This window comes from Pseudomonas sp. MPB03 (assembly GCF_046605385.1).
Classification (GTDB): Bacteria; Pseudomonadota; Gammaproteobacteria; order Pseudomonadales; family Pseudomonadaceae; genus Aquipseudomonas; species Aquipseudomonas zanjanensis.
In genome coordinates this window covers 2,971,218-3,086,560 of the sequence record NZ_CP176770.1, presented here as the reverse complement: position 1 = coordinate 3,086,560, position 115,343 = coordinate 2,971,218, and the positions used below count along the sequence as shown (strand labels likewise).

The 115,343-nt window shown below is 63.1% G+C and carries 65 protein-coding genes (2 of these 65 cut by a window edge); 46 read left to right on the top strand and 19 right to left on the bottom strand.

Annotation, left to right across the window (positions count from 1 at the left end; translation table 11 throughout):
- A protein-coding gene (locus tag ACLH0I_RS13690) for a class I SAM-dependent methyltransferase (RefSeq protein ID WP_046062777.1) crosses the window boundary here: on the bottom strand, positions 1-146 show its 5' portion. It extends 613 nt beyond the left edge of the window; only the first 146 of its 759 coding nucleotides appear in the window; it begins with the start codon at positions 144-146; its stop codon lies off the left edge, out of view.
- Between the two features lie 65 nt (positions 147-211).
- Between ACLH0I_RS13690 and gloB the strand changes: the two genes are divergently transcribed.
- From gloB to fabI, 8 genes are all read left to right on the top strand, one after another.
- The gene (gloB, locus tag ACLH0I_RS13685; protein WP_411387362.1) at positions 212-979 is read left to right on the top strand and encodes a hydroxyacylglutathione hydrolase; all 768 of its coding nucleotides are present in this window, start codon (positions 212-214) and stop codon (positions 977-979) included.
- Positions 980-1,078: 99 nt separating this feature from the next.
- A complete protein-coding gene (locus ACLH0I_RS13680) occupies positions 1,079-2,527 on the top strand; it encodes a transglycosylase SLT domain-containing protein (protein WP_411387361.1) in 1,449 nt (482 codons plus the stop codon).
- 295 nt (positions 2,528-2,822) lie between these two features.
- Entirely contained in the window at positions 2,823-4,655 is a 1,833-nt protein-coding gene (locus tag ACLH0I_RS13675) for an extracellular solute-binding protein (RefSeq protein ID WP_411387360.1), read from the top strand.
- Positions 4,652-6,505, top strand: coding sequence for an extracellular solute-binding protein (locus ACLH0I_RS13670; protein ID WP_411387359.1), 1,854 nt, complete (start codon positions 4,652-4,654; stop codon positions 6,503-6,505). The genes ACLH0I_RS13675 and ACLH0I_RS13670 overlap by 4 nt, the downstream gene beginning before the upstream one ends.
- Before the next feature lie 4 nt (positions 6,506-6,509).
- The gene (locus tag ACLH0I_RS13665) at positions 6,510-7,583 is read left to right on the top strand and encodes a microcin C ABC transporter permease YejB (protein ID WP_186704862.1); all 1,074 of its coding nucleotides are present in this window, start codon (positions 6,510-6,512) and stop codon (positions 7,581-7,583) included.
- A 1-nt stretch (position 7,584) separates the two neighbouring features.
- The gene (locus ACLH0I_RS13660) at positions 7,585-8,604 is read left to right on the top strand and encodes a microcin C ABC transporter permease (RefSeq protein ID WP_186704861.1); all 1,020 of its coding nucleotides are present in this window, start codon (positions 7,585-7,587) and stop codon (positions 8,602-8,604) included.
- A 1-nt stretch (position 8,605) separates the two neighbouring features.
- On the top strand, positions 8,606-10,216 hold the full coding sequence (locus tag ACLH0I_RS13655) for an ABC transporter ATP-binding protein (protein WP_411387358.1): 1,611 nt from the start codon (positions 8,606-8,608) through the stop codon (positions 10,214-10,216).
- Between the two features lie 20 nt (positions 10,217-10,236).
- Complete coding sequence (gene fabI, locus ACLH0I_RS13650) at positions 10,237-11,031, top strand: enoyl-ACP reductase FabI (RefSeq protein ID WP_186704859.1); 795 nt, start codon at positions 10,237-10,239, stop codon at positions 11,029-11,031.
- A gap of 410 nt (positions 11,032-11,441) precedes the next feature.
- Here fabI and ACLH0I_RS13645 read toward each other — a convergent pair whose 3' ends face one another.
- Positions 11,442-12,404: a sensor domain-containing diguanylate cyclase gene (locus ACLH0I_RS13645; RefSeq protein WP_250964430.1), complete on the bottom strand. Its 963-nt coding sequence runs from the start codon at positions 12,402-12,404 to the stop codon at positions 11,442-11,444.
- A 137-nt stretch (positions 12,405-12,541) separates the two neighbouring features.
- Here ACLH0I_RS13645 and ACLH0I_RS13640 point away from each other — a divergent pair, with 137 nt between their 5' ends.
- Positions 12,542-13,366, top strand: a complete 825-nt coding sequence (locus tag ACLH0I_RS13640; protein WP_250964431.1) for a helix-turn-helix transcriptional regulator — start codon at positions 12,542-12,544, stop codon at positions 13,364-13,366.
- Between the two features lie 205 nt (positions 13,367-13,571).
- Here the strand turns inward: ACLH0I_RS13640 and ACLH0I_RS13635 are convergent, their stop codons facing one another.
- Positions 13,572-14,159 (bottom strand): LysE family translocator, encoded by a 588-nt coding sequence (locus tag ACLH0I_RS13635; RefSeq protein ID WP_411387357.1) that lies wholly within the window; start codon positions 14,157-14,159, stop codon positions 13,572-13,574.
- Positions 14,160-14,333: 174 nt separating this feature from the next.
- Here ACLH0I_RS13635 and ACLH0I_RS13630 point away from each other — a divergent pair, with 174 nt between their 5' ends.
- Entirely contained in the window at positions 14,334-15,788 is a 1,455-nt protein-coding gene (locus ACLH0I_RS13630; RefSeq protein ID WP_411387356.1) for a TrkH family potassium uptake protein, read from the top strand.
- Positions 15,789-15,863: 75 nt separating this feature from the next.
- Here ACLH0I_RS13630 and ACLH0I_RS13625 read toward each other — a convergent pair whose 3' ends face one another.
- Complete coding sequence (locus ACLH0I_RS13625; RefSeq protein WP_411387355.1) at positions 15,864-16,364, bottom strand: hypothetical protein; 501 nt, start codon at positions 16,362-16,364, stop codon at positions 15,864-15,866.
- A gap of 145 nt (positions 16,365-16,509) precedes the next feature.
- Here ACLH0I_RS13625 and ACLH0I_RS13620 point away from each other — a divergent pair, with 145 nt between their 5' ends.
- From ACLH0I_RS13620 to ACLH0I_RS13610, 3 genes are all read left to right on the top strand, one after another.
- Positions 16,510-17,592, top strand: coding sequence for a bifunctional transcriptional activator/DNA repair enzyme AdaA (locus tag ACLH0I_RS13620; RefSeq protein ID WP_411387354.1), 1,083 nt, complete (start codon positions 16,510-16,512; stop codon positions 17,590-17,592).
- Between the two features lie 23 nt (positions 17,593-17,615).
- Positions 17,616-18,230 (top strand): DNA-3-methyladenine glycosylase family protein, encoded by a 615-nt coding sequence (locus ACLH0I_RS13615; protein WP_411387353.1) that lies wholly within the window; start codon positions 17,616-17,618, stop codon positions 18,228-18,230.
- A 189-nt stretch (positions 18,231-18,419) separates the two neighbouring features.
- A complete protein-coding gene (locus tag ACLH0I_RS13610; protein ID WP_250965973.1) occupies positions 18,420-18,908 on the top strand; it encodes a GFA family protein in 489 nt (162 codons plus the stop codon).
- Between the two features lie 131 nt (positions 18,909-19,039).
- Here the strand turns inward: ACLH0I_RS13610 and ACLH0I_RS13605 are convergent, their stop codons facing one another.
- Positions 19,040-19,645, bottom strand: coding sequence for a tRNA-(ms[2]io[6]A)-hydroxylase (locus tag ACLH0I_RS13605; protein ID WP_186704851.1), 606 nt, complete (start codon positions 19,643-19,645; stop codon positions 19,040-19,042).
- A 175-nt stretch (positions 19,646-19,820) separates the two neighbouring features.
- Between ACLH0I_RS13605 and ACLH0I_RS13600 the strand changes: the two genes are divergently transcribed.
- A complete protein-coding gene (locus ACLH0I_RS13600; RefSeq protein WP_186728522.1) occupies positions 19,821-20,684 on the top strand; it encodes a universal stress protein in 864 nt (287 codons plus the stop codon).
- Positions 20,685-20,886: 202 nt separating this feature from the next.
- Here the strand turns inward: ACLH0I_RS13600 and ACLH0I_RS13595 are convergent, their stop codons facing one another.
- Positions 20,887-21,357: a DUF1289 domain-containing protein gene (locus ACLH0I_RS13595; protein ID WP_411387352.1), complete on the bottom strand. Its 471-nt coding sequence runs from the start codon at positions 21,355-21,357 to the stop codon at positions 20,887-20,889.
- Between the two features lie 407 nt (positions 21,358-21,764).
- Between ACLH0I_RS13595 and acnB the strand changes: the two genes are divergently transcribed.
- Positions 21,765-24,374 (top strand): bifunctional aconitate hydratase 2/2-methylisocitrate dehydratase, encoded by a 2,610-nt coding sequence (gene acnB, locus ACLH0I_RS13590; protein WP_092348756.1) that lies wholly within the window; start codon positions 21,765-21,767, stop codon positions 24,372-24,374.
- A gap of 258 nt (positions 24,375-24,632) precedes the next feature.
- Here the strand turns inward: acnB and ACLH0I_RS13585 are convergent, their stop codons facing one another.
- Entirely contained in the window at positions 24,633-25,913 is a 1,281-nt protein-coding gene (locus ACLH0I_RS13585; protein WP_411387351.1) for a serine/threonine transporter, read from the bottom strand.
- A gap of 466 nt (positions 25,914-26,379) precedes the next feature.
- Between ACLH0I_RS13585 and ACLH0I_RS13580 the strand changes: the two genes are divergently transcribed.
- The gene (locus ACLH0I_RS13580) at positions 26,380-27,333 is read left to right on the top strand and encodes a 2-hydroxyacid dehydrogenase (RefSeq protein WP_250963356.1); all 954 of its coding nucleotides are present in this window, start codon (positions 26,380-26,382) and stop codon (positions 27,331-27,333) included.
- Here ACLH0I_RS13580 and tssA read toward each other — a convergent pair.
- The 5 genes from tssA to ACLH0I_RS13555 are packed head-to-tail and all read right to left on the bottom strand — an operon-like array spanning position 27,330 to position 34,858.
- Complete coding sequence (gene tssA / locus ACLH0I_RS13575) at positions 27,330-28,412, bottom strand: type VI secretion system protein TssA (protein WP_411387350.1); 1,083 nt, start codon at positions 28,410-28,412, stop codon at positions 27,330-27,332. The genes ACLH0I_RS13580 and tssA overlap by 4 nt on opposite strands.
- A complete protein-coding gene (locus ACLH0I_RS13570; RefSeq protein WP_411387349.1) occupies positions 28,409-32,233 on the bottom strand; it encodes a type VI secretion system protein in 3,825 nt (1,274 codons plus the stop codon). Before ACLH0I_RS13570 ends, tssA begins: the two co-directional genes overlap by 4 nt.
- On the bottom strand, positions 32,230-32,991 hold the full coding sequence (locus ACLH0I_RS13565; RefSeq protein ID WP_186704844.1) for a DotU family type IV/VI secretion system protein: 762 nt from the start codon (positions 32,989-32,991) through the stop codon (positions 32,230-32,232). Before ACLH0I_RS13565 ends, ACLH0I_RS13570 begins: the two co-directional genes overlap by 4 nt.
- Positions 32,992-33,009: 18 nt before the next feature.
- Positions 33,010-34,341, bottom strand: a complete 1,332-nt coding sequence (tssK, locus tag ACLH0I_RS13560; protein ID WP_411387348.1) for a type VI secretion system baseplate subunit TssK — start codon at positions 34,339-34,341, stop codon at positions 33,010-33,012.
- Between the two features lie 52 nt (positions 34,342-34,393).
- Positions 34,394-34,858 (bottom strand): type VI secretion protein, encoded by a 465-nt coding sequence (locus tag ACLH0I_RS13555; protein WP_411387347.1) that lies wholly within the window; start codon positions 34,856-34,858, stop codon positions 34,394-34,396.
- 224 nt (positions 34,859-35,082) lie between these two features.
- Here ACLH0I_RS13555 and tssB point away from each other — a divergent pair, with 224 nt between their 5' ends.
- The 11 genes from tssB (at position 35,083) to ACLH0I_RS13500 (ending at position 48,255) form a co-directional block, all read left to right on the top strand.
- Positions 35,083-35,643 (top strand): type VI secretion system contractile sheath small subunit, encoded by a 561-nt coding sequence (gene tssB / locus ACLH0I_RS13550; RefSeq protein ID WP_207967163.1) that lies wholly within the window; start codon positions 35,083-35,085, stop codon positions 35,641-35,643.
- Between the two features lie 30 nt (positions 35,644-35,673).
- Positions 35,674-37,155, top strand: a complete 1,482-nt coding sequence (gene tssC / locus ACLH0I_RS13545; RefSeq protein ID WP_186704840.1) for a type VI secretion system contractile sheath large subunit — start codon at positions 35,674-35,676, stop codon at positions 37,153-37,155.
- A gap of 267 nt (positions 37,156-37,422) precedes the next feature.
- Positions 37,423-37,920, top strand: coding sequence for an Hcp family type VI secretion system effector (locus tag ACLH0I_RS13540; protein ID WP_186704839.1), 498 nt, complete (start codon positions 37,423-37,425; stop codon positions 37,918-37,920).
- A gap of 13 nt (positions 37,921-37,933) precedes the next feature.
- Positions 37,934-38,377 (top strand): type VI secretion system baseplate subunit TssE, encoded by a 444-nt coding sequence (tssE, locus tag ACLH0I_RS13535; RefSeq protein WP_186704838.1) that lies wholly within the window; start codon positions 37,934-37,936, stop codon positions 38,375-38,377.
- A complete protein-coding gene (gene tssF / locus ACLH0I_RS13530) occupies positions 38,361-40,151 on the top strand; it encodes a type VI secretion system baseplate subunit TssF (protein ID WP_411387346.1) in 1,791 nt (596 codons plus the stop codon). The genes tssE and tssF overlap by 17 nt, the downstream gene beginning before the upstream one ends.
- On the top strand, positions 40,115-41,140 hold the full coding sequence (gene tssG / locus ACLH0I_RS13525; protein WP_411387345.1) for a type VI secretion system baseplate subunit TssG: 1,026 nt from the start codon (positions 40,115-40,117) through the stop codon (positions 41,138-41,140). The genes tssF and tssG overlap by 37 nt, the downstream gene beginning before the upstream one ends.
- Before the next feature lies 1 nt (position 41,141).
- Positions 41,142-43,685, top strand: coding sequence for a type VI secretion system ATPase TssH (tssH, locus tag ACLH0I_RS13520; protein ID WP_411387344.1), 2,544 nt, complete (start codon positions 41,142-41,144; stop codon positions 43,683-43,685).
- A 25-nt stretch (positions 43,686-43,710) separates the two neighbouring features.
- On the top strand, positions 43,711-44,184 hold the full coding sequence (locus ACLH0I_RS13515; protein WP_250963367.1) for a hypothetical protein: 474 nt from the start codon (positions 43,711-43,713) through the stop codon (positions 44,182-44,184).
- Between the two features lie 12 nt (positions 44,185-44,196).
- Positions 44,197-46,206, top strand: a complete 2,010-nt coding sequence (gene tssI, locus ACLH0I_RS13510) for a type VI secretion system tip protein TssI/VgrG (protein WP_411387343.1) — start codon at positions 44,197-44,199, stop codon at positions 46,204-46,206.
- 13 nt (positions 46,207-46,219) lie between these two features.
- Entirely contained in the window at positions 46,220-46,756 is a 537-nt protein-coding gene (locus ACLH0I_RS13505) for a toxin-antitoxin system YwqK family antitoxin (RefSeq protein WP_411387342.1), read from the top strand.
- Between the two features lie 545 nt (positions 46,757-47,301).
- Positions 47,302-48,255, top strand: a complete 954-nt coding sequence (locus tag ACLH0I_RS13500) for an MBL fold metallo-hydrolase (protein ID WP_411387341.1) — start codon at positions 47,302-47,304, stop codon at positions 48,253-48,255.
- 54 nt (positions 48,256-48,309) lie between these two features.
- Here the strand turns inward: ACLH0I_RS13500 and ACLH0I_RS13495 are convergent, their stop codons facing one another.
- Both ACLH0I_RS13495 and ACLH0I_RS13490 read right to left on the bottom strand, forming a co-directional pair.
- Positions 48,310-49,731, bottom strand: coding sequence for a diaminobutyrate--2-oxoglutarate transaminase (locus tag ACLH0I_RS13495; protein WP_250963370.1), 1,422 nt, complete (start codon positions 49,729-49,731; stop codon positions 48,310-48,312).
- 108 nt (positions 49,732-49,839) lie between these two features.
- Complete coding sequence (locus ACLH0I_RS13490; RefSeq protein ID WP_411387340.1) at positions 49,840-51,903, bottom strand: TonB-dependent receptor; 2,064 nt, start codon at positions 51,901-51,903, stop codon at positions 49,840-49,842.
- Between the two features lie 248 nt (positions 51,904-52,151).
- Between ACLH0I_RS13490 and ACLH0I_RS13485 the strand changes: the two genes are divergently transcribed.
- The 8 genes from ACLH0I_RS13485 (at position 52,152) to ACLH0I_RS13450 (ending at position 90,576) form a co-directional block, all read left to right on the top strand.
- Positions 52,152-53,129: a TauD/TfdA family dioxygenase gene (locus ACLH0I_RS13485; protein ID WP_411387339.1), complete on the top strand. Its 978-nt coding sequence runs from the start codon at positions 52,152-52,154 to the stop codon at positions 53,127-53,129.
- A 7-nt stretch (positions 53,130-53,136) separates the two neighbouring features.
- Complete coding sequence (locus ACLH0I_RS13480) at positions 53,137-56,565, top strand: condensation domain-containing protein (RefSeq protein ID WP_411387338.1); 3,429 nt, start codon at positions 53,137-53,139, stop codon at positions 56,563-56,565.
- 17 nt (positions 56,566-56,582) lie between these two features.
- Positions 56,583-57,629, top strand: a complete 1,047-nt coding sequence (locus tag ACLH0I_RS13475; RefSeq protein WP_186704826.1) for a TauD/TfdA family dioxygenase — start codon at positions 56,583-56,585, stop codon at positions 57,627-57,629.
- Between the two features lie 111 nt (positions 57,630-57,740).
- The gene (locus ACLH0I_RS13470) at positions 57,741-60,803 is read left to right on the top strand and encodes a non-ribosomal peptide synthetase (protein WP_411387337.1); all 3,063 of its coding nucleotides are present in this window, start codon (positions 57,741-57,743) and stop codon (positions 60,801-60,803) included.
- A 58-nt stretch (positions 60,804-60,861) separates the two neighbouring features.
- Positions 60,862-74,808 (top strand): non-ribosomal peptide synthase/polyketide synthase, encoded by a 13,947-nt coding sequence (locus tag ACLH0I_RS13465; RefSeq protein WP_411387336.1) that lies wholly within the window; start codon positions 60,862-60,864, stop codon positions 74,806-74,808.
- 93 nt (positions 74,809-74,901) lie between these two features.
- Positions 74,902-85,101, top strand: coding sequence for an amino acid adenylation domain-containing protein (locus tag ACLH0I_RS13460; protein WP_411387335.1), 10,200 nt, complete (start codon positions 74,902-74,904; stop codon positions 85,099-85,101).
- Positions 85,098-88,928 carry a non-ribosomal peptide synthetase gene (locus ACLH0I_RS13455; RefSeq protein WP_411387334.1) on the top strand — a complete coding sequence of 1,277 codons (3,831 nt, stop codon included), beginning with the start codon at positions 85,098-85,100 and terminating at the stop codon, positions 88,926-88,928. The genes ACLH0I_RS13460 and ACLH0I_RS13455 overlap by 4 nt, the downstream gene beginning before the upstream one ends.
- Position 88,929: 1 nt before the next feature.
- Positions 88,930-90,576: a cyclic peptide export ABC transporter gene (locus ACLH0I_RS13450; RefSeq protein WP_411387333.1), complete on the top strand. Its 1,647-nt coding sequence runs from the start codon at positions 88,930-88,932 to the stop codon at positions 90,574-90,576.
- Between the two features lie 952 nt (positions 90,577-91,528).
- Here the strand turns inward: ACLH0I_RS13450 and fhuF are convergent.
- Positions 91,529-92,212 carry a siderophore-iron reductase FhuF gene (gene fhuF / locus ACLH0I_RS13445; RefSeq protein ID WP_250963381.1) on the bottom strand — a complete coding sequence of 228 codons (684 nt, stop codon included), beginning with the start codon at positions 92,210-92,212 and terminating at the stop codon, positions 91,529-91,531.
- A 199-nt stretch (positions 92,213-92,411) separates the two neighbouring features.
- Here fhuF and ACLH0I_RS13440 point away from each other — a divergent pair, with 199 nt between their 5' ends.
- The 4 genes from ACLH0I_RS13440 to ACLH0I_RS13425 all read left to right on the top strand — a co-directional run bounded on the left by ACLH0I_RS13440 (position 92,412) and on the right by ACLH0I_RS13425 (position 98,176).
- The gene (locus tag ACLH0I_RS13440) at positions 92,412-94,115 is read left to right on the top strand and encodes an ABC transporter ATP-binding protein/permease (RefSeq protein WP_411387332.1); all 1,704 of its coding nucleotides are present in this window, start codon (positions 92,412-92,414) and stop codon (positions 94,113-94,115) included.
- A 424-nt stretch (positions 94,116-94,539) separates the two neighbouring features.
- Positions 94,540-96,402 carry an ATP-binding protein gene (locus ACLH0I_RS13435; RefSeq protein ID WP_411387331.1) on the top strand — a complete coding sequence of 621 codons (1,863 nt, stop codon included), beginning with the start codon at positions 94,540-94,542 and terminating at the stop codon, positions 96,400-96,402.
- A gap of 92 nt (positions 96,403-96,494) precedes the next feature.
- Entirely contained in the window at positions 96,495-97,727 is a 1,233-nt protein-coding gene (locus tag ACLH0I_RS13430; protein WP_411387330.1) for a porin, read from the top strand.
- A gap of 11 nt (positions 97,728-97,738) precedes the next feature.
- A complete protein-coding gene (locus ACLH0I_RS13425) occupies positions 97,739-98,176 on the top strand; it encodes a phosphate ABC transporter substrate-binding protein (protein WP_411387329.1) in 438 nt (145 codons plus the stop codon).
- Between the two features lie 11 nt (positions 98,177-98,187).
- Here ACLH0I_RS13425 and ACLH0I_RS13420 read toward each other — a convergent pair whose 3' ends face one another.
- Complete coding sequence (locus ACLH0I_RS13420) at positions 98,188-100,560, bottom strand: EAL domain-containing protein (RefSeq protein ID WP_411387328.1); 2,373 nt, start codon at positions 100,558-100,560, stop codon at positions 98,188-98,190.
- A gap of 299 nt (positions 100,561-100,859) precedes the next feature.
- Between ACLH0I_RS13420 and ACLH0I_RS13415 the strand changes: the two genes are divergently transcribed.
- Both ACLH0I_RS13415 and ACLH0I_RS13410 read left to right on the top strand, forming a co-directional pair.
- Positions 100,860-101,870 (top strand): response regulator, encoded by a 1,011-nt coding sequence (locus ACLH0I_RS13415; protein WP_411387327.1) that lies wholly within the window; start codon positions 100,860-100,862, stop codon positions 101,868-101,870.
- Positions 101,871-101,873: 3 nt separating this feature from the next.
- Positions 101,874-102,827 carry a diguanylate cyclase gene (locus tag ACLH0I_RS13410; protein ID WP_411387326.1) on the top strand — a complete coding sequence of 318 codons (954 nt, stop codon included), beginning with the start codon at positions 101,874-101,876 and terminating at the stop codon, positions 102,825-102,827.
- Between the two features lie 385 nt (positions 102,828-103,212).
- On the opposite strand, the gene treA is transcribed toward ACLH0I_RS13410, so the two are convergent.
- On the bottom strand, positions 103,213-104,841 hold the full coding sequence (gene treA, locus ACLH0I_RS13405) for an alpha,alpha-trehalase TreA (RefSeq protein WP_411387325.1): 1,629 nt from the start codon (positions 104,839-104,841) through the stop codon (positions 103,213-103,215).
- A 300-nt stretch (positions 104,842-105,141) separates the two neighbouring features.
- Between treA and ACLH0I_RS13400 the strand changes: the two genes are divergently transcribed.
- The 5 genes from ACLH0I_RS13400 to ACLH0I_RS13380 all read left to right on the top strand — a co-directional run bounded on the left by ACLH0I_RS13400 (position 105,142) and on the right by ACLH0I_RS13380 (position 109,859).
- Positions 105,142-106,152, top strand: a complete 1,011-nt coding sequence (locus ACLH0I_RS13400) for a zinc-binding alcohol dehydrogenase family protein (RefSeq protein ID WP_411387324.1) — start codon at positions 105,142-105,144, stop codon at positions 106,150-106,152.
- An 18-nt stretch (positions 106,153-106,170) separates the two neighbouring features.
- Positions 106,171-107,697, top strand: coding sequence for a UxaA family hydrolase (locus tag ACLH0I_RS13395; RefSeq protein ID WP_411387323.1), 1,527 nt, complete (start codon positions 106,171-106,173; stop codon positions 107,695-107,697).
- A gap of 167 nt (positions 107,698-107,864) precedes the next feature.
- Positions 107,865-108,578, top strand: a complete 714-nt coding sequence (locus ACLH0I_RS13390) for a FadR/GntR family transcriptional regulator (RefSeq protein WP_250961508.1) — start codon at positions 107,865-107,867, stop codon at positions 108,576-108,578.
- 379 nt (positions 108,579-108,957) lie between these two features.
- Entirely contained in the window at positions 108,958-109,476 is a 519-nt protein-coding gene (locus tag ACLH0I_RS13385; RefSeq protein WP_411387322.1) for a cysteine hydrolase family protein, read from the top strand.
- 62 nt (positions 109,477-109,538) lie between these two features.
- Positions 109,539-109,859 (top strand): isochorismate lyase, encoded by a 321-nt coding sequence (locus ACLH0I_RS13380; RefSeq protein WP_411387321.1) that lies wholly within the window; start codon positions 109,539-109,541, stop codon positions 109,857-109,859.
- 108 nt (positions 109,860-109,967) lie between these two features.
- On the opposite strand, the gene ACLH0I_RS13375 is transcribed toward ACLH0I_RS13380, so the two are convergent.
- Positions 109,968-110,999 (bottom strand): glycine betaine ABC transporter substrate-binding protein, encoded by a 1,032-nt coding sequence (locus ACLH0I_RS13375; RefSeq protein WP_411387320.1) that lies wholly within the window; start codon positions 110,997-110,999, stop codon positions 109,968-109,970.
- A 10-nt stretch (positions 111,000-111,009) separates the two neighbouring features.
- Positions 111,010-115,343: the 3' portion of an SDR family NAD(P)-dependent oxidoreductase gene (locus ACLH0I_RS13370; protein WP_411387319.1), read on the bottom strand. Its footprint extends 1,042 nt past the window's final position; the window shows 4,334 of its 5,376 coding nt (coding positions 1,043-5,376); its start codon lies beyond the right edge, outside the window — the gene reads right to left on this strand; its stop codon occupies positions 111,010-111,012.

Sequence of the window (115,343 nt, the reverse complement as noted above, 5' to 3'; positions counted from 1 at the left end):
CCGAAGAACCGGCCCAACTCGTCTTCGAGCATGCGCCGTTCTTCATCCAGCAAAAATTGCCCCACCGGGCCGGACAGCCATTCACGGGCGGCGCTGATCAACGCCAGCCAGTCAGGATCAGCCTGAGCGAACGCTTCATCGGTCATTGCATTCTCCAACGCGTCAGGAAGTTCTAAGATGCGCCTTTGTTTTCCGCTTGGCGAATTCCGCGATGATACAGATCAGTGCCCTGCCCGCGTTCACCGATAACTACATCTGGTTGTTACAGGATCACTCCACCCAGCGCTGCGCCGTGGTCGACCCGGGGGATGCCGCGCCGGTACAGGCCTGGCTCGACGCCCATCCGGGTTGGGTCCTGAGCGACATCCTCATCACCCACCATCACCATGATCACGTCGGCGGCGTCCAGGCGCTGAAAAAGGCAACGAACGCCACCGTCTACGGCCCGGCCAGTGAAAACATCCCGGCGCGGGACCATGCGCTGAATGATAACGACAAGGTCCACGTGCTGGGCTGGGACTTCGATGTCCATGCCGTGCCCGGCCATACGCTGGGGCACATCGCCTACTACCACCATGGCCTGCTTTTCTGCGGCGACACCCTGTTCGCCGCCGGTTGCGGCCGACTCTTCGAAGGCACGCCTGCGCAAATGCACCACTCGCTCAGTCGCCTCGCCGCCCTGCCCGAAGATACGCTGGTCTACTGCACCCATGAATATACCCTCAGCAACCTGAGGTTCGCCGCTGCCGTGGAACCCGGCAACCCGGACATCGCCGCCCGCCTGGAAAAAGTCAGCCGACAACGCGACGAAGGCGTCATCACCCTGCCTTCGACCCTGGCCCTGGAGAAACTCACCAATCCATTCCTGCGCACCGCTGAAACATCCGTTAAACAAAAAGCGGACGAACGGAACGGCCAGCGAAACCAGACGCCGAGTGAGGTTTTTGCGGCCTTGAGAGCTTGGAAAGATACGTTCTAAGGCAGCTATCGATTGATACAAAAATTCTGAAAGGTTGACCTGTTGGGGTGCGCTTCCTAGAATCGGCCGACATTTTTGCCCGGAACTTACTTCCAGCCAATGTCGTCATCTATACGCAGGTCCGTCCAGTCAGACACATTGACCCGCTTGGCTCAAGCCATCGCGGTGGCTGTGTCCGCCACTTTGGCGGGCTGCCAGAGCACGAGCCAGCTGCCGCAGACCGACGCGGCGCACACCCCGAATATCGCCGCTCGCGCCAAGCAGAAGCCAGTATGGCTCACCGAGAAACCCAGCCCCCAAGTGCCCCAGGACGTCTGGGAGCGCATGCGCCAGGGCTTCCAATTGCAGGAAACGGCCGGCGTCAACCCGCGTATCGAGCAACAGCGCCTGTGGTTCGCCAGCAACCCTTCCGTCATGGAAAACGCCGGTGAGCGCGGCAGCCTGTACATCCATTACATCGTCGAACGCCTCGAAGAGCGCAACATGCCCCTGGAGCTGGCCTTGCTGCCGGTGATCGAGAGCGCCTACAACCCCATGGCCTATTCCCGGGCGCACGCAGTGGGCCTGTGGCAGTTCATCCCTTCCACGGGGCGGTACTTCAACCTGCGCCAGACCCGCTTCTACGACGGACGTCGCGACATCACCGCCTCCACCACGGCCGCCCTGGACTACCTGACTCGCCTGCACGACATGTTCAACGGCGACTGGTTGCTGGCGCTGGCGGCCTACAACGCCGGGGAAGGCACGGTCAGCCGCGCCATCGAGCGCAACGAGAAACTGGGCTTGCCCACCGACTACTGGAACTTGCCGCTGCCCAGCGAGACCCAGGCCTATGTGCCGAAGTTGCTGGCGCTGTCCCAGGTGGTGCTCTCGCCCGACGCCTACGGCGTGAACCTCAACCCGATCGCCAACGAACCTTATTTCCAAGTCGTCGAGATCAACCAGCGCATGGACCTGTCCAAGGTCGCGGCGGTGGCCAACATCGACGAAGACGAGCTGTTCCAGCTCAACCCGGCCTTCAAGCAGCGCACCACCATCGACGGTCCCCAGCATTTGCTGGTGCCGACGTCCAAGGCCCAGTTGCTGACTGCCAGCCTGTCGACCATGCGCCCGGAAGAGTTGATCAGCCAGCGCTCGCTCAAGCCGGTTTTCGAATCCGCCGACGACAGCGAAGTGGAAGGTGCCAGGCGCACCTACCGCGTCAAGCGCGGCGACAACCTGGCCCAGATCGCCAAGGCCAACAAGGTCCAGACCAAGGATCTGCAACGTTGGAACAAACTCAGCGGCAACAAGCTCAAGGTCGGCCAGACCTTGGTGATGCAGGACACCAGGGCCAGCAAGACCACCGGCAAGCGCATCAGCACCGTGGTGGCCGCCAACAGCAAGAACCAGAAGAAGCAAACCCAGTACAAGGTCAAGCAAGGTGATTCCCTGTACGTGGTCGCCAAGCGCTTCAACGTGGAAATGCAGCACCTCAAGCGCTGGAACCCGCGAATGGGCAAGGCGCTCAAGCCTGGGCAGATGCTGACGGTTTACTCGCCGCACTAAGCCATCGATGGTTGAAGGGGCTGTTTATGCCCGAGAAGCTTTTGTGGCGAGGGAGCTTGCTCCCGCAGGGCTGCGCAGCAGACCCGAATCTGGCACCTCGGTGTGACAGATGGATTGGGTCACGGCTTTTGGGGTTGCTGCGCAACCCAGCGGGAGCAAGCTCCCTCGCCACAAAGCGTTCACGCGCCGGTTTCGAGTAATCCGAGACGCTTTGGCACCCCGCCTTTTTCCTGTCGATACAAGCTGTTACTGTACAGGCCATAAAAGCCCAAGCCGCCTGGATCGGATCTCAGACTTGATACGTCCCCTCCTCCTGCTCCTGATCAGCCTGGCCTTGAGCTCTCCCGCCAGCGCAACCATCAGCGAAAGCCATGGTTATGCGCAGTTCGGCACGCTCAAGTACCCGGCCAGGTTCACCCACTTCGACTGGGTCAACCCGCAAGCGCCCAAGGGCGGAGTCTTGCGGGTCATGGCATTCGGCACCTTCGATACGCTCAATCCCTACACATTCAAGGGCAGCAGCCCGGTTTCCACCCCCAATTTCCTGCAATACGGCATCAATGAGCTGAACGAACCGCTGATGGTCGGCACTGGCCAGTATGCACCGTCGGGTGACGAACCAACGTCGAGCTATGGGCTGATCGCCCAGTCGGTGGAATACAGCGAAGATCGCAGCTGGGTGGTGTTCAACCTGCGCCCCGAGGCGCGGTTCCACGATGGCGTGCCCATCACCGCTTATGACGTGGCGTTCTCCTACCGGACGCTGCTCAAGGACGGCCACCCGCAATACCGCACCAACCTGCAGGAAGTGTTGCGGGTCGACATTCTCAACCCGCTGAAAATCCGCTTTGTCTTCAAGCGCGCGGGCAATCCGCTGCTGATCCTGCGCCTGGGTGAGCTGCCGGTGTTGCCCCAGCATTACTGGAAAGGTCGCGATTTCAAGGCGACGACCTTCGAGCCGCCCCTGGGCAGCGGGCCGTATCGCATCACCAAAGTGCAACCCGGTCGCCAACTGGTGTTCGAACGGGTCAAGAACTACTGGGGCAAGGACCTGCCGGTCAATCGCGGCAAGTACAACTACGACCGCATGGAGGTGGAGTTCTACCGTGACAGCGAAGTCGCCTTCGAAGCCTTCAAGGCCGGTGAATTCGACATCTACATCGAGCACCAGGCCAAGAACTGGGCCAACGGCTATCAATTCCCGGCGGTCAACCGCGGCGACGTGATCAAGGCACAGATTCCCCACCAGATCCCGACCCAGACCCAAGGCCTGTTCATGAACACCCGGCGCGGCACGTTCGCCGACATCAAGGTGCGTGAAGCCCTGGGGCTGATGTTCGATTTCGAGTGGACCAACCGCACCCTGTTCAGCGGCGCCTACAAGCGCACCCTCAGCTACTACCCCAACAGCGAATTCTCCGCCACCGGCCTGCCGGTGGGCCATGAATGGCTACTGCTCAAGCCGTACCGCGAACAACTGCCACCTGAACTGCTCACCGAACCCTTCAGCTTGCCCAAGACCGACGGGCGCGGCATCCCTCGGGAAACCTTGCGCAAAGCATTGGGACTCCTGAAGGAGGCCGGTTGGAGCCTCAACGGCCAACGCCTGCTGAACGCCGATAGCCAGCCCCTGAGTTTCGAAATCCTGCTGGTGAACCCGAACCTGGAGCGCATCCTGCAACCCTACGTCGAGAACCTCGCCAGCATCGGCATCCAGGCACGGCTGCGCACAGTGGACCGAGCCCAGTACAAGCAGCGCCTGGACCAGTTCGACTTCGACATGATCCTGCTGACCTTGGGCCAGACGCTCAGCCCCGGGCTGGAGCAATGGCAGTACTTCCATTCCAGCCAGGTCGGGGTCAAAGGCAGCAAGAACTACGCCGGGATCGCCAACCCGGTGGTCGACCACCTGTTGGAAAAACTGCTCGCCGCCCAGACCCGCGACGAACAGGTCGCCGCCGGCAAGGCCCTGGATCGCGTGCTGTTGTGGCAGCATTACTGCATTCCCAACTGGTATCTCAATTATCATCGCCTGGCATACCGCAACCGGTTCGCCTTCGTCACCACGCCGCCCTACACCCTGGGCCTGAGCGCCTGGTGGCTGAAATCTTCGGAGAAAGATCAATGAAGCCTCTACGTGCCCTGCTCCTGCAGGCCAGCTGCCTGTTATTCGCCGGGCTGGCCTGCGCCGCGCCGCAGCACGCCTTGACGCTGTACAACGAGCCGCCGAAGTACCCGGCGGATTTCAAGCATTTCGACTACGTGAACCCCGATGCGCCCAAGGGTGGAATATTCCGCCAAGGCGGGTTTGGCAGCTTCGACAGCCTCAACCCGTTCATCAGCAAAGGCGTACCGGCCGACGACATCGGCCTGATCTACGACACCCTGGCCAAGCAGGGCCTGGACGAACCGTTCACCGAATACGGGTTGATCGCCGAAAAAATCGAGAAAGCCCCAGACAATGGCTGGGTGCGCTTCTACTTGCGCCCCGAAGCCCGCTTCAACGATGGCCACCCGGTACGCGCAGAAGACGTCGTCTTCAGCTTCCAGACCCTGACCAAGGACGGCGCCCCGATGTTCCGCGGCTATTACAACGACGTCGCCGAAGTCATCGCCGAAGATCCGCTCAAGGTCCTCTTCAAGTTCAAGCACACCAATAATCGCGAGCTGCCATTGATCCTCGGCCAGTTACCCGTCCTGCCCAAGCATTGGTGGGCCAGTCGAGATTTCAGCAAGGGCAACCTTGAGATCCCTCTGGGCAGCGGTCCCTACAAGGTCGCCGAAGTGAAGGCCGGACGCTCGATCCGCTATGAGCGCGTGAAGGATTATTGGGGCAAGGACCTGCCGGTCAACCGTGGCTTCTACAATTTCGACGTGCTGACCACCGACTATTACCGCGACAACACCGTGGCCGTGGAAGCGTTGAAAGCCGGGCAGTTCGATTTCTGGCTGGAAATGGCCGCCAAGAACTGGGCCAACGCCTACAACATTCCGGCGGTGACCGAAGGTCGGTTGGTCAAGGAACAGATCCCCAACGGCAACCCTACCGGCATGCAGGGCTTTATCTACAACCTGCGTCGCCCGGTTTTCCAAGACGTGCGGGTACGCAAGGCCCTAAGCCTGCTGCTGGACTTCGAGTGGACCAACAAACAGCTGTTCCATGGCGCCTACGCCCGCACCCGCAGCTATTTCGAGAATTCGGAGATGGCGGCAACCGGGCTGCCTGGCGAAGACGAATTGAAAATCCTCGAACCCTTGCGTGGCAAGATTCCCGAGCAGGTCTTCACCGAAGCCTTCCAGCCTTCGATGTGTGACGGCAGCGGCATGATCCGCGACCAGCAACGCAAGGCCTATCACCTGCTGCAGGAGGCCGGATGGCGCATCGTCGACGACAAGATGGTCGATGCCCAAGGCAAGCCCGTGGTGCTGGAGTTTCTGCTGGCCCAGACCGAGTTCGAGCGAGTCTTGTTGCCATTCAAGCGCAACCTGAGTGACCTGGGCATCGAACTGGTGATTCGCCGCGTGGATGTATCCCAGTACATCAACCGTGTACGCTCGCGGGACTTCGACCTGGTGGTGGGCAGCTTCCCGCAATCCAGCTCGCCAGGCAATGAACAGCGCGAGTTCTGGATGTCCGCCGCCGCCGACAAGCCCGGCAGCCGCAACACCATGGGCTTGAAGGACTCGGCTGTGGACCAGTTGGTGGAGCAATTGATCAACGCCGATTCGCGCAAGAGCCTGGTGGCCCATGCCCGGGCATTGGACCGCGTCCTGCAATGGGGCTACTACGTAATCCCCAACTGGCACATCAAGACCTGGCGCGTGGCCTATTGGAACCACATCGGCCACCCGAAAGTCACGCCGACCTACGACATCGGCACCACCACCTGGTGGGTCAAGCCGGAGGTCAAACCGGCCGATGAAGTAGAAAAGCAGGTCATCGAGCAGCAAGTCGCCGCCCCTGCGAGCGTGGAGTAACAAGATGCTGGCTTATATTTTTCGGCGACTGCTGCTGATCATTCCCACCCTGTTCGGCATTCTGTTGATCAACTTCGTCATCATCCAAGCCGCGCCCGGCGGGCCGGTGGAGCAGATGATCGCCAAGCTCGAGGGCTTCGAGGGCGCCACCAGCCGCATCGCCGGCGGCGGTGCCGAAGTATCGGTGGCCGGTTCTTCCTACCGCGGCGCCCAGGGCCTGGACCCGGCGTTGGTCAAGGAAATCGAACGCATGTACGGCTTCGACAAGTCGGCGCCCGAACGCCTGTGGATCATGATCAAGAATTACGCCCGCCTGGACTTCGGTGACAGTTTTTTCCGCGACGCCAAGGTCATCGACCTGATCAAGGAAAAGATGCCGGTGTCCATCTCCCTCGGCCTGTGGAGCACGCTGATCATGTACCTGGTGTCGATCCCGCTGGGGATCGCCAAGGCCACGCGCCATGGCAGCCATTTCGACGTGTGGACCAGCTCGGCAATCATCGTCGGCTACGCGATCCCGTCGTTCCTGTTCGCCATCCTGCTGATCGTGGTGTTTGCCGGCGGCAGTTATTTCGACTGGTTCCCGTTGCGCGGACTGACTTCCAACAACTTCGACGAATTGAGCATGGGCGGCAAGATCCTCGATTACTTCTGGCACCTGGCCTTGCCCGTGACCGCCCTGGTGATCGGCAACTTCGCTACCATGACCCTGCTGACCAAGAACAGCTTCCTCGACGAAATCAACAAGCAATACGTGGTCACCGCCAAGGCCAAGGGCCTGACCCGCCATCGAGTGCTCTACGGCCATGTCTTCCGCAACGCCATGCTGCTGGTGATCGCCGGTTTCCCCTCGGCATTCATCGGGATCTTTTTCACCGGCTCGCTGCTGGTGGAAGTGATCTTCTCCCTCGACGGCCTCGGCCTGATGAGTTTCGAAGCGGCCATCAACCGCGACTACCCGGTGGTGTTCGGCACCCTGTTCATCTTCACCTTGCTGGGACTGGTGGTGAAACTGATCGGCGACCTGACCTACACCTTTGTCGATCCGCGCATCGACTTCGAAAGCCGGGAGCATTGAGATGAACCTGTCCCCTCTCAATCGCCGTCGCTTCGAACTGTTCAAGGCCAACAAGCGTGGCTGGTGGTCGCTGTGGCTGTTCCTGGTCCTGTTCGGGCTGAGCCTGGGCGCCGAGCTGATCGCCAACGACAAGCCGTTGGTGGTGCATTACGACGACGGCTGGTACTTCCCGGCCCTCAAGCGCTACCCGGAAACCACGTTCGGCGGCGAGTTCCCCCTGGAAGCCAACTACAAGAGCCCCTACATCCGCGAACTGCTGGCCGCCAAGGACGCCTGGGTGCTGTGGGCGCCGATCCCCTTCAGCTACCAGAGCATCAACTACGACCTGAAGGTCCCGGCCCCGGCCCCCCCTTCTGCCATGAACTGGCTGGGTACCGACGACCAGGGCCGCGATGTCCTCGCCCGGATCATCTACGGCTTCCGCATTTCGGTGCTGTTCGCCCTGACGCTGACGCTGCTCAGCTCGATCATCGGCGTGATCGCCGGCGCCCTGCAGGGTTTCTATGGCGGCTGGGTGGACCTGGCCGGCCAGCGCTTCCTGGAAATCTGGTCCGGACTGCCGGTGTTGTACCTGTTGATCATCCTGGCCAGCTTCGTGCAGCCCAATTTCTGGTGGCTCCTGGGGATCATGCTGCTGTTTTCCTGGATGAGCCTGGTGGACGTGGTCCGCGCCGAGTTCCTGCGCGGGCGCAACCTGGAATACGTGCGCGCCGCGCGAGCACTGGGCATGCAGAACGGCGCGATCATGTTCCGCCACATCCTGCCCAACGCCATGGTCTCGACCATGACCTTCATGCCGTTCATCCTCACCGGCGCCATCGGCACCCTCACCGCCCTGGATTTCCTCGGCTTTGGCCTGCCGCCGGGCGCGCCGTCCCTGGGCGAGTTGGTGGCCCAGGGCAAGTCCAACCTCCAGGCGCCATGGCTGGGCATCAGCGCGTTCGCCGTGCTGGCCCTGATGCTGAGCCTGTTGGTGTTCATCGGCGAGTCCGCTCGCGATGCCTTCGATCCGAGGAAGTGATATGAACCAGGACAACCTGATCGAAGTGCGCGACCTGGCGGTGGAGTTCGTTGTCGGCGAACGCCGCCAGCGCGTGGTCGAGGGCGTGAGTTTCGATATCCAGCGCGGCGAAACCCTGGCCCTGGTGGGTGAAAGCGGCTCGGGCAAGTCGGTCACCGCCCACTCGATCCTGCGCTTGCTGCCCTACCCCCTGGCCCATCACCCCACCGGGACCATCCAGTACGCCGGCCAGGATTTACTGGGGCTGAAGGAAAAAACCATTCGCCATATCCGCGGCAACCGGATCGCGATGATCTTCCAGGAGCCGATGACCTCCCTCAACCCGCTGCACTCCATCGAAAAACAGATCAATGAAGTGCTCGGCATCCACAAGGGCCTGAGCGGCAAGGTCGCGACCCGCCGGACCCTTGAGTTGCTGGAGCTGGTCGGCATTCCCGAGCCCCACAAGCGCCTCAAGGCCCTGCCCCACGAGTTGTCCGGCGGCCAGCGCCAGCGGGTGATGATCGCCATGGCCCTGGCCAACGAGCCGGAACTGCTGATCGCCGACGAGCCGACCACCGCCCTGGACGTCACCGTCCAGCTGAAAATCCTCCAATTGCTCAAGGAATTGCAGGCGCGCTTGGGCATGTCGCTGCTGTTGATCAGCCACGATTTGAACCTGGTGCGAAGAATTGCGCATCGCGTATGTGTCATGCAGCGCGGTTGCATCGTCGAACAGGCATCGTGCGAAGAGTTGTTCCGCGCGCCGCAGCATCCGTACACTCGGGAACTGCTGGGCGCTGAACCCAGCGGCACCCCGGCGAACAATGTCGTCGGCCCGCCGCTGTTGCAGGTAGAGGACCTGAAAGTCTGGTTCCCGATCAAGAAAGGCCTGTTCAAACGCACGGTGGACTACATCAAGGCCGTGGACGGCATCCGCTTCAGCCTGCCCCAGGGCCAGACCCTGGGCATCGTCGGCGAAAGCGGCTCCGGCAAGTCCACCCTGGGGCTGGCAATCCTGCGGTTGATCGGCAGCCAGGGTGGGATCCGCTTCGAAGGCAAGTCGTTGGACAGCCTGACGCAGCAGCAAGTCCGACCGCTGCGCCGGGAGATGCAAGTGGTGTTTCAGGACCCCTTCGGTAGCCTGAGCCCACGGATGTGCGTCAGCCAGATCGTCGGCGAAGGCCTGCGGATCCACAAGATCGGCACCGAAGCCGAACAGGAACAAGCGATAATCGCGGCATTGAAGGAGGTAGGCCTGGACCCGGAAACCCGGAACCGCTACCCCCATGAATTTTCCGGAGGGCAACGGCAGCGTATCGCCATTGCCCGGGCCCTGGTGCTCAAGCCGGCGTTGATTCTGCTGGATGAACCAACGTCGGCGCTGGACCGTACCGTGCAACGCCAAGTGGTGGAGCTGTTGCGGTCGTTGCAAACCAAGTACAACCTGACGTACCTGTTTATCAGCCATGACCTGGCTGTCGTCAAAGCGCTGAGCCACCAGCTGATGGTGGTCAAGCATGGCCAAGTGGTCGAACAAGGTGATGCCCGCAGCATATTCGCCGCGCCGCAGCACCCCTATACACAGCAGTTGCTGGAGGCCGCCTTCCTGGCCCCAACAACTGCCGAATAACCTGAAAAGAGGAGCAACACATGGGTTTTCTCGCCGGTAAGCGCGTACTGATCGTCGGTGTCGCCAGCAAGCTGTCCATCGCATCCGGCATCGCCGCCGCCATGCATCGCGAGGGCGCTGAGCTTGCCTTCACTTATCAGAACGACAAACTCAAGGGTCGTGTCGAAGAGTTCGCACAAGGCTGGGGCTCGAGCCCTGAGCTGTGCTTCCCGTGCGACGTGGCCAGCGATGAAGAAATCGCCAAGGTCTTCCAAGAGCTGAGCAAGAAGTGGGACGGCCTGGACTGCATCGTGCACTCCGTGGGCTTCGCCCCGGGCGACCAACTGGACGGCGACTTCACCGAAGCCACCACCCGTGAAGGTTTCCGCATTGCCCACGACATCAGCGCCTACAGCTTCGTGGCCCTGGCCAAGGCCGGTCGCGAAATGATGAAAGGCCGCAACGGCAGCCTGCTGACCCTGTCGTACCTGGGCGCCGAGCGCACCATGCCGAACTACAACGTCATGGGCATGGCCAAGGCTTCCCTGGAAGCTGGCGTGCGCTACCTGGCCGGTTCCCTGGGTCCGGACGGCACTCGCGTCAACTGCGTATCGGCAGGCCCGATCCGCACCCTCGCCGCTTCCGGCATCAAGAACTTCCGCAAGATGCTGGCCGCCAACGAAGCGCAAACCCCGCTGCGTCGCAACGTCACCATCGAAGAAGTCGGCAACGCCGGCGCCTTCCTGTGCTCGGACCTAGCGTCGGGCATCAGCGGCGAAATCATGTACGTGGACGGCGGCTTCAACACCACCGCCATGGGTAATATCGAAGAGTAATCTTCACGCGCACCACGCTTGAAAAACGCCGCTCGTCCTGGAAAGGGCAAGCGGCGTTTTTTATTCGATTGCCTGATTGCACCGCCATTCCCTGTGGGAACGAGCTTGCTCGCGATGGCGGTATGTCGGTGATATGGCCCCGTGGCGAGGGAGCTTGCTCCCGCTCGGCTGCGAAGCAGTCGTGAACCGGCGGGTGCGGTGTGTCTGACGCTCCGCATTCGGCAGGTTTTGGGGCCGCTTCGCGCCCCAGCGGGAGCAAGCTCCCTCGCCACGGATTGTCGACGACCTTAAGTAAACAGCGTTACCTGTGGGAGCGGGCTTGCTCGCGAAAGCGGTGGGTCAGCTTGCATTGATATTGAATGTACCGACGCCTTCGCGAGCAAGCCCGCTCCCACAGGGATTAGCCTGTGCTAGCTGCGCAGCGCCTGCTTCTGCGCATACATCGCCGCATCCGCGTCAGCCAGCAGGTTATCGATCGACCGATGGCGCTGGGCGTCGTACTCGATCTGGCCGACGCTGAACCGAATGTCATAGCCGCGCTGCAACATCGCATTGCGCTCATGAAGGATTTCCTGGAGCCGTGCCATGATCGTCGCTGTCTCGACATGGGAGGAGCCGGTGAGCAACGCCACGAACTCGTCTCCGCCCAGACGACCGATCACATCACTTTCGCGAAAGGCGATGCGCAGCACGTCGGCGAAGGTTTTCAGCGCGCTGTCACCCTCGGCATGCCCATAGCGATCATTGATCGGCTTGAAGTCGTTGAGGTCGAAGAACAGCAGCGTCGCCGGTCGCGACAAGCGATCACACACACTCAACGCATGCTGGGCCAGCGTCCTGAAGCCGCGGCGATTGGACAACAGCGTCAGCTCGTCCATGCTCGCCATCTGCACCGCGACCATTTCCTGCTCGGCCATGCGCGCCAGGTCACGCAGCAGTTCGCGTTCTTCGTCATTGAGCCGGCGCGGCTTGGTGTCGAGCAGGCACAACGTGCCCAGCTTGCTGCCATCCTCCAACCCCAGCGGATGCCCTGCGTAGAAGCGAATGCCAGGCGTGTCCGTGACCAGTGGGTTGTCGTGGAAGCGCTCGTCCTGTTCCGCATCGCAGATCTCCAGGATCTGATCCTGCAAAATCGCATGCCCGCAAAACGAAACTTCCCGCGAGGTTTCGCTGGCCTCCAGGCCAGCGCTGGACTTGAACCACTGCCGGTTGGCGTCCACCAGCGACACCAGGGCGATGGGCACGTCAAACAGGCGCCGGGCAAGGCGGGTCAGGCGATCAAAGCGCTCTTCGGGTGCGGTATCGAGCAGTTTGAGCGAGTGCAGATTCTTGAGGCGAACGGCTTCGTTGTCCGGTTTACCTGGCGCAAGCATCGGAAACTCCATTGGCGGGACTTTCTGGAGTCTAGTCCAGGAAGTACCGCCGATGAACAGAACAGCCAAATCCAACGGGCATTTGCCGGCCAGGGCTAATACACTGCCACACAGGTTCACGACGAGGATGCTGACCGATGAAGCACGCCAACCCTGACGCCGCCCCACGCTTCTGGCGCGACGCGGCCCTGCCCTTCATCGAAGCCCGGGCCATCGACGATGGGCGCAAGGTCTGCTATTCGCGTCACTCCCATGATCACTTCTCCATCGGCGCGATCACCGCCGGGCGCAGTACCTATATCCACGAACGCTCGAGTTTCCAGGTGGAAAGCGGCACAGTGGTGCTGATGAACCCCGGCGACGTCCATGCCTGCAACCCGATCGACGATCAGCCCTGGTCCTACGTGATGTTGTACGTCGACACCCAGTGGCTCAGGGATCTGCAGCGCCGTATCGGCTTTGACGAAAACCTCGATTTCCAAGGGTTCGCCACCACCCACAGCCGCGACGCAGAGCTGTTTGCCGCGTTGGGACGGTTGTATGGGCAATTGGTGGACGAGCAACTCGACACGGCCGGCAAGCACGCCGCCGCCGAGGCTTTTTTCATGGACCTGCAACAACGCCTCAACCCGGCCGGCCGTCCGGACCGGGGCAGTCATCCAGGGCTGATGCGTGCGGCGCAATTTATCCATGACCATTGCAGCGAAGCCTTGAAGCTCGAAGACATCTGCACCGCCGCGCAGTTGTCGCCGTCCTACCTGAGCCGAGCCTTCAAGCGCCATTACGGGATGACACCCCATGCCTTCCTGGTCAACCGCCGGATCCAGTTTGCCCGGCGCCAATTGCGCGAAGGCAAGCTGATCGCCGACGTTGCGCTGGACAGTGGGTTTGCCGACCAGGCGCACTTCCAGCGCGCCTTCAAGCAACACCTGGCAGCCACGCCCGGGCAATATCGCGGCTGATACCGCAGCCCGGAAATGGGGTGAGTCCCCCTGTGGCCAGAGATTGCTCCCGCTGGGCTACGCAGTAGCCCTCGATTCTGGGCGACTGCTGCGCAGTCGAGCGGGAGCAAGCTCCCTCGCCACAACAGCATCCCTGCCTCGAAAGAGCGGACCGCAGCCACAACTGCACGCCCTCTGACATGCCCCGGGTTACCGCCACTTCAGTTCACGGCAACAACAGATACACCGCACTCATCACCAACAAGGCCGCCATCGCCCGGTTGAACAGGCGCATGGTCGCCGGATTCCCCAGCCACGAGCGCAGGAAGCTCCCCGCATAGGCCCAGCAGCCCACCGAGACGTAGCAGATCACCAGGTAGATCGCCGCAAACTGCCACACCAGCCGCACCTCGCCATCGGCGACGAATGCGCCCATTCCCGCCACACAGGCCAGCCAGGCCTTGGGATTGAGCCATTGCATCAGCGCGCCGTAGAGCATCGACGGCGCACGCCCCTCGTCCCGCCCTCCCAGCTCGCCATTGTCCATCGCCAGTTTCCAGGCCATGAACAGCAGGAAGGCCACACCCGCCAGTTGCACCACGCGCGTAAGCCCCGGCCAACGCTGCAACACTTCATGCAACCCCAACCCCATCAAGACCAGCAGCAGGACAAAACCGAGGGTAGCGCCGGCCACGTGCCGCAACGTGGCCCGAAACCCGTACCGGGCCCCGGAGCTGAGGGCGACGATATTGACCGGGCCCGGGGTAATGGAAGCCACCAGCGCAAAGGTCGCCATGGAAAATATCAAGCTCATCACATATCTTCTTCAGTTCAGGAACGAGTCCCAAAGGTAAAGGGGCCCGCTTCGGGGGTATTGAAGAAAACTGCCTTGTCATCGAGCGTCACCGTCTATTTTTTTACGCAAACTTTACGCGCTAGCCGATTAACCAAATCGATACTGTGCGGCTCAATGGATCAGGCGTTTCTCATGTCGATTGCGGTTCTGCGTCTCATCGGTTTCATCCTCGGGATTTTCCTGATTACCCTGGCGATCAGCATGGCGATTCCGCTGTTCACGCTGATGTTTTACGAGCGCAACGATGACTTGTCGGCGTTTCTTTGGTCGAGCCTGATTACCTTCGTGTGTGGTATCGCCCTGGTCGCCCGTGGACGACCGGAACATGTCCACATGCGCCCCAGGGAAATGTACCTGTTGACCACCGCCAGTTGGGTGGTGGTCTGCGCCTTCGCCGCCCTGCCGATGGTATTCATCCAGCACATCAGTTACACCGATGCATTTTTCGAGACGATGTCGGGCATCACGACCACCGGCTCGACCATCCTCACCGGGCTGGATACGGCATCCCCCGGCCTGTTGATCTGGCGTTCGATGCTGCATTGGCTCGGCGGCATCGGCTTTATCGGCATGGCCGTGGCGATCCTGCCGCTGCTGCGGGTCGGCGGCATGCGGTTGTTCCAGACCGAATCATCGGACTGGTCGGAAAAGGTCACGCCGCGCTCTCACGTCGCGGCCAATTACATTCTTTGGATCTATGTCGCGCTGACCGCCTTCGCGACCTTGGCGCTGTGGCTGGCCGGCATGACCCCCTTCGAGGCGATCAACCATGCGATGTCCTTGATTTCCACCGGCGGCTTCTCCACCTCCGACGCTTCCCTGGCGCACTGGACGCAACCGGCCATTCATTGGGTATCGGTGATCGTCATGATGGCGGGATCGCTGCCCTTTACGCTGTATGTCGCGACGCTACGGGGGAACCGGCGTGCGTTGCTCAAGGATCAGCAGGTTCGGGGCTTCATTGGATTTTTGGTCGTTACCTGGCTCGTGGTCGGTACCTGGCTGAGCCTGAACAGTGATCATGGTTGGTGGGACGCGGTTCGCATCGTGGCCGTCAATGTCACCTCTGTCGTCACGACCACAGGCGTGGCGTTGGGTGACTACACGCTGTGGGGCAGTTTCGCCCTGTTGCTGTTCTTCTACTTGACGTTCGTGGGCGGCTGTTCGGGGTCCACGGCCGGCGGGTTGAAAATCTTCCGTTTCCAAGTCGCCGGAGCACTGCTGATGGGCAGCCTGAAGCAATTGATCCACCCCCGGGCGGTGATCCGGAAAAAATACAACAACCATCCCATCGACGAAGAAATCGTCCGCTCGCTGCTGACCTTTTCGTTTTTCTTCACCATCACGATTGGCGCCATTGCCCTGGGCCTGGCGCTGATCGGCCTGGATTGGACAACCGCCCTGACCGGCGCTGCGACCGCGGTGTGCAACGTGGGCCCAGGCTTGGGCAACATCATTGGGCCGGCCGGCAACTTCTCGACCCTGCCCGATACAGCAAAATGGCTGTTGACCATCGGCATGCTGCTGGGGCGATTGGAGATCCTGACGGTGCTGGTGTTGTTCACGCCGGTGTTCTGGAAATATTGAACGCGATGGGCATGCGTAACTGACAGACGAAAAAAAGCCGCGACACCTTGCAGGCATCGCGGCTTGTTCGGGCGATCAGCGATCGTTCTTGATCGAAGAGCTGGTCGCGTTGGTCAGGCCCTTGGTGTTGTGGGTGCCTGGCGTGGCAGTGGAAATCGCCGACGCCTTGGTCAGGCCGCGCGTATCACGGTCCTTGGCGATGGTCGACGTCAACGACGCCTTGCTGGTACGGTCGGTGCGGGTGGCACCGGTGTGCTTGCCGCTCACGCCATGGTCCCGGGTGCGGGTACGAGTGCCGGTGTGGTCGCTGGCCAATCCTTTGCCAAGGCCGCGGGCGTCGCCCGACTTGTCATGGCCCTGGCCACCGCCAATGCCAGCACCGTGGCCGCCGCCATTACCACCACCGTTTCCTCCGCCGTGACCGCCACCACCGCCATTGCCGCCGCCACCGCCACCGCCATTGCCCGCGGCGTAGCTCGAACCGATCGGCGACAGGTCGGCCGGCAACAAGGCCGAGGCACCGAACGCCAAGGCACAGACAGCAACGGCAATCAGGGATTTCTTATGTTTGGACATGATGTCTCCGAAAGACAAAAACAGCGGGTGAACCTTTAAGACTCGAAGGTTCAATTTTTGTTCGCGACCACCCGACAAACAACCGGAAAATTCACTGTCGATTTTTCGGTGGAGTCGTTCCGGTCACGGTTCTATGCTCTGCCTCATGAACCTACACGACTCGCTGCTCCCGCCCCATGCCGAGATGGTCCGCGCCATGCTCGAACGAGACACCGCCTACGAGGGGGTGTTCTTCACTGCGGTCAAGACCACCGGCATCTTCTGTCGCCCCAGTTGCACCGCGCGCAAGCCGAAACCGGAAAACGTGGAATTCTTCGCCCACGCCGACGAAGCCATGTCGGCCGGTTACCGCGCCTGCCTGCGCTGCAAGCCGCTGGACGCTGCTGCAATTGCCCCGGACTGGATCCAAGCCCTGCTCAAGGCGGTGGACGCCGAACCCGACCTGCGCTGGACCGACGCCGTGCTGCTGGAGCAAGGCGTCGAACCGCTGAAATTGCGCCGCTGGTTCAAACAACATTTCGGCATGACCTTTCACGCCTACCTGCGCACCCGTCGCCTGGGCATTGCCTTGGGCGGTATCAAGGACGGCACTTCCATCGACAATGCCGCGTTCGATTCCGGCTATGAATCGTTGAGCGGGTTTCGCGACGCCTTCGTCAAATCCTTCCACATCACGCCGGGCCGCGCGGCCCTCAGCGAACCCTTGTTGTTCGCCCGCCTGACCACGCCATTGGGGCCGATGCTGGCCATGGCCGAACGACGGGGCCTGGTGCTGCTGGAGTTCCTCGACCGTCCGGCCCTGACCAAGGAACTGGAAGAACTGCAGCAGCGCTACGGCTACACGGTCGCGCCAGGGCACAACACTCACCTGCAACAGATCGAAACCGAACTGGCCGAGTATTTCGCCGGCAAACTCACGACGTTCACCGTCCCGCTGCACATGCCCGGCAGTGCATTCGCCATACGAGTCTGGGCTGAACTGCAAAAAATTCCCTACGGCGAAACCCGCAGCTACGGCGGCATCGCCACGGCCCTGGGCAGCCCGGGTGCCAGCCGCGCCGTGGGCTTGGCCAACGGGCAGAATCGCCTGGCCATCGTCATTCCCTGCCACCGGGTGATCGGTGCGGATGGCTCGTTGACCGGCTATGGTGGCGGCCAGCCGCGCAAGGCGTTTCTGTTGCGGCTGGAAAAAGCCGCGGTGCAGGTTTCGCTGCCCCTGGCGTTTTGAGCGCCCCGGAGAATGAATACCTGATGCCCGTGCCCTACCACGACGCCAGCGCCTTCCTGGCCAATCTCGACGAAGACTGGCGACGGCACGTCGAGACGATCGGTCCTTGCCTGCTGCAACCCAAGCCGGCCCGGGATCCCTATGAAGCCTTGGTCCGGGCGATTGCCTACCAGCAACTGCACGCCAAGGCAGGCGATGCAATCCTGGGTCGACTGCTGGCGTTGTTCCCGGCGCAGACCTTCCCCTCCCCCACGCAGATCCTGGCGACAGACGTTGCGCAACTGCGCAGTTGTGGGTTTTCCGCCAGCAAGATCGCAACCCTCCAGGGCATCGCCCAAGCGACCCTGGACGGGGTGGTGCCGGACTACGCCACGGCGCGGGCAATGGAGGACGAAGCGTTGATCGAGCGCCTGGTCAGCCTGCGCGGCGTCGGGCGCTGGACCGTGGAAATGCTGCTGATCTACAGCCTGGAGCGGCCCGACATCCTGCCGGCCGATGACTTTGGCGTGCGCGAGGGGTATCGACGGCTCAAGGGATTGGCGCAACAGCCCAGCCGCAAGCAGATGATCGAGATCGGCCTGGCCTGGAGTCCTTATCGGACGGTGGCGGCGTGGTATTTGTGGCGGGTGCCCAAGTGATGGTGGCTGTACCGACGCCATCGCGAGCAAGCTCGCTCCCACAGGGGATCTGCTGGGTACGCGTTATCTGTGTTCTCTGAGATTAAATGTGGGAGCGAGCTTGCTCGCGATGGCGTCCGCCTGGCAGCCAACAATCCAGGGCCAACCGTCTAGGCTGTCATGAACATCCCAACCCAACTGGAGGTTCCCATGCAGCTAGAAGGATCCTGCCACTGCGGCGCCGTGTCGTTCAGCCTGGCCTGTACCCACCCCTACCCTTATCAACGTTGCTACTGCTCGATCTGCCGCAAGACCCAGGGCGGCGGCGGTTATGCGATCAACCTGGGGGGCGATGCCCAAAGCTTGAAGGTGCGTGGTCGCAAGCACATCTCGATCTACCATGCGCGGCTAAAGGACGACGGCGATAAGCGCGCCCACCGCAGCAGTGCCGAGCGGCATTTCTGTTCCCTGTGTGGATCGGGGCTGTGGCTGTTCAGCCCCGAATGGCCGGAGCTGGTGCACCCGTTCGCTTCAGCCATCGACACGCCGCTGCCGGTACCGCCGGAGCATACCCACTTGATGCTCGGGTCCAGGGCACCATGGGTGGAGGTCGAGGCGCATAAGGGCGACCAGCAGTTCGAGGTCTATCCCGAAGAGTCGATTGCCCAGTGGCATGAACGCCTGGGTTTGACCGGTTGAGAGGCAGCGCTGCAGAAAGCCTCATCGTCGGAACGCCGCCCGGAGCAAGCTCGCTCCCACAGGGGGCGTGTGGGTTTCCAAAATCCACTGTGGGAGCGAGCTTGCTCGCGATGGCGTCAGGACAAACGGCCCTATGCCGCAGGCACACCACTGTGGAAACGAAATTCCACATCCGGAGATTCGATCAGTTCCCGCTCGGCCTCACGGACCTTGTCGATCACCTGGGCAATGTCCTTGGCATCGCCATACTGGTAAGCCAGTTTCAGGTACCCCTGGAAATGCCGCGCTTCGCTTTTCAGCAAACCGAAGTAGAACTTGCCCAACTCCTCGTCCAGGTGCGGCACCAGGGCCTCGAAACGCTCGCAACTGCGGGCTTCGATGAAGGCGCCGACGACGAGGGTGTCTACCAGTTTGACCGGCTCGTGGCTGCGTACCACCTTGCGCAGCCCCGAGGCATAACGGCCGGCGGAGAGCTGGCGCAAGCCGATCTTGCGCTTTTTCATCAGGCGCATGACTTGCTCGTGGTGCACCAGCTCTTCCCGGGCCAGGCGGGACATCAGGTTGATCAGGTCGACGTGGGAATGGTACTTGGCGATCAGGCTCAGGGCGGTGCTGGCCGCCTTGAATTCGCAGTTCTTGTGGTCGATCAGCAACGTTTCCTGGTCGGCCAGCGCGGCCTGGACCCAGGCATCGGGGGTGCGGCAACCAAGGAATTCGTGGATTTCGGGAAGATTCATGGGGCTCACGGGCAAAGGTAGTCGAGCGAAGGGCGCCGATTATACCGGCCTGCCCCCAGACCACCAGCCACTGCCGTTGATATGCATCAAGTCGATGCCACCCCCACACCCACTAGACTGCCCCACAAGAACTATAGTTGAGCAACGCCAGCCTTTTCATTGGAGAACGCCGATCATGCAAGCCATTCGCAGCATCCTGGTGGTCATCGAGCCCGAACATGCGGAAAGCCTGGCGCTCAAGCGCGCCAAACTGATCGCCGGGGTGACCCAGGCCCATCTGCACCTGCTGGTGTGCGACAGGAAACATGACCATGCCGGCCTGCTCGGCGTGCTCAAGAGCGCTTTGCTGGCCGACGGCTACAGCGTCACCACCGAGCAGGCCTGGAACGAAAGCCTCTACGAAACCATCATCGACGTGCAACAGGCTGAAGGTTGCGGGTTGGTGATCAAACAGCATTTCCCCGACAGCCCATTGAAAAAGGCCCTGCTGACCCCGGCGGACTGGAAACTGCTACGCCATTGCCCAACTCCGGTGCTGCTGGTGAAAACTGCCGGCTCCTGGAAAGACAAGGTGATCCTCGCCGCCGTCGATGTGGGCAATGCCGACGGCGAGCATCGCCACCTGCATTCCACCATCATCGACCATGGCTACGACATCGCCCTCCTCGCCAAGGCGCACCTGCATGTGATCAGCGCCCACCCCTCGCCGATGCTCTCGTCCGCCGACCCGACGTTCCAGCTCAAGGAAACCATCGAGGCCCGCTACCGCGAGCAATGCCGGGCGTTCCAGGCCGAGTTCGACATCGACGACCAGCACCTGCACATCGAAGAAGGCCCGGCGGATGTCTTGATTCCGTACATGGCGCGCAAGCTGCAGGCGGCGGTGACGGTCATCGGCACCGTGGCCCGCTCGGGGCTGTCCGGGGTGCTGATCGGCAACACCGCCGAGGCTGTGCTCGACACGCTGGAAAGCGATGTGCTGGTGCTCAAGCCCCAGGAGGTGGAGGATCATCTGGTGGAGTTGGCGGTCAAGGAATGAGATGAACGCTGTGGCTGATCCAGCCTGCTTTTGTGGCGAGGGAGCTTGCTCCCGCTCGGCTGCGCAGCAGACGCCTGGATTTGTCAGGACCAGGAAATTTTTCAGGTCAAGAGCGAGGGCCGCTTCGCAGCCCAGCGGGAGCAAGCTCCCTCGCCACAAAAGCGCCCTGGCACAAAAGCTCCTTTGCACAAATGGCTGGTGGTCAGCCGCCAATCGCATCCTTCAGGAACCCCGGCGCGATGTAACGCTGGTAGTGGGCTTCGGACAGAAGGAAAAACTCCCGATCAATGGCATCGCGCAGGTCCGGCAGTTCCCAATCGCGAAATTCCGGCATCAACACCATGCCGTAGGCTTCCAGGTTATTGATCACCCGCGCGCCCCGGGCGATCAACTGATAGGCCCAGCAGTATTCCGACTGGTGCGGCACGAAGCGGATCTTGCGTGACTCCAGTTGCTGGCGCAGCAATGCGGGGTCGAAAACCTCCAACTTGGCCACCATCACCTGCACCAACAGCTGTTCGAGCCGCATCCACACCGCGCGTTTTTCCTCCTCGTTGTAGCCGTTCCAGTGGATCACTTCATGGTGGAACCGCTTGCAGCCACGGCACACCAGGTCACCGTAGACAGTGGAGCAAAGGCCGACGCAAGGGGTCTTGATGAGCTGGTTGGGCATAAGGAAACGCACACGCAAAAACAGGACAGGCCGGCATGTTAGCCCTTTGTCTAAGATTGATCACCCCTCAAACTTCCCGGCCCAACTTACCTTTAATTTTTTTTTCCCGTAGAATCAGCCAGCCTTTTAAGGCGCCAATGTCCGTTAGAAGCTGTTTTCAAAGCGTCACGAGCACAGTCGTTCCTTCAGAGCGGTGTTGGCGAAGGGTCTTTCCAGCGGGGAAAGCCCAACGCCAACCCTCATCAGCTCCCGTTCTGCAGGCGTAAAACTTTGAAAGCAGCTTCTGTGAGGAACTCCGGCAACTCTGGCGTGGAGGCCCAAAAAGCCCCCTGACGCGCATGAGTGCCGTGAGTTTCTGGATGAGCGTCCCGGACACCCATTTGGGACCACTGATGAGGGTAATAACTGTGCTTGAAGCCTACCGCAAACATATCGAAGAGCGTGCAGCCCTGGGTATCGTTCCCCAGCCGCTTAACGCCGAACAAACCGCAGGCCTGATCGAGCTGCTGAAAAATCCTCCGGCTGGCGAAGAAGCTTTCCTCGTTGACCTGATCACCAATCGCGTTCCGCCTGGAGTCGACGAAGCCGCCTACGTCAAGGCCGGTTTCCTGTCCGCCCTGGCCAAGGGCCAGGCCCAATCCCCTCTGCTGGACAAGAAGCGTGCCGTTGAACTGCTCGGCACCATGCAGGGCGGCTACAACATCGTGACCCTGGTGGAGCTGCTGGACGACGCCGAGCTGGCGCCAGTCGCCGCCGAAGAACTCAAGCACACCCTGCTGATGTTCGATGCCTTCCACGACGTGGCTGAAAAAGCCAAGAACGGTAACGTCCACGCCAAGGCCGTGCTGCAATCCTGGGCTGACGGCGAGTGGTTCAAGAAGCGCCCGGTGCTGGCCGACAAGATCAGCCTGCGCGTGTTCAAGGTCACCGGCGAAACCAACACCGACGACCTGTCCCCTGCCCCGGACGCCTGGTCCCGCCCGGACATCCCGCTGCACGCCCTGGCCATGCTGAAAATGGCCCGTGACGGCATCGTTCCGGACGAGCAAGGCAAGACCGGCCCGATGAAGCAGATCGAAGAAATGCGCGGCCAGGGCTTCCCGATCGCCTACGTCGGTGACGTGGTCGGTACCGGCTCCTCGCGTAAATCGGCCACCAACTCGGTGCTGTGGTTCTTCGGCGACGACATTCCTTACGTGCCGAACAAGCGCGCTGGCGGTTTCTGCTTCGGCAGCAAGATCGCTCCGATCTTCTACAACACCATGGAAGATGCCGGCGCACTGCCCATCGAGTTCGACGTGTCGAACATGAACATGGGCGACGTGATCGACCTGTACCCCCATGCCGGCAAGGTCTGCAAGCACGGTACCGACGAAGTCATCACCACCTTCGAAATGAAGACCCCGGTGCTGTTGGATGAAGTCCGCGCTGGCGGCCGTATCCCGCTGATCATTGGCCGTGGCCTGACCGAGAAGGCTCGCGCCGAACTGGGCCTGCCAGCGTTCGACCTGTTCAAGAAGCCTGAAGCACCGGCTGAAAGCACCAAGGGTTTCACCCTGGCGCAGAAGATGGTTGGCAAGGCCTGCGGCCTGGCAGAAGGCCAAGGCGTACGCCCTGGTACCTACTGCGAACCGAAAATGACCACCGTGGGTTCCCAGGACACCACCGGTCCAATGACCCGTGACGAACTGAAAGACCTGGCGTGCCTGGGCTTCTCGGCTGACCTGGTGATGCAGTCCTTCTGCCACACCGCGGCCTATCCGAAGCCGATCGACGTGACCACCCACCACACCCTGCCTGACTTCATCATGACTCGCGGCGGCGTTTCCCTGCGTCCGGGCGACGGCATCATCCACTCGTGGCTGAACCGCATGCTGCTGCCAGACACCGTGGGTACCGGCGGTGACTCCCACACCCGTTTCCCGATGGGCATCTCGTTCCCGGCCGGTTCCGGCCTGGTCGCGTTCGCCGCTGCCACCGGCGTCATGCCGCTGGACATGCCGGAATCGATCCTGGTGCGCTTCAAAGGCAAAATGAAACCTGGCATCACCCTGCGTGACTTGGTTCATGCCATTCCGTACTTCGCCATCCAAAACGGCCTGCTGACCGTCGAGAAGAAAGGCAAGAAAAACGCCTTCTCCGGCCGCATCCTGGAAATCGAAGGCCTGGAAGGCTTGACCCTGGAACAGGCTTTCGAACTGTCCGACGCATCGGCCGAACGTTCGGCTGCCGGTTGCACCATCAAGCTGTCGAAAGAGTCGATCACCGAGTACCTGCAATCGAACATCACCCTGCTGCGCTGGATGATCGGCGAAGGCTACGGTGATGCACGTACCCTGGAACGTCGCGCCCAAGCGATGGAAGCCTGGATCGCCAACCCGCAACTGATGGAAGCCGATGCCGACGCCGAATACGCCGAAGTCATCGAAATCGACCTGGCCGACATCAGCGAGCCAGTGCTCTGCGCGCCGAACGATCCGGACGACGCCCGTCTGCTGTCCAGCGTTGCTGGCGAGAAGATCGACGAAGTGTTCATCGGTTCGTGCATGACCAACATCGGTCACTTCCGCGCTGCCGGTAAGCTGCTGGAGCAGGTCAAGGGCCAGCTGCCAACCCGTCTGTGGCTGTCGCCACCGACCAAGATGGACGCTCACCAGCTCACCGAAGAAGGCTACTACGGCATCTACGGCAAGGCCGGTGCACGGATGGAAATGCCAGGCTGCTCGCTGTGCATGGGTAACCAGGCACGCGTCGAGCCGAACTCCACCGTGGTGTCGACGTCGACCCGTAACTTCCCGAACCGTCTGGGTGACGGCGCGAACGTCTACCTGGCTTCGGCCGAACTGGCGTCCGTTGCGTCGATCCTGGGTCGCCTGCCGACCGTCGAGGAGTACATGGAGTATGCCGGCAAGATCGACAGCATGGCAGCGGACGTGTACCGCTACCTGAGCTTCGATCAGATCGCCGAGTTCCGTGAAGCGGCTGCAAACGCCAACATCCCGGTCGTTCAAGCCTAACGCTTAAAACGCCCGACTAAAAACGCCGCCCTTCTTGCGAGGGGCGGCGTTTTTTTATGGCTTGTTTATTTCGATGCCCGGCGAGCCACCGCTATCGCGAGCAAGCTCGCTCCCACATTGGATTTTCAGCGAACACAAAATTCATATACACCGCAAAACCTGTGGGAGCGAGCTTGCTCGCGAAGAGGCCGGCCCATTCAACACCTTCATCGACAGTGACACCGCCTTCGCGAGCAGGCTCGCTCCCACAGGAAAGGCCTATGCCCAGAAGGAATAGACCAACGCTGTAATCGCCACCAACCCCACCAACACCACAAAGACATTGGAAGCCTGACCGCGATAGCGGGCCATGGCCGGGACTTTGCGGATGGCATACATCGGCATCAGGAACAGGATGGCCGCGATGACCGGGCCGCCCAGGGTTTCGATCATGCCCAGGATGCTCGGGTTGAGGGTGGCGACGATCCAGCACATCACCAGCATGAACGCTGCGGTGAGGCGGTCCAGGGTCTTGGGGGCCGGGCGGCGGCCGCTCTTGACGATCAAGCCCTTGAGGCCTTCGCTGGCGCCGATGTAGTGCCCCAGGAATGATTTGGAGATGGCAACAAACGCAATCAGCGGCGCGGCAAAGGCGATGGTCGGGTTGCTGAAGTGGTTGGCCAGGTACGACAGGATCGACAGGTTCTGCGCCTTGGCCTCGGCCAGTTGCGCCGGGGTCAGGGTCAGCACGCAGCTGAACACGAAGAACAACACCATCACCACCATCAGCACATGGGCGCGCGACAGGATCTGCGAACTGCGTTCCTCGGCGTTATCGCCATAGCGACGTTTCTGGTCCACCGCAAACGCCGAGATGATCGGCGAATGGTTGAACGAGAACACCATCACCGGGATTGCCAGCCACAAGGTATGCAACAACGCCGAAGGTGCAGGCGGCGTCGACGCCGTGGTCAGGATGCCGCCGCTCCAGTGGGGAATCAGGAACACCGCCAGGAACAGCAGCGCCACGATGAACGGATAGACCATCAGGCTCATGGCCTTGACGATCGCCTGCTCGCCGCAGCGGACCACCGCCAGCAGGCCCAGGATCAGCACCAGGGACAGCACGACCCGAGGGGGCGGCTGGATGTGCAACTGATGCTCCAGGAAACTGCCCACCGTGTTGGTCAGCGCCACACTGTAGATCAGCAGGATCGGGAAAATGGCAAAGAAATACAAAAGCGTGATCAGTGCGCCGGCCTTGAGACCGAAATGCTCCTCAACCACCTCAGTGATGTCCGCGCCATCACGACCGGACAACACGAAACGGGTCAGGCCCCGGTGGGCATAAAACGTCATGGGGAACGCCAGCAACGCCAGGATCAGCAACGGCCAAAAACCGCCCAGGCCCGCGTTGATCGGTAAGAACAGAGTGCCTGCACCGATGGCGGTGCCAAACAGACCCAGCATCCAGGTGGTGTCGTGGCGACTCCATTGGCTGAGGGTGGCTGGGACTGTCGTTTCAAAGCGCTCTTCGACGCTATTGGCCTGATCATTCATCCGGTCGGATCTCCGCTTTCCGGTCACATGCACCCGGCCGGGACGAGTCGGAAAACCCCGACAGGCAGCGCCCTGGCCGAAACAGGGGCGCGATTGTCCGGGATTAGCGAGCAGAAGCAAAGACTTAGCTGAGGAGCGGTTATGCGGATCAGATGGCTGTCATAAAAATGGTCCCCGTATTTCCCTGTCTTCCCTGTGGGAGCGAGCTTGCTCGCGATAGCGGAGGATCAGCCGACATTCATGCTGGATGTGCCATCGCTATCGCGAGCAAGCTCGCTCCCACAGTTGGATTGAAGTACAGCCGCCAGAGCCAGGCCGGCTGTCAGGCCGCCTCGCGAGCAAGCTTTGCTCCCACAGACAAGAGGATCCAAAAAATGAATCCAAAAAGCCCAAGCTCCCCCTGCCCTCGACTCCTACAATCAGGTTGAATACCTGATGTTCGACAAAGCGCCCACAGGAGCCCAGCATGACCGCAACCGTTCTGGTACTGGTTGAAACCGTCAATGAATACCTGCCGATTCTCGAGCGGCAGGGTTACCACTTGGAATTGGCGCCCACGCCGGCCGAACGCAAGACCGCGATCTTCGAACACGGTGAACGCTTCAGCGCAGTGCTGACCCGCGGCCCCCTGGGTTTGACGGCGGAAGAAATCGCCGCCCTGCCCAACCTGCAGATCATCTGCGTGATCGGCGCCGGCTACGAGCAGGTAGACCTGCAGGCCGCACGCAACCGGGGCATCGTGGTGACCAACGGTGCCGGGGTCAACGCGTCGTCGGTGGCCGACCATGCCATGGCGCTGCTGCTGGCGCTGGTGCGTGACATTCCCCGGGCCGACGCGAGTGTGCGCCGGGGCGAGTGGGCCAAGGTCATGCGCCCCTCCCTGGCCGGTAAGCGCCTGGGTGTGCTGGGCCTGGGCGCGGTGGGCATGGCGATTGCCAAGCGGGCCGCCCTCGGCTTCGACATGAGCGTCAGCTACCACAATCGGCGGATGCGCAACGACGTGCCGTACGCCTTCTGCGCCACGCCCACGGAACTGGCCCGGGTCTCGGACTTTCTGATCGTCGCCACGCCCGGCGGCCTGGACACCCGGCAATTGATCAACAAACAGGCCCTTGATGCCCTCGGCCCCCATGGTTTCCTGGTGAACATCGCTCGCGCCAGCGTGGTCGCCACCACCGACCTGATCCACGCCCTGGAACATCGACGGATCGCCGGAGCCGCCCTGGACGTGTTCGACCACGAGCCCGAAGTGCCAGACGCGCTGAAACACCTGCCCAACGTCGTGCTGACCCCCCATGTGGCCGGCCTGTCGCCGGAAGCGACACGGGACACGGTGGAACTGGTGGGCCAGAACCTGAACGCATTCTTTTCCGGCAAACCGGTGTTGACGCCGGTGCCGCTACCCGACCCGCAGCCTTAAAGCACCCCTAGCAGGGTCCACAACCGCCGGGACTCGGCATCGGCACTGATCAGTTCACCCAGCAGCTCGCTCAGCGGCTTGTTGCCCCACTCCACCCCGCGCCGGATCAGGTAGGGCACCGGGCTGTGGGGCTCGGTGCGGGCCAGGTAACCGGCGATCACCAGCAACTGTCGGTAGGCCTCTTCACGATTGGCCGGCTCCTGGAAGACCTGGGCCACTGCCGCCTGTGGCTGGGATGTCGGTGAGGTAGCCGCCGGGGCCGTTTGCACCGGCACGACGGTGGGTTGCTGTGGGTGCATCGCGATGAACTCCTCTACCAGTGACAGCAACGCCTGCATCACGTCCTGCAAGGATTTGTAACCCGGCGCCAGGCTGCCCAGGTAGGCGTCGCTCCAGGCTTCGAGCCGTTGCAGGTGCTGCAGGCTCAACATCAGGCTGCCCTGGCGATGCAACCAGAACGACAAGGGTGTGCCGCGAATCAGTTCGCTGAGTTTCTTGTGATCGTTGCGCGCCGCTTCCGCCGAGGCCTTGGCGTTCTTGCTGTCGTTGACCAACACCTGCTGGCGCTGCAAGCGTTGCCAGTCGTCCAGGCAGAAACTGGCGAACGCCGAGTCCCGGCCATCGAGCAATGGCACCCGCGTCAGCAGCACTTCGCTGTAGCGACGGGCCAGCCACTCCAGCGGAATCACCCGCCACGACTGGTCGCCTTCGTCGGCTTGGGGGTGCAATTGCTCCGGATAGCGCTCGCACAGCCCCGCCACCAGCGCCAGGCTGCCCGGCAATCCCTCCAGCCCGGCCATGTGCAGCCAGGCCTCCCCCAGCCAGGCGCTGATCATCAGGTCCTTGCTGCGCTCCAGCAGCAGCGTGCTCGCGAGCCGTTCCAGGTCCGGCCACAGGGCACGCTTGATCGAAGACTGCCACACGCCGGTGGGCAGGCTGGTGTCGTCCTCCCGACGCAATTCGCGCAATTGATCGTATTCCGGTTCGTAGCGCAGGTCCTGGCCACAGGGCGATTCTGCGCTGATCGGCTCAAGCAACTGAGTGACCAGTTCCGGCAAAGGCGATATCGGCAGGTTCACAGGCCCTCCTCACGGGTGGCGATGGCGGGGCTCGATGAGGTCGCCATGAAGGGTGAACGGGGGGCCCGCGTCGGCAGCGGCGGGATCGACAACGGCAGCTTGGAGCCCTGGCTCATCAACGACAGGCGCACGAACATCAGTGTCCGCTCCGCCGTGCGCGCCTGGGTCTGGGCGGTGACTGGCAATTGCAGGGCCAGGGGGAAATCGGTGTAGTCGACGTTCGGTTGGCGCTGGGCTGACGCCTGGGAGCGCATCAACCGCAGCAATGACCAAGGCCCTTGGTATTCCCAGCCCGCCTCCAGGTCGCGCACCACCAGGTTCGGTTGCAAGGGGTCGTTGGCCGGACGCTGGTAACCGTTACGGGCCCAGCGCAAGGTCAGGCTCACGGGCTGACCCACCATCCACCGCAGGTTCTGCTGATCACCGCCGGGGTAGCGGATCTGCTGGTTGCCGGCGTTCAGGCCCCAGGCGATCACCTGGTCGGCGCCGCGTTCCTCATCCCGATCGGTCCGCCAGCGCACGTCCATCTCCACGCCAAGAATGCCGCTCTTGTCCCGTACGAACAGCGGTCCGAGCCAGGTCCCGGCTTGTTTCAAACGGTTGAGGAAATCCTCGGCCGCGAGCCGCTCCGGCGCCTGACTCAACGCCAACCCGGCCTGGGCCAGGGGCAGGCGTGTGTCGATCAACGCCAGCAAGTGTTGGACCCGCGCCGGGTCGGCATCGCTGGCCCGCACATCCTGGGCAAACGGAAAGCGCCCGGCCAGGTATTGATTGAAATAGTTGGCCAGGTCATTCCAGGCGGTCGCCGCCTGGTCCTGTTGCAAGTACAGGCAGCGCTGCAGGGCGCCCTGCTGCAAGGCAATCGTGCGCTGGGCCAGGTCACCGCGCCCGCTGGGCAGGCTGGCGGTCTGCAAGATCTGCGCGCAGGACGCGGTGTCCATGGCGATAAAGTCGCGGCTCACCAATTGCTCCAGCTGGGCCGCCGAGCTGGCCGGGTTCTGGTTCTTGTACTTGAGCAATTCATCGTTGAGGGCCATGAAGCGCGCCACCTGGTCATGCTCCAGGGCCGACAGGTTGTCCTGCTGGACGATCAGCCATTCCAGGGCAGGCATTCGCTGCTCGGCGGCCTGCAGCATCACGCCGAATTGCTGGCTCAGGCTCAGCTTCAAGTCTTGTGGATCGCTGGCACCGTAGAGCTGCAAGCCGAAGTTCTTCGAACCGTCCCAGCGTTGGATATCGGCCCGCTGGCTGAACAGCGGTTGGGCATCGATTTCGTCCAGGCCACTCTTGATCTGCGCCAAGGCCCGGCGATTGAGCAGACGCTGGAAGCGGATCGCCAGGTCGCCGCGGTGCACATCCATAAAGGCTTTTTGCAGTGCCACGGCCTGGGCCGTCTGCACATTGAAGCCCATGCCGGGCAATGACGCATCGCTTTCATCCAGGCTCAACCACATGGCCCGCGCCGCGGCACCTTCGGCGGCCTGCATCAGCGCGTCACGGTAATCCGGCGGAATGCGCGGCAGTTCCTCACTGGCATAACTCTTGTAGCTGGCGAAGTAATTCAGGGCGACGCTGAAGTCATCGCTGCCATCGCCCTGGCCCATCGCATCGGGGTTGCTGTCCGACGGATCCTTCTGCATCGCCAACGCTACGAAATCGCGCTTGAACAGTGCCTGCACCGCACCGTCCAGCGCCGTGACATGGTCTTGCAAGACCAGCAGGCCGCTGCCCTGTTGCACCAACAGGTTGTCCCGGGAACCGGTCTGGACAATCCACTGATCACGAAAACTCTGCTGCAACTTCGCCGCCTGGCTCTCCAGGTCCTGCTCGATATCCGGCCCCAGCAAAGCACTGTGGCTGACCTTGTCGAGCATCTGGCTGTAACCGGGCACCAGGTCCTGGCCCTTGCCTCGACCCCAGGCGGAATTGGTCAAGCTGACCAACGTCTGTAAATCGTCGATCAGCGCCATCAGGTCTTCAAGCTCACTCAAGGAGTTGCCGCTGCCGGCCTCCAGCCGTTGCAGGTGCAGCTTGAGGTAACCGGCCTGGCGCACGAAGTTGTCCGCCAGGAAGTAATGGTCCAGCCAGCGCTGCATCAGGCCGGTGAAATTATCGGAGATCACTGGGCGAGCAGCGTTCAGATCCAGCCCTTTCAAGTCGCTGTTCTGGGCGTCGAACAGCACCCGGTTGTAGAAATGTGCGCGGCTCAAGGTCCCGGTGTTGAGGCCCAGGGACAAGGCTGTGTTGCTCAGTTGCACCAGTTCGTCCAGGGGCGCCTTGGGATCGTTTACCACCTGGCTGAACAGTTGGTTGTGCTGTTCCAGGCGTACCGCCAGGTCCACCAGCGCCTTGGCTTTCACGTAGCTCTGCCATTGCGCCGGGTCTTCGCTCTCGACGTTGCCCCGCCGCTCGGTGTTACGGATGGACTTGAGTTGTTCCAGGTCTGAGTTGAGCAGGTCCCGCAGCGGCAATATCCAATGATGCCGGGCGGTCAGGCGCAAGCCATTCTCCAGTTGCGTGTCCACGGAAGAGAACCAAGAAGTCGGAAAGACCACCGAGACGAAGCGCCAGCGCGGGGCTTTTTCCAACACGTTCCAATAGTTCTGCACGTTGTGCCGGGTCGGCTCCAGTTGCGGCTCGTCAGGGTCAACCACGAGGTGGTTCTTATGGGCGCTGAGGATCAACCGCGACAGTCCCTCGGCTTCCTCCACTGAATCGTGCCAGACCCAGACCATGCTCCCCAGCCATACCAGCCCTACCACCATTGCCACCACCGCGACCAAGCGATGCCCGCGTTGGCGCAAGCGCAACATCCGTGGCACCGGCTGGGCCAGGCCCCGTTCGGCCACCAATCGCCGCGACCACAACTGCCGGGCAAACACGGTTTGCCGCTGGGCGTTGTCAGAGGCGGTGAACCCGTCGCTGCTGAGGGAAGGTGCCTGGCTGGCGGTGAAATATACCCCACGAAAACGCGGCGCCTCGCCTTGGGCATTGCCCTGGAACACCGGCTCCAGCAGGATCTGCAAAGCCCGCCGCAAGCCTTCGAAACGCTCCGGCAAGCCATAAAGATCGGTACTCAGTTGCCCCGACAGCGCACCGATCTCGATGATCGACTGCGACAGCGCGGCGTTGACCTGGTCCAGGGCCTGGTCACTCCACTGCGACTGCCACGCCGCGTCCGGCAAATACGGCGACGACCAGCCCAGCATCGACTCGCGCGCCTCGGCGGGCAGCGCGCTGACCAGTTCCTGGAACCCAGGCAGTTCTTCCATCCCGGTGATCACGACATACACTGGCAGGCTGAGGCCGAAGCGTTGCAACAGATCTATGAAACAGCGCCGGACCTTGAGGCTCAGCTCGGTGGTGTGTTCGATGTCATCGAGGGTGCTGAACGGCACGGTCCAGATCACCGCATCCAATGGCCGCTTGCTGCGCAAGCGCAACATCAGCCCGAGCAGGCGCCACCAATTGCCCCGTTGCCGGTTCATGCCCTCATCGGGCAGAAACAGTGCCTGGGGCACCACCAAGACCGCGCCGTCGGCATCGCAAAACCAACGCCCGAACCAGGCCGCCTTCTCGGTCGGTTGCAAGCGCCACTGGGCGCACAACTGGGCACCGTCGGTTTCGTTGCCGAGCATCATCAGCCAGGGCATCTGATAGCGGTCGCGAGTGCCCTGCTCCTGCTCCATGTGGCGCACCGCCCCATAGAAACTGCGGATCGCCGCCCCGCCCTGGGTCCGCAGCCACCAGACCAGGGCCGCAATCAACAGCACCACGACAACAGCGAGCAACACCAGGGCAACGAGATTGAACAGGCTCATGAGTCCTGCTCCTGGACCACCGACTCGCCCAGTTGCAGCACGGGTTCGAGTTCCAGGCGAATGTCACGCCAGAACACCTGCCCCAGACCGGTGAGCAACAACACCATCGCCAGGATCGCCAACCCCAGCCGCAAGCCGTCCGGCAACGACTGCTGCACCGGCATCCGCACCGGTGGCACCGCCGAAGACAGCGCCAGGCGCTGGCTGACATCGACATAATCGGCCTCGTGCTGCCAGGCGAAGGTGAACAGCGCCCCGCGCCATTTGGCCTGCTGGAGCTGGCCAGGTTCGCCACGCAATCGCCCCTGGAAACCGAGGATCAGGCATTGCAGGTAGACATTCGCCAGGTCCCGGGTGCCGGGCATCTGCTCATCCAGCAATTTCTTGATCGCCGCCGGCAAGCGCTCGCCGGCCTGGCGACTGGCGTACATGCGCGATTCGAGGGGGTGCTGCTGCCAAGCCAATTGCCCAGGCCAGGGGCTGAACAGCAGGGTTTCGTCCACCAACGCCACGAAGGCATAGACCAGCGCCTTGACCTGCTCGGTGGCCGCATCGCCGACGGTGGCGAAGGCTACCCGCCACAGGCGCTGGGCGCTGCGCCCGGAAAACTCCACCACCCGATTGACCAACACCGCAGGGTCGCTGTCCTTGGGCAAGTCCTGCCATTCCTGGGACCACTTCAGCCAGGCCTGGCGAAAAGCGCTGCTCAGCGGCGCCTCATGCAGACTCCGAACCGCCCCGCCACTTCCGTCTGGCATACGACTCCCCTTCTGCGATCAGGCACTTTCACCGGCTTGCGCCACGAACAACACCACCTGCCACGGGCTGCTGGCCTGGGCCGATGCCGGCGCCACAATGTGCAGCGGCAATTGCCCGTCGAACCATTGCCCGCTGGCGGCCACCACGAACAGACGGGTGTCGTCGCCGACGCTGTAGGCCACCTGTTCGTTGCGGCTCATGGCCTGGTGGGGCAAACCGCTCATGCGTTGCCGGCTCAGCAGCGGGACGTGCCGTGCCGACGCGATGATCGCCCCGCGCAACCAGTCGGCCGCCGCTTGCTCGCTGGCGCCGTTGGGCATGCGCAGGCCGATCACCAGGCGTTGATCCGGTTGGTCGTCCGGCAATTGGATCGAGAAGACCTGCTCGTTGCGCTCGAAGGCCAGGCTGCGATAGCCGGCGCGGACCAGCTCCAGAGTGGTTTCCAGCCAGTCGAGCAGCGGCTCGTAACCACGCTGCAACTCGAGAAAGTCCAGCGGTGCGAAGGCCGGGACGCCTGCCAGCGGATCGAGGGCCGACCAGCTCCCGGCCAGCCCCAGCAACAGGCCGTAGAGTGCCTGGGGCGTCGCCACCCGGGTGGTCAACGCCCCTTCGACCTCCGGCAAGCGCGCCCACAAGGCGGTCAATTGCCGGCGGATTTCCATGGCATCGTCCTGGTTGCCTGCCGCCTGGGCCTGGCGCAAGCGACCGGCGAGGAACATGCATTTTTCCCGAGCCCTGGCGCACACCCCGGCGACCCGCCGACCGAGGACCGACTCCGGCAACAGGACCGGCGTCGGCGGCATGTACGGCACGCGCCAGAAACCGCCGCCCTCCTTGCGAATGCGCAGCAGCGGCAGGCAGATCGAATCGGCCTTGCTCAGTTGCGTGCACAGCCTCGGGTTCGGTCGCCAGACGGTGATTGACTCGGGAAACTCGCCGCTCGTGAGGTCTGGCAGCGCTTCGCCGACCACCGATTGCATGCGCCCCTTGAGCGGCAGCAGTTGGCCGGCGCGCCACAACGGGCTGACAGCCAGGTAAACGGTCACGGTGGCGTCGTCGGTCTTATCGATGGCCTCGCTGATGTCCAGCTCCAAGGTCGGCCCGACGCCCGCCTGCAGATTGACCGGCAAACCGTCCGGCAGGGTGCCTTGCAATTGCAGCAGTCGAACCTGGCCGGCGCTGAGGGCCGACGGGTCGACTTCCAACTGGCTGACGCCCCAGAACCAAGGGTTGCAAGCCCCGGCGAAATGCGCAGCCAAGGCCTCGGCGCGCAACCCTTGCAATTGAAAATGCTGGGGCAGCAATTGCATGCCCTCATGCCAGCACACCGCGTCAGGTAACAGACTCATACGACTCCCTTCGACATTCCAATGTCGCCGCGCAAGGCGGCCCGCGGTTCACTCAAGGCTGGCTGTCATCGCGCTGGCCATCGTTGACCAGGGTCATCTCGCGACTGTCGAACTTCAGCCAGGCCTTGCGCTGATCGTCCAGCCGAAGCCGGTGGGCTCCGGGAGTGTTATAGCTGGCGAAGACCAAAAGTCCAGCGGCGCGCCGGCCCTCCAACGGGAAGGGTTGACGGTCGATGAATTGCCCCGGAACCAGCTCCAGCCCCCACACCGACATGAGTTGACGATAGTCGCGCTGGAACTGTTCGCGCTCGGCGAACCATTGGCTGGCGGTGATGCCCGACAGCTGCTTGAGCAGGTCCGGGTCGTTCACCGCGATGAAATCCACCGCGATCGGCGTGTCGTCGTTGGCGCCGGAAGCGACGTCCAGGGTCAAGCTGTCGAGGTCGACACTGGGGGCGAAGAGCGAGCAACCGGTGAGTGCCAGGCTCAAAAAAAATCCATAAAAAAACTCACGCAAAATGAATCTTCCTTTTCTCAGCGGTCAAAAATTGTTTTTGCTTGCTTTTTTATAGACCTGTTCTAGCGTCTTGGATAGTTCGACCCACACGGTTGAATGGACCAGGTTCGTCAAGGGAATGACAGGTTTTCTGCCGCCCATTTGCAACCTGCGGATCAGCAAGGGAATGCGATGAGCGGGACTCCCGATGCATTGCTCCCACACATGCATCGGAGTCGGCCGCCATGGCAGAAAGTACCCAGCACAAGCTCGACAGAGTCCGCCCTCCCCGCGTCCAGATCACCTACGACGTGGAAATCGGCAACGCCATCGAGAAAAAAGAATTGCCACTGGTCGTCGGCATTCTGGCCGACCTCTCGGGCAAGCCGTTGGACCCGCTGCCCAAGCTCAACGAGCGGCGCTTCACGGAAATCGATCGGGACAATTTCAACGAGGTGCTCGCCTCCATCTCCCCCCGCGCCACGCTGCAGGTGAACAACACCCTCAGCGGCGACGACAGCAAGCTCAACATCGAGCTCAACTTCCGCCACATCGACGACTTCGACCCGGTGAAGGTCGTGGAGCAGGTCACGCCGTTGCGCCGTTTGTTCGAAGCGCGCCAACGCCTGCGGGACTTGCTGACCAAGCTCGACGGCAACGACGACCTGGACAAATTGCTGCGTGACGTGATCGCCAACACCGAAGGCCTGCAGGAGATCAAATCGGCCCGCCCACAGGACACGACGCCAGAGCTGCCGACCGTCGCCGCCAACGATGACCCTGCCCCGGCCGAGCCACAGGCCTGATCGCGCGCCTCATTCAAGGGAGATAAAGCCATGCCTGCTTCATCCAGCGCTCAAACCAGCGAGAGCACGACCCAGACCCTGTCCCTGCTGGACAAGATCATCGCCGAAGGCCGCATGGCCCACGACGACAGCCAGCAAGACTACGCCCGCGACATGCTGGCCGAATTCGCGACCCAGGTCCTCGACGAAGGCATGGCCATCGACAAGGACACGGTGGCGATGATCAACGACCGCATCAGCCAGATCGACCAGTTGATCAGCGCCCAGCTCAACGAAGTGCTGCACCATCCCGAACTGCAGAAGCTCGAAGCCTCCTGGCGCGGCCTGCACCTGCTGGTGCAGAACACCGAAACCAGCACCCGACTGAAATTGCGCCTGCTCAACGTCACCCAGAAAGAACTGCAGAACGACCTGGAAAAAGCCGTCGAATTCGACCAGAGCGCGCTGTTCAAGAAAATCTACGAAGAAGAATACGGCACCTTCGGCGGGCACCCGTTCAGCCTGCTGGTGGGTGACTACACCTTTGGCCGGCATCCGCAGGACATCGGCCTGCTGGAAAAACTCTCGAACGTCGCGGCCGCCGCGCACGCCCCGTTCATTGCCGCCGCCAGTCCGCGGTTGTTCGACATGACCAGCTTCACCGAACTGGCGATCCCCCGGGACCTGTCGAAGATCTTCGAGAGCCAGGAACTGATCAAGTGGCGCGCCTTCCGCGAAAGCGAAGACTCGCGCTACGTGTCCCTGGTGCTGCCGCACTTCCTGCTGCGCCTGCCCTACGGCCCGGACACCTTGCCGGTGGAAGGCATCAACTACGTCGAAGACGTCAACGGCACCGACCACAGCAAGTACTTGTGGGGCAACGCCGCCTGGACGCTGGCGCAACGCATCACCGAAGCCTTCGCCAAATATGGCTGGTGCGCGGCGATTCGCGGGGCCGAAGGCGGGGGCGCAGTCGAAGGCTTGCCGGCCCATACCTTCCGCACCAGTTCCGGCGACCTGTCGCTCAAATGCCCGACCGAAGTGGCGATCACCGACCGCCGTGAAAAAGAACTCAACGACCTGGGATTCATCTCCCTGTGCCACAAGAAAAACAGCGACGTGGCGGTGTTCTTTGGCGGCCAGACCACCAACAAGGCCAAGGTCTACAACACCAACGAGGCCAACGCCAACGCGCGGATCTCGGCGATGTTGCCGTATGTGCTCGCGGCTTCGCGTTTCGCCCATTACCTGAAGGTGATCATGCGCGACAAGGTCGGCAGCTTCATGACCCGCGACAACGTGCAGACCTACCTCAACAACTGGATCGCTGACTACGTGCTGATCAACGACAACGCGCCGCAAGAGATCAAGGCGCAGTATCCGTTGCGCGAAGCCCGGGTGGACGTCACGGAGGTGGCCGGCAAGCCTGGCGCCTACAAGGCCACGGTGTTCCTGCGGCCGCACTTCCAATTGGAGGAACTGACGGCCTCGATCCGCCTGGTGGCGACGTTGCCGCCACCGGTCGCTGCCTGACCACGGCGTGGCTGTGTGACTGTGTGGCTGTGTAGCTAGAGAGCTTTTTGTGGCGAGGGAGCTTGCTCCCGCTGGGGCGCGAAGCGGCCCTGTTTTTTGGGACTGCTGCGCAGTCCAGCGGGAGCAAGCTCCCTCGCCACAAAAGCTCCATTGCCACAAAAGCGCTCCAGCTACAAAAGCTATCTAGCCACAGCAAGCGCCTTGGCCACGGGTTAATTCATCGGTATCGGGCACTGCCTCATTCGTCTTCTTCAGGAGTTCCACACAATGGATGCAATCATTCTCGACCTCGGCGGCGACATCAAGGGCGACAGCCTGCTGGAGGGTTTCACGGACAAGATCGAGGTCATGTCCTACAGCCATAACGTGGCCATGCAGGTCACCAACGACGTCAGCAACTCGGAGCGCACCTCCGGCCGGCCCCACATCGGCGAATTCACCCTGACCAAATTCATCGACAGCTCCACCCCGTCGCTCAACGAATATTGCTGCGCCGGCAAGCCCATCCCGCAAGCCGTCGTCACCATCGGCCGCAACGCCGCCGAAGGCAGCGGCCAGATCATGCCCTTCATTGTCTACACCCTGACCAACGTCGTGCTGTCCAACGTCAGTGTCAGCGGCGGCACCGGCGGTAAACCCGTGGAAACCCTGTCGCTGAATTTCACCAAGATCAAATGGGAGCTCACCGCACAGAAAGACGACGGCACCAAGGAAGGCACGGCCGGCACGACCTGGGACCTGGCCGCCAACAAAATGACCAAGTAGGGAAGCCGTGCCCATGGCTGGCTTCGGGCTGCGCCCGCCCCTGTTCGAACGCCTGGCCAGCCCGGCGGACGATACCGGGCGGGCGTTCGACCGACAGGCGCTGCAAGACTCGGTGCATGCCGAGCTGTCGCGCCTGTTCAATACCCGTCGCGGCCCACGGACGCTGACCGAACCCCCGAGCATCCTCGACTACGGCATCGCCGACTGGACCGCGCTGCAACAGCAGCGCAGCGATGACCGGCGGCAACTGACCCGGGAAATCCGCCAGGCCATCACTCACTTCGAACCGCGCCTGCGCCTGGGCGACGTCGAAGTCTGCCCGGTGCCGGGCCATCCGCAGCAACTGTGCATACGGCTGTCGGGCGAGCTGCGCGGCGACCTGCATGCCTGGCCCGTGGCCTTTGTCATCGAGCACGCCGGCGACGGCCTTGAGGTGCGCCATGAGCGACTCGATTGACCCGCAATTGCTGGACTATTACCAACGCGAACTGACCTGGTTGCGTCACGCCGGGAACCTGTTCGCCGAGCGTTATCCCAAGGTCGCCCGGCGCCTGGAGCTGTCCCCCGGCGAGTGCCCCGACCCCCATGTCGAGCGCCTGCTGGAAGGATTCGCCCTGCTGGCCGCGCGCTTGCAACGGCGGCTGGACGACGACTACGCCGAATTCAGCGATGCCCTGCTCGAACAGCTTTACCCGCTGGCCATGCGGCCCTTGCCGTCGTGCGCCATCGTGCAGTTCGAACCCGACCCGAGCAAAGGCAACTTGAACGAGGGCTATCCGCTACCCCGCGACACGCCGCTGTTCGTCACCACCGACAAAGGCCAGAGCATTCACTTTCGCACCACCGCCGCAGTCCATTTGTGGCCGGTACAGGTCAGCGAAGCATTACTGCTGGGCAGCGATGAAGCCCAGGCATTGACCGGCGTGGTCCAGGCCCGCTCGGCCTTGCGCCTGGAATTGCGTTGCCTGGGGGAAAGCCAGTGGTCAACGCTGGGGATCGACTCGCTGCGGGTGCACCTGGCGGCGTCACCGATGATCAACGCCGGGCTGTACGATCTGCTGGGCGCCCACGCCATCAAGGTCTTGGCCGGCGCGCCGGGAAGCGTGCCGGAGCCGTTGGCTGGCCTGCCGCAGATCGTCGGCTTCGCCAGCGACCAGGTCTTGCTGCCAGACGAAGACGGCGTGCATCCCGGCATGCGCCTGCTGGCCGAATACTTTGCCTTTCCGGATAAATTCAGCTTCTTCGATCTGCCCCTGACCGGCGCCACCAGCGACAGCCAGTCCTTGTACCTGTACATCGTATTCGACCGCGCGCCCAGCAGTCGCCTGCCGCTCCAGGCCAGCGACATCGCCTTGGGCTGCACGCCGGTGATCAACCTGTTTCCCCGCACGTCCGAACCGCTGCGCCCGGACGGCACCCGTAGCGAGTACCGGCTGGTGGCCGACAGTCATCGGGAAAACAGCGTCGAGATCCACAGCATCCGGGGCGTGCGCGCCATCTCCAGCCAGGGCGTGCGCAAAGTGCCGGCCTATTACGGCAGCCAGCATGGCAACGAGCAAACTTGCTACTGGCATGCGCGCCGGGTCAGCGGCATGAGCCCGAACCGACTGGGCACCGACTTGATGATCAGCCTGGTGGACACCCAGTTCGACCCGCTGGCCGACACTCGCGACTACAGCCTCACCGCCGAACTGCTGTGCACCAACCGCCACCTGGCCCAAAGCCTGCCGGCCGGCACGCCCCTGGGTTTCGAGCGCCCGGGACCGGTGGCCTGGGCACGCCTGCGCAACCCACCCAGCCCGCAAAGCCTGCCGCGCCTGGACGGTGAATCGCGCTGGCGACTGGTGTCGCAACTGACCCTCAACCATCTGTCACTGGTCGAAGGCCCCCAGGCACTGGACGCGCTGCGCGAGATTCTCGAGTTACACAACCTGCGGGATGAGGCCAGTGCTCACCGCCAGATCGAAGGGGTCGCAGGACTGGGCTGCGATCGGGTCATCGCCCATGTCGGCGAAGACGCCTGGCGCGGTTGGCGAAACGGCCTGGAGGTGCGCCTGCAACTGGATCCGCAACACTTCGTCGGCAGCAGCGCGGTGCTGTTCTCCGGGGTGCTGGCGCAGTTCTTTTCCCTTTACGCCACCGCCAATCGCTTCGTGCGCACCGTGCTGGTCCAGTCCGACAAGGAGGTGAAGACATGGCAACCCCAAGCCGGCAAACCCCTGGTGCTCTGAACCTGAGCGAACGGCTGCGGCGCGACCCGCAACGCTTCGAATGGCTCCAGGCCTTGCTGTTGCTCGAACGCGAACATCCCCAGGCCGAACCCCTGGGCAGCGGCACCGCGCCGCACGCCGAAGCCTTGCGCCTGCGTGGGCCGTTGACGCCACTGTTCGCCGCCAGTGAAGTGGAGAGCCTGGGCCAGGAACCCGGCCTGCCGCCCACGTTGACCACACCGATCTTCGGCCTCGGTGGCCCGGACGGTCCGCTGCCCTACGCCTACCAGGAATGGCTGCAACAACGGGCGCGGGCGAAGGACCATGCCCCGGCGGAATTCCTCGACCTGTTCCAGCATCGCCTGCTCAGCCTGCTGTACAAGGTGATGCGCAAACATCGCATCGCCCTCGGTTTCACGGCGCCAGGCGCGTCCGCCGTACACGCGCAACTGCGCGCGTTGACCGGCCTGCTGCCCAAGGCCATGCAGGAACGCCAGGCCGCACCTGACTCGGCGGTCCTGGCCTGCACCGCGCTGTATGCCGATGGCCGGCGCTCCCTGGCGGGGTTCGCGGCGATTGTCCGTGAACAGTTCGGCTTGCCCGTGGAGCTGAGCGCCTACGCAGGTGGCTGGCGTGAGATCCCGCCGGCCAGCCGTAGCCGCTTGCAACCGGGTGGGCGCAACCTGCGCCTGGGTCGCAACGCCGTGGCCGGCACCCGGGTCTGGGACGAACATGCCGGCGTGCGCCTGACCCTCGGCCCGCTGAGCACAGCCCAGGCCAATGGATTGCTGCCCACCGGGGAAGCCCATCCGCTGCTCGCCAGCCTTTACGCCTTGTACTTCGGCCCTGACCTGGATTGCACCCTGGTGCTGCTGATCCGCGGCACCGGCCCACTGCAACTGGACCGCCAGGCCGCGCCACGGTTGAACTGGAACGGTGGCCTGCAACGCCAGCCAACCCTCGCCGTGCAACGGATCGAAACTCGCCTTCGTCAGCCGGAGATCGCCTGAAATGGAACTGGCCAGCCTGATCGGACGCCTCAACCCGGACAACCGCCGCGCCCTGGAACGGGCTGCACAACGCTGCCTGCAGCGCAGCCACCATTACGTGGAAATCGAACACTTGTTATTGGAGTTGCTCGACATCGAGGGCGGTGACTTCGCCTGCCTGCTGCCGCGTTTCGGCCTGGAACGTGACGCGGTGGCAACGGAAACCAACAAGGCCCTGGACCTGTTCAAATCCGGCAGCACCCGTACGCCCGCCCTGTCGGCGCAAACCATTGGCCTGCTGGAAGATGCCGTGGTCCAGGCCAGTGTGCTGGGCCTGGACAGCATCCGCTCGGGGCTGTTGCTGCTGGCCCTGCTGGACCGTGACGAGCGCCGCAGCCTGTTGCTCAACAGCGCCTCGTCGTTGCTGCGCATTCCCCGCGATGCCCTGCGCGCCCATCTATTGGAATGGACCGAAAGCTCACGTGAACATGTCGGTGGCGTGCGCCCGGCCAAACCCGGCGAGCCCCCCCAGAAACAGGACCCGGTGCTGGACCAGTACACCCAGGACCTGACCGCCGACGCCCGCAACGGCCGCATCGACCCCATCGTCGGCCGCGACGGCGAGATCCGCCAGTGCATCGACATCCTCCTCAGGCGCCGGCAGAACAACCCGATCCTGGTGGGCGCGCCCGGCGTCGGCAAGACCGCCGTGGTGGAAGGCCTGGCCCTGCGCATCGCCGCCGGGGATGTGCCGCCGTCGTTGCAGGAAGTCACCTTGCGTGTACTCGACCTGGGCCTGTTGCAGGCCGGCGCCGGGGTCAAGGGCGAGTTCGAGCAGCGCCTCAAGGGCGTGATCGACGCGGTACGCAGCGCCGAGAAACCGATCATCCTGTTCATCGACGAGGCCCACACGCTGATCGGCGCTGGCGGTGCGGAGGGCGGCAGCGACGCGGCCAATCTGCTCAAGCCAGCCCTGGCCCGGGGCGAACTGCGCACCCTGGCCGCCACCACCTGGCTGGAATACAAGAAATACTTCGAGAAAGACCCGGCCCTGGCCCGCCGCTTCCAACTGGTTCAAGTCGAGGAGCCGGACGAACTCACTGCCGTGGAAATGCTCCGGGGCGTGGCGAGCAAACTGGAACAGCACCACGGCGTGCAGGTGTTGGACGCTGCCATCCACGAGGCGGTGAAGCTGTCCCACCGCTACATCTCCGGACGCCAGTTGCCGGACAAGGCCATCAGCGTGCTCGACACCGCCTGCGCCCGGGTTGCCCTCGGCCAGCACGACGTGCCGCCGCCGCTGGAAAGCCTGCGCCACCGGCAGAACAGCCTCAAGGATGAAGTCGAACGCCTGCGCCGGGAACAGGCCACCGGTCTGGATCATCGCGAGCGCATCACCTTGCTGGAAAGCGAATCGACCAGCAACGTGCAGGCCATCCGTGAGTTGGAAACCCGCTGGGGCGAAGAGCGCGAAGCCGTGCGCGAACTGCTCGACACCCGGCGCGAATTGCTCGCCCTGAGCGAACGCGCCGACAGTGAAAAAGCCGACACCGAGATCGATAATCGCATCGACCACCTGGCCGCCGAACTGCTGCGCCTGGAGGCGGGCCTGGATGCCATTCGCCAGGACGATCCGCTGGTGCCCGAACAGGTCGACAGCAAGACCGTCGCCTCGGTGATCGCCGGCTGGACCGGCATCCCGGTGGGCAAGATGCTCGCCGATGAAGCCCATGCCGTGCGCACCCTCGGCCAGCGCATGGGCCAGCGAGTCATGGGCCAGGGCACCGCGCTGAACACCATAGCCCAACGCCTGCAAGCCTACCGCGCCGGCCTTACCGACCCGCAGAAACCGGTCGGCGTGTTCCTGCTGGTGGGCCCCACTGGCGTGGGCAAGACCGAAACCGCCTACGCCCTGGCCGATGCCTTGTACGGCGGTGAGCGCAACCTGATCAGCATCAACCTCTCGGAGTACCAGGAAGCCCACACCGTCAGCCAACTCAAGGGCGCCCCGCCCGGCTACGTCGGCTACGGCAGCGGCGGCGTACTCACCGAAGCGGTGCGGCGCAAACCCTATTCCGTGGTGTTGCTGGATGAAATCGAGAAGGCCCACCCGGACGTGCTCGAAGCTTTCTACAACGTTTTCGACAAAGGCCTGATGGAAGACGGCACCGGCCTGGTGGTGGATTTCAAGAACACCGTGATGCTCGCCACCAGCAACGTCGGCGCCGAACTGCTGTTGGACACGCCAGTGGCGCAACTGGGCAGCGACGCTTTCAACGAAGCCTTGCACAAGGTGCTGCTGCAAGCGTTTCGCCCGGCGTTTTTGGCGCGGATGACGGTGGTGGCGTACCGGCCGCTGGATGAAGCGACGCTGGAAGGGATTGTGTTGGCGAAGTTGGAGAAATTGCGCGGGCGCTACAAGGCGGCGACGGGCAAGCAGTTCGAATTCGATGCGGGAATCGTCAAGGCTGTGTTGGCCAAGTGCAGCGCGGCGGGGGCACGGGATGTCGAGAATGTGTTGATGACGCAGGTGACGGGGAAATTGGCGGAGTGGGTATTGGAATAACCCTACCAATGACATGAGGTGAAACATGAGATTGGCCAAGAGCATGATGCTATACGGAGCTCCAGAGACTCCGTACCTAGAAGTGGAAACCATCAACTGGGTCTATCAGAACGCGCCCACGGTTCCGCAAAGAAGCCTCAGCGGTCGCGTACTCGATTATTACCGCTGCCATTACTGCGAAATGGATGCTCGAATATTGACAAACAACGGATCGCTGCATGTCAAGGAGCACACCCAGGTCGATCATAGGACTCCGTTTTCACGCCTTATGAATACCAATAGATACGATGCTGATGTTGCTGCGCTCATCTCACACGGTTTTGCCGCATGGGGTGCCACTGCCATAGATTGGAACGACCTGGCCCAACTTCAGCTTATCTATAACGACCTGGATAATCTTTGGATCACTTGCACCAATCACAATCAGGAGAAGCGGGCCCAACCGAACTTTGATCAAAGAATGGTCATGGGGATAGGAAACCTGCTTAACAAGCAGTGACAGGGATGCTCAATGGCTAGAAGTGTCGACAGCAACACCACCCTCTCCCTCACCGCCAGCTCGCTGTCGGCGCTGTACCCCGATTCGCTGTCCGGCGAAGAACGCCTCAATGCCTTGGGTTCGCACGTTCTCAACGGCATCAACGATGGCGCTTCGTTGACCCTCACCACAGCCGTCGCCAGCCATGTCACCACGACGCTGCACAAGGATGCCTTACTGCGACCCATGGATTTTCTGGTCGCCGAAATCCGCCAACTTCCCGCCGACGCCACCGCCGAGCGCTATCAACTTTTGCTCCGCCCCTGGCTCTGGTGGCTGAGCCTGGCCAGCAACAACCGGGTGTTCCAGAACCTCGCCACGTCGGACATCGTCACGACGATTTTCAAGGCCCACGGCTTCACCGACTTCCAACTCAAGCTCACCGGTAGCTACACCCCTCGCGAGTACTGCGTGCAATACGGCGAAACCGACCTGGCCTTCGTCTCGCGCCTGCTGGAAGAAGACGGGATTTTCTGGTTCTTCAGCCATGAATCCGGCAAGCACACGCTGGTACTGGCTGACAGCAACGACGCCTTCACGCCCATCCCCAATGGGCCGACGGTGAACTACCTTGGGCAAAAAATGGGCGAGCGGGAACTGCACGGCATCCGTTCTGGGCAGGTGTGCCTGCAAGCGGTGGCCGGGGTGTACCAGGCCACCGATTATGAGTTCACCACACCGGCCACCTCGCTCTTCAGCCAGGCCGAAGCCATGGCCGGGCCGAGTTCGATGTATGAGCATCCGGGCGGCTACACCGCCAAGGCCCAGGGCGACGCACTGACCAAACAGCGGGTGGACGGGCTGCGCAGCCAGGAGAAACGTTTCGTTGGCGAAAGCGATTGCCGCTGGCTGGTGCCGGGGTATTGGTTCACCCTCGCCGGCCATGAAGACACGACGTTGAATATCGATTGGGTGGTGACGTCGGTCAGCCATGAAGCCAGCCACGACAGCTATCGCAACCGCTTCGAAGCGATCCCCAAGGCCACGGCTTATCGACCGGCCCGCATCACGCCAAAACCGCGCATGCACACCCAGACGGCCGTGGTGGTGGGCAAGGCCGGCGAAGAAATCTGGACCGATGAATACGGCCGGATCAAATTGCAGTTCCCCTGGGACCGCACCGGCAAGAATGACGAGACCTCCTCCTGTTGGGTGCGTGTGGTCTTGCCCTGGAGCGGCAAGGGCTTCGGCATGCAGTTCGTGCCGCGCATCGGCCAGGAGGTCATCGTGACCTTCATCGACGGCGACCCGGATCGGCCCCTGGTCACCGGTTGCGTCTACAACGGCGACAATGCCCTGCCCTATGCCCTGCCGGCGAACCAGACCCAATCCGGGATCAAGACCAACTCGTCCAAGGGAGGCGGCGGTTTCAACGAGCTGCGCTTCGAAGACAAGAAGGACGCCGAAGAGGTGTTTCTCCAGGCTCAAAAAGACTTCAACATCAACGTGCTCAACGACACCACTGCCACCGTCGGCCACGACGAGACCCTCACGGTGCAGAACGCCCGCACCCGCACGGTGAAGGACGGCGACGAAACCGTCACCCTGGAGAAGGGCAAGCGCAGCGTGACCATCCAGACCGGCAGTGACAGCCTCGACGTGAAGGACACCCGCACCGTCACCGTGGGCTCGGACCAGACCCACAGCACCGGTGGCAACTACGACCACAAGGTCACCGGCAACTACAGCCTGACTGTGGACGGCAACCTGACCATCAAGGTCAGCGGCACCCTGACCTTGCAAAGCGGCGGCAGCTTCGCCATCAAGAGCGGCGCGGACCTGGCGACCCAGGCCAGCACCTCCATCAGCCAGAAAGCCGGCACGGCCCTGAGCAACCAGGCCGGGACGTCATTGGAAAACAAGGCTGGCACAACCCTCACCAACGACGCCGGCATCAGCCTGGTGAACAAGGCGGCCGCCGAACAGACCGTGGACGGCGGCGGCATGCTGACCATCAAGGGTGGCCTGGTGAAGGTCAACTGATGGGAACGCAACGATGACCACGAAAAGACTGGACCTGGAACGCGGCGACAGCCGGCTGGACGGTCAACTGGTCGATGGGCGGCTCGACGGCCCGCTGCAGATCGAAGAAGCCCAACGTCCGCAAGCGAAGCTCAACTACAGCCAAGGTGAACTGCAAGGCACCAGCACCTTGTATCACCCTAACGGCAAGGTCTCGGCGGTCTTGCCGTTCGTAAAGGGAAAGTTGCAAGGCGTGGCGAGCTTCTACGCGGCCGAAGGCGGCCTGCAGCGTCAGGCCACGTATCGCCGCGGGTTGTTGCACGGTGAGGCGAACAACTACTTCCCCGACGGGCAACTGGCTGAAGCGGAGGTCTATCGCGACGGCGTGCGCGATGGCCGCTATCGCCGCCTGCACCCCAACGGCAATCTGGCGGTCGAAGCCCGCTACCTCAACGGCCAACTGCTGGAACCGGCCCAGGCCTACGCCGACGACGGCCGGCCACTGGACGCCGAGGGCAAACCCATCTCCCGGCTGCGCTGGTGGTTCAAGCGCCGGAACGACCCCGCATAAGCCTGCCCTGTGCTTTTTTCTGTGGGAGCGAGCTTGCTCGCGATGGCGGTGGGTCAGCTTGCATCAATATCGACTGTACCGCCGTCTTCGCGAGCAAGCTCGCTCCCACAGGGGATCTGTGGTGGACATCAAATTTGTATGCACTGAAGAGTGAATGTGGGAGCGAGCCTGCTCGCGAAAGCGGTGGGTCAGCTTGCATCGATATTGACTGTACCGCCGTCTTCGCGAGCAGGCTCGCTCCCACAGGGGATCTGTGTTGGACATAAACTTTGTGTCCACTGGAGAATGAATGTGGGAGCGAGCTTGCTCGCGATGGCGGCGGGTCAGTTTGCATCCATAGCGCCTGTGCCGCCCTCACCCCGGCACACTGGATGCCCATACCTTTTGCTGGGGTCAATCACGCTAAAGCGCCTGCGCAACATACCCACGTATGGTATCGAGCGCGGTTCGACGGGATGCAGACTCATTCTCCAGCGACACCCCTTTCTCATGCCGAGAGAGGCGGTGCTCGCCCAAGCCTTGACCCAAGCCATCGGAGAACGACCATGACCACGCATTTGAACACCCCTGCCGCCCAGGATGGAATGCATCCGGATTCAACCATGAGCTTGCACGCGACCTCGTACGAGGAGTTGGTCCCTTCGCGCTACGCCCTGAAGATTGGCGAGATCGACGTGCTGGTGGTCAGTGATGGGGTACTGCCGCTGCCGACCTCGACGATGTCCACCAATGCCGATCCAGCCGCCCGAGCGGCCTGGTTCAAGGAAATGTTCCTGGGCCCGGACGCCTTCGATTGGGCGTTGAACGTGCTGGTGGTGCGCAGCGGCGAGCAGACTATCCTCGTCGATGCCGGGCTCGGCGCACAATTCCCCGGCTTCCCGCGCGCCGGACAGTTTCCCAAGCGCCTGGCCGCCGCCGGTATCGACCTGGGGTCGGTGACCGACGTGGTGATTACTCACATGCACATGGACCACATTGGCGGGCTGCTGGTCGATGAGGTGAAGAGCCGACTGCGTCCCGACCTGCGGATCCACGTGGCCGCGACCGAGGTGGCGTTCTGGGCCGAACCGGATTTCACCCTCACCTCCATGCCCTCGCCGGTACCGGACGTACTGCGCGCCACCGCCACGCAATTCATGCACGACTACCACGACAAACTGCACACCTTCGAGGAAACCTACGAGGTCGCCCCGGGCGTGGTGGTCAAGCGCACCGGCGGCCATACCCCAGGGCACAGTGTGGTCCACGTAACGTCCGGCGAGGAGCGCTTGACGTTCGCTGGCGATGCCTTGTTCCCGGTGGCCTTCGACCATCCCGATTGGCAGAACGGTTTTGAACATGACCCAGAAGAATCGGTTCGCGTTCGGGTCCGCCTCATGCAAGAAGCGGCGGCATCCGGCGAGCTGCTAGTCGCGACTCACCTGCCGTTCCCCTCCGTTGGCCGGGTGGCGGTCAATGGTGACGCGTTTCGCTGGGTAGCGGCCTTCTGGGACTACTGAGTACACGTCGGGCCGGGCCAGCGCCCAAGCAGGACGCTGGCCCGAACCGGATGATCAGCCGGCGGGACGCTCGTTGATCGTGCTTGCAGCCTGGAACAGGATTTGCGCCACAAAATCGATTTCCTGCTCGGTGATGATCAACGGCGGCAGGAAGCGCACGGTCGCGCCGTGACGGCCGCCCAGCTCGACGATCAAACCATGCTTCAGGCACGCCTGCTGGAAAGCCTTGGCCCGGGCCGTGTCCACCGGCGGATGCCCCTGTACGTCTGGAGTACCTTGCGGGTCGACGATTTCCATGCCGAGCATCAGGCCGCGCCCACGCACATCGCCGATCCAGGCGAACTCGCTTTGCAGTGCCTGCAAGTGTTTCTGCAGGTGAGCACCCATCGTTTCAGCGTGCTGGACCAAGCCTTGATCGCGGATGAAACGCAAGGTCGCGGTACCTGCCGCCATTGCCAACTGATTGCCACGGAACGTGCCCGCGTGGGCACCCGGCTGCCAGACGTCCAGCGACTCGTGATAGACCATCACCGACAGCGGCAACCCGCCGCCGATGGCTTTGGACAAGGTGATGACGTCCGGCGTGATCCCCGATTGCTCGAAGCCGAACATCCGCCCGCTGCGGGCAATGCCGCACTGGATCTCGTCGACGATCAGCGGAATGCCGTGGGCCTGGGTCAACCGACGCAGTTCCTGCAGCCAGCGATCTGGCGCTGCGATCACCCCACCCTCGCCCTGGATCGGCTCCAGGATCATCGCCGCGGGTGCGGTCACCCCACTCTCCGGGTCGTTGAGCAAATGCTCGAGGTAGCGCACGTTCAACGTGACCGCTTGATCGCCGGCCACCCCGAACGGGCAACGATAATCATGAGGGAACGGCAGGCGCTGCACCCCGGGCATCAACGCACCGAGGGCATTCTTGGGCGACAGGTTGCCGCTGATGGCCAGCGTGCCCAGTGTCATCCCGTGATAAGCCCCTTCGAACGCCAGGACCGAATGCCGCCCCGTGGCGGTACGGGTCAACTTGAGCGCGGCCTCGACCGCATCGGCCCCACTCGGGCCGCAGAACTGAATGCGTGCGTGGCGAGCGAACTCGCTGGGCAGGCAAGCGAAAATTTCTTGGACGAATGCGTCCTTTACAGGTGTCATGAGGTCCAGGGTATGCATCGGCACACCGGCCGCCATGACTTGGGTGATGGCTTCGACGATCACCGGATGGTTGTGCCCCAGCGCCAGGGTCCCGGCACCGGCCAGGCAATCGACGAACACTTGCCCCCGGCTGTCCTGCACATAAATGCCATGGGCCCTTTCAAGCACCAGGGGAATGCGTCGCGGGTAACTGCGAGCGTTGGATTCCTGCTGTTGCTGACGCTCCAGCAGCGGCGTCGAATCGAGGCAGTAGGGACTCGACAGACCGGTGTGCAACAGGCGTAGCTGTTGCGCGCCACCTGCTGTGACATTCGAAAAAGCACTCATGATTTCCTCCATGGAGGCTGGGTTTGGAAGGGAACGAACAGCCTGGAAACAAACATCCGGAACGTTGCAGGACAGGCGCGGGGAGATTGCCTCCCCGCGCCCATGGGTTTACATGTCGTAGCGCAGGATCATCCCAACCGTGCGCGGTGCGCCGACGTCGATGATGGTGTCATTGCGGTTGTTGGTGACGTATTCCTTGTCGAAGGCGTTCTTCACGTAGGCGGAGACCGCTACGTTCTTGGTGACTTTGTACTCGGTGTTGAAATTCACCAGCACATAGGCATCGCTCTTACGCTCACCCGTCACTTTGCCGTTTGCGTCGAACTCGTACTCCGAAGGGGCGGTGCTCTGATAGACAATGTCCGTGCCGAAGATCAGGCGATCGTCGAAGCGATAGACACCACCCACCGAGGCCTTGTATTTAGGCGCGTAGAGGAACGCCTCGCCGCTCCTGTCCTGACCATTGTCAGCAACGAAATCCTTGTATTTGCTATCGGTAATGGCGCCACCGACATTCAGGGTCAGCTGTTCGGTGATGTCTTTTTCGACGAAGACTTCCAGGCCCTTGATATCACTGCGACCAGCGTTGTAGATATCAATGACGTTGCTACCGGCTTGGCGCACGCTGACCTGCTGATCTTTCCAATCCGTGTAATAGAGGTTGGCGCGGGTACGCAGGGTCTTGTCGAAGAACGAACCACGATAGGACAGCTCGTAGTTGGTGGTGTATTCCGGGTCGTAGGCCTGGTGACCGCTACCGGAGCGCAGGTTGACACCGCCACCGCGATAACCTTTCTGCACCATGAAACCGAGGTACTGGTCGGTTGCCAATTCGTAGTCGATGCCGAGTTTCGGCAGCACCGCATCAAACGACTTCTTGATTTTCTCGGGAACGAAGCGGCCATCTGCCTCAATATCGGTATCGTTCGTCTCGTGGTCGTAACGCAGGCCGGTGATCAAAGTCCAGCGCGGGGCGAACGTCCAGTTGACTTCGCCGAACACTGCCTTGTTTTCAATCTTGGTATCACCTTTGACGGTACGAACCAGCACGTTATCGAACAACAACCGGTCGTGGAAGTTGTTGGTGTTGTGGCCATAGTAGGCACCGACAAAACTCTTCACCGTGTCCGAGTCGTAATTCAGACGCAGCTCCTGACTGAACAGGTTGCCGTCCTGCTTACGCAGCACGACCTCGTTATCCACCGCATTCTGGTCAAAGTCCAGACGGTTGCTGTAGTCGGTACTGGTATTGGCGGTCATGCTCGTCAACGACCAGGCATCGTTCAGCCGGTAGTCCACCTTGGCGCTGAGCGTGTCCTGCTTGAGGTTGTCGTAGGCCTCGGTATTGGACGCGATGTCGTAATAGCTCGGCTTGCCATCGGCGCCGCGCATCGTCGAGCGATCACCCTGGCGATGTTCGTTGTGGGCATAAGTCAGCAAGACGTCTGTGTCGTCGTTGGGCAGGATCAGTAACTTACCGCGGACGTTGCTGGTGCGATGCGGGTTGGCGTCTTTATCGAGCGTGGTGTTGCGGATGTAGCCGTCACCGTCGGAATAATCCACGGCGATACGGCCGGCGATCTTGTCATCCACGATGGCCCCGCCGCCCGCCACGGCCGCACCGTGCTCACCGTAGTTGCCCATGCTGGTCTGCGCCGAGAAGCTCGGTTCGAAGGTTGGGTTCTTGGTGCGGATCACCACCGCGCCGGCCAGGGAGTTACGGCCTTGGGTGGTGGATTGCGGGCCTAGGAAAACCTCGACCTGTTCGGCATCCCAGAGCGGGACCGGGCTGAGGGTCAGCGCGCGGTTCGGCTGCACGGCACCGTCGACATACACCGACACCGCACCGTTGAGGGCCGCTGGGCCCTGGTCGTCGAAACCGGACACCGGCACGCCACGGATACCCCAGTTCTCGTTGCCGGCCTGGCTATAGACGCCGGGCGTACGGGCAAACACATCCACCAGGTCCTTGTCGCCGTGCTCACGCAGGTTCTTGTCGGTGACGACCACGACGCTGGACTGGGTTTTTTCGAGGCTGCGGTCGATCTTTTCACCGGTTACGGTGATGGGAGCGATCTCCATCTTGGCGGCTTCTTCCGCCGCCCAAGCGCCGTTGCTCAGACCAATGGCCGACCCTACAGCCAACGCAATTGTGTTCTTTTTGAAATTCACGCCCCACTCCCCTGCGACAGATATTTTTGGTTTTTTTGAGCTGGCCGAAGGCTGTGTGGCGCCAGCGGAGCGGAGTCTAATCCAAAAAAAAAATTAAATAAATAGTATTGATAATCCCTCTCATTTGTACCTAGTATGTCGTCTTGTATTGCCTTACATACATTACAGACGAGTCCTACAACACTGACCGCTGCCCTGCTTTCAAGGTCTTGTGACTGGTCGAAGACGCTATAAGAGGATGCACAAGGATGACCTCAATCGAACACCTGAACGGGCGTTCCGAGCTTTTTTCAATGGCGCCCACGGATGCAAGCGCCCAATCGCTACCCGTGCTGGTGCAAGGGGTACCGGGACAGTCGATCCACGACCTGGACGCCTCGATTCGCGACCGCGTGGCCCAAGTCCTGGCCACCGTTGGCGGCGTGTTGTTTCGCGGTTTCACCGTTGCCACCCCCATCGACTTCAAGCGCTTCGCCGCCAGCTTCGGCGCGCCGCTGGCCAGTTATGAATTCGGTTCCACGCCGCGCAGCAAAGTCTTCGCCGGGGTCTATAGCTCCACCGAATACCCGGCCCATCAATTCATCCCCTTGCACAACGAGCAGGCCTACACCCGCCCCTGGCCTTCGCGCATCTGGTTCCACTGCATCAAGGCCAGTGAAACCGGAGGCGAGACCCCGATCGCCGACAGCCGCCTGATCTACCAGCGCATGCCTGCCGAGATCCGCGAGCTGTTCGCCAGCCACGAGCTGCTTTATGTACGCAACTACAGCGGCGCCCTGGACCTGCCTTGGGAAAAAGTCTTCAACACCCAGGACCGTGCCCAGGTCGAACGCTACTGCCAGGACAACGACATCGAGTGGGAATGGAAAGCCGATGGCGACCTGCGCACCCGCCAGCGTTGCGCCGCGGTGCAGCAGCATCCCGAGACCGGCGAATGGGTCTGGTTCAACCAGGCGCACCTGTTCCATGTCTCGGCCATCGAACCGAGCGTACGCGCCAGCCTGCTGGCGGCGGTGGGTGAAGAGAACCTGCCGCGCCATGTCTATTTCGGCGACGGCTCGCCGATTGCCGACGACCTGCTCGACACCGTGCGCGAGGTCTACCGCGAGACTACCGTCAGTTTTCCCTGGCAGCCCGGCGATATCCTGATGCTCGACAACCGACTGGTGGCACACGGTCGCAATCCTTTCACCGGTGACCGCAAAGTCATCGTGGCCATGGCGTGAATTGCACATGTTTTCTTTCGAACACTGGATCGACGTGCTGGAAACCAACGCCCAGCACTTCCATCAGCGTGCCGCCCTGCATTTTCTGCCGGACGGCGTAGAGATCGGCGAAACCCTGACCTTTGCCCAACTGCACGAACAATCCCGTTCCCTGGCGGCCGCGCTGCAAGCGCGTTATGCCCCGGGTGATCGAGTGCTGTTGATGCTGCCCAGCAGCCTCGACTACGCCCGCGCCTTCTGTGCCTGCCTCTATGCAGGGCTGATTGCCGTGCCGTTGTTTCCACCGCCGTCGCGCAAGCCGCGTCACCTCGACCGCGTCCGTAACGTGGTGGTGGATGCCGAGCCGGCGCTGCTTCTCGCCCCGGCGGACTATTGCGAAGGCCTGCTGGAACTGGTGGAGGGCCGCGTCGATGTCCTGACCGTCCAGGACCTGGGCACACCACCGGCCAGCCAATGGCAACGCCCGACCATCGACGGTTCGACCGTGGCCTTCCTGCAATACACCTCGGGTTCCACCGGCTCGCCGAAAGGCGTCGAGGTGCGTCAGCGCAACCTGATCGCCAACGTCGAGCTGATGCGCCAGGCCTACGATTTCGACGAACACGGCGCCATGGTCAACTGGCTGCCGCTGTACCACGACATGGGCTTGATCGGCGGAATGCTGGCCCCGCTCTACAGCGGCATGCCGTGCTACCTGATGGCCTCCCAGACCTTCGTCAATGCGCCATCGACCTGGCTGCAGGCGTTGAGTCGCTACCGCGCCACCGCCAGTTTCGCCCCCAACTTCGCCTATGCCCTGTGCAACCGCGTGGTCAGCGACAACCTGATCGCGCAGCTCGACCTGAGCGCCTGGAAACACGCCATCAACGGCGCCGAACCGATCCACCCCGGCACCCTGGAAGCCTTTGCCCAGCGTTTTGCCGCCTGTGGTCTCAACCCGTTGGCCATCAGCCCCGGTTACGGCCAGGCCGAAGCCACCCTGTGCGTCAGCGCCACGCCGGCCGACGCGCTGCCGGTGGTGCTGCGCCTGGACAAAGCCGTGCTGGAGACCGGTCGCGTGGCACTGGCGGCCGACGATGCCGCCGCCGTGGAATTCGTCGCCTGCGGTTACCCGCAAGCCTTGCACAGCATCGCCATCGTCGACCCGCACACCTTCGAGCAATGCGCCGCCGATCGCATCGGCGAAGTCTGGCTCAAGGGGCCGAGCAACGCCGAATCCTACTGGAAGAATCCCGAGGCCACTCGCGAAGCCTTTGAGGCCCAAATTGTCGGCTCATCGGAACATTACCTGCGCTCCGGCGACCTGGGTTTCATGCACGAAGGCCAGGTCGTGATCTGCGGACGGCTCAAGGACCTGCTGATCCTCAATGGGCGCAACCTCTACCCCCACGACATCGAATTCGCCATTACCGATGCCGAGCCGGGCATCCGTACCGGACGCATCGCCGCCTTCTCGGAAATGGACCCGGCATTGGGCCGCGAGAAGTTGGTGATCGTCGCCGAGCCGCAACGCAAGTTCGTCGACCCTGCGCATCACCCGGCGCTGTTCGCGTCGATGCAAAACGCCGTGCGCGAAGCCGCCGACTGTGGCATCGACCAGATCGTGCTGGTGCAAGCCGGCACCATCCCGATGACCACCAGCGGCAAGATCGCCCGTCAAGGCGCGCGCAAGCAACTGGCCGCGGGCACGTTGAGCATCATCGCCCAGAGCGGTGCAACGCTGGCTTCGAATGGCGAGGTCCTGGACCTTGCCCAGCTCAAGCACCTGGCGAGCGAAACGCCGCAACAGGCCCAGGCCGCCTGCCGCCGATGGCTGGAACAGACACTGCACGCGGTCAATCCGTATTTTGCCGCCGACTTCGACCTCAGCCTGATCGGCCAAGGCCTGGACTCCATCGGCGTGGCCGACTTCGCCGCGCGCCTGCACAAGGACCTGGGCTGGAACCTCGACACCCAGGACTTGTTTGGGCAAACCACCCTCGGACAATGGGCGCTGGCCCTGCAAGACTTCCTGAATGAACCGGCGCCGACGGCCGAGGCTTCGACCGCGCGGGCTAACCTCAGCCAGGGGCATCAATCGTTCGCCCAGCGCCGACTGTGGTTCCTGCGCCAACTGAACCCGGACGACACCCGCCACAACCTGGTACTGCACCTGCGCCTTCAAGGTCCACTGGACATCGAGGCGCTGGCCCTGCGCTTGAACGCGCTGGTGGCGCGGCACGGCGTGTTGCGCACGGTGTACCGCGACGGTGTCGAGGGCCCGCAACAACAGGTGTTGCCGGCCACGGCGGTCGCGCTGGTCCATCATGATGTGCGTGAGCAGAGCGAAGCGCAGCAACAACAGATGCTGAGCGAGCGCCTGGCCCATGAACACGCCACCCCTGTCGACCTGCAAGCCGGCCCGCTGCTGCGGGCACAGTTGCTCAGCCGACATGAGCAACAGCATGACCTGCTGCTGACCCTGCACCACATCGCCTTCGACGGACGTTCGGCGCAAGTGCTGCTGGCGGAACTGGCAGGCTCGACAGACGCCGCGCTCCCGGGGCAATACCTCGATTTCGCCCAGTGGGAAGCCCGGCACTGGAGCGAACAGCGGATCGCCAGCGAGCAGGACTTCTGGCGCGGACACCTGGCCGGCATGCCCCAGACCTTGGAACTGGGCGGCAACGGCCAGGCCCCGGGCGAACACAGCCTGGACTTCAACGTGCCCCAGGCCCGCTGCGAGCATTTGGCAACGCTGGCCCGGGAACAAGGCATGACCTTGTTCATGCTGCTGCTCGCCAGTTACCAACTGGTGCTCAAGCAACTGGGTGGCCAAGCGCAATTCTTGCTGGGCACCGATGTCAGCGGCCGGCCACTGGCCGAGCACAACGACGTCATCGGTTTCTTCGTCAACCAGTTGACCCTGCGTTGTGACGTGCGTGGCGAAGCGACCCTGGGCGGTTTCCTCGGGCGGGTTCGCGACGAAGCGCGCCTGGCCTATGCCCATCAAGGCCTGCCTTTCGACCTGGTGGTCTCGGCCCTCGCGCCGCAGCGCCGGCCCGGTCACTCGCCGCTGTTCCAGGTCAAGCTCAACTATCAACCGTCACGGGTGACCCCGACCGCCATCGCCGGCGCGCAGCTGTCCGCACTGGACGTGGCCCAGGCACCGGGGGATTTCCACCTGGTGCTCGACCTGGTGCACGGCATTGAAGGTCTCGCCGCGACGCTCAAGTATCGCGGCGAATACTTCGACCAAGGCCGGGCCCTGCGCCTGCAACACCTGTGGACGTGCCTGCTGGAGCAACTCCCCAGCCTGCTGGACGAGCCGTTGCCAGCGCTGGCCGAGCGCATCGACAGCTGGGACCAGGCCTTTGCCCGTGAGCGGCAACAGTCCCAGGCGCTGGCCGGTCGCAGCCAGATGATGCAAGCCAAACGTCGCTCCTTGTCCCTTTAACCGAGTCGGATGCTTTTATGTCTATCGTGCCCCCATCGCCCCGCGCCCTTGGCGCCGTGCGTCGCAAAGCCATGAACGTCTCGGAACAACAATTGGTCACCGAGCGCCTGCTCAGCCCGGATCACGCCCTGCCCCTGGTGATCGAGCCCGCGGTCAGTGGCGTCGACCTGGTGGCCTGGGCCGCCCGGGAACGCGAGTCGCTGGAAAAGAAGCTGCTGGAATACGGCGCCCTGCTGTTCCGTGGTTTCAACGTCGCGTCCGTCGAGCAGTTCGACCAGGTGATCGCCGCGCTCTCCCCCGGCGCGCTGGAATACATGTTCCGCGCCTCGCCCCGGACACGGGTCGGTGGCAACATCTACACCTCGACCGACTACCCGGCCGACCAGATGATTTTCCCCCACAACGAGCACTCCTACTCGCCACGCTTCCCGTTGCGGCTGTTCTTCTACTGCCAAGTGCCGTCCGAGACCGGTGGCGAAACACCCATTGGTTCGACCCGTGCCGTGAAGGCCAGGATCAGCCCGCAGATCGAAGCGCGGTTCCGGGAAAAAGGCGTGCTGTACGTGCGCAACTACGGCGACGGTTTCGGCCTGCCGTGGCAAACCGTGTTCCAGTCCGAAGACCGCGGCGAAGTGGAAGCCTACTGCGCCAGCGTCGGCATCGACGTGGAATGGAAAGACAACAATCGCCTGCGCACCCGCCAACGCGGACCGGCCGTGGTGCGCCACCCGCGCACCGGCGAAGAAGTCTGGTTCAACCACGCCACGTTCTTCCACATCAGCACCTTGCCCGGGCGAATCCGCGATTCGCTGCAAAGCAACTTCAACGACCTCGACCTGCCCACCAACACCTTTTATGGCGATGGTGAACCGATCGAGCCAGAGGTCCTGGAGTCGCTGCGTGCGGCCTACCTCGACTCACTGGTGCGGTTCAGTTGGCAACAGGGGGACGTGTTGTTCATCGACAACATGCTCGCCGTGCACGGTCGCGAACCTTTCACTGGCAAGCGCGCCATCATGACCGGCATGGCTGAAGCCCTGCTGTCGAGCGACGTTGCCGTCTGACATTCAACGGGTCCACCTACCGTTCGCAGGAGGCTTGCCCGACCTATGTCCAGCAAGCCCCGGCGTTTGAGGGGTGATCCAGGCTCAAGCCCTTTTCCAGTCGAGATGAACATGAGCGGACTTCAAGGTTTTCGTATTTCCCCGCAACAGGCATCGGTCTATCCCCACATCAACGGCGCGACGCAGCACCCGTTCAGTTGCCATTTGCAATGGTCGCTGTCGCAACCGCTGGACATCGATACGCTGGACAACCGCCTGCAGGCGTTGGTGGCCGGCAGTGAAATCCTGCGCACGCGCCTGATGCCCGTGCCTGGCCTGCGCCATCCGGTGCAAGTGATCGACGAAACCGCTGCGCTGGCGGTGAGCCTCCAGGACCTGCGTCAACACAGCCGCGCCGACCAGGACGCCGCCCTGGCCCAATTCGCCAGCCAGCCTCGCGACTGGACAACCCCGTTGTGCGTCACCCTGGTGCGCCTGGACGATGAACAAACGGTCCTGGACCTGGCCGCGGCCAGCAGCCATTTCGACCTCGCCAGCCTGAAATGGCTGGCCGCCGCATTGCTGCAAGACACCGCCACCGACCTGTCCGAGACCTTGCAGTACGCCGACTACGCCGAATGGCGCTGGAGCCTGGTTGAAGACGCGCCGGACCATCCAGGCGTGAGCTTCTGGAAACCCTCGGGCGAAACCGAACAGGCCGCCTTGCAACTGCCCCTCGAAACGACGCTCGAAAGCGGGTTCGCGCCGACCCGCCTGGACCTTACCCTACCGAGCGACCTCGCCCGCCACCCAGCCCTGACCCCGGATTTACTTCTGGCGGCATGGGCCGCGGTACTGGGACGATTGGCCGGCCAGCAACAGGTGCCGCTCACCCTGATCCACGAAAGTCGCGGTGCGGAACTGGAAAACACCCTGGGCCTGTTCGAGCAGTGCCTGCCCGTGAGCATCGAACTGGACGCCCAGGCGACCTTACTGGAGCAAGGCACGCAAGTGGCTGTCACCTTGGAACGGGCGGTTGGCTGGCAGGACTACTACACCGGCACCCTCAACGGCGGATACGCCTTTGCCTGGCGCTCGGGCGATGCCCAGGAGCGTCATGCCAGCGCGGTGATGAACCCGCTGAAAGCGTGCCTGAACGTGCGCCAATTGCCCGATAGCCTGCACGCGCAACTGGTCTACGACCGCCATGCCCTCAGCGCCGAAGCCGCCGGCTGCCTCGCCGAGCAATGGCTGCAACTGTTGCAAGGCGCACTGGCCGAACCGCAACGGGCCTGGGCGCAGTTGCCCCTCGGTGGTGCGCTGCAATCGCGGTTGATCGGCACCGGCGCGGACGTGCCGTCCATCGAACCGGTGACACTGGTGGAATTGATTGCCCGCCAGGTTCGCCAGCAACCGAACGCCATCGCCCTGAGCGACCAGCACGGCGACCTCAGCTACAGCCGTCTCGACGCCTGCGCCACGCAATTGGCCCATCGACTGGTCGCCGCCGGCATCGGCCCTGGGGTGCCGGTCGGCATCCTGTTCGCCCGCGGCAACGCCGCCATTGTCGCCATGCTCGCCGTCCTGAAAGCCGGTGGCGCCTACGTCCCCGTCGACCCGACCTACCCGGCCGAGCGCCGCGCCTACATGCTCGCCGACAGCGCCATCGCCCACATCGTGGTCAGCGCCGAACTGGCCGACAGCGTGCCCACCGACCTGCAACGCTTCGTGCTGGATGACCTGGCAACACCCGACCTCGGCGATTTGCCGGCGCTGCCGTTGCCGGACGCGAACGACCTCGCCTACTTGATCTACACCTCTGGCTCCACCGGTGCGCCGAAAGCCGTGGAGATCAGTCACGGCGCACTGAGCTTCTCGACCCAGGTGCGCATGGCGGCCTACGAGACGCCGGTACGTGCCTACCTGCTGCTGTCGTCGTTTGCCTTCGACAGTTCGGTCGCCGGGATTTTCTGGACCTTGGCCCAAGGCGGACGCCTGGTATTGCCCGCACCGGGTGAAGAGCTGGAAATGGCCCGCCTGGCGCAATTGATTGCCCAGCATCAGGTCAGCCACGGCCTGTCATTGCCATCGCTGTACCAGGCCCTGCTCGATCAATTGCAGCGCAGCGGCGCAACCGACAGCCTCGCCTGCTGGATCGTCGCCGGTGAGGCCTGCCCGCCGTCGCTGATCGCGCAACACAGCAAGACCCTGCCCCATGCACGGCTGGTGAACGAATACGGCCCCACCGAAGCCACCGTCTGGGCCACCTATGAGGTGTTGGAGCCAGGCCGGAACGTCAGCATCGGCCGCCCCATCGCCGGCATGGACCTGCGCCTGCTGAACGAATTCGACAGTGCCTGCGGCATCGGCGAGCCGGGAGAAATCGTCCTCGCCGGCCCAACCCTGGCCTGCGGCTATCGCAACAAGCCCGAAGAAACCGCCAAGGCCTTCGTCACCCTGGCCGACGGCACCCGAGCCTATCGCACCGGTGACTTGGCGTGCTGGTTGGCCGACGGGCGCCTGGCCTTCCTCGGGCGCAAGGACCATCAGGTCAAGGTGCGCGGCTACCGCATCGAGCTGGGGGAAATCGAACGCCAGTTGTGCAGCCACAGCGACGTGCGCGACGCCGCGGTGATCGTCCAGGAACAGCCCGCCGGCAAGCGCCTGCTCGCCTACATCCTCGCCGCCCACGGCTACGCACCGGACTCGGAGGCGATCAAGCGCTTCCTCGGCGAACGCCTGCCGTCGTACATGGTGCCGGCCCTGGTACTGACCCTGCCGAGCTTTCCGCGCACGCCCAACGGCAAGCTCGACACACGTCAGTTGCCCGACCCGGACCAGTTCGACGAAAGCGCCCAAGTGGCGCCGCGCAACGCCATGGAAACCACTTTGCAAGCCATCGTCGCCAAGGTCTTGAAGCTCTCGACGGTGAGCGTCACCGACAACTTCTTCGCCATCGGCGGCGACTCGATCCTGAGCCTGCAAGTGGTGGCCCAGGCCCACGAGCAAGGCATCGCGCTGTCGGCCAAGCAAGTTTTCGAACGCCAGACCATCGCCGCCATGGCCGAAGTCGCGCAAGCGCTGGACCCGAGCGCCGCCGAGCCGGACGCCGACAGCACCGAATTCAGCGCCTCGGGCCTGTCCGATGACGAAATGCAAGCGTTGATGGCCGAACTGGACGAGGCCGACCTGTGAACGGTTCTTCACCTCGCCACGCCATCACCGTTGCCCCTTTTTACGCAGGACGCTTTCAATGACCACCGAAAAAACCACCGGCAACCCGATCGAAGACATTTACCCGCTGTCGCCGCTGCAACAAGGGATGCTGTTCCACTCCCTGCTGCACGAAGACTCCGGGGTGTACCTGATGCAGGATCGCTACCGCATCGGCGGGGCCATCGATGAAGGAGCGTTCCTCGAATCGTGGCGCCAGGTGGTGGCGCTGCACCCTTCCCTGCGTGCCAGTTTCCAGTGGAAAAGCCAGAAGCAACCGGTGCAGGTCATCCATCGCCAGGTCAAGGTGCCGCTGGACACCCTCGACCTGCGCGGGCTCGCCCCCCATGAGCAGGAAGCGCGGATTCGCACGCTGCTGGAAGACGAGCAGAAAGTCGGCTTCAACCTGTCCAAGCCACCGCTGATTCGCTTCCGGCTGGTGCGCCTGGCCGACGAGTCCTACGAATTCATTCGCAGCTTCCACCACATCCTGATGGACGCCTGGTGCATTTCCCTGGTGACCGTGGACTTCCTCAAAGTCTACGAAGCGCTGTGCAACGACCGCACGCCCGAGCTGAAGAGCCCTCGGCCATTTCGCGACTACATCCAATGGCTGCAGCGCCAGGACGCGGGCAAGGCCGAGCAATTCTGGCGCGGCCAGTTGCAAGGCCTCAACGCGCCCACGCCACTGACCGTGGACAACGGCGTAACCCGCGACCGCTACACCGATGCGGTGCTGGTGGACGACCAACTGATTCACCTCGACGAACAGGAAACCCAGGCCCTGGCAGCGTTCTGCCGCGCTCGCCGGATCACCCCGAACACGTTTTTCCAGGGCGTCTGGTCGTTGCTGCTGTCGCGCTATAGCGGGCAACAGGACGTGGTCTTCGGCGTCACCGTGGCCGGGCGTCCGGCCGACCTGACTGGCGTCGCGGAAATGATCGGCCTGTTCATCAACACCTTGCCGCTGCGGGTTTCGGTGGACCCGAACGCCGCGCTCGGCAACTGGCTGGGCGACCTGCAAAAGCTCAACGTCGACATGCGCGACTTCGAACACACGCCGTTGACCGACATCCAGGGTTGGAGCGATTTTCCCCGGGGTGAGACCCTGTTCGACAGCATCCTGGTGTTCGAAAACGCGCCCATCGACGAACAGATCCTCGAAGGCGGCTTCCAGTTCAGCCTCGAAGGCATGGACCACAGCGTGCATACCCACTACGGCTTGACCGTGGTGATCCTGCCGGGCGAACAACTGGGCATCCGCGTGTCCTATGACCGCGAACGTTTCGACGCCGCCACCGTGCAGCGCCTGCTGGGCCACATCGCCAGCCTCGTGCGCAGCATGCTCGCCGCCCCCGACGCGCCGTTGGCCAGCTTCGAACTGCTGGCCGCCGACGAGCGTCAACAGTTGCTGGGCGAATGGGCGCTCAACCCCCACGATTTTCCGCTGGATCAAAGCTACGCCGAGCTGTTTGCCGCCCAGGTGGCCCAGCGCGGTGATCAGGTCGCCGCGATCTGTGCCGGCGAGTCGCTGACCTACGCCGAGCTGGACCTGCGCTCCACGCGCCTGGCCCATGCCCTGCGCGAGGCCGGCGCCGGTGAAGACCAACTGGTCGCGCTGGTCGCCCCCCGTGGCCTGGCGCTGTTGACCATGATGCTGGCGGTGTTCAAGGCCGGCGCGGCGATGCTGCCCCTCGAGGTCAATCATCCGCCCGAGCGCCTGCGGGAAATCCTCGGGCTGTCCCGCGCACCGTTGCTGGTTGCCAGCGAAGGGTGCAGCGGCCTGCTCGATCAACTGCTCAGCGGCCTCGACCCGGCGCCCAAGGCACTGTTCGCCGAGGCCTGCTGGACCGGTGGCAACGACGCGCCATTGCCGGCGCTCGCCCGCCCCGACAGCCTGGCCTACGTGCTGTTCACCTCGGGTTCGACCGGCACACCGAAGGGCGTGATGATCGAACAGCGCGGCATGCTCAACAACATCTTTGGCAAAGTACCGGCCCTGGGGCTCAGCGCCGCCGACCGGATTCCCCAGACCGCGTCGGTGGCGTTCGACATTTCGGTGTGGCAGTTCCTCGCCGCGCCGGTGCTCGGTGCCACTGTGCACATTCTTCCGGATGAAGTCGCCCACGACCCGCAACGCCTGTTGCACGTGCTCGCCAGCGAGCGCCTGAACGTGCTGGAAATCGTCCCGAGCCTGATGCGCACCCTGCTCGCGCTGTGCCCGTGCGACCTGCAACTGCCGGACCTGCGCTGGGTCCTGCCCACCGGTGAAGCCCTGCCGCCAACCGTGGCCCGGGACTGGTTCGCGCGCTTCCCCGACATCGCCTTGATGAACGCCTACGGGCCGGCCGAATGCGCCGACGACGTGGCCTTCCAGCCGATCTTCGCAGCACCGGGGGCCGAGGTCAGCCACATGCCCATCGGCCAACCGACCGCCAACAACCGCCTGTATGTGCTGGACGAGGCCCAGCGGCCGGTGCCGGTGGGCGTGGCCGGGGAAATCTGTGTCGGTGGCGTGGGCGTTGGCCGCGGCTACCTGCACGATCCGCAGCGCACCGCTGAGGCCTTCATCAACCATCCTCGACTCGAAGGTCTTCTGTACCGCACCGGCGACCTGGGACGCTGGCGAGCAGACGGCGTGATCGAGTACCTCGGCCGCCGCGACCAACAGGTGAAACTGCGTGGGCACCGGATCGAGCTGACGGAAATCGAACACCGTCTCGCCCAGCACTCGAACGTGCGCGAAGCCGCCGTCCTGCTGCGTGAAAACACCGTCGGCGAAGCCTGGCTGGTGGCGTACTGGTCGGCCCATGACCAGAACGTGGGCAGTGATGGCCTGAGCGAACACCTGCGCACGCAACTGCCGCCGTACATGGTGCCGGCGGCCTTCGTCTGCCTGGACAAACTGCCTCTGAACAATAACGGCAAGGTCGATCGCAAGGCCCTCGCCGCCCGCGAGCTGGACTGGCAGGCCGACACCCAGGAAAGCATCGCCCCGCGCAATGCGCTGGAAACCACCGTGGCCTCCATCTGGGCCGAGGTCCTGGGGCGTGACACGGTGGGCGTGGAAGATAACTTCTTCACCCTCGGCGGCCACTCGCTGCTGGCGACCCAGATCGTGGCCCGCCTGCGCACCCAGTTCAAGCTCGACCTGCCGTTGCGGGTGCTGTTCGAACAGCCAACCGTGGCCTTGCTGGCCGAGGCCATCGGCGCCCGCCAGGCCGAGGCCGCCGCACCGCACGCCAACGCACCCAGCGTACCCAAGGCCCAGCCACGCCCGCCGTTGCTGCCGCTGTCGTTCTCGCAACAGCGCCTGTGGTTCATCGAGCAACTGACACCCGGCACGACCCTGTTCAACATCCCGTTTGCCCTGCACCTCAAGGGTGAACTCAATGTTGAGGCGCTGCGCGCCAGCCTCAACGATCTGCTGGTGCGCCACGAAATCCTGCGCACCGGCATCCACAGCACCGACGGCGTACCGTGCCAACGCATCAGCCCGGCGCTGGACATCGCGCTGCCCTTCGAAGATTTGTCGGGCCTGACCGCCACCGCGCGCGAAGGCGCGCAGTTCAATGCCCTGCAAGACACCTTCGAGCAACCGTTCGACCTGACCAGCCCTCCGCTGCTACGGGCACGCTTGCTGCGCCTGGCGCCGGGCGAGCATGTGCTCGGCATCGCCCTGCATCACCTGGTCTCGGACGCGTGGTCGGCCACCATCGCCCTGCGCGAACTGGCCTTGGGTTATGAAGCCCGTTGCAACGGCGCCCCCGCCGAACTGCCGGCCCTGCCGCTGCAATACGCCGACTTCGCCCTCTGGCAGCGCGAGCACCTGCAAGGCGCCGAACTCAAGCGCCAGCTCGATTACTGGACCACCGCCCTCGACCGACGCGACAGCGATGCCAGTCCACTGCTGGCCTTGCCCACCGATCATCCACGGCCGTCGGTACAAAGCTATCGCGCCGGGATTGTCCAGCGTGAACTCAGCGCCGACCTCAGTGGCCGGGTGCAAGCTTTCGCCAGTCGCCTCGGCACCACGCCGTTCACCGTCCTCTTCGCCGGTTTCGCCGTGTTGATGCACCGCTTGAGCGGCGACGCCACGGTGCTGGTCGGCACCCCGGTCACCCACCGTGAACAGCCGGGCACCGAAGGCCTGCTGGGCATCCTGTTGAACAACCTGGCGATCCGCGCCGACTTCGAGCCGCAAGCGGACTTCACTGTCCTGGTCAAACAAGTCGCCGAACGCCTGCGCAGTGGTCTGCAACATCAGGACCTGCCGTTCGAGCAATTGGTGGACAGCCTGCAATTGCCACGCAGCCTCAGCCATGCGCCGCTGTACCAAGTAATGGTCGCCCAGCAACTGGCCATGGAGTCGCGGTTGCGCTTCCCCGGCCTGGAATTCGAAGCGCTGGACACACCGCTGCGACACTCTGAATGCGACTTGGACCTGCACGTGCTGTGCCCGGCCAATGCGCCGATCCAACTGGAGCTGATGTTCGCCCTCGACCTGTTCATCGCCGACAGCGCCCGCCAGACCCTCGCCCGCCTGGAACACCTGCTCGAACACATGCTCGCCGAACCCCAGCGTCCGGTCGCCGCCTTGCCGCTGCTGATGGACGCCGAATGGCAACGCACCGTGGTCGAGTGGAACCGTACCGAAATGGCGGTACCGACGCACCTGACCTTCGCCCAGTTGTTCGAACAACAGGCCGAGCGCACCCCGGAGCGTGACGCGCTGTGTTTCGAAGGCCGCAGCCTGAGCTACGGCGAATTGAACCGTAGGGCCAACCAAGTGGCCCATTACCTGCGCAGCCGCGGCGTGGGCGCGAACAGCCCGGTGGCGCTGTGTGTCGAGCGTTCGCTGGAGCTGCTGGTCGGCCTGCTGGGCATCCTCAAGTCCGGTGGCGCCTATGTGCCGCTGGACCCGACCTACCCAGCGGATCGCCTGGCATACATGATCGAAGACGCCCGACCGGCGCTGTTCCTCGGCCAGCAGGGCCTGCTGGAACAGCTGGGCGCCGAACTGCCACGCTTGCGCCTGGACAGCGACGCGGCGTTGTTCGCCGACCAGCCGGACAACAACCCCACCCCGCTCGCCGGCCCGCAAGACCTGGCCTACATCATGTACACCTCCGGTTCGACCGGTAAGCCCAAGGGCACCCTGGTGACCAACGGCTCGGTGGTCAACCTGGCCTGGGCGCGTATCCATGGTTTGTATCGCCGCTACACCGACCAGCCGATGCGCACCAGCTTCAACTACTCGTTCGCCTTCGACAGCTCGGTGGCCGAACTGATCCTGTTGCTCGACGGCCACAGCCTGTACCTGACCCCGGAAGACGTGCGCTACGACCCCGAGGCCCTGGCCGGTTTCTTCCGCGACACCCGCCTGGAGGCCTTCGAGTGCACCCCGGCACAGCTCAAGGCGCTGTTGGAGAGCGACGGCGTTCGCCGGGGCGAGGTGTACCTGCCGCGCTTCGTGCTGTTCGGTGGCGACGCGGTGGACGCGCAGCTGTGGCAACGCCTGCCGTCGATTGCCGGCAGCCGCTTCTTCAACACCTATGGCCCGACCGAATGCACCGTGGATGCCACCGGCTGCGCGGTGGATGACTTCCCGCAGCGGCCGATCATCGGCCGGCCCATTGCCAACGTGCGCACCTATGTGCTCGATGCCTTCCTCAACCCGATGCCCGTGGGCGTCCCGGGGGAACTGCACATCGGCGGTGCCGGCGTCACCCTGGGCTACCTCAACCGCGCCGAGCAGACGGCGAAGGTGTTCATCGAAGACCCGTTCGCGTCGCAGCCAGGCGCGCGCATGTACAAGTCCGGCGACCTGGTGCGCTGGTTGCCCGACGGCCAGCTCGAATACCTGGGACGCATGGATCATCAAGTGAAGATCCGTGGCTTCCGCGTCGAACTGGGGGAAATCGAAACCCTGATCGGCGCCCAACCGGGCGTGCGCCAGGCCGTGGTGCTGGCCCGTGAAGACGTGCCTGGCGACAAGCGCCTGGTGGCCTACGTGACGTGCGACCAGCAGGCCGACATCCACGCCTGGCGCAAAACCATTGGCGCCGCCCTGCCCGACTACATGGTGCCCTCGGCGTTCGTGGTGCTCGATGAGCTGCCGCTGACGGACAACGGCAAACTCAACCGCAAGGCCTTGCCGGCCCCGGATGTCCAAGCCGCGCCAGACGCCCTGGACCCGCCGCGCAGCGCCGCCGAACAACAACTGGCGGCCCTGTGGGCCGAGTTGCTGAACGTGCCGACGACGCAGATCGGCCGCGACAGCCATTTCTTCTACCTCGGTGGCCACTCGCTGCTGGCGGCGGCGCTGTTCGCCCGCCTGCGCCAACGCTTCGCCAGCGTGCCGCCGTTGCGGGCGGTGTTCGAGCACCCGACCCTCGAGGCCTTGGCCGCGCTGCTGGGCGATCCCCTGCAAGCCCCGGCGGCGACCTTCGTCCCGGCGGTTCGTCCGGCGCGCCTGCCGCTGTCGTTCGAACAGCAACGCTTGTGGTTCCTGGAACAACTGAGCGCCGGCGGTGGCGAGTACAACGTGGTCAGCGCCGTGCAACTGGACGGCGAACTCAATGCCCAGGCCCTGCAAACGGCCTTGAACAGCGTGGCCCAACGCCACGAGATCCTGCGCAGTCGCATCGTGCGCGATAGCGACGGCGAATTGCAGTTGGCGATCGACGCGCAGGTCGACATCACCGTGCAGGTGAAAACCCTGCAGGCCGCCAGTGACGAGCAATGGCAGGCACTGACCGACGCGGCGATTCACGCGGAAACCGGTCGCCGTTTCGACCTCGCCGTCGAAGTACCGATCCGGGCCACGTTGCTGCAACGCAGCGGCGGCGCCCAGTCGTTGCTGTTGCTCAGCGTGCACCACTGCGCCACCGATGACGCCTCCAGCCAGAACCTGCTGGAGGAACTGCGTCAGTTCTATACCGCCCAGTGCCAAGGCTCCCTGGCGACACTGCCGGCGCTGGCGTTGCAATACCCCGATTACGCCCTCTGGCAGCGCGAACCCGGTCAACAGACCGCGTTCAGCAGCCAACTGGACTACTGGCGCAACCAACTGGAGGACGGCGACTACCTGCTGGACCTGCCGACCGCACAGGGCCGTCCAAACCAGCTCGACCCGACGGCCGGCGCGGTGCAATTGCAATTGCCGCCCGCCCTGGTGGAACGCCTGCGGCAGTTCGCCCAGCAACGCGGCGCCACGCTGTACATGCTCATGCTCGGTGCGGCGCAGTTGCTCCTGGGGCGCTACGCCAACCAACGCGACGTGCGGGTTGGCAGCCCGGTGGCCCAGCGTCCATTCGCCGAGCTGCAGCCGCTGATCGGCTGCTTCGTCAACACCGTGGTCATGCGTGCCGACCTGGATCCGGCGCTGGACTTCGCAGGCTTGCTCGACCAGGTGCGCAACCGTGTGCTGGATGCCCAACAGCATCAGGACGTGCCGTTCGACCAGGTCGTCGAGCATTTGAAACCGTCGCGCAGCCTCGGCCAGACACCGCTGTTCCAAGTGCTGTTCGCCATGCAGAACGCCGACGCGTCGAGCCAACCATGGCCCCGGTTGCAAGTCAGCGAACGCGCGGTGACCGCCCAGGCCACCAAGTACGACCTGAACTGGGAAGTGCACGACGGTGAGGTGCTGTCGGTGTTGCTGGAATACCGCGCCGCGCTGTTCAGCGACACCACGGCCCGGCGTTGGCTGGAACAGTGGCAACAACTGCTGGAAACCATGCTCGACGCGCCACACACCCGCCTCGGTGATTGGACGCCGTTGCCAGCGGCCGAGCGTCAGCGCCAACTGATCGAGTGGAACGCCACCGAACGTCACTACAGCGGCCCGACCAACCTGCACACCGCCCTGAGCCAGCAAGCGGCCCTGAGCCCCAACGCCCCGGCGCTGGTGTTCGAAGGCCAGCGTTTGAGCTATGCCGAACTGGACCAGCGGGCGCACACCGTCGCCCGGGCCCTGCGCGCCGCCGGCGTGGGCACCGACAGCATCGTGCCGGTGTGCATGGAGCGCTCGGTGGAAATGGTCGTGGCCTTGCTGGGCATCGTCCATGCCGGCGCCGCGTGGCTGCCGCTGGATCCGGAGTTGCCGGCCACGCGCCTGGCCTTCCTGATCGAAGACGCCGACGCCAAGGTCACCTTGACCCAAGGCCAATGGCTGTCGCGCTTGCCCGTTGGGCATCAGGCCTGGACGCTGGATGCGTTGCCAAACGCTGAAGCCTTCGAACCGATCAGCGTCGAAGCCAACGACCTGGCCTACGTGCTCTACACCTCCGGTTCCACCGGCCAACCCAAAGGCGTGATGAACGAACACGGCGCCTTGATGAACCGCCTGCACTGGATGCAGGACGCCTTCCCGATTGGCCCGAACGACCGCGTCTTGCAGAAAACCCCATACAGCTTCGACGTCTCGGTGTGGGAGTTCTTCTGGCCCTTGATCACCGGCGCGACCCTGGTGGTTGCGCGTCCGGACGGTCATCGCGACCCGGCCTACCTCAGCCAGTTGATCCAACAGGAACGGGTCACGACGCTGCACTTCGTCCCTTCCATGCTCCGTGCCTTTGTCGAGGAGCCGAGCCTGGCCGACTGCCACAGCCTGCGCCAGGTCTTCGCCAGTGGCGAAGCCTTGCCAGTGGACCTGGTGCGGCGCTTCATGGGCCAACACCCGGCGGCGCTGGTCAACCTGTACGGCCCGACCGAAGCGGCCATCGACGTCTCGGTCTGGCGCTGCTCGGCGGACGATACGATCGTGCCGATCGGCAAGCCCATCGCCAACCTGCGCCTGTACATCCTCGACGAAGCCCTGCAACCGTTGCCGATTGGCAGCATCGGCGAGCTGTACATCGGCGGCGTCGGCGTGGCCCGTGGTTATCTGAAACGCCCGGACCTGACCGAAGAACGCTTCCTCGCCAACCCGTTCGTGGCCGGAGATCGGCTGTATCGCACCGGCGACCGTTGCCGCTTCCTGGCCGATGGCAACATCGAGTACCTGGGGCGTCTCGACCATCAGGTGAAGCTGCGTGGCCAGCGCATCGAATTGGGTGAAATCGACGCGGCGCTGCTGGCCCAGGCCGGTGTTCGCGACGCCGCCACCTTGTTGCTCGACCAGCGCCTGGTGAGTTTCTGGTGCGGTGACGCCGATGAGGCGACCCTGCGTGCCGACTTGAGCGACAGCCTGCCCGTGCACATGCAACCCAGCCTGTTCGTGCAGCTCGACTGCCTGCCACTCAACAGCAACGGCAAGCTCGACCGCAAGGCGTTGGTTGCCACGCCGCTGCCACACAGCCAAAGCGACCAGCCACGCACCGCGCCACGGGACGGGACTGAAACCGTGCTTTGCGAACTGTTCAGCGAAGTGCTGGGTGGTTCGGAAGTCGGCATCGAGGACAACTTTTTCCAACTCGGCGGCCACTCCTTGCTGGCCACCCGCCTGGTCAGCCGGGTCCGTGAGCGCCTGGGGGCCTCCCTGCCCTTGCCGCTGGTGTTCGCCCAACCGACGGTCGCGGCCCTGGCCGAGCACCTGCGCGCGGCCATGCCCGGTGAGTCGATCAGCGTACAACCGCGCCCGGCGCAACTGCCCCTGGGCCTGGCCCAGCGCCGCTTCTGGATGCTCAGCCGCCTGGTGCCGGAGTCCCGCGAGTACCACATGCCATTCGCCCTGACCTTGCGCGGCGAGCTGCAGGTCCAGGTCTTGCGTGAAGCTTTCGAGCAGGTCAGCCAGCGCCACCTGGTGCTGCGCAGCCGGATTGTCGACGTCGACGGCGAGCCGCAATTGCTGATCGACGACCACGGGCCGGCGCTTACGGTCACTGGCGTTGCAAGCCAGGACTGGGCCGCGACCTGCGCCAACGCCCAAGACGAACTGATGACACCGTTCGACCTGGCCGCCGCCGCGCCTTGGCGTGCGCACCTGCTGCAACGCCAGGGCAGCGACGAACACCTGTTGCTGGTGTGCCTGCACCACAGCGCCACCGACGGTTGGGCCATGCAGTTGCTCATCGACGAGCTGACCCAGGCCTACGCCGCCGGCCTGGACGGGCACTCGCCCACCTGGACCCCGCTGGAGATCGACTATGTCGATTTCGCCCTGTGGCAACAGCACCCGGACACCCAGGCCCGGCGCAGTGCCAGCCTGGACTATTGGAAAAACCACCTGGGCCAGGACGACTATCAGCTCGACCTGCCCATCGACCATCCACGTGGCGCCGAAGCCGATCGTCGCGCCCGGCAACTGACTGTCCGCCTCGGCAGCCAGCGCGCCGAAGCCATCCGGCAGTTCGCCCGTCAGCGCGGCACCACCACCTACGTGGTCTTGGCCACGGCCCTGAGCGCATTGCTGGCCCGCTACAGCGGCCAGCGGGAGATTCGCCTCGGCACCCCGGCGGACCAACGTGACCACGCCCAGACCCAGACCTTGCTGGCGTGCCTGGTCAACACCCTGGTGATCCGCAGCGACGTCGACCAACGGGCCCCGGCCGAGCAACTGCTCGCCAGCCTCGAGGCCGACCTGCGCGCCGCCCAGGCCCACGCCGACCTGCCGTTTGCCACCCTGGTCGGCGCCATTGCGCAGAATCGCGACTTGAACCGTACGCCGCTGTTCCAAGTGCTGTTCTCCCTCAACTATGGCCGAGTCGACAGCAACCAGTGGCCGGGGCTGAACGTCGAAGAGCAGATGCTGCCGGTGATCGACGCCAAATTCGAACAGAGCTGGGAAGTCCAGGACGACGGCAGCGACATGACGCTGGCGCTGGAATACCAATCGGCCTTGTACGACGAAGCGACGATGCAACGCTGGAGCGCGCAATGGTGCGCGCTGCTCGACGCCCTGGTGGCCGCCCCTGGGCGGACCCTGGTCGAGCTGTTCCCGCAACAGCAGGACCAGCAGCAACTCGACCGCTGGAACGCCACCGAACGTCACTACAGCGGCCCAAGCAACCTGCACACCGCCCTGAGCCAACAAGCAGCCCTGAGCCCCAACGCCCCGGCGCTGGTGTTCGAAGGCCAGCGCCTGACATATGCCGAACTGGACCAGCGGGCGCAATCCGTCGCCCGGGCCCTGCGCGCCGCCGGCGTGGGCACCGACAGCATCGTGCCGGTGTGCATGGAGCGCTCGGTGGAAATGGTCGTGGCCTTGCTCGGCATCGTCCATGCCGGCGCCGCGTGGTTGCCGCTGGATCCGGAGTTGCCGGCCACGCGCCTGGCCTTCCTGATCGAAGACGCCGAGGCCAAGGTCACCTTGACCCAAGCCCAGTGGTTGTCGCGCTTGCCCGTTGGGCATCAGGCCTGGACGCTGGATGCGTTGCCAAACGCTGAAGCCTTCGAACCGATCAGCGTCGAAGCCAACGACCTGGCCTACGTGCTCTACACCTCCGGTTCCACCGGCCAACCCAAAGGCGTGATGAACGAACACGGCGCCTTGATGAACCGCCTGCACTGGATGCAGGACGCCTTCCCGATTGGCCCGAACGACCGCGTCTTGCAGAAAACCCCATACAGCTTCGACGTCTCGGTGTGGGAGTTCTTCTGGCCCTTGATCACCGGCGCGACCCTGGTGGTTGCGCGTCCGGACGGTCATCGCGACCCGGCCTACCTCAGCCAGTTGATCCAACAGGAACGGGTCACGACGCTGCACTTCGTCCCTTCCATGCTCCGTGCCTTTGTCGAAGAGCCAAGCCTGGCCGACTGCCACAGCCTGCGCCAGGTCTTCGCCAGTGGCGAAGCCTTGCCGGTGGACCTGGTGCGGCGCTTCATGGGTCAACACCCGGCGGCGCTGGTCAACCTGTACGGCCCGACCGAAGCGGCCATCGACGTCTCGGTCTGGCGCTGCTCGGCCAACGACATGATCGTGCCGATCGGCAAGCCCATCGCCAACCTGCGCCTGTACATCCTCGACGAAGCCCTGCAACCGTTGCCGATTGGCAGCATCGGCGAGCTGTACATCGGAGGCATCGGTGTGGCCCGTGGCTATCTGAAACGCCCGGACCTGACCGAAGAACGCTTCCTTGCCAGCCCGTTCGTGGCCGGTGATCGGCTGTACCGCACCGGCGACCGTTGCCGTTTCCTGGCCGATGGCAACATCGAGTACCTGGGGCGTCTCGACCATCAGGTGAAACTGCGTGGCCAGCGCATCGAGCTGGGGGAAATCGACTCAGCCTTGTTGAACCTGCCGGCCGTTACCGGCGCCTGCACCCTGGTCATCGACAACCGCCTGGTGGCGTTCTACAGCAGTGCCACCGCGCAGTCGGACCTCGACACACAACTGGCGACCGAGCTGCCGGCCTACATGGTGCCAGCGGTGTGGGTGCACATCCCGGCCCTGCCCCTGAGTACCAATGGCAAGATCGACCGCAAGGCCCTGGCCGCCCTGCCCTTGCCCAACACCCAGAAAGACTACGCGGCACCGCGCAACGACCTGGAGCGCCTGCTTTGCCAGTTGTTCGGCGAACTGCTCGGCGAAACCTTGACCGGCGGCCGTGAAGTCGGCACCTCGGACAGTTTCTTCGCCTTGGGCGGTGACTCGATCCTCGGCCTGAAACTGATCTCACGCTTGCGTGAACAGGGCTATTCGCTCACGCCACGGGACCTGTTCCGTTCGCCGACCCCGGCGGCCCTGGCCCACGTGACCACGGCCCTGCTGACCCAGGCCGAACAAGGCGACGTGACCGGACCGATGCCGCTGATGCCGTTGCACCAGTGGTTCTTCGACCAGCAACAGGTCCAGGCCGCGCACTGGAACCAATCGGTGCTGGCCGACAGCGACCGTCGCCTGGAACCGGCCATCGTCCAAGCCACGCTGGACCGGCTGGTGGCCCACCACGACGCCCTGCGCCTGCGCTTCACCGAGGTCGACGGCCAATGGCAGGCGCACATCGCGCCAGTGGCTCCGGCCCAACTGACCTGCTGCCAGCAGCCGGAACAACTGCTGCACGTCGCGCAAAGCCTGGACCTGCAACACGGCCCACTGTTTGCCGCAGCCCTGGTGGAAGGCACGCCGCAGCGCCTGTACCTGGTGGCCCATCACTTGGTGGTCGATGCGGTGTCCTGGACGCCGCTGCTGGAAGACTTCCAACAGTTGTACCCAGCCCTGGAGCGCGGCGAGCAGCCGACGTTGCCGGCGAAAACCACCTCGTATCGTCAATGGGCCGAGCACTTGCAAGCCCATGCCGCGAAGGCTGCTGCCGAACATCGCTACTGGAGTGCCCAGGCCTCTGCGAACCGACCGCCCATGGCCACGGTCGCCGAGCGCCAGACCCTCGCGGCCCGCTGGGACGCCAGCCGCACGCACCAATGGCTGACCGAATCCCACGCGGCTTACCGCACGCAACCGGAAGAACTGCTGATCGCCGCCCTCGCCGCGACCCTGGCCGAGGTCGAACAGCGCAGTGACATCGTCGTGGATCTGGAGCGCCACGGGCGTGACGCACCGTTTGCCGGGTTGGACGTCGGCCGCACCGTCGGCTGGTTCACCACCCTCTACCCGCTGCGCGTGAGCGCCAGCGGTGCCGCGGGCGATCAGGTGCGCAACGCCAAGCAAGCCTTGCGTGACGTCCCCGGCCTGGGCCTGGGCTACGGCTTGCTGCGCCAGCGCGGTGAGTTGCCGGCCAGCCACGGCGACGTGCTGTTCAACTACCTGGGGCATGAGCAAACGCCCGCGGGCTGGTTGCGCGCCAGCGCCCTGACCCCGCCGCCGGACGTGGCCCCGGCGAACCGAGTGACCCATGCCCGGGAAGTGGTGGCCTGGCTGGAGGACGGCGTGTTGCGTGTCGAATGGCACAGCGTCACGCCGAACGCCGACAGCCATTTACCCGCTCGCCTGCTGGAACGCTTGCAGGCGCTGGTCGAGCACTGCCTCGACCCGCAGGCCGGTTCGCTGATGCCGGCGGACTTCCCGCTGGCCAAGGCGCTGAACCAGAAATCCCTGGACAAACTGCTGGGCAAGCTCAAGACCAAACCCGATTCCCAAAGCTAGCGAGCGCCGCCGCGCCTGCGCAGGTCTGAGACCTGCGCGGCGCCTGGATCGACTCACTTGAGTTTTCAAGACTTTGAAATGGACCAAGCAAGCATGAACAACATCGAAGACATCTACTCCCTTTCGCCGACCCAGCACGGCCTGTTGTTCCACAGCGTCTATGAACCGGATTCGCGGGTCTATTACCAGCAATTGAGCCTGGACATGAACGGCCCGCTGCAACTGAGCGCGTTTCGCCGCGCCTGGCAGGCGCTGATGCAGCGCCACGCCGTGCTGCGCAGTGCATTTCTCTGGGAAGAACTGGACGATGCCTATCAGGTGGTGCAACAGGACGTGCCATTGCCCCTGACCGAACTGGACTGGCAAGACCGCGCCGAGCCCCAGGCCGCGCTGGAACAGTTGGCGCTGGAACAGCGGGCACAACCGCTGGAGCTGAACGACTCGCCACTGATGCGCGTGTGCCTGGTGCACCTGGCCCCCGAACGCTGGCATCTGATCTGGACCTTCCATCACATCCTCATGGATGGCTGGAGCGTCGGCATTGCCGTCCAGGAATGGCTGGCGCTGTACTACGAACACGCCCATGGCCGCCCCGCCGACCTGGCGCCGACCCGCCCTTACCGGGACTACATCGCCTGGCTGGCGGAACAGGACATGGCCGCCACCGAAGGCTTCTGGCGCGAGCAGTTGCAGGACGTCAGCGAACCAACGCCGCTGCCCACTTTCGCCGTACGCCAGCCCGCACCTGCGGGGGCACCCTTCGCCGAGCGGGAAAACCTGCTGACGGCCAGCGAAACCGAGCAGCTGGCAAGCTTTGCCCGCCAGCACGACCTGACCATCAACACCTTGATCCAGGGCGCCTGGGCATTGCTGCTGGGCCAACACGCCGGGCGTGACGACGTGGTCTATGGCGTCACTGTCGCCGGTCGTCCGGAGAACCTGGCGGCGGTGGACAGCACCGTCGGGCTGTTCATCAATACCCTGCCGCTGCGCGTGCAATGGGCCGACGCGCCGACGCTGGTGACCTGGCTGCAACATTTGCAGCAAGCCAACAGCGATCTGCGCCACCACGCCTACCTGCCGCTGGGCAAGCTCAAGTCGATGACGCGCATCGCCGCTGAACAGGCGCTGTTCGACTCGATCCTGGTGTTCGAGAACTTCCCGGTCACCGACGCGCTCAACCAGGACACCGGCGGCTTGAGCTTCAGTGCCCCGAGCAACGACCAGCAGGTCGACGGCATCACCCTTACCCAAGGCCGCAACCACTTCCCGTTGTCGCTGATCGTGGTGCCGGACAAGCAACTGCACTACTTGATCAGCTACGACCGCAATCGCTTCAGCGATGCCGAGGTCGCGGTGTTGTCGGCACAGTTGCGCGCCATCCTGTTGGCGATGACGGCGCAAGCGCAGCGCCGGGTCAGCGAGCTGGAGTGGCTGAGCCCTGAAGAACGCCAGCAACTGCTCGCGCAGGGGCGCGGCGTGCAACTGCCGGTGCCTTCCGCATGCCTGCACCAGCGCTTCGAACAACAAGTGGCCGCCTACCCGGAACACTTGGCGGTCCGCGACCGTCAGGTCGCCCTGACCTACCGTGAACTGGACCAGCAGGCCAACCGCCTCAGCCAATACTTGCGCACCCAGGGCATCGGCCAGGACAGCGTCGTGGCACTGGCCCTTGAACGCAGCGCCGAATTCGTGATCGCCCTGCTGGCCACCCTCAAGGCTGGCGCCGCCTATCTGCCGCTGGACCTCAAGCAGCCCGCCGGGCGCCTGGCCGACGTGCTGGTGGACAGCCGCGCCGCGCTGCTGGTCGGCGCTGCCGCCTCGCCCCTGCTCAACGGCCTGGCCGAGCACACGCCGACGCTGTGGCTGGCGGAACAGGCCGACGCCATCGCCGCCCAGCCAGACACACCACCAACCGTGCCCCACAGTCCGACTGATGCCGCGTACGTGATCTACACCTCGGGCTCCACCGGCACCCCCAAGGGTGTGGTGGTCGAGCACCAGTCCATCGTCGATTACCTGACGGCGGTGCACGCGGTACTCAACCCGCCGCCGGCGGCCCGCTACGGCTTGCTGTCGAGCATCGCCGCCGACCTGGGCCACACCCAACTGTTCGGCGCCCTGTGCAGCGGCGCCAGCCTGTTGCTGGTGGATGAAGACAGCGGTTTCAGCCCCCTGGCACTGGCCGAACTCTTCGCCCAACACCCGGTGGATGTGCTGAAGATCACCCCGAGCCATCTGGCCGGCCTGTTGCAGGCGCTGCCCGATGCCCGCCTGTTGCCGCGCGCCTTGCTGGTCTTCGGTGGCGACGCCCTCAGCCCGGCGCTGCTGGAACAGGTCAACCGCCTGGCGCCAGGGCTGCGGGTGTTCAACCACTATGGGCCGAGCGAAGCGACAGTCGGGGCGATTGCCACCGAACTGCCCGCGGGCCTGCGCAGCATCGCCCTCGGCCGGCCACTGCCGAATCGTCAATTGCAAGTCGTGGACGCCAACGGTCGCCTGGTGCCCACCGGGGTGTCCGGTGAGCTGCTGATCAACGGCGCCCTGGCCCGGGGTTACCTGCACCGCCCAGACCTGACTGCCGAACGCTTCCACCTCGACGCGGACCAGCAACGCTGGTACCGCACCGGCGATCGTGTGCGCTGGCAAGTAGACGGCCAACTGGCGTTCCTCGGCCGGGTCGACAACCAGGTCAAGATCCGTGGCAATCGCCTGGAGCTGGGCGAAGTCGAAGCGCAGATCAAGCGCCTGTCGCCGCTGATCGAACAGGCGCTGGTCCGCGCCGTGGAACTGGACGGCAGCCTGCGCCTGGTGGCTTACCTCGTCGCCAGCCAGTCGCTGTCCGCCACGAAACTGCGCAACGACCTGGGTGCGCGGGTGCCGGACTACATGGTGCCGGCGCACTTCATCACCCTCGACGAACTGCCCCTCACCCGTAACGGCAAGGTCGATGTGCAGCGCTTGCCGCTCCCGCACAAACCCACGGACGACAGCGCCACCCACGTTGCCCCGCGCAATGAAGTCGAAGCGCAACTGGCCGCCATCTGGCAAGACGTCCTGAAGCTGGAACGTGTCGGCGTGCACGACAACTTCTTCGCCCTGGGCGGCGACTCGATCATCAACTTGCAGATCATTGCCCGCGCCAACCAGCAAGGGCTGAAACTCACGCCCCGCCAGCTCTTCGAGAACCGTACCATCGCCGACATCGCCCGCGTGCTGGGCGCCGATGCCAGCCAGGGCGTGGCGCACGAGAGTGCCGATGGCTATGAACTGCCACTGTCCGCCGGACAACTCGCACGCCTGCAACAAGGGCCATTGCACGCCACCTGGCGTTGCGTGGCGTTGACCCAGGCCATCGACAGCGAGCTGCTGACCCAGGCCATCAGCGCCTTGCAGCAACATCACCAGGCCCTGCGCCTGGCGCTCAAGGCCCTGCCGGAGGGCGAGTGGCAGCAACAGGTCCTGGTCGCGGCCAAGGCCCCGGTGATCGCCACCGAGAAACTGGCGACCTGCGCCCCGGCACACCTGCAAGCCCTGGCCCAGGCCGGTGTCGACGCGCTGGAACTGGAGGCTGGCCAAAGCCTGCATGCCCGTCTGCTGGAAGTGGACGGCAAATATTCGCTGCTACTGGCCGCACATCCGCTGTGCCTGGACGAAGCGTCCTGGTCGCTGCTGCTGACCGACCTCAACCTGGCCTTGGCGCAACTGCGTTATCAGCGGCCAGTGCGCCTGTCCTACGCCGGTGGCGACTTCACCCAGTGGACGCGGCACCAACTGGCCCATGCCCAGGGCGATGCCTTGGACGAGGCCTGGGAACATTGGCTGCAATACGCCGGCGTGGAACCGCTGCAACTGCCTGACAGCCAACAGCCGGCCAGCGTGAACGAACAAACCCTGCCAGCCGTCACCTCAGGCGAACTCAAGCGCCTGGGCGAAGTGCTGCAACTGGACTGGAACAGCCTGTTGGCCGCTGCCGTGGCCGAACAGTGCCGCGAGTCGTGCGGCGATGGCCTGGTCGCCCTGAGCGTGCACGATGCGCGGCCGAGTGCCGAGCGCCTGCCGGTCGATGCGCCGATTGCCGTGGCCGACCTCGATCCGGCACGCATCATGGGCCCGTTGGCCCTGGCCGTGCCTTACTTCCTCCAGACCGAAGGCGACAGCCTCCTGCAACGCTTGCAGGCACTGGCCGCGCAGATCCGCGCCTACCCGCAACACGGCGTCGACTATGGCGCCTTGCGCTACCTGTCGGACAACACCTACCTGCAAGAACCGCTGCGCGACCTGCCCGCGGCATCGGTCGCCATCCGCTGGCTGGGCAACTTCGACAGCCACCGCGAAGAACGCGGCATCCTGGCCCAGGTCGAAGCCGCAAGCCCATTGACAACGCCGACTTGCCCGCTGACCCTGGACGCCTGGTGGCAGGATGACTGCCTGCACGTACGCAGCCAAGGCACCCTCGCCGCCGACTGGGCACCACGTCTTGCACAACGCCTGGGCGAACTCGCCGGGCTGGCCAGCGCTGCCGACCTGCGCCCTGCCAGCCAGGCGTTCCCGCTGTGCCACAAGCAAGCGGCGACCCTGGCGGCCGAACCGCTGGACTGGCTGAACATCGAGGACGTCTACCCGCTGTCGTCGATGCAACAAGGCATGCTCCTGCACACCCTGCTGCAACCCCACAGCGGCATCTACCTGATGCAGCAACGCTACAGCTGGGATGGGGCCTTGCAGCGCCCGGCGATGGAAGCCGCGTGGCAGCTGTTCCTCGAGCGCCATCCGATGATGCGCACCGCGTTCTGGTGGCAGGACGACCATGAGCCGCTGCAATGTGTGTATCGCCAAACCCACCGGGCGTTCGACTGGCAGGACTTGCGCCACCTCGACGAAGAGCAACAGCGCCTGGCGATGGATCAGGCCCTCGAAGCACAACGCCTGCAAGGTTTCGACATGGCCTGTGCGCCGTTGACCCACCTGCGGGTGTTCCAACTCGATGAGCGACGCTTCGCCGTGGTGCGCAGCTTCCACCACATCCTGACCGACGCCTGGTGCTTCGGCCTGCTGATGGAAGACCTGCTGGCGATCTACCAGGCCATCGTGCGCCAGGAGCCGGTGGCCCGTCCGCGCCTGCGCTCGTTCCGCGGCTACATGAGCTGGTTGGAACGCCATGACATGGCTGCCGCCCACGCGTTCTGGCAAGCCGAAATGGCCGGTTTCAGCGAGCCAACGCCGCTGCATGTGGACAGCCCGGTGGCCCGCCCGGAGCAGGCACCGGAACAGGTCGGCGACTTCGACCAGACCCTGAGCATCGCCCAGACCCAGCGTCTGCAGCAGCTGTGCCAGCAATACCAACTGACACCCAACACCTGGATCCAGGGCGCCTGGGCGCTGTTGTTGTCGCGCTACAGCGGCAACCGCGACGTGCTGTTCGGCGTGACCGTCGCCGGCCGCCCGACCGACCTCGCCGGTGTAGAAGAAATGGTCGGGCTGTTCATCAACAGCCTGCCACTGCGCATCGATGTCGACCCGCAGGCGCCAGTGGCCGACTGGCTGCAAGCGCTGCTGTCCCACAATGCGCAGTTGCGCGAACATGAAAGCGCATCGTTGGTGGACATCCAGCGTTGCAGCCAAGTGCCGCGCGGCCAGCAGTTGTTCGACAGCCTGGTGGTGTTCGAGAACGCGCCGTTGGACATCAGCAGCGTGCAACTGGATGCCTTCAGCATCGACATCTATGAAGACCGCGTGCACACCAACTTCCCAATGACGGTGGTGTTGTACCCCGGCGACCGCCTGGGCATTCGCCTGTCCTACGACAGCCAGCGTTTCACCACGGACACCGTGCAACGCATGCTCGGGCACTTGGTGCAGTTGCTTTCGGGCATGCTCGAGACACCGCAGGCGCCCCTGGGCAGCTTGCACATGCTGCCCGAGGCCGAACGTCGGCAGTTGCAGATCGACTGCAACCGCAGCGACGTCGACTTCCCCCTGGAGCGCGGCTATGCGGCGCTGTTCGCCGAGCAAGTGCGCAGTCGCCCGCAACACCTGGCCGCCATCTGCCAGGGGCAATCACTGACCTACGCCGAACTCGACCGCCGTGCCAATGCCATCGCCCATGCGTTGCAAGCCGCCGGCGCCGGCCCGGAAACCCTGGTGGCGCTGTTCGCCGAGCGTGGCCTGGCGCTGCTGACGATGATGATCGCCACGCTCAAGGTCGGCGCGGCGTTCCAGTCGCTGGATATCCAACAGCCCCACGCCCGCCTGGCGGAACTGCTGGACCTGGGTGAAGCGCCGCTGTTGCTGGTGTGCGAGCACGCAGCCTCGACACTGGACAATGTCCTGCCGCAAATGCGCAAGCAACCCACCTGCCTGATCGCCCAGGCGCTCTGGCAAGGCAACGAGCAGCCACCGGTCACCTACGCCCACACCCCTGAGCAACTGGCCTACGTGATTTTCACTTCCGGTTCCACCGGTACGCCAAAAGGCGTGATGGTCGAACAGCGAGGCATGCTCAACAACATGTTCGGCAAGGTCCCGAGCCTGGGCCTGGGTGAGCACGACCGGATTGCCCAGACCGCTTCGGCGGCGTTCGATATCAGCGTGTGGCAGTTCCTCGCCGCGCCGCTGTTCGGCGCCACCGTGCACATCCTGCCCGATGCCCAGGCCCACGACCCCGTGGCCCTGCTCGACGCTGTTGAAGAACATCAGCTGACCCTGCTGGAAACCGTGCCGGCGCTGATTCGCGGCATGCTCCAGGAAAGCCAGGCGCACCACGCCCTGGCGAGCCTGCGCTGGCTCCTGCCCACCGGAGAGGCATTGCCACCGGCCCTGGCGCGGGACTGGTTCGCCCGCTTCCCGGCGATTGCGTTGATGAACGCCTACGGTCCCGCCGAGTGCTCGGACGACGTCGCCTTCTACCCCATCACCGAAGCGCCAGCCGACGACTGCCTGCACATGCCCATCGGCAAGCCGACCGCCAATAACCAGGTGTTCGTCCTCGATTCAGACCTGCGCATGGTTCCCATCGGCGTGCCGGGTGAGTTGTGCATCGGCGGTGTCGGCGTCGGTCGCGGCTACCTGCGCGATCCGCAACGCACCCGCGAAGCCTTTGTCCCGCACCCATTCCAGGCCGATGCGCGCCTGTATCGCAGTGGTGATATCGGCCGGATGCGCGCCGATGGCGTGATCGAATACCTCGGCCGTCGCGACCAGCAAGTGAAGATCCGTGGTCACCGCATCGAACTGGGCGAAATCGAAAACCGCCTGATGCAGCACCCGGCAGTGGACAGCGCGGCGGTGCTGGCGCTGCCCGATGCCCGTGGCGCGTTGCAACTGGTGGCCTGGTACGTGCTCGACGAAGCGGCCGACCTGGGCGGCGAGTCCACGCAACAGGCCTTGAGCGCTTACCTGGGCCAGCAACTGGCAAGCTACATGGTCCCGGCTCGTTGGCTGGCCCTTGAGCAATTGCCACTGAACGCCAATGGCAAGGTCGACCGTCGTGCCCTCACCGCCCTGGGCGTCCCCAAGGACGAAACGGCGCAGGCGCAATCCATGGCACCGCGCACGCCGACCGAACAGGTCCTGGCCGAACTCTGGCAAGAGATTCTCGGCCTCGACAACGTGGGTGTGCACGACGACTTCTTCGCCATCGGCGGTCACTCATTGCTGGCCACCCAGGTGTTGTCGCGGATTCGTCGACGGTTGAACGTGAACCTGCCGCTGCGCACGCTGTTCGAGCGTGGCACCCTCGAGCAACTGGCCGACGCGGTGGATCGACAGCGCGACGCCCAGAGCGAGGCCGACGGCGACAGCGAAATCGCCCTGGCGCCGCGTAACCAGCCGTTGCCGCTGTCCTACAGCCAGCAACGGTTGTGGTTCCTGGATCGCTTCGAAGGCCCTAGCGCCGCCTACAACATGACCACCACCGTCAGGCTGCGTGGCGCGCTGGATGTCGCGGCCCTGCAAGGAGCCTTGCAAGCGGTGTTCGAACGCCATGAGTCCTTGCGCACCGCGTTCCACCTCCACGGCGACCAGCCTTGCCAGGTCATCAGCCCGGCGCCGATGGTCGACTTGACACCCACCGAGCTGAGTCACCTCGCCAGCGAGGAACAGGCGCAAACCCTGCAACGCCTGATCGATGAACAGGCCGGGCGTCCGTTCGATCTGCAACAGGCGCCGATGCTGCGCGCCAACCTGCTGCACTTGGGAAGCGACGATCACGTGCTGCAACTGGTGCTGCATCACATCGCCACGGACGCCTGGTCCATGGGCATCCTGATGCAGGAGTTGATCGTCGGCTACCAGGCCCGCACCAGCGGCTCGACGCCGGTGCTGCCAGTGTTGCCGATCCAGTTCGCCGACTATGCCTACTGGCAACGCAGCGAAGCGCAACAGCGCCTGCTGGGCCGGGCCATCGACTACTGGCGTCGCCAGCTCGACGGCGCGCCCACGGTGATCCCGCTGCCGCTTGACCAGCCACGCCCGGCACGTCCCGACTACCAGGGCGCGGCCCTGGAGCAACGCTTCACCGCCGCCCAGACGCAGGTGCTCAAGGCCTATGCGCAGGCACAACGGGCGACGCTGTTCATGGTCCTGCTCAACGCCTTCAACAGCCTGTTGCAGCGGGCCACCGGGGCCAATGACTTTATCGTCGGCACCGACCTGGCCAACCGCGAACATCCGGCCCTGGAACACCTCATCGGGTTCTTCGTCAACGTGTTGCCGATCCGTGCCCGCCTGAGCGAAGGCGAAACCTTCGACACCCGCCTGCAACGCTTGCGCGAAGATTGCCTGTCGGCGTTCCAGCACCAGCAAGTGCCGTTCGACAAACTGGTAGAGGAACTGCAGCCGCCGCGTACGCCAGGGGTCAATCCGCTGGTCCAGGTGTTGTTCGTCATGCAGAACACACCCAGCGGCAATGCCAGCCTGCCGGACCTTGAGGTGGAACACTTGGTATCGCCCCAGGAGAGCAGCAAGTTCGACCTCGCCGTGTTTGTCGAAGAAGACGAGGAACAAGGGCTGAACGTGCGCTGGGTGTATCGCACCAGTGTGTTGCAAGAGCAGACCATCCAGCGCCTAGAACAAGGTTTCGAGCACCTGTTGGAGCAGCTCGTCGTGGCCCCGGCGCAAGCGCTGGACCAATGGTCGTGGCGCCTTGAGGGCGGCAATGCCAGCGCACCGTCCCAGCCTGAAGCGTCGCTCGACGAGGCCTCGGCCCGCAGCGCGCGCAAGCAGTCGAAACTGAGCAAGCTCAAGCAGACCCGCGCAACCGCCGTGAGCCAGGTGGCCCACGAGCAGGTCCGTACCCGCACCCTCGACGCCGGGCAAGCCTTGCCGTTGGTGATCGAGCCCTTGCTCGGCGACCTGGACCCGGTGCACTGGGCGCTGCAAGCCCGGGAATGGATCAACGCCCAACTGCTGACCCACGGCGGCCTGTTGTTCCGCGGTTTCAACCTGCCGGATGCCGCCGCTTTCGAGCAGTTCGCCCAGGCCATCGAGCCCGACCTCTACGGGACCTACGGCGACCTGCCGAAGAACACTTCCGGCAAGAACATCTACCACTCCACGCCGTACCCGGAACAGCACATGATTCTCTTCCACAACGAGAGCTCCCATCTGCCGCAGTGGCCACGCAAGCAGTGGTTCTACTGCGAAACACCGGCGCCACGTGGCGGCTGCACGCCCATCGTCGATTGCCGGCAGGTGCTGGCGCGCTTGCCCGAGGATATCGTCGCTCGCTTCAAGGCCCTGGGGCTGCTTTACGTGCGGCACTTCACCGACAAGCTGGATGTGCGCTGGCAGGACTTCTTCAAGACCGAACAGCGCGAGGAAGTCGAGCGCCAATGCCTGGCATCAGGCATGCGCTGGGAGTGGCTGGGGGCCGACAACCTGCGGATCGCCCAGCATTGCCCGGCCATCGTCGCGCATCCCGAGACCGGGGAGTTGTCGTTCTTCAATCAGGTGCAACTGCACCACACCGCCTGCCTGGAGCCGGAAGTGCGCAGCAACCTGATCAGCCTGTTCGGCCCCGGGCACCTGCCCCGCAACGTCTACTACGGTGACGGCAGCGTGATCGAAGACGCCGTGATGCAGGTGATCGGCGCGGCCTATGAAGACTGCGCGGTACGTTTCAGTTGGCAAAAGGGTGACATGGTGATGCTGGACAACATGCTGGTGGCCCACGCTCGGGATCCCTTCGAGGGCGAGCGCAAGATCTGCGTCGCCATGGGCCAGATGATGCGCCGTGAACAATTGACCGGCGGCCTGCCCGAAGCGCAGCCGACTGCGGAGGTGCAGGCATGAGCGCCTTCGAGAAACGTGAAGAAGCCTTCGCCCTCTCGCCCCAGCAACGCAGCCAGTGGTTGGCGGGGTTGCCCGCAGTGCGCCTGGAACTGGAAATAACAGGCCCGTTGGCCCTTGAGCGCCTGCGCCAACGGCTCGTCGCCCTGAGCGACTGCCATGAGGCCCTGCGCCTGCGGGTGCGGCCTGGGCCGGGCTTGCTGATGCCGTTGCAAGTGGTGGAATCCACCGTCATGGCCGCGGACGCCATCAGCGTCGAGGCGCACGCGGTCGGCGACGATCGCCACCGGGTGACGCTGCAACTGCCGGCGCTGAGCGCGGATCGCGGGACCCTGCTGCGCCTGGCGCAGGCATTGGCCTCGACGGATGCGCCGACGCTGGATGACGAGGCCATGACGTATACCCAGTACAGCGCCTGGCTCTACGAATTGCAGGCCGATGAAGACGCCGAGCCTGGCCGGCGTTTCTGGGCCAGCCAGGCCCTGGACGAGCCGGCCGCCGGCGAGTTGCTCTACCGCCAGGTACGCAGCGACCGCCCTGGCGCCCCGGTGACCACTCGCCTGAGCGCCGATCCACAGTTGAGCGTGGCCCTCGACGGTTTTTGCCAACGTCACGACGCCTCGCCCGAGCAGATCCTGATGACGGCCTGGGGCGTGCTGTTGCAACGCCTGAGTACCGGTGACAACCCGGCACTGACCCTGAACTGGGTCCACGATTGCCGCGACGACTATGAAGAACTCGCCGACTGCTGGGGCTTGTTCGCCAAGCCCCTGCCCCTGCGCTGGCAACCGGCGGCGGCTAGCCCGTTTGCCCAGGCGCTGGCAGACCTGCAAGCGCTCTGCGAACACGCCACGGAGTGGCAGGAGTACTGCGGCGTCAGCGCTGCATTGCCGACCGAGGCTTCGCAGTACGGCTTCCAGTGGGGAGGGCAACTGCCCGATCGACTCGACACCCTGGGCAGCCTGGCATCGACACTCACGGTGCTGGACGTACAAGCCATCCCTGCGGGCATGGAGCTGCTACTGTTGGTCGAAACCAGCGCCGGCGGTTATCGCCTGAACCTCTGCCACCTGCCGGGTCGCTACAGCGAACAAGCCGCACGGGTCTTACTGGAGCAGTTCCAATCGCTGCTGCTCGATGCCCTCGCCCACCCCGACAAACCCCTGGCCGAGCTGTCCTTGCAGGCGCCGAGCTTCACCGCGACGCTGGCCGCCCTGCAGGACGATGTCGCCGTGTTGCCGTTTACCAGCGTGCCGGCCGGTTTCGATGCCTGTGCCGCACAGTTCCCCGAGCACTTGGCCCTGCGCGACCACAACGGGCCACTGAGCTACGCCCAATTGCAGGCGCGCAGCAACCAGCTGGCCCATTACCTGCGCGCCCAGGGCGTGGGTCGCGAAGATCGCGTGGCGTTGTACCTGGATCGCTCGGCGCAGATGGTCCTGGCCATGCTCGCCGTGCTCAAGAGCGGCGCGGCATTCGTTCCCCTGGATGTGCATCAGCCGGCGCAACGCTCCCTGGCGATCCTGCAACAGGCCCAGCCGGTCTTCATCCTTAGCGGTTCGGCCGGGAGCGCCCCCGCGTTGCCCGGCATCGGCAGCCTCGACCTGAGTGATGAAGCGACTTGGCAGCAAGCGCCTGCCACGGCAATCGACGCCGAAGTCCAAGACCAGGACGCGGCCTATGTGCTGTTCACCTCCGGCAGCACCGGCACGCCCAAAGGCGTGATCGTCGAGCATCGGCAACTGGCCAGCTATGTCACAAGCGTGTCCCGGCGCCTGGCCCTGGGCGTGGGCGAACGCAGTGCGGTGGTCACTTCGCTGGCCGCCGACCTGGGCTACACGTTGCTGTTCCCGGCGCTGCTCAGCGGCGGCGAATTGCACCTGCTGGACAAGGAAACGGCAATGGACGCCCAAGCCTGGGCAGCCTGGCAGGCGCAGTACCCGATCGACCACCTGAAGGTCGTGCCGTCGTTGCTCGACGCCTGGTTGATTCACGCTCAGAGCGCTGCGGTGTTGCCGCGCAAGCAGTTGATTCTCGGTGGCGAAAGCTGCTCGCGGCGCCTGCTGCAAAGCATTCGCAGCCTCGCGCCGGCGCTGACGGTCTTCAACCATTACGGCCCGACCGAAACCACCGTGGGGGTGGTGATGCACAAAGCCGAACCGGCCATGGATTATCGCCGCCTGCCCCTGAGCGACCGCCTCGACGGCATGCGCCTGTACCTGCTCGACGAGCAGCAAGCGCTGGCCGCTCCCGGGCAGAGCGCCGAGCTGTATATCGCCGGCCCGCAACTGGCTCGCGGTTACTTGGACGCACAGCAAAATACCGGACGTTTCATCGAACTGGCGCAACGGCCAGGTGAACGCCTCTATCGCACCGGCGACATGGCCCGCTACCGCCATGACGGCAGCCTGGAGATCACCGGGCGCGCCGACCGCCAAGTGAAAATCCGTGGTTTCCGCGTGGAGCTCGATGAGATCCAGGCACAGCTGGCCGGCCTTCCCGGCGTGGCCCAGGCCGCGGTCGAATGCATCCCCCGAGGCGAGCTCGGCCAGCAACTGTTCGCCTTCATGACCCTGGCACCCGGGCATTCGACCACGGTCGCGCGGCTGCATGGCCAGGCCCAGGATTGCTTGCCGGACTACATGCTGCCGACGCTGCGGATCGTCGAGGCATTGCCGCTGATGGGCAACGGCAAACTCGACCGCAAGACGTTGCAGCAATGGGCCGACAAAGTGCTCGACACCGTCGGCAGCGCCTTGCCGCGTACACCGCTGGAAGCCCTGCTCGCCGAGGTCTGGGCACAGGTGCTGGGCCTGGAGCGGGTGGGCATCGACGACGACTTCTTCGAGCTGGGCGGCCACTCCCTGGCGGCGGTGACGCTTGCCAGCCGCTTGCAGACCGCGCTGTCGGCACCGGTGACGGTCAATGCGGTGTTCAACGCCCCGAGCGTTTCGGCATTTGCCGCACTGGTGCAGGCCGAACTCAAGCTTTCGCCGCTGGTGCGGTTGTCGGCGCCCAACGCCGTTGAAGCCGCCCATCTGTTCTGCTTCCACCCCTCCACCGGCCACGTGCAGGATTACCGCACGCTGCTGACGCCGCTGGCGGCCTGGCACCTGTGGGGCTTGCAGGCGGCGTACCTGACCGACGACAGCACGACGCTGGGCGGCGATATCGAAAGCCTCGCCGCGTGCTACGTCGAGCACCTGCGCCAACAGCAACCCCAGGGGCCTTATCACCTGCTGGGGTTCTCCCTCGGCGGCCTGCTGGCGATTGCCGCGGCCGCGCGCCTGGAAAGCCAGGGCGAAGAAGTGGCGTTTCTCGGTATCATCGACTCGCAATACCAGCATCAAGCGCCGGAAGACAGTGTCGAAGCGCTGCTGGAATCAGCTTCCCAAGCGCTGACGCTGGACAGCCAGGCCGTGTTACGCCAGTTGCCAACGCCGATCATGACCGCGTTACTGGCGCAACTGGACGCCCTGCCCCCGGCGGCACGCTTGCCGGAACTGGTCCAGTGGGCACGGCAACAAGGCCTGCAACTCAATGGCGACAGTTGGGAGCACCTGCAGACGCGTCTAAACTACCAGCAGCATACGCAGCACCTGCTGGCCACGTTCAAGCCCGTACGGTTGAGCTGCCCGGTGCATGTCTGGTGGGCCAGCGATACCCTGGCCCAGGCTGAGTTCGCCGACCCGCATTGGGAAAACCTCAGCAGTGGGCCGTTGACCCGCGAGGTCATCGCTGCGCAACACCTGACCATCCTTGAGCAACGCGCCCTGCACGAACAATTGGCGGCGCGCCTCACGGCCATTGCTACACACGGAGCGGTTTGAAATGGATCTGTTGTTACTCATGGCTAAACGCTCCTGGCGCGCACTGCTGGTGGCGACCCTCACGGGTCTGACCTGCGGCCTCGCGGCAGCCGGCCTGATCGCCAACATCAACCACAGCCTGGAGGTGTTCGATACGCTGCGCCCGGTGGATGGCCTGCTCTTCGCCGGCCTGGTGGTGTTGGTCGCGGTGTCGCGGATCATCTCCGACATCAGCCTGCTGCGCCTGGGCCAGGCGGCGGTCAACGACATGCGCCTGCACCTGAGCGCCAAGCTGATCGACACGCCCTACGCGCAATTGCAGCGCCTGGGCAAGCATCGCCTGCTGGCGATGCTTACCGACGATACGCAAACCATCAGCCAGGCCGTGGAGTTGGTGCCGATCCTGTTGGTCAACGTCGGGATCATCGCCGCGTGCCTCGCCTACCTGGGCTGGCTCAGCATGCCGCTGCTCGGCCTGACACTGCTGCTGATCGCCTTGGGCAGCCTGAGCTTTCACTGGCCGCAACGCCGGGCCCTGACCTCGATCTCCCGTGCTCGTGAGCTCAAGGACCAGTTGTTCAATCAATACCGCCTGCTCACCGATGGCAGCAAGGAACTGCAACTCAACCATCCGCGCCGGCAGCACTTCTTCACCCGCCTGCTGATACCGGTGAGCCAGCAATACCGCCGCGATTTTGTCCGAGGCATGAGCATCTACGCCCTGGTCCTGAACTGGGGCAATGCCGTGTTCTACCTGCTGATCGGCGTGGTGTTGTTCGCCGCGCCGCATTTCATCGACCTGAGCGCGAGCCTGGTCACCGGCTATATCCTGGCGATCCTCTACATGATCACGCCATTGTCGGAACTGATGCATGCCTTGCCGACCCTCGGCCGGGCCAGCGTGGCCCTGAACAAGATCCGCGCCCTGGAAGGCGAGATGCAAACCGCCGACGAGACCCTCGACACGATCTCGCCGACCCAGGTCCGCAGCCTGGTGTGCCGCCAGGTCACCCACACCTACTACCGCGAGCGCGAGGACGGGCACTTCACCCTGGGCCCCATCGACGTCACCCTCAATGCCGGCGAAGTGGTGTTCATCACCGGCGGCAACGGCAGCGGCAAGACCACCCTGGCCTTGTTGCTGACCGGGCTGTACCGGCCGGAAAGCGGCGAGATCATGCTCGACGAGCAAGTCTCCTCGAGCAATGACAACCACCATTACCGGCAGCACTTCTCGGCGATCTTCACCGACTTCTGCCTGTTCGAGAACCTGTTCGATGGCGACGATCCGCACTTGGTGAAACAGGCGCAGGACTACCTGGTCCACCTACAGCTGGACCATAAGGTGCAAATCGAGGAAGGCAAGCTGACAACCCTGGCGCTGTCCACCGGGCAACGCAAGCGCCTGGCGCTGCTCAGCGCCTATCTGGACGACCGCCCGTGCTATCTGTTCGACGAATGGGCCGCCGACCAGGACCCGGTGTTCAAGCACTTTTTCTACACCCGGATCCTGCCGGACCTGCGCGAGCGCGGCAAACTGCTGATCGTCATTTCCCATGACGACGCCTACTTCGGCCTGGCCGACCGGTTGATCCGCATCGAACACGGTAAGCTCAGCGAAGTTGCCCCACAGGCTGATGCGATGCGTGTGGTCGAAATGCTGTCTTGAGGAAATCCTGAACACTGGGTAGTGCTGTTGACTTAGAAAAACGGCGCTTGTTTCAGAAATGAAAAGCGCCGTTGTTTTTGGGGTAGTGTGCATATCCGTTGCTGCGGTAACGGCCACTAAGGGTTCCGCCCTTACGGCGGGTCACTTTCGAAAAGCGCGAAAGTAACCAAAGCGCTCATGCCCCACCACTCGTTGCCTCGCTAGGGCTCGGCATGCCTGAACGAAGGCATTGCTCCGTGGGCCGCCGCGAAGGGCCATCCATGGCCCAGCGCGGCTAACCCGGCATCCATGCCGGGTTGCCCACTGCACAACGCCTCCGTTCAGCCATCGTGGTTAACGGGGCGTCCGAGATCAACGTCCACCACGAGGCGGCCTAACAGCCGACCTGGTTCTTGGTGAGACCGCGTTTCCCCTGTAGGAGCGAGCCTGCTCGCGAAGACGATGTGTCAGTTTGCGGTGATGTTGGATGTGCCGGCCTCATCGCGAGCAGGCTCGCTCCCACAGGGTTCTGCGGCGTATGTGCATTTTTGTGGTTGCCGAAAATCCATGTGGGAGCGAGCTTGCTCGCGATAGCGGCGGCTCAGCCACATAAAATGTCGGCTTGTACCCCGCTCTTGCTCTTGCTCATGCTCTTGCTTTGGATCTTGATCTTGATCTCGACGCCCCGTTAACCACGATGGCCGAACGCAGGCATTGCGCAGTGGGCACCTCGGCATGGATGCCGAGGTAGCCGCGCTGGGCCATGGATGGCCCTTCGCGGCGGCCCACGGAGCAATGCCGGAGTGAGGGCATGCCGAGCCCTAGCGAGGCACCGAGTGGTGGGGCAAAGCGTTTTTGGTTACTTTTGGCGCTTTTCCAAAAGTGACCCGCTGTAAAAGCGGAACCATAAGTCGCCGTTACCGCAGCAACGGATATGCACCCAATCCAATCCAACCCAAAAGAAAACGACGCCCTACTCATAGATGTAATGCAGGTAACTCACCTGCTCCGCCACTGGCAGGCGGTGCAGCTTGGGGCAGGATTCGCAGAGCACGGGCGGTTGGCCTTCGACCGGCTCGTGCAGTTGGTAATGCAGGCAGCAATGCCGGCGCAAGGGCAAGCTGGGGCAAATCTGCGGCGCCGGTGACTCGACCATGCGTTGCAGACCCCGCAGTTTCAAGCGGCCATTGTTCACCGTGACGGGCTCCAGCCACTGGTGCGCCTCGGCGAAACCCTCCCTGGACAGGTCCGGGTCCATCCTGGCGAAGGCGCCGTCCCAGATGGCGACGAAGTTGCCCCACAATATTTTCGGGGCCAGGCCACCGGCGGCGGCCAATGTGCTGAACAGTGGCGCCAGGTGCTCATGGACCAACCGTGACCAGTAAGCCGCCCGGTCATCCGCGGCCAAGTCCGACAGCCCGGCAGCCAGGCCCAGCGCCGCCGGTTGGCCGTCGTCGTGCAACAGCTGCGCGTCCTCGCCCCAGAACTCGATGGCGCAGCGACGCGTCAACACGCAGGCCAGGGTGGCGGGCAAGACAATGCTCATGTAGTTCATCGACCACTGCGACACCACGGCGGCACGGTTCACCCCCGGGTAACGCAGGGCGAATCGGGTCAGCAAGGGTTGCAGCACGGCAGGATCGGCAAGCTGGCTCAACGCGATGGAAGGCTGATCGCCAGGTGCCTGCCGGATGACCCGCTGTATCGGCGGCCAGGCCTGGTTAAGCCATTCTGGAAATTCGATAACGGGGCTCCCGTGGCTTTCCCTAATTAATGCAAACGATTAGCATTGGCTGATCCTATCCTCCCTCCCCTGCAAACTCAACGTCGTTAGCGACCAGGCTCATCAAGACTCCATGCACACACTCCGCAACTTCTGGCGTCTCGCGCGGCCTTTCTGGGCTTCCGAGGAAAAGTACCCGGCCCTGTGGCTGCTGTTGGCCACCGTGCTGATGACCCTGTGCCTGGTCGGTGTCAACATCCTCACCAACTTCTGGAACCTGCATTTCTATAACGCCTTGCAGGCCTTGGATTACCACGGCTTCCTGATCGGCAGCCTGCAATTCATCCTGCTGCAGATCGGCACGGCGGCCTTTACCGTGGGCGCGTTTCACTTTCAGCAAAAGCTGACCATCCGCTGGCGTCGCTGGGCGACCCGCAACATGCTCGATCAGTGGCTGGGCAGCCAGCGCTACCAGAAGCTGAAATTGACCGAAACCGATGTCGACAACCCCGATCAGCGGATCGCCGAAGACATCGACCTGTTCATCGTCAAGTCACTCAAGTTGAGCCTGGGCCTGTTGACGTCGGTGGTGTCGCTGTTTTCCTTCCTGCATATCCTCTGGCAAGCCTCCAGCCTCGTCAGCGTGCCATTCAACGATCAGTCGTTCGTCATTCCGGGACTGCTGGTGTGGATCGCCCTGGTGTATGCGTTCCTGGGCACCGGCCTGGCCTTTTGGCTGGGCCGCGCCCTGCCCAGCCTCAATTTCATGCAACAGCGGCGTGAAGCGGACTTTCGTTTCTCGCTCATCCGCCTGCGGGAGAACGCTGACTCGGTGGCGCAATACCGCGGCGAAGTCGTGGAGAACGAACGCTTCAACCGTCGCCTGGACGCGGCGCTGGAAAACTTCTGGGCGCTGGTGAAGAAACAGAAGCTGATCATGGGCTACTCGACCTTCTATTTGCGCAGCGCGACGGTCATCCCGATGTTCATCATGGCACCACAGTTCTTTGCCGGCGCCTTTCCCCTCGGCCGCCTGACGCAGATAAGCGCGGCCTTCGGCGAAGTGCACGCGGCCATCGCCTACCTGGTGAGCGTGTTCCCGGAACTGTCGGAATGGAAATCGGTGATCGACCGCTTGGTCGGCTTCCAGGAGCGCCTGGATAACGTCGAGGTCAAGTCCCAGGTCAGGCACGAACAGCAGGCCAGCGGTCTTGATATCAAGGACCTGGACATCTGGCTGCCCAATGGCCGGCCGTTGTTCAAAGGTTTCAACCTGTCACTCAAACCCGGCGACAGCCTGATGATCAGCGCACCATCCGGCTACGGCAAATCGACGCTGATCCGCACGATCACCGGGCTGTGGCATCACGCTCGCGGCTCGAGTGGCTATGACCGCGAGCGCGCCCTGACCCTGTCGCAAAAACCCTACCTGCCGCTGGGCAGCCTGCGCGAAGCGCTCTGGTACCCCAACCCGCCCCGTCGCGACGAGGATGCCGCGCTACGCCAGGTCATGGAGCAAGTCGGCCTGCAACACCTGGCCGATCAGTTGGAAGAGGAGCGGGACTGGTCACAGACCCTCAGCATCGGCGAACAGCAACGCTGCGCGTTCGTCAGGGCCCTGCTGGCCCGGCCCACGGTGCTGTTCCTCGACGAAAGCAGCTCAGCGCTGGATGCGGCAAACGAAGCGCGTTGCTATCAGCTGCTCAGGGAGACGCTGCCGGACACGATCCTGATCAGCGTCGGGCACAGCGCTTCCCTGGAGCACTTCCATTGGCACGTCCTGGAGCTAAAGGACGAGGCGCAGTGGGTGCATCGCAAGGTCAAGCAAGCGGTGTGAACCCGCATCCTGTGCCTACGAAATAGAGCATGGGAAAGATAGATCTGTGGCGAGGGAGCTTGCTCCCGCTCGGCTGCGCAGCAGTCGCAAAAGCGGTGTCCGCGGTGTGCCTGGCGAAACGGTGTGGCTGATTTGGGGCCGCTGCGCAGCCCAGCGGGAGCAAGCTCCCTCGCCACAGGATGCACTTGGGTCACAGGGTTCAATTCAAAATGTGCCCTCTTGCTGCGCAATCAGATCCCTGAAAAAGCGCAAATGACCTGCGCGACACTCCATCCCTCTTCGCATAATTGGCATGCAGAGTTTGTGGTCTATAGTCAGACACATCCAGGCTCTTTCGCTCGGGCCTTCAGGAGCAACACCCCCTCGAGCCGTAACCGTGTCGGATGCTCACCAGCCTCCGGTCGAACAATGCAGGGAGCAAGCCATGCCGATCCAGCGGCCCGAGACACTGGGGTTGGCCCCTGGCACCGCTCATTGTGCAGAAGCCGATGGCGGTACCGAAGCCAGCACGCTTCGGCGTTTCTTCGACCAGGCCAAGGAAGCCTACATCCTGTTCCCGTTGCTGGCTGCCCTGCTGCTGCTGGTCGTCTGGAGCGCCACCCTCTACCTGATCAAGGTTGAACATCTTCGCGCGCAGCAGAGCGCCGCGACGGCCAGCCTGGAGATGGGCGCTACCTACGAAGCGCAAATGTTGCGCGCCATCCATGAAATCGATCAGACCCTCAAGCTGGTCAAATACACCTTTGAGACCGAGGACGAGCCCAATCCCCTGCGCCGCCTCCAGGAGCGGGCCTTGTTGCCGCCGGCCTTGGTGTTCGACGTCAGTGTGGTCAATCCGGACGGCCGGCTCGTGGCGAGCACGCGGGTCAACGACCGGGAAAACATCGCTGACCCGGATGAACAGCAAACGCTGCGGCACAGCGATTCGTTGTCCATCAGCCATCCATGGAAAAGCCCAATCACTGGAGAATGGCGCTTGCGCTTCAGCCGGCGACTCGATGCCGCGGATGGCAGGCTTTCCGGGATCGCCAGGGTCGAAGTGGATGCTGCCTATTTCGTCAGCAGCTACGACGCCTCGAAACTCGGCGACCAGGGTGCGCTCGGGCTGCTGGGTACGGACGGCATCTTTCGCGTACGGCGCACCGGGGAAACGCTATCGGCCGGCGATGCGGTCAATTACACGGCGGTGGTGCCGGACGCTGAAAACACCGAGGCGAAGCTCTCGATCAACGGTTGGGACGGCGTGCGGCGCTACACCAGTGCCCGCCAGCTCTATGATTTTCCGCTGGCGGTGATCGTCGGGTTGTCCGAGGAAGAACAGCTGGCCGCGGTGAACCAGCAAGCGCGTACCTATCTGTGGCGTGCCGCGGGCGGCAGCCTGGTGCTGGTATTGCTTGTGGGCCTGCTCGCCCGGATGAGCTGGCAGCTGGCGCAAAGCCGCTTGCGCGCCGCCGAAGCCCAGGTCCAACTGGCCGCGGCCGCACGCCAGGCCGGCATGGCGGAAATCGCCACCAATGTGCTGCACAACGTCGGTAACGTGCTTAACAGCGTGAATATCTCCGCCGACCTGGTCACCCGCAAACTGCGCACCAGCAAGGCCTTGGGGCTTGGCAAGGCGGTGCAAATGATGAACGAGCACGCCGAAGACCTCGGCGATTTCATCTCCCACGACGACAAAGGCAAGCTGTTGCCCGGCTACCTGAACCAGTTGGTGGACGCACTGGCGATCGAGCAACAGAGCATGACCGAAGAACTCGGCCAACTGAGCAAAAGCGTCGATCACATCAAGGAAATCGTCGCCGCCCAGCAATCCTATGCGGGTCCATCCAGCCTCGCCGAAACCGTGCAGGTCAAGGACCTGATCGAGGATGCCCTGCGCATGAACGCCGGCATCATCGCGGCGCATCGGATCACCGTGGTGAGAAACCTGGCCGACACGCCCTTGCTGCAACTGGACAAGCACCGTGTGCTGCTGATCCTCATCAACCTGATAAAAAACGCCAGCAGGGCGATGGGTGACCGATTGGAGCCGGCCCCTCAAATCATCCTTCAGAGCGAGATTCCCCAGGACGACACTTTGGTCATCAAAGTCATCGACAACGGCGAAGGCATCGTGCCCGAGAATCTGACGCGGATCTTTGCCCACGGATTTACCACACGCAAGGATGGCCATGGCTTTGGCCTGCACAGTTGCGTCCTGGCGGCCATGGAGATGGGCGGTTCGCTGGAGGCCCATAGCGATGGGCCGGGAACAGGGGCGACCTTTACGCTCAAACTGGCGATCTAGACTAGGCTTCGCTGGGTAATGGCGCGCAGTTTCAGCCGACCGTACAAGGAACAGACGAATGGCGATCCACGCAACGAGGTCAGCTTGAGCCCATGGTGAAAAGACCCAATACCTTGGCCTTGGTCGTCGTGACGCTGTATGCCGGCGGCGCCAGTGCCGACACTACCGAGACGTTCTCGCTGAGCAGTTTCGGCACGGTGGGGATCGTCCATTCCAGCGAGAAAAAAGCCGACTTCACGTCCAGCATCTTCAAGCCCAACGGCGCCGGGCATTCGCGCAACTGGAGCGCTGACGTCGACAGCCTGATAGGCGCCCAACTGACGGCCACCTTCACCCCGCAGCTTTCGGCCGTGGTGCAGGTCATTTCCGAGCAGCGCTACGACAACAGCTACCGGCCCTTCGTCGAGTGGGCCAACATCAAGTACCAGTTCACGCCGGATTTCAACGCGCGCATTGGCCGTACTGTGTTGCCGACCTTCCTGGTGTCCGACACCCGTAAAGTGGGCTATACCCTGCCCTGGGTACGCGCGCCCATGGAGGTCTACAGCCTGATGCCGATCTCCAGCAGCGACGGCATCGATGGCAGCTACCGGTTTCATGTCGATGCAATCATCAATACCGTACAGGCTCACTACGGCCAGACCGACAGCCGGCAGCCCGACGGGGCCGGCAAGGCACTGACGAGAAACTTCTGGGGAATCACCAATACCACCGAGTTCGACGTGCTCACCACGCGCATCACCTACATGAAAGCCGACCTGACCCTGGAGCAGTTCAATTCACTCTTCGATACGTTCAGAGCGTTCGGCACAGAAGGCATCGCCATTGCCGATCGCTACGACTCCGATGACACCCCCGTCGAATTTCTCGGCGTGGGCGCCAGCTACGATCCGGGCGACTGGTTCGTCATGAGTGAATGGGGGCGTCTCGATAGCCGCTCCGGCCTGGGCCGCACCAGTGCCTGGTACATCAGCGGCGGGTACCGCATCGAAGCGTTCACGCCCTACGTCACCTACGCACGCTCCCGGACCGAAACCGAAGTTTCCAGCCCGGGCCTGACGATAGCGGCCTTGCCACCGGCCTTGGCGGGCACGGCCGCCGAGCTTAACGGTGCGCTCAATTCGGTCTTGGGCTCGAACGAAGGCCAGCAGACCCTTTCCCTGGGCATGCGCTGGGATTTCACCAGGAACATGGATGCCAAAGTGCAATTCGATCACACACGTTTCAAGGGCCACTCGGTCGGTCCGTTGATCAATCCCCAACCGGACTTCACGTCGGGGGGCTCGCTCAACGTCATCAGCCTGGCTGTGGATTTTGTCTTCTGATGGAGCAGGCCATGTGGGTTGTGAGATTCATCGGATTCGCTGTGGCGGGGCTCGCCCTGGTCGCCGCCAGCGCTGCCGTCAAGGCCGACGTGGTGGTGGTCGTCGCCATGTCCAGCCCGGTGAAGACACTCGCGCGCAATCAGGTGGCGGATATTTTCCTGGGCAAGGCCAGTCGTTTTCCCGGTGGCGGCCAGGCGATTCCCATCGACCAGACAGAAGATTCCCCGACCCGCGATGAGTTCTACACAACGATCACCGGCAAGTCCGCTGCCCAGCTCAAGGCGCACTGGTCAAAAATCATCTTCACCGGCAGGGGCCAGCCGCCACTGGCGGTTTCAAGCGGCACGGAAGTCAAGAAACGTATTGCCGAGAACCCCGACACCATCGGCTATCTCGACGCGCGGGAGCTGGATGACAGCGTCCGGGCACTGCCGCTCGAGCCGCAATGAATGGCGAGTCCTTACGGATCGAGGTTTGGATCAGTTGCCTGGGCCTGCAGCAATAACTTGAACTGATCGGCGGGAATCGGCCTGTTGAAATAGAAACCCTGGAACTCATCGCACGCATTGTCCCTCAGGAAATCGGCCTGCTCCTTGGTTTCCACGCCCTGGGCCACCACGGTCAGGCTGAGGGTGCGGCCCATCGCGATGATGGCCTCGGTGAGGGCTTTGTCTTCCGACACGCTGCTGGTGTCGCAGATACACGAGCGGTCGATCTTGATGACATCCAACGGAAACTGTTCGAGGGCAGAGAGCGACGAATAGCCGATACCGAAATCATCGATGGCGATACGGACCTGCAGGCGCTTGAGCCCGGTCAACACACTCAGCGCCCTCTTGACGTCCTGCATGAGCAGGCGCTCGGCGATTTCCAGTTCCAGCAGGCGCGCATCCATACCGGTTTCGGCCAATATCTCGGCCAAATCCGCCAGCAGGTCCTCATCGGCAAACTGCCGTGCCGTGAGGTTCACGGCGACGCCCAGGTGCGGCAGGCCTTGTCGTTGCCAGGCGACGTTTTGCTGGCAGGCGGTCTTGAGCACCCACTTGCCGATCGGCACGATCAAACCGGTCTCTTCCGCAATGGGGATGAACTGCATGGGCGCCACGATCCCCAGGTCGGGATGATTCCAGCGCAGCAGCGCTTCCATGCCGGTGATCAGGCCACTGCGAATGTCCCGCTTGGCCTGGTAATGCAGCTGGAACTCCTGGCGCTCCAGGGCGTGGCGCAGGCTCAGCTCCAGGGTCAGCCGTTCCAAAGAATCGGCGTTCAGTTTCGCGGAGTAGAACTGGAAGTTGTTCTTGCCACGTTGCTTGGCCTGGTACATCGCGATATCGGCGTTTTTCGTGAGGGTCTGCTCGTCCAGGCCATCCTGTGGAAACACGCTGATCCCGACGCTGGCAGTCACCCGAAACTCCTGGCCCTGAAGGTTGAAAGGCCGGGCAATCGCACCAAGGACTTTCTGCGCGGCGCTCGCCACGTCGTTGTCCTCCGACAGCTCCGGCAGCAGGATCACGAATTCGTCGCCGCCCAACCGGGCCACCGTATCGCTGCTGCGCAGACACGCCTCGAGACGCTGCGCCACCTCCATGAGCAGTTGATCGCCGGCATCGTGCCCCAGCGTGTCATTGACTTGCTTGAAACGGTCGAGGTCAAGGAACAACACGGCCAATTGCCGATCGTAACGGTCGGCCTCACGGATGCTCTGGCTCAACAGCTTGCTGAACAGGCTGCGATTGGGCAATGCCGTGAGGCCATCGTGATAGGCCAAGTACTCGACACTTTCCGCGTAGGCAATTTTCGCTTCGCCCGCGCGCAAGCGGCTTTGCGCCAGTTGCCAGCTCATCCGCGCGAGAAGTCCCGCCAACAACACCAGTAGCAGGCTGGCGCCCGCCGCGCGCCAGAGATAGCGCTGCGCCTGCCGGGTCACCGCAGCCAGTTGTTCTTCCTCGGACAAGCCGACGATCACCGCCAGCGGAAAGTCGTAGAGCTGGCGGGCACTGGTATAGCGCCGCACACCGTCCCATGGGTTGATCGCGCGTACAGCCTCGGTGTTTTCCGTATCCGGCACCACGCTGGCGTAATCGATCGGGTCACCGGCCGAGATCGTTTCCCCACTGCGCCGTGCCCGGAAGATGCCGTCGATGCCCAGCAGGCCGAGCAAGCCGTGGTCGCCCAGTTTCGAGGGGTCATAACTGCTGACGAAATAGGCCGCGTCGACCTCGATCATGGCGATCCCGGCGAACCCGCCATTCCCTTCATCGAGCCGCCGACTGAAACGCAATGTCCACTCCCCCGTCGCCGGGCTTTTCCACGGGCGGCCAATCGACAGCGCCGTGTCCGGCCCTGGCGTTTGCAGCGCGTCCTGGGCCATCCTGCTTCCGGCCTCGCTCGGCTGGGTACTGGCCACGACCCGGCCGCTGGCATCGACGACGCTGACGTCAAACAAGTAGGGAGAAGGCAGCAAACCGCGTGCCTTGAGCTTGGGCAACGGGTTGGGCTCGCGCTCGGACTCGTAGGTGTACTTGACCAGCTTGAGGGTCTGGTCGATTTCACGCACCGCCCGCAGGATCTGCGCTTCGTAGGTGGCGCCGATTTCCAGGCTCGCTTCGGCAATCCCCTGCTGCGCACGAGCGTGTTCGACCTTGATGAGGTACAGGGTACCGGCCCAGATGAGCAACAGCAGCAGGGCCGCCAGCAATGGGAACAGGATATAGGCTTCCCTGGCCTGGTCGAAACCGCGCCGAAACAGATTGTTCGTCACATCGGCCCGGGCGTTTTCTCGATGGACGACACTCGGGGCCGACGTCATGACACTCGCCCGTTGGATCGCCATGGTGTGCTCCCTGCATTGTTCCCACTGACGGACTGCGGGTCACCGACCGCCTGCGGAAAACTATAGACCACAAACCGCGCCCGCCACGCCCAATCGAGCGCCGACCGTGGCTTTGCCCAGGATTCGATGACGAAGTGCAGTTGACGTCCCTGACTTATTGGTCCAGTTTCAATACAACCGTGTCCAGCAGTGCCTGGTGCTGGACACCACGCTTGATAAACCCGATTCGTTAATCAAAAGGGTCTTTGCAAGCCTATGAATGACGTACGCAGCACCTCCTCTCCTGCCATTGAAATTCGATGGATGTCCTTGTGTCGTTGATCCCTCTGGTGGTGTGTGACGACTCCAACATGGCGCGCAAACAGGTGTTGCGTGCCCTGCCGGCGGACTGGCCGGTTTCGGTCACCGAGGCGACCAACGGGCGCCAGGCCATGGACGCCATACGCCAGGGCCTGGGCCACGTGGTGTTGCTCGACCTGACCATGCCGGAGATGGATGGCTACCAGGTGTTGAACGCCTTGCGCGACGAGGGCTTGAAGGCGCAGGTGATCGTGATTTCCGGTGACGTCCAGGATGAGGCGGTGCGCCGCGTGCTGGAGTTGGGCGCCCTGGCGTTCCTGAAAAAGCCGTTCGACGAAAACGACCTGCGCCAGACGCTGGCGCGGCTGGGGCTACTGGCCCAACCCGGGCAGGTGCCGCCGCAGAATCGTTCGGCCACGAACGTGGCCATCGGTTTCCACGATGCATTCCGCGAGACCGTCAACGTGGCCATCGGCCGGGCGGCGGCGCTGATCGCCAAGGTGTTGGGGGTCTTCGTGCAATTGCCGGTGCCGAACGTCAACCTCCTCGAGGTCGGTGAATTGCACATGGCCTTGAACGATGTCGGCAGTTCCCAGCAACTCACCGCCATTTGCCAGGGGTTTATCGGCAGCGGCATCGCCGGCGAAGCCTTGCTGATCTTCCACGATTCGGAAATCGCCGATATCGCGCAATTGATGCAGCGCCAGAGCGCCGACTATTCGGACCTGGAAATGCTGCTGGACCTTTCCAGTGTCTTGATCGGCGCGTGCCTGAGCAGCATTGCCGAACAGATCGACGTGGTGTTTTCCCAGGGCCACCCGCAGATTCTCGGCCAGCACGCCGCCATCGAGGAATTGATCCGGGACAACAGCAAGCACTGGAAAAAGACCCTGGCGGTGGAAATCAGCTACAGCCTGGAGGGGCACGATATTCGTTTCGACCTGTTGCTGTTGTTCACGGAGGACTCCATCGAACGGTTGACCCATAAACTTGCCTATCTGATGAACTGAGCCATGAGCGAATCCATCGATCTGAACGAGTTCCACTGGTTGCTGGCGATCGTTCAGAGCATCGACGTCGGGGTGGTGGTGCTCGACCGCGAGTACCGCGTGCAAGTCTGGAACACCTTCATGGAGAACCGCTCCGGGGTGCAGCCCAAGGACGCCCACAACCAGCATTTTTTCAGCCTGTTCCCTGAAATCGATCGCCAATGGTTCAGCCGCAAGGTGGAAAGCGTCGCGACCCTGGGCACGCCGGCGTTCACGGTCTGGGAGCAGCGTCCGTACCTGATGCGCTTCAAGAGCTACCAGCCGATCACCGGCCAGGAAGCGTTCATGTACCAGAACACCACCCTGCTGCCGCTGCGCTCGCCGGACAACACCATCAAGCACATCTGCCTGGTGATCTATGACGTCACCGACGTCGCCACCAACCGGCATCAGCTCCAAGCCGCCAACGCACAGCTGCAACTCCTCTCCAGCACCGATCGGCTGACGGGGCTGTACAACCGCGGTCATTGGGAAAGCAACCTCAAGGCCGCCTATGCCCGGCACCAGCGCTACGGCAATGCGTTGAGCCTGGTGATGCTCGATATCGATCACTTCAAGCGGGTCAACGACACCTACGGCCACCAGGCGGGCGACAAGGTCATCGAACATGTCGCCCGGCTGCTGCGCGAGCATGTACGCGAATCCGACGTGGCGGGGCGTTATGGCGGGGAAGAGTTCGGCGTGGTGCTTTCAGACACCGACAAGGCTGGCGCCCGGGTTTTTGCCGAACGTATGCGCCAGGCCGTCGAAGCGCTGGAGGTGCAGTACAACGACCAGGCCATCCGTTTCACCATCAGCCTGGGCGTGGCCGACCTGAGCCAGCCCGCGAACGACCACGCCGACCTGATCACCAGGGCGGACCAGGCGCTGTATACCTCGAAGAAGACCGGGCGCAACCGAGTGACGGTGCATGACTAGCGAGCCCGCAACGGCTCAGTGCCCGATCACACCCAGTCCATCCAACACCGGCCCTTGTGGCGAGGGAGCTTGCTCCCGCTGGGTTGCGAAGCAACCCCAAATCAGCCACACCGTTTCGCCAGGCACACCGCGCACACCGCTTTTGCGACTGCTGCGCAGCCGAGCGGGAGCAAGCTCCCTCGCCACAAGTACGTCTCGATTCGGGTGAGGGAGATTTGTGCCCCCCACAGTTTTTTTCCGAGGCGATGGTGAGGCTTGAGACACACCCCACATCCCCTGTGGGAGCGGGCTTGCTCGAGAAGACGGCGTGTCAGCAACCTTCAATGTGGCTGAACCACCCCTTTCGCGAGCAAGCTCGCTCCCACAGGGGATGTGTGTGTGGCATTTACTTACCCACCAGGCTTTGAGACGTCTCGCCATACTTGCCCAGTAACATGAGCGTCACCCCGTTGGTCCAGCCAAAGCCATCCTGCAATTCATACTCGCCGCCTCCCCCGCCATCGCCGCGTCCAGACAGGTCGTATTTTTCCACCAGCTTGTTTTCCTTGCCGTAGAGGTTCTCGACTTGCTGCAAGAAACGACTGCCGATCTGTTGCGCCAGCGCGGTGTGCTGGTAGCGCTCCAGCCCTTCCACCGCGACCCATTGCAGCGGTGCCCAGCCATTGGGTTCGTCCCATTGCTGGCCATTGCTGACCTGGGTGGTGGCGACACCTCCAGGGCGCAACAGGCCGTCACGCACCGCATCGGCGGTGCGATTGGCATGCTCGACAGAGGCCAGGCCCGTGTACAGCGGGAACAGCGTCGCGGCCGTGAGCCCTTGGCGTTGCTGGTTGCGTTGCCAGTCATAGTCCACGTAGAAGCCTTTATCGGTATTCCATAGATATTTCTCGATGGCCCGCTGGCGCAGTTCGGCGCGCCGGCCATAAGCCTGGACACAGGCCATGTTTTGCACCGTCTCGCAGGCTTTGGCGATGGTGTGCTCCAGATGATAGATCAGGCTATTGAGGTCCACGGGCACGATGGCCGTGGTGCGAATGCTCGCCAGGTTCTGGCCGTCGTCCAACCAGCGCGAACTGAAGTCCCAGCCGCTTTCGGCACCGGCGCGCAGATCACGCCAAACCTCCTCCTTGGGCCGCTCCGGCACCTGTTCGGCGGTGCTGACGTCTTGCAACCAGGACTCCTGTCGAGGCGTCGGGCTGGCATCCCAGTAGCGGTTGAGCACACTGCCATCGGCGAGCTTGACCACATGTCGGGCAGCGTCACCGGGCTTGAGCGCCTGGGCGCCCTCCATCCAATAGGCATACTCCTTCTGCAACTGCGGCAGGTATCGCCCATAGGCCTGGTCGCCTTCGATGCGCGCCTGCAACTCCACCATGTAGGCAAAGAATGGCGGCTGCGACCGGCTCAGGTAGTAGGTGCGATTGCCGTTGGGGATGTGACCGTAGGTGTCGATCATGTAGGCGAAGTTATCGGTCATCTGGCGGACCTGGGCTTTATCGCCGCTTTGCTCAAGCCCGAGCATGGTGAAATACGAATCCCAGTAGTACATCTCGCGAAAGCGTCCGCCGGGCACCACATACGGCTGCGGCAATGGCAACAGACTGCTGTAGGCCGGCACCTGGCTGTAGGAGCGGCTCAGCACCGGCCAGAGGTGGTCGATGTGTTCCTTGATCGGAGCGCCGGGCCTGGGGGCTGGGCTTTCGGCTGCGCCGGACTCGATGAAGTTGTCTTTCACGAAGGCCTTGATATCGAAGCCGTCGCGGCCCCGTTGGGCCAGGTAATCGGCGCGGATCCAGGCCGGATCACGGTTGGGCAATGCATCCACGAAATGCTTCTGGTCGGTGAATACCTGCCCACGCTGCACCGCTTCAAAAAGCTCGGGGTAGGCTTGGTCGGGGGGGAGATTGGCTCGTCCCTGGGCGTCGGCGTAGCTCCAGGTGGCGGGCGGTTGGCTTGAACAGGCCACGCACAGAAGCGCGGCAAAAGAGAGGCCGGTAAGGGCAATAGGTCGCATCAGAGGGTCCATCCTGTTTTTCATTCCTGACAAACCAGTGACCTGTCGAAATGGACCTGGGTTCAGTCAATGATGCAATGCCAGGCGACGCCCAGACCCCACTGGTCAGTCCAATTTGTTTTTTTATTAATTGGTCTTGCCAATATTTTTTTCGGCCTGTAGTTTCGGGCCAAGGTCATTGGTGCAGGTCACCGCTCACCTACAACAAAAAAGCGAGCCCGGTCCCGGCAACCGCGTGCCCGCCCCCCTCCTCCCGCCTGCAGGCAGTCACTGCCTGGACGCCAGCCAAGGAGCATCGACATGCTGACGGTCATCTGTAACGAACCCGGCTCGCTCACCGCCATCGAGCGTGAGCGCCCCCTCAGGAAACCCGGGGAGGTGCTCATCCGGGTCAAGCGCGTCGGGGTCTGCGGCACGGACCTGCACATCTTCAGCGGCAACCAACCGTACCTCGAATATCCGCGGGTCATGGGCCACGAGTTCTCCGGGGTCGTGGAAGGTACCGACGAGGCCAGCGGCCTGGCTGTGGGTGACGTCGTCTATGTGATGCCGTACCTGTCCTGCGGGACTTGTATCGCCTGCCGCCAGGGCAAGACCAACTGCTGCACCCAGATCCAGGTGCTGGGGGTCCACTGCGACGGCGCGTTCACCCAATACCTGAGCGTTCCCCATGCGTTCGTTCACAAGGCGGCGGGGGTTTCCCTGGACCAGGCGGCGATGATCGAATTCCTCTCGATCGGCGCCCACGCCGTGCGTCGCTCGAACATCCAGGCGCAGAAACACGCCCTGGTGGTCGGTACCGGCCCGATCGGCATGGCGGCGGCGATCTTCGCCAGCCTGCGCGGTGCGAAAGTCACCGTCCTGGATACGCGTGAGGATCGCCTGTCGTTCTGCAGGCAACACCTGAATATCCACGCCGCCGTGCCCATCGGAGACGGCGACAAGCAGGCCCTGGCCGATCTGACCGAGGGCGATTTTTTTGACGTGGTCTTCGACGCCACCGGCAATGCACGGGCCATGGAGCGCGGGTTCGAGTTCATCGCCCACGGCGGCACCTACGTGATGATCTCGGTGGTTCGGGACTCGATCACTTTCTCCGACCCTGAATTCCACAAGCGCGAAGCCACGCTGATGGGCAGCCGCAACGCCACCCAGGAAGACTTCCGGTACGTCGAGCAATGCCTGCGCGACGGCTTGATTCCGGATGCAGCCCTGAACACCCACCGATTGACGCTGGGTGACGTGCCCCAATCGTTCGCTACCTTGCTCGACCCCAAGCAAGGTGTCGTCAAGGCAATCATCGAGTGCTAGGAATCGGAGAACGCCCCCATGAACCCGCCTTCTGCTTTGCTTGTTTTGACACCCGGTGATGATGTCGCGGTGGCCCGAGGCGATATCCTCGAGGGCCAGCCGGTGAGTGCCGACGGCCTCACCCTGATCGCCCGGCAAACGATTCCGTCCGGCCACAAGATCGCCTTGCGCAGGGTGCTGGTCGGCCAGCGGGTGCTCAAGTACGGGCAAACCATCGGCCAAGCCACCCAGGCCATCGAGCCCGGCGATCACGTCCACGTGCACAACCTGGACATGCCCACCGCCACTGCCGAACACAGCGTACGGAATGTTTATGTCCCCACGTCGTTGAGCGACAACCCCGCGACCTTCGAAGGTTACGTCCGCGAGGATGGACGCGTCGGCACGCGCAATTACATCGGGGTCATTTCCAGCGTCAACTGCTCGGCAACCGTCTGCAAGCAGATTGCCAACGCCTTTTCTGCCGAGCGCTTGAAAGACTTCGCCAACGTCGACGGCGTCGTTGCGATCACCCATGGCAGCGGCTGTGGCATGGGTGCCAAGGGCGAAGGCATCGATATTCTCCAGCGAACCTTGCGCGGCTATGCCGATCACGCCAATTTCGCCGGTGTGCTGTTGATCGGCCTGGGTTGCGAGGTCAATCAACTTACCCCGTTGATGAATGAACTGGGGGATCGCCCCGCGGCGCTCAAGGCCAGCCTGGTCATCCAGGACGAAGGCGGTACTCGCGACGCCGTGCGACGTGGCATCGCCCTCATTGAAGCGATGCTGCCCCTCATCGACCAATGCCAGCGGACGACCGTTGCCGCCAGCCACTTATGCGTCGGCTTGCAATGCGGTGGTTCGGACGGCTACTCCGGCATCACGGCCAATCCGGCACTCGGCGCGGCGGTGGACTTGCTGGTGCAACAGGGCGGCACGGCGATCCTTTCGGAGACACCGGAAATCTATGGGGCCGAACACTTGCTGACGGCCCGCGCCGCGTCGACCGACATCGCCGAAAAATTGATGGCGCGAATCCATTGGTGGGAAGCCTACGTCCGCCACAACGACGGTGACATGAACAACAATCCTTCGCCGGGCAACAAGGCCGGGGGCATCACCACCATCCTGGAGAAATCCCTGGGCGCCGTGGCGAAAGCCGGTGCGAGCGGGCTGATGGGCGTCTACCCATACGCTGAAACGATCGATGCCCGTGGCCTGGTGTTCATGGATACACCCGGCTACGACCCGGTGTCGGCGACCGGCCAGGTGGCGGGCGGCGCGAACCTGATCTGCTTCACCACGGGCCGCGGCTCGACCTATGGGTGCAAGCCCACGCCCTCCTTGAAAATCGCCACCAACACCCAGCTGTTCCAGCGCATGGAGCTGGACATGGACTTCAACGCCGGCGGCATCGTCGATGGCCTGGAATCGGTCGCACAGGCGGGCGAGCGGTTGTTCCGACTGATGCTGGCGACCGCGTCCGGGCACCGCACCTGCAGCGAGGAAAATGGCTTGGGCGATAACGAGTTCCTTCCCTGGCAGATCGGTGCGGTGATGTGACTGACGGAGTCATAGCCACCCTTTCCCTGTGAGAGCGAGCTTGCTCGCGAAAGCGGCAATACATTCAGCATTGATGCAAACAGGCCCACCGCCTTCGCGAGCAAGCTCGCTCCCACCATCAAGCGCCTATGGTAGCCTTTGCCGACTCTCCGATGGACGCTCACCCCATGGTCTCGCCGATCAACGCCGCCGAACGCAAGCCGTATCAGAAAATCGCCGATCAACTGCGCAGCTACATCGCCCAGGGGGATTTCAAACCAGGCGCTCGGCTTCCTCCCGAGCGTGATTTGACCCAACTGTTGGGAGTCTCCAGGCCGTCGCTTCGCGAGGCCCTGATCGCCCTGGAAATAGATGGCGACATTGAGATCAAGATGGGCTCCGGCGTCTACGTGCGCGCCATCTCCAAGGAGGCAAAGCACCCGAGCATGACCTTGGGCGAGAGCCCTTCGGAACTGATGCAGGCGCGGGCGTTGATCGAAGGTGAGTCAGTGATCCTGGCGTGTCTGCATGGCAAGAAAAGTGACTACCGCTATCTGCAGGACTGCATCGACGCCATGCGCGCAAGCATCGCCAACGGCCTGCCACCGTTGGAGGATGACCGTAAATTCCATCAGCGCCTGGCCAAGATGAGCGGCAACTCTGCCCTGGTGCGGATCATCACGGCCCTGTTCGATGAACGACACAACCCGATTTCGGCGCACCTGAGCAAGCATGCGGAAAATGCCCTGACGTGGGAAGCTGCGGTCGTCGAGCATGAGGCGATCCTGCACGCCGTGGCCCACAAGGATGTACTCGGTGCCCAAACCTCGATGCGCCAGCATCTGAGCCGTTCGGAGAACCGCTGGCTGAAAGCGCTGGAACCGGAAGACTCGGGCGACTAGTCCGGCGGTTTTGGGATCGTGGTTGACGGGTCAAATGCCATCGCGAGCAAGCTCGCTCCCACAGTTGATCGGTGGTGTACTTCGATGTTGCGGCCACCCAAGCCACTTGTGGGAGCGAGCTTGCTCGCGATGGCGGCGGCACAGTCGCCACCGCTTTCACAAGCAAGTTCACACCCCCGCTTGCCAAACCCAACGGCGTGCCGATATTGTCAGCACCATGAATCTCCCAAAGATCACCTCGACTACCACGACCACGACCGCCCAGGCGGGTCGTGAGGTGTCGTGAGCGAATAACACACGTATCTCAAAGGCCCGCCAGTCGATGGTAAGGGCCTTTTCTTTGCCCTTGCGTCGCTGGCCCAAACGCAAGGAAAGCACGATGCACGCACTGTTGATTCTCGATATGCAAGTTGGGTTGTTTCACGGCCCGGATAAACCTTGGGCAGGTGAAGCGCTGCTGGATACGTTAAATGCCCTGTTGACCAAGGCTCGCACCGCCGGCGCCCCTGTCTTCCTGGCTCGCCATGTCGGTCCGCCTGGCTCGCCTATCGAGCCGGGAAGTCCACTGACGCAACTGCTGCCGCAATTGCGGCTGGCAGGCAACGAGGTGATCTTCGAAAAAACCCGTCCCAATGCCTTTGCCATGACCGGTTTGGCCGAGAAATTGAAGGCCTGTGGCGCAGAAGGCGTGGTGATTGCAGGCATGAAAACCCAGTATTGTGTCGACAGCACGTGCCGTGCCACCCGGGACCTGGGCTTCGATGCCGTGCTGATCGCCAATGGTCACACGTGTACCGACACGCTGGACGTGAAGGCGCCAGTGATCATCGCCCATCACAACACAACGCTGGCTGGGCCCTTTTGCCGGGTCATCAGCGCCGAGGACTGGGATTTTTAACCCCACGTCAGAACATCGGCCCAGGCTGGGCCGATCCTGTTCAAACCAAAGGAGTGATCCACATGGAAGTCTGCAATCGGCTGCAACCCTCGGAATGCGTCAACATGGAGGACATCCGAGGCGAAATCGATGCCCTCGATCAGGCCGTCATCAAACTGCTGGGCAAACGTTTTCAATACGTACTCGCGGCCTCGAAGTTCAAGACATCGGCGACATCGGTACGGGCGCCGGAGCGTTTCAAGGCGATTCTGGCGACACGGCGGGAATGGGCCGAGGCCGAGGGCCTGAGTCCGGACGCCATCGAGAAGATGTACAGCGATCTGGTGAGCCACTTCATTGCCGAAGAAATGAAACACTGGGCGGCCCAGCAACCCGACACCTGATCGTCATTTCCCGGTGGGGTCGCGAAGCGGCCCCAAACCAACCACCCCGCTTCGCCAGACACACCCCATGCTTTTTACAGCCTTACCGCATAGGCCGTATCTCAATACCTACAGCGTCTCGGACACTTTCTTGAACACCTCCTCAGGCACCCAACCCTTCCAATCAGCCGTATGGTTACGCAAGTAGTAACGCGCCGTTTGCTCGGGGGTTTCCTTGTGGGTGACCATTCGTGTTGCCAGCGTCCGGATGGTATCGGTTCCAACGAACATCGACTTCAAGAAAGGGATAACTGCCTGATGCTCTTTGGCGAATTGAGCCGACGTATATTTATTGAGGGAAATATCTGCGTATGCGCACGCTTGTCGACTCCCGACGCCCTCCTTGAACTGGGCGAGGCTAGCTTTGATGGCGTCCCAGCAGGCTTCGCTGTAGGGCGGTTCCTCAAGGCGTGTAAGGGCCAGTTCACCCATCAGCGGGCTAGGGTCCCAGTAATAGGTCATGAAGGGCTGGCCCTTCTCGTAAGCTGAAATAATCGCGGCGTTGAGCGCTGACTCAGACTTGAGTTCCACTGGCGTAAAAGAGCGATCCACCCCGTAAGTGGCCATTTTAATCAGGTTGATTTCCCGGCACGCCCAACTACTGATGCAGTTTAACCAAGTGGCCTTGCCCGATCCCGATGCGCGCTTGAATACCTCGGCATACTTGGGAAGGTCTTCGACACGTTTCAGATCAGGGGTCACAGGTTTGATTCCACGCTTGGCATCGCCCTTGATCATGTAGGTGGGCACGTAGAACGCCTGCGTGAGACGCTCATAAGTGGGACCGAAATCGAGGATGGCTTTCTTTGCCCGCTGATCCTCGACCCACTGAGGCATCAGCGACGTAAACATCTCCATATTGATATCGATGTCGCCCGTTTCCATCGCTTTTTGCATTTGCGCGATATCAAGACTGACCGACTCTACGTTCATACCGTATCCATGCTTGAGGATGTACATGGCGATATGATTGTCGATCTGGATATTTTCCCAGCCACCATCGTAGAACCGGATCGAGCGAGCGTCGGATGACGCGAAAGCCAAGTGAGGGGTCAGGCTTAGAACGAAGCACAGCGCAGTACGCAGGAAAAATGAAGGCATTGGAACTCTCCTATTGCTGGACGGTTTCTGCTGAGCGGCTGATGGTTGAAGGGGCGGAACTGGCGAGGGTTTCCACCACGAGACTGGCGATCAGGTCGCGCTGCCCTTCCACGAAGTAATGGTCTCCTGCACAGAACACCGATTTGAACGCATGAGTCGTATGCTCACGCCAGCCGGTGATGTGCACGCCCGTTGCGTACGGGTCGATACGCCCTCCAATCGAGGTAATGGGGACCTCGAGACGGGGGCTGGGCTCGTACAGATAGGTGTTATTGATTTCATAGTCAGCCTTGATGATGGGAAGCATCAAGTCACGCATTTCAGCGTCATCGAACAGCGCTTGATTATTGGCAAAATTCATTTCCTTGAGCATTGCAATGAGCTCGCCATCATCGCTCGCCGCCGGCTCACGATCCGACTCGTAATTGAACTGCAATACATCGGAAGCAAATTGATGCTCGTTGTAAAAGTGCGGTGCCCGACTCCCTGCGAAAATCAAATGCGTCGGGTGCAGGTTATGGACATTGACCAGGCGTTGAGCCACCTCGAATGCCTGTACACCGCCCAAGCACAGGCCAAAGAATGCGAACGGCCGATCCAGATAGGGAATCAGGTCAGGGGTCAGTTTTTTCACCAACTCTTCCATGCGGGTGTACGACTTTTCCCTCAGTCGTGCATTACGACCAGGCAGTTGCAGTAAGCAAAGCTCGATATGATCGGGCAACCGGTCCGCCCAACCCTTGAATACCGCAGGTCCGCCGCCTGCATAGGGAAAGCAGAACAAGCGCAGCGTTGCTTCTGGTCTAGGGAGTGGAATAACCACGCAGTCCGGCGTCTGCACCTCTTGCGACTCAGCAGGGTGACTGTCTGCTTGCTCGGCTGGGCTGCCTTGACGGACCGCCTCAAGGTGTTCAAGGACGAAGTCGTTGATATCGCTGAGGGTGGCACCGACGATAAGCCTGTCCAGGGGAAAGTTAATACCGAGCTTTTTCAGACTGTTGCGAAATTCGACAGTCATCAACGAATCAAACCCCATCATTGTGAGCGACTTGTCCACTGGACTTGCGTCGGCATCGAGATTGCCTGCCACCCGGGCCGCAACGGACATCAACTTGCTCCGGATGAATGCCTGACGTTGCTCGTCATCCAGCAACGACACCGCCTCGAGAAAGGGGACGGTGTCGCGCTCCACGATTGTGTGGTCCGCTGAGTGTTGCGCATCAATAAGCGATAGGTATGGCCAGTCGCTGGATTGTAAATGCGCCTTGTAAGGCGCCCAGTCGATCGGTGCGATACCGACGACACCTTGCGCACTCAGGTTGTCCCACAACTTTTGCAGGCCGACTTTCGCAGGAATGTAATTGATGCCTAACGTTGACAGGCGCTTCTTGAACACCTTATCGACCCGACTGGCCATGCCCTCGGATGACCACGGTCCCCATGCGATGCTTAAACCAGGCAACCCCGAACTGGCGCGGTTTTCCATGATGGCGTCCATTGCACTGTTGGCCGCAACATAGTTCGCCTGGCCCTTGAACCCCAGCGACGCGCTAATGGACGAGAAGCCTACGAAAAAATCCAGCGACTGGGCGCGGGTGACATGGTCCAGCACCTGAGTGCCCTGCAGCTTCGGCGCCAAGACATGCCACAGAGAGGATCTGTTCAATGTCGAGAGGACCGCATCTTGCACAGTCCCCGCCAACTGCAGCACGCCGCGTAACGGCCATTGCAGGGCACCTATGTACGCCATCAACGGCTCAACAGCCTCAGGGGATGCAATATCCAGAGTGAGGTAGTCGATATCCACACCCTGGCGTCTAAACGCATCCAACATGGTCGAGCCAGTCGCTTCCAGCGGTTTGCGTCCGACCACCGCCAAATGACGGGCACCCTTTTCCACTAACCCTGCAAGGACCTCGCGCCCTAGCCCACCCAGCCCACCGGCGACCAGATAGGTCGCCTCTGGACTGATCGCCACAGGCCTCGAGGGTGCGGGCGACACCGCTACGAGTCGGGGCACATGAACGCGGGAATGACGAATAGCAAATTGATCTTCCTGCCCGTTTGCAAGCATCAATTGCGCTGCCAGGAGCAGATCGGCCTCGGCACTCTCGATGCTCGCAGGCAAGTCGATGAAACCGCCCCAGACAGCCGGCTCCTCCTGCGCGATCACTTTGGACAGCCCCCAGAGCGTGGCTTGCGAAACGTTGATCGACGAAGCAGCGGAACGCACGTTGACCGCTGCGCGCGTCACGACCCAAAGCCTGGCGGTCTCTGTCCCGGAGCTGGTCGTCAGCGCTTGCAACGTGGCCAACGCGCTGTAGAGACCGGCATTCAGGGCACCCAGATCTGCGTTGCCTAAAGGATGGTTATCTGCAGACAATGGCTCGGTCCCACCGAGGTGAACAACGCCCCTGAGCGGGTTCCGCGCTGAAATGGGCAGTGTTCGAAACACCTCGTCGATATCTGAGGGGAAGTCCGACCTGATGTGCCAGGCAGTGGCGCTGACCCGACGGCAATCGGTGGCAAATATCGCGCGAACCCAGTGCTCGTCACAAATTGACAGGCCGTTGCGGATACCCTCGACGAGTTCGCTCGTCCCTCCAATGAACAGCCAGACCCCTGGGACGTTCTGATCGTCATGGGTGACTTGCGCTTGGGTGGGTTGCTGCACCCAGTCCACGGCCGTCATCCACTGAGGCTGTGGCGCAATGCGAGGGCCTATCCAATGAGGCACCCGCTGGAATGGGTAGCTGGGTGTGTCTATGCGTGTCGCCGTCGAGCCCTCTAAAAGGACCTCCCAGTCAAGTTCAATCCCGGCCTCGAACAAGCGCCCCGCGCTTTCCAGTATTTGTTCGCGATCAACGACCTTGCTGCTCAGACTCGTTATCCAGGTGGTCTGGTCGGCGTCATCAGGTTGCAGGCAGGCCGCTCCAATCGTCGACAACACCGCCTTCGGCCCGATCTCCAGGAACGTCCGGCCACCTTTTTTGAATGCTTCCCGGATGCAGTCCATGAAGCGTACTGGCTGGCGAACATGGTCAAGCCAATGCTCTGACGTCATCAGACGCTCTTTGGCTATTTCCCCGCTGACGTTGCTGATCAGTGGATAGCGCGGTGCCGACATGTCGATGCGCCCCAGAACGCGGGCAAAGGGCTTGAGCATCGGTTCCATCAGTTCGGAATGAAACGCATGGGAGACATTCAGGCGCGTGTACTTGATCTCCAGGGAGTCGAGCATGGGGTAGAGCCTGCTCAACTCGCTCAGGGCCCCGGAAACCACCACGCTGCCAGGGGCGTTGACGGCTGCGATGCTCAGATCAATGGCCTGCCGGGCCAGCAACTTGCGCACCTCGTCGTGGTTCAGCGAGACGGCTGACATGCCGCCATCCAGCGGGAGCGCCTGCATGAGGCGCCCCCGCTCGGCGACCAGGGTCATGCCATCTTCAAGACTGAACACGCCCGCCACACAAGCTGCCGAAAACTCACCGAGACTGTGCCCAAGCAAAATATCGGGGACAACACCAACGCTCAGCCAAACCTGAGCAAGGGAATACTCCAGCGCAAACAAGGCAGGTTGCGCATAGCGCGTCTGATCTATAAGCCCGGCGTCATCGCCTGGCGCAGGAAAAAGGATCGTGCGCAGGGACATTCCCATGCAGGTTCGCGCAATAGCATCACAACGATCAATAGACGCTCGAAACACCTCGTTATGCTGGTAGAGGTCTTTGCCCATGTCTGGAAACTGGGCACCCTGACCTGTGAACACGAAAACCAGCCCGGTCTCCTTGGCAGGGTCGACCCAATGAATATCTTTGTCTTCTTGTTGGAGTTTTGTCAGAAGGGTTTCTGGGTGGAGGGCCGACACGGTGTACCGAAAAGGGAACTCAGTCCGGCCGGCACGGGCGCTGTAACAGATATCGCGCAGCGACGGCACAGCCGGGCGTTCGAGCAATTCGCGGTACTGGTTGATGAGGTCCGCCAGGGCGCCTCGTTCCTTGGCGCAAAGAGCCAGCAGGTAGGGACCATCGGACTCATTCTGCGAAGAAACCGATGTCAGGGGAGCCTCCTCGAGAATGACATGGGCATTCGTACCGCCCACGCCAAAGGAGCTCACGCCTGCGCGGCGGGGTGAATCGGTGGTCGGCCAGGGCAGCGTTTTGGCGCTGATGAAGAACGGACTGCCGTCCAGATGGATGTCCTTATTGGCGCTCTTGAAGTGCAGTGTGGCGGGAATTGTCCGGTGCTTGAGTGCCAACACCGTCTTGATAAAACCCGCCACGCCAGCCGCCGCGATGAGATGGCCGATGTTGGTTTTCACCGAACCCAATGCACAGGTATTTT

Excerpts from the sequence above, each read along its gene's own strand:
- ACLH0I_RS13620 (WP_411387354.1), top strand. The coding sequence starts at position 16,510 with ATGAACCTACACGACTCGCTGCTCCCGCCCCATGCCGAGATGGTCCGC.
- ACLH0I_RS13655 (WP_411387358.1), top strand. The coding sequence starts at position 8,606 with ATGAACCAGGACAACCTGATCGAAGTGCGCGACCTGGCGGTGGAGTTC.
- ACLH0I_RS13460 (WP_411387335.1), top strand. The coding sequence starts at position 74,902 with ATGAACAACATCGAAGACATCTACTCCCTTTCGCCGACCCAGCACGGC.
- ACLH0I_RS13470 (WP_411387337.1), top strand. The coding sequence starts at position 57,741 with ATGAGCGGACTTCAAGGTTTTCGTATTTCCCCGCAACAGGCATCGGTC.
- ACLH0I_RS13515 (WP_250963367.1), top strand. The coding sequence starts at position 43,711 with ATGAGATTGGCCAAGAGCATGATGCTATACGGAGCTCCAGAGACTCCG.
- ACLH0I_RS13400 (WP_411387324.1), top strand. The coding sequence starts at position 105,142 with ATGCTGACGGTCATCTGTAACGAACCCGGCTCGCTCACCGCCATCGAG.
- ACLH0I_RS13570 (WP_411387349.1), bottom strand. The coding sequence starts at position 32,233 with ATGAGCCTGTTCAATCTCGTTGCCCTGGTGTTGCTCGCTGTTGTCGTG.
- ACLH0I_RS13385 (WP_411387322.1), top strand. The coding sequence starts at position 108,958 with ATGCACGCACTGTTGATTCTCGATATGCAAGTTGGGTTGTTTCACGGC.
- ACLH0I_RS13505 (WP_411387342.1), top strand. The coding sequence starts at position 46,220 with ATGACCACGAAAAGACTGGACCTGGAACGCGGCGACAGCCGGCTGGAC.
- fabI (WP_186704859.1), top strand. The coding sequence starts at position 10,237 with ATGGGTTTTCTCGCCGGTAAGCGCGTACTGATCGTCGGTGTCGCCAGC.
- ACLH0I_RS13425 (WP_411387329.1), top strand. The coding sequence starts at position 97,739 with ATGTGGGTTGTGAGATTCATCGGATTCGCTGTGGCGGGGCTCGCCCTG.
- tssH (WP_411387344.1), top strand. The coding sequence starts at position 41,142 with ATGGAACTGGCCAGCCTGATCGGACGCCTCAACCCGGACAACCGCCGC.
- ACLH0I_RS13630 (WP_411387356.1), top strand. The coding sequence starts at position 14,334 with ATGTCGATTGCGGTTCTGCGTCTCATCGGTTTCATCCTCGGGATTTTC.
- ACLH0I_RS13645 (WP_250964430.1), bottom strand. The coding sequence starts at position 12,404 with ATGCTTGCGCCAGGTAAACCGGACAACGAAGCCGTTCGCCTCAAGAAT.
- ACLH0I_RS13475 (WP_186704826.1), top strand. The coding sequence starts at position 56,583 with ATGTCTATCGTGCCCCCATCGCCCCGCGCCCTTGGCGCCGTGCGTCGC.
- ACLH0I_RS13375 (WP_411387320.1), bottom strand. The coding sequence starts at position 110,999 with ATGCCTTCATTTTTCCTGCGTACTGCGCTGTGCTTCGTTCTAAGCCTG.
- ACLH0I_RS13420 (WP_411387328.1), bottom strand. The coding sequence starts at position 100,560 with ATGGCGATCCAACGGGCGAGTGTCATGACGTCGGCCCCGAGTGTCGTC.
- gloB (WP_411387362.1), top strand. The coding sequence starts at position 212 with ATGATACAGATCAGTGCCCTGCCCGCGTTCACCGATAACTACATCTGG.
- ACLH0I_RS13670 (WP_411387359.1), top strand. The coding sequence starts at position 4,652 with ATGAAGCCTCTACGTGCCCTGCTCCTGCAGGCCAGCTGCCTGTTATTC.
- ACLH0I_RS13660 (WP_186704861.1), top strand. The coding sequence starts at position 7,585 with ATGAACCTGTCCCCTCTCAATCGCCGTCGCTTCGAACTGTTCAAGGCC.
- tssG (WP_411387345.1), top strand. The coding sequence starts at position 40,115 with ATGGCAACCCCAAGCCGGCAAACCCCTGGTGCTCTGAACCTGAGCGAA.
- ACLH0I_RS13615 (WP_411387353.1), top strand. The coding sequence starts at position 17,616 with ATGCCCGTGCCCTACCACGACGCCAGCGCCTTCCTGGCCAATCTCGAC.
- ACLH0I_RS13605 (WP_186704851.1), bottom strand. The coding sequence starts at position 19,645 with ATGAATCTTCCCGAAATCCACGAATTCCTTGGTTGCCGCACCCCCGAT.
- ACLH0I_RS13585 (WP_411387351.1), bottom strand. The coding sequence starts at position 25,913 with ATGAATGATCAGGCCAATAGCGTCGAAGAGCGCTTTGAAACGACAGTC.
- ACLH0I_RS13435 (WP_411387331.1), top strand. The coding sequence starts at position 94,540 with ATGCCGATCCAGCGGCCCGAGACACTGGGGTTGGCCCCTGGCACCGCT.
- ACLH0I_RS13395 (WP_411387323.1), top strand. The coding sequence starts at position 106,171 with ATGAACCCGCCTTCTGCTTTGCTTGTTTTGACACCCGGTGATGATGTC.
- ACLH0I_RS13540 (WP_186704839.1), top strand. The coding sequence starts at position 37,423 with ATGGATGCAATCATTCTCGACCTCGGCGGCGACATCAAGGGCGACAGC.
- ACLH0I_RS13640 (WP_250964431.1), top strand. The coding sequence starts at position 12,542 with ATGAAGCACGCCAACCCTGACGCCGCCCCACGCTTCTGGCGCGACGCG.
- ACLH0I_RS13480 (WP_411387338.1), top strand. The coding sequence starts at position 53,137 with ATGTTTTCTTTCGAACACTGGATCGACGTGCTGGAAACCAACGCCCAG.
- ACLH0I_RS13680 (WP_411387361.1), top strand. The coding sequence starts at position 1,079 with ATGTCGTCATCTATACGCAGGTCCGTCCAGTCAGACACATTGACCCGC.
- ACLH0I_RS13495 (WP_250963370.1), bottom strand. The coding sequence starts at position 49,731 with ATGAGTGCTTTTTCGAATGTCACAGCAGGTGGCGCGCAACAGCTACGC.
- ACLH0I_RS13455 (WP_411387334.1), top strand. The coding sequence starts at position 85,098 with ATGAGCGCCTTCGAGAAACGTGAAGAAGCCTTCGCCCTCTCGCCCCAG.
- ACLH0I_RS13610 (WP_250965973.1), top strand. The coding sequence starts at position 18,420 with ATGCAGCTAGAAGGATCCTGCCACTGCGGCGCCGTGTCGTTCAGCCTG.
- tssF (WP_411387346.1), top strand. The coding sequence starts at position 38,361 with ATGAGCGACTCGATTGACCCGCAATTGCTGGACTATTACCAACGCGAA.
- ACLH0I_RS13390 (WP_250961508.1), top strand. The coding sequence starts at position 107,865 with ATGGTCTCGCCGATCAACGCCGCCGAACGCAAGCCGTATCAGAAAATC.
- ACLH0I_RS13565 (WP_186704844.1), bottom strand. The coding sequence starts at position 32,991 with ATGCCAGACGGAAGTGGCGGGGCGGTTCGGAGTCTGCATGAGGCGCCG.
- tssK (WP_411387348.1), bottom strand. The coding sequence starts at position 34,341 with ATGAGTCTGTTACCTGACGCGGTGTGCTGGCATGAGGGCATGCAATTG.
- ACLH0I_RS13635 (WP_411387357.1), bottom strand. The coding sequence starts at position 14,159 with ATGAGCTTGATATTTTCCATGGCGACCTTTGCGCTGGTGGCTTCCATT.
- ACLH0I_RS13415 (WP_411387327.1), top strand. The coding sequence starts at position 100,860 with ATGGATGTCCTTGTGTCGTTGATCCCTCTGGTGGTGTGTGACGACTCC.
- ACLH0I_RS13500 (WP_411387341.1), top strand. The coding sequence starts at position 47,302 with ATGACCACGCATTTGAACACCCCTGCCGCCCAGGATGGAATGCATCCG.
- ACLH0I_RS13665 (WP_186704862.1), top strand. The coding sequence starts at position 6,510 with ATGCTGGCTTATATTTTTCGGCGACTGCTGCTGATCATTCCCACCCTG.
- ACLH0I_RS13410 (WP_411387326.1), top strand. The coding sequence starts at position 101,874 with ATGAGCGAATCCATCGATCTGAACGAGTTCCACTGGTTGCTGGCGATC.
- tssB (WP_207967163.1), top strand. The coding sequence starts at position 35,083 with ATGGCAGAAAGTACCCAGCACAAGCTCGACAGAGTCCGCCCTCCCCGC.
- tssE (WP_186704838.1), top strand. The coding sequence starts at position 37,934 with ATGGCTGGCTTCGGGCTGCGCCCGCCCCTGTTCGAACGCCTGGCCAGC.
- ACLH0I_RS13380 (WP_411387321.1), top strand. The coding sequence starts at position 109,539 with ATGGAAGTCTGCAATCGGCTGCAACCCTCGGAATGCGTCAACATGGAG.
- ACLH0I_RS13485 (WP_411387339.1), top strand. The coding sequence starts at position 52,152 with ATGACCTCAATCGAACACCTGAACGGGCGTTCCGAGCTTTTTTCAATG.
- treA (WP_411387325.1), bottom strand. The coding sequence starts at position 104,841 with ATGCGACCTATTGCCCTTACCGGCCTCTCTTTTGCCGCGCTTCTGTGC.
- ACLH0I_RS13595 (WP_411387352.1), bottom strand. The coding sequence starts at position 21,357 with ATGCCCAACCAGCTCATCAAGACCCCTTGCGTCGGCCTTTGCTCCACT.
- tssC (WP_186704840.1), top strand. The coding sequence starts at position 35,674 with ATGCCTGCTTCATCCAGCGCTCAAACCAGCGAGAGCACGACCCAGACC.
- tssI (WP_411387343.1), top strand. The coding sequence starts at position 44,197 with ATGGCTAGAAGTGTCGACAGCAACACCACCCTCTCCCTCACCGCCAGC.
- ACLH0I_RS13465 (WP_411387336.1), top strand. The coding sequence starts at position 60,862 with ATGACCACCGAAAAAACCACCGGCAACCCGATCGAAGACATTTACCCG.
- ACLH0I_RS13430 (WP_411387330.1), top strand. The coding sequence starts at position 96,495 with ATGGTGAAAAGACCCAATACCTTGGCCTTGGTCGTCGTGACGCTGTAT.
- ACLH0I_RS13625 (WP_411387355.1), bottom strand. The coding sequence starts at position 16,364 with ATGTCCAAACATAAGAAATCCCTGATTGCCGTTGCTGTCTGTGCCTTG.
- ACLH0I_RS13600 (WP_186728522.1), top strand. The coding sequence starts at position 19,821 with ATGCAAGCCATTCGCAGCATCCTGGTGGTCATCGAGCCCGAACATGCG.
- ACLH0I_RS13580 (WP_250963356.1), top strand. The coding sequence starts at position 26,380 with ATGACCGCAACCGTTCTGGTACTGGTTGAAACCGTCAATGAATACCTG.
- ACLH0I_RS13440 (WP_411387332.1), top strand. The coding sequence starts at position 92,412 with ATGCACACACTCCGCAACTTCTGGCGTCTCGCGCGGCCTTTCTGGGCT.
- ACLH0I_RS13450 (WP_411387333.1), top strand. The coding sequence starts at position 88,930 with ATGGATCTGTTGTTACTCATGGCTAAACGCTCCTGGCGCGCACTGCTG.